Consider the following 115009-nt stretch of genomic DNA (forward strand, 5'->3'; position numbering starts at 1 on the left):
GCAGCAGCTCACGCGTGCCGAACGTCGACCCTGCGTGCTGCGCGAGGAAGAGAAGCAGGTCGAACTCGCGCGGGGCCAGCACCTGCTCAGACCCGGCCAAGGACACCGAACGGGTGGACGGATCCAGCGTCAGGGGACCGACGGTGACCGATCGCAAGCCGTCACCGGGATGGATGTCACCCCGCCGCAGCAAGGCGTGCACGCGCAGGACGAGCTCACGCGGGCTGAACGGCTTGGTGAGGTAGTCGTCGGCACCGAACTCGAGTCCGATGATCCGGTCGTCCACGCTGCCGAGGCCGGAGAGCAGGACCACTGGGGTCCGGTCGGCGTCGGACCGCATGCGGCGCAGCAGGTCAAGCCCCGAGGCGCCGGGGAGCCGCACGTCGAGCACGACGGCGTCGGGCCGGGTCTCCCGCCAGATGCGTTCGCCCTCACGCGCGTCGCCTGCGACGCTGGTCCGCACGCCGTCTGCCTCCAGGTACGCGGCCACGCTGCGCGCCACGAGCTCCTCGTCGTCGACCACCAGCACACTGGGCATGGTGGTCACGCTAGTCCGCGTCCCGATGTGCAGCGGACCCGAACCGGTCCTGGACGCCCTGTGGGGCGGATCCGTCATCGAACGGTCATCCCGGCCGAGCCCGCCACTCGGCGGAGCCCTCATAGCGTTGGGCGGGTGACTGGTGGAGACCCGACGGTGGACCTGGTGCTGCCCTGCCTCGACGAGGCGGCCGCGCTCGCGTGGCTCCTCCCGCGGGTGCCGCCGGGCGTGCGCGCGATCGTCGTCGACAACGGGTCGACCGACGGCACTGCCAAGGTCGCACGCGAGCTCGGCGCTCACGTAGTCCGGGAGGAACGTCGCGGGTTCGGGGCCGCCTGTCACGCCGGCCTGCTCGCCGCCACCGCCGACGTCGTGGCGTTCATGGACGCCGACGGCAGCCTCGACCCGCGACAGCTGGTCCGGGTGCTCGACCCGCTGCGCGAGGGGGCCGACCTCGTCCTGGGGCGGCGGCGGCCCACGTCGGCGGCCGCCTGGCCCTGGCACCTGCGCGTCGCGAACAAGGTCCTCGTCCGCCGGCTGGAACGTCGGACCGGGCTGCGCCTGGCGGATCTCGGGCCGATGCGGGCGGCCCGCCGGGCGGCTCTGCTAGCGCTCGACCTGCACGACCGACGCTCGGGCTACCCGCTGGAGATGGTCGTCCGCTCGGCCGACGACGGCTGGCGGATCAGCGAGGTCGACGTCGACTACGAGCTCCGGACGGGTCGCTCCAAGGTGACCGGCACCCCGCTGGGCGTGGTCCGCGCGGTGCGCGACATGTCTGCGGTGCTGGCGTCATGACTGCCCCGGCCGAGCCCGCCCAGGCTGTCGTGCTGCTCGCCAAGGCGCCTGTCGCCGGACGCGTCAAGACCCGGCTGCACAGCGCATTCAGCCCGCACGACGCGGCGACCCTGGCTCAGGCCGCGCTCGAGGACACCCTCGCTGCGATGTCCTCGACCTCGGCGACCCACAGGGTCGTCGCTCTGGACGGAGATCCCGGCCCGTGGCTCCCGCCGGGCTTCGACGTGGTGGCGCAGCCGTCGGGCGACCTCGGTATCAGGTTGGCCGCAGCCTTCCGTGGCGTGCTCGAACGCACAGGGCACTCCCCCGCCCTGCTGGTCGGGATGGACACCCCTCAGCTCGGGGTGCACCTCGCGGCGGCCGACTTCGCCGATGCCGACGCCGTCCTCGGCCTGACCGATGACGGAGGCTACTGGGCCATCGGGTTGCGAGAGGCGGACGACCGCGTCTTCGACGGTGTCCCGATGTCGACGGGCCGGACCGGCGGGGCCCAGCTCCGTCGGCTCCGGGACCTCGGGCTCCGAGTGCGCCTCCTCCCCCGGCTCCGCGACGTCGACGTACCCGCCGACGCGCGCGCCGTCGCCCTCGACGCTCCCTGGACGCAGTTCGCTGCCGCGTGGCGCCGCCTCACTGACGACGGGGCGACGCGCTGATGCGTCCGCACCCGATGATGCTCTACGAGGCTGCGCTCGACGGAGAGCCAGTCGTCGCACTGGGTTCGGGCGGCATCGTCACCCTCGCCGTGGCGCGCTGGACGCACGAGCCGGACGCCATCGACGACCTGATGCTGGCGCGGTGCGAGCCTCCTGTTCTGGACGTCGGCTGCGGCCCGGGCCGGCTCGTCGCCGCCCTCAACGCACGCGGCGTCCCGGCCCTGGGCATCGACATCTCCGCCCGTGCCGTCCAGCACGCGCGCCGGCGCGGGGCGACCGTCCTACGGCGTGCCGTGGAGCACCACCTCCCCGCCGAAGGACGGTGGGGCACGGTCCTGCTCGCCGACGGGAACATCGGCATCGGCGGCGACCCGGCGGCACTGCTCGACCGGTGCCGGGCGCTGGTCGGTCCCCACGGCCTGGTCCTGGTGGAGACCGACGTCGACGACGACGCCGACGACACCTCGCCGTTGACCCTGCGCCGTGCCGACGGGCGAACCAGTCGCCCCATGCCGTGGGCGCGGACGGGCGTGCACGCGCTCGTCCGGCTCGCTCCGAGGTGCGGGTTCGCCGTCCTGGAGCAGTGGCGCCTGCAGGGTCGGACTGTCGTCGCGCTGCGGGCGCTCTGAGGGGTCGTCAGTCGGTGTCCTCGCGCGGGAGGAGGTCGGGATCGGCAGGTTCGGGTCCACGCGGCCGGGCGCGTGCTGCGCCGGCGGCCGCGCCCACCAGGACGGCGAGAACCAGGACCGCCGTGGCGACGACGACGGAGGTCGTCAGCGGCACAGGGACCACGGACGGGTCACGGCGCATGCCGGAGGCCACGACGATGACGACCGCAAAGATCGCGAGGACGACCGCACCCAGAGCCCCGGCCCGCAGCGCCGGACGCCAGCCCACCGGCACTCGCGGCAGGACGAGCGCGCCGAGGACCACCGCCGCCGGTGCCAGCACCGCGTCGTGCACCGCGACCCCGCCGGCCAACCAGAGCAGCACGGACGGCCACTGGCCCTGCGGCACGGACGTCAGCCCGACGACCACGCCGACACCGACCAGCACCACCCCGGCGCCCAGCAGGGCCAGGCGCCCGGTCGACCAGGTCTCGCTCATGCCTCCACGACCTCGATGCGGTCGAGCCACTTGGTCTGCAGGACGCCCGGCCGGTTCGGCGCGATCAACCTCGCCGGATACCCGTGGTCAACGTGCAGCGGTTCACCACCGAGCCGGAGTGCGACGACGCTGTCGGGGTGCCGAGCGTAGGCACCGGGCAGCACGGACTCGTTGTACGAGCCGGCTTCCTGCAGGCTCACGAACCGGACGTCGGCATCCTCCCGGTCGCTCACCGCGGCGATGAGATCGACGACCCGGACCCCCTGCCACGTCGCGGTCGTGCTCCAGCCCTCCACGCAGGCGATCGGGAGAACGACCGTGACCTGACGCATCGCCTCCAGGTCGGCCCGCGAGAGCCGGAGGGTCCCGCCAGGGCCACGGACGGTGAGCCGCCATGCAGGGTCGGTCGCACGATCGAGCACGCCCGCGCTCCCGGCCGTGCGGTTCACCGGCACGCCCTGAACGCCGACTCCGGACTGGCGGGGCGAGAGGACCGCTGCCCCGGACAGTGGTGTCACCGTCTGCCCCACGGTCAGCGCCGTCAGGCCAAGGACCGTCAGAGCGATGCCCGCCAGGAACCCGCGCCGCGTGGGCCCGTCGTGCTCGCCCTCCGCCTCCTGACCGACTGGATGCCGCAGCGCAGCCGCGATGGTCGGCAGCTTGACCGCGACGTGGATGACGATCGACCCCACCAGCACCCAGGCGACCGCAAAGTGGACTCGCACGAAGGAGAACGACCACGGGTACCACTGGAAGATGTTGAGAAGCCCGGTGACCAGCTGGAAGATCGCAGTGGCGACGAGCACGGCCACTGACCCTCGCTCCAGCAGGTGCAGCGGTCCGCGCAGCCGTGGACGCTGGAACAGGGCGGGATAGACGGCGTACAGCTTGGCCAGGAGCAGGGGCAGTGCGGCCAGACCTGCAGCGACGTGCACGCCCTGGCTCAGCCGGTATCCCCAGACCGGCAGCGGCGTGAACGGGACCCAGGCGACGGGCTGCTGGTGCAGGTGGGACAGCAGCCCCGTGACGAATGCCGTGCCGATCGCCGCGGCCAGCAGGACTCCGACCCGGGCCACGACGCGCGGGTCGTGCACCGGTGACCGGAAGTCCGCCTGGTCCGGCGGCTTCCGCCGCAGGTCGCTGAGCCGGGTGCGGGCCACGCTCCGACCCTAGGTCGGCCGTGGCCGGCCGGACCCGGACCGGCGATGACGGCTACCTGACGGTGCTCCTCACCAGGGCGAGACCAGCACGACCTGGAGCGCGATCGTCGTGGCCGCCTGCGCGACAAGCCATCCCCGCCGGTCCGCGACCGTGGCCGCGACCGGCAGCACCCAGCACGCCAGAGGCAGCCAGATGCGTTCCACCTCCCCGCGCTCCACCCCGGACACGGCACCGAGGAGCGCGGCACCCAGCGCCACGACCACGAGGAGCTGGACCGCTCGCGGCAGGGAACGCAGGCCAACGAGCCCTCCGACGCCTGCCGGCCCGACGAGGGCGCCGAGCAGGACTAGGTCGGCGACGAGGAAGTAGAGATACGGCCGCTCCGCTGCTCGACCCAGGGTGGACGCCAGGTGGGTGACGGCGATGCCGTCCGGGAGCCAGAACCCGGCCGCGCCCCAAGAGGCCACCGAGGCCAGGACGACAATGCCGGCCACGACTGTGGGAGTCCACCGCCGGGTGACGATCCCGACGACCAGGGCGAGCGCGCCCATCGGCAGCAAGCCGTAGGACAGGAACGGGCACAGGCTCAAGACCAGTCCCGCCGCGAGCGCCCACGGCCATGACCGTCCGTCCCGGGTGGAGGCGACGGCGAGCAGGGCGACGCCCCAGGCCAGCACCCCCGCGAAGAACGCGTCGGCCGACGTCGCCAGCCACAGCGCTGACGGTGCGAGCACCGCGGCGGGCAGCGCGCGGCGCACGGCCTCCTCACCGTGCGGGCCCGCGAGCGCCCGCACCGTGATGCCCACTGCCACCAACGAGCTCGTTCCCGCCAGCAGCACGAGCGCCGCCATCCACCACTCGCCGCCCAGGCCCAGCCGGTCGAGCCCGCCGAGCAGCAACGCCATGCCTGGCGGGTGGCCGCGCACGTGCACCGGGTACATCAGAGCGCGATCGGTGAAGGTGCGCAGGAACTCCCCCGGGTCTTGGGCCACCAACGGCACGACCGCCAGATAGTCCTTCTCGTCGGTCAGCGGTGCGGCGATCGCGGCGAAGCCGTCCGTCACCGCCAGGAGCACCGCGAACGCGGTCGACGCTGCCCACCCGGCGAGGAGAACGAGGCGCCAGCCTGCCGTGCCCGCGAAGCGAGGTCCATGGAGGACGACGAGCCCGGCGACGATCACGGCGAGGACGGTGCCGACCGACACGCGACCGTGCAGATACCCGATGAACGGCGGAGCGCTCCCGTAGGTGACGACCGCACCGCGGTCTGCCAAGGCGAGTCCCGCAGCCCAGAGAGCGCCGAGCCCCACCAGCCACAGTGCGACCGCGAGCACCGCTCGTCGCGTGACGACCACCGGTGCTGTCCGCGCTGCTGCGGCGGTGCCTGACGCGCGTGGTCCCACGCGTTCACCCTGGCACGGCGTGATCGTGGGCGACATGACGGTCGGATGACGGCGACCGGCGCAGGCTCGGCGTTCCATCTGGGCCGCCGAGGACGTACTCCGCCTGAGCTGAGGCTCTCGACCGCGAAGATTCCGGGGTGCCCTGTCGACCGGTACCCCAGCGTGAAGTACGACAGAACAGCCAACGTGAGACGAGGATCGGGGAGGCCGCGAGCAGTCCGTCGTGAGGCGAGGGTGCGCCGCTGATCGGGAACGCGTGGTTGTGAACTCACGTCCAGTCGGATGCGGTCGCGACAACTGTCGGATGCACCGTGGAAGGCAATTGCGCTGGTGCAGATGGTTAGTTAGTAACTAACATGGCGCTATGGCATCGCAGTCCGCTTCGACCGCATCCTCGCGCGCGGCCGAGACCCGTCGGTCGCTCCAGGCGCACGCCCTGCGCCTGTTCGAGGAGCAGGGTTATGAACGGACGACCGTCGCGGAGATCGCAGCAGCGGCGGGCGTGTCCCACATGACGTTCTTCCGGAACTTTCCGACGAAGGAGGACGTGGTCCTGGACGACCCGTACGACCCCCTCCTGGCAGAGGCGGTCAGCTCGCAGCCGCGGGACCTTCCAGCGCTCGAGCGCGTCCGGCTCGGCCTACTCAGCACGCTGGCCGACCTGAGGTCCGAGGAGTTCGACGCGCGGTCGCGGCAGCGGCTTCGTCTGGCGACCGGCGTCCCGTCCCTGCGCGCACGGATCTGGGAGAACATGGCGAAGACGCAAGACGCAATCGTCGCGGTTCTCGTCGCGCAGGACGTCGAGCCGGTCGTCGCGGAGGCGTCGGTCGGGGCCGTGCTCGGCGCGATGACGTCGGGTCTGCTGCACTGGGGAGCCTCCGAGCCGTCGGCTGATGGCGCGCGGCTGGCCGATGCGCTCGCGACGGCCCTCCACGTCCTGGCACCGCGGCCATGACGTCGCTGCGCGCCACGGGCCTCGTGCGACGGTTCGGCCGTCTGACGGCGGTCGACGGCGTCGACCTGGAGGTTCGCGCCGGTGAGGTGCATGCCCTCGTCGGGATGAACGGCTCGGGCAAGACGACGTTGCTGCGCATGCTCGTCGGCGTCCTGCGCCCCGATGCCGGGGAGATCACTCTGAGCGCCGGGTCTGCGGCAACCGGTGCGGTGATCGGGCACCTCATCGACCTGCCCGCCGCCTACTCCGAGCTCACCGTGGAGCAGAACCTCCGCGCCGCGGCCCTCCTTCGGGCCGTGCCCCGCGCCGTCGTGCGACAAGCCGTGGCCGAGGCTGCGGACGTGGTGGGGATCTCCGGGCTGATGACTCGGCGAGCAGGCGGACTGTCGCTGGGTAACCGACAGCGCCTCGGTCTGGCGACAGCGATCGTGCATCGCCCGCGGCTGCTCGTGCTCGATGAGCCGACCAACGCCCTGGACCCTGCAGGCGTGCTGGCCGTGCGACGGCTCCTCCTCGAGCGTGCACGGACGCACAAGTGCGCGGTGCTCGTGTCCAGCCATCACCTCGACGAGCTCGCCCGCATCGCCGACCGCATCACGGTGCTCCACCGCGGCCGGGTGATCGGCTCCCTCGATCCGCACGCACCGGACCTGGAGGTGCTGCTGTTCGCGATGGCGGCCCGAGCCGACGGCATCGACGACGAGACACTGCTGGCGCCGCTGCCTGCTCCGCACGATGAGGACCGCGCATGAGCGCCGCATGGACGGTCGAGATGCTCAAGATGTCCCGGTCGCCGGTGACCCGCACCGCGTTCGCCGCGATGGCAGCGGTGGCGGCACTCTTCTCGGTCGGCGCAGCCATCCTCACCGAGCAGGGAACCGCGGACGGCTCCCTCGCCGGGGCGAAGATCGCCACGATGATCGACGGCGTCGGGTGGACGGCGGTGAGCGGTGCGTTCGGCCAGGTGGTGGCCGTGCTCTGGCTGCTGGGCACCGGCGTGGTCGCCGCATGGACCTGCGGCCGGGAGTACTCCGACCGGACGCTCGGCCAGCTGCTGGCCCTGCCGACGCCGCCGTCGCGGATCGCGGCCGCCAAGCTCGGATCGGTGATGCTCGTCTCGTCGGGCACCGCCGCTGCGGCGGCCCTGGTGGCGCTCGCCGGAGGTATGGCCGTGGGAATGGGCGTCCCGGACGCCCACGATCTGCAGGCACTCGGGGCCGGCGTGCTCGCCGGCGTCGCGAGCGCCTGGCTGGCGCTGCCCTTCGCGTGGGTGGCAACCGTAGGACGGGGATACCTGCCGGCGGTGGGCGCACTGCTGGGCGTGATCATGGTCAGCCAGGTCGTCGTCCTGTTGGGCGGCGGGGCATGGTTCCCCTGGGCGGTGCCCTCACTGCTGGTGGGCGCCGGGGGCGACCAGGCGGCCACCGAGGTGAGCGCGATCGGAGTCCTGCTAGTTCTGGGGGTCGGCGTCGTGGCCTGCATGGCCACCGTCAAGACGTGGTCACGGCTGCAGCTGGTGTGACTTCGACTGACGGGCGAAGACGCGCTGCCCCCCCGCAGGTTCTGAGCGGTGCGGCGTGCTGGGCTCAGGACTCGCGTGGCTGATAGGCGTCCGGAATCCCGTCGTGATCGTCGTCGGCGAGCTCGGCCGCCTGGAGGCGTCGATACGTGCCGTTTCGGCTCGCGAGCACGACCGCGGCAAGCAGGGCCGCAGTAAGGGATCCGACGAGGATCGCGACCTTGACGTGGTCGTCCTGCTCGCTGCCCGCGCCGAAGGCCAGGTCGCCGATGAGTAGCGACACGGTGAAGCCGATCCCACCGAGGATCGCCAGGCCGAGCACGTCGATCCACGTCAGGTCGGAATCGAGGTCAGCGCGGGTGAACCGAGCGACCAGCCAGGTCGCGGCGAGGATCCCGAGCGGTTTGCCCAGCACGAGCCCGAGGACGATCCCTATGGCGATCGGGTCCGCGGCGGCCGCCCGCGCACCGTCGAGCCCGCCCAAGGTCACCCCGGCGGCCATGAGGGCGAAGACGGGCACCGCGACGCCGGACGACAGCGGGCGGAACCGGTGCTCGAAGTGCTCAGCCAACCCGGGCCCGGCACCCGGTCCGCCGGCACGGTCGCTCCGCACCACGGGTACGACGAAGGCGAGCAGCACCCCGGCGACCGTGGCGTGGACCCCCGAGGCGTGCACCAGCGTCCAGGTGGCGGCGGCCAGCGGGAGCAGGAGCCACCATGACCTGACTCGGCGCTGCACCAGAACCGCGAAGAGGGCGAGCGGCACGAAGGCCCCCAGCAGCGGCGCGATCGCGAGCTGCTCGGTGTAGAAGATGGCGATGATGACGATCGCGAGCAGGTCATCGACCACGGCGAGCGTGAGCAGGAATGTGCGCAGCGCCGCCGGCAGGTGCCGTCCGATCACGGCAAGCACGGCGAGCGCGAACGCGATGTCCGTCGCGGTCGGGATCGCCCAGCCCTCGAGTGCGCCGTCCGTCGCGCTTGCGTTCACCACGGTGTAGAGCACCGCGGGGACAATCACGCCACCGACCGCTGCCGCGATCGGCACTGCGGCGCGACGGGGGTCACGCAGATCCCCCGCGACGAACTCCCTCTTCAGCTCGAGCCCGGCGACGAAGAAGAAGATCGCCAACAACCCGTCCGAGGCCCACGCTTCCACCGTGAGATCGAGGTGCAGTGCAGCAGGCCCGAACGTGAACGCCTGAAGTGCCTCGTAGGCATCGACCCACGGCGAGTTGGCCCAGACCAACGCCACAACGGCGGCCACCAGCAGGAGGGCTCCCCCGACGGTCTCCTTGCGCAGGATCTGGCCGATCCGCTGCGCCTCAGGCCACGTTCCCCGAGACAGTAGTCGGGCGGAGCGATCGGGAGTGGGCACGAAGTCAACCTTTGTCTGGAGTCGTCAAGGACGTTGCCGACCAGACTTCCCGGCGCACCTCGGCAAGCGTACTGGGCGATCTCCGCCGAGGACGCCGCGCGCCCGTTGGTTCACGGCGCCCAGGTGCCCGCCAGTCGCACCGCGCTGTCGGAGGTGAGCCCGACGATGGTGACGTTCTTGCCCTTCGCCGCGTACTGGGCGGTGATGGCGTCCTGGATGGCGACGCGTGGCGACCTCGCGGCGACCACACCGCCGATGACCCCGGGTGCCGGGTTGCGTCACAGCTCGGCTGCGACGAACGTCCTGACGGCTCGGGCGACCTCATCGCGGGCGGGCCCGATCCAGAACAGGTGGCTCGGCGAGTCGAGCTCGACGAGCGTCGCGGTCGGGATCGTCCGTGCGAGGTCCTCAGCATGCCTGAATGCGACCCCGGCATCGCCCCGGGACGCCGTCACCAGAGTCGGGCAAGAGACCCTGGCCTGAAACAGTCGGCGATAGGCAGATCGCCCGTCGCGCCCCTGGCGCAGGTCGTTCACGAATCCTGATCCGGAGCTCATCGAGCCGAACAGCTCGCGTGCACTGTCCCGATCCGCGGTTGACCAGGAGGACCACCAGTCTTCGGGGGGCCTCATCGACAGCGTCCCCACCATGCGTCGCAATCCGCCCTCCGAGCCGACCAGCCGCGCGATTGCCGCCCAGACAAGCCGTTGCGTGCCGGGTGCAAACGCGATCGGCCCCATCAGCGCCTCGCGACGGGTGTCGGGGTATGCATGGGTAGAGGGCGCGCAGGAGTGCAGGAACAGGCGTGGGACCAGGTCTGGTTGGGCCACGGCAACCTGTATGGCTTGCAGGCCACCGAAGGAGACTCCGACGGCTCCCGAGGTCTCGTCGACCGTCAACCGCTCGCAGCAGTCCGTCACGGCCGGCACGAACTCCTGCGCAGTGAGTCTGCCGACGTCGGTCAGCCCGTACCCGGGTCGCGAGAAGGACAGCACCCCGTAGCCGAGCGAGGCGTACACGCTCCAGCCGCAGTCGACTGCGGCCGAACAGTGCCCGCCGGGGAAGAAGAGCACCGGCGGCCTGTCACCGGGCACGTGCATGACCTCCACCGGACCGAGCCGGGTCTCGACCACTCTGGTCGCGCGCACCCGGAGACCCTACGCGGAACTCATCTCGGGATGTCAGCCTCCGTCGGAGGCGCCCGCACCCGCGGGACCTTCTGCCCTATCCCGCCGATCTTGCCCGGCGAAGGCTGCGCGAGGGTGCCCCGCGAGCTAGCCAGCGGACTCACCCACGAGTTGGCATCTCGATACCCCCCGGGGTATCGTCGACCCATGAACACGACCGAACCTCGCAGGATCGTCATCGTCGGCGGCGTCGCCGGCGGCATGAGCGCCGCCGCTCGCGCCCGGCGCCTGGATGAGCGAGCCCAGATCGTCGTGCTGGAGCAGTCGGACTACGTCTCGTTCGCCAACTGCGGGCTGCCGTACCACCTGTCCGGCGAGATCGAGCGACGGGACGATCTCCTGCTGCACACTCCGGAATCGCTGGGTGCCGCCCTCGCGCTCGACGTGCGGACCGGTCACCGCGTGACCGCGATCGACCGGGCCGCGCGGACGGTCTCGGTCGCGGCCGGCGCGGACAGCTACGACCTCGCGTACGACGCCCTGCTGCTCTCCCCCGGCGCGGTCGCCGTCCGCCCCCCGATCGACGGCCTGGACCACCCGGCCGTGCACGCGTTGCGGACCATCCCCGACCTCGACGCCGTCGAGGAGCACGTCCGCAGGCTCGTCGGCGAGCGGACCGAGCGCCCGCGGGCGGTCGTCGTGGGCGCCGGATTCATCGGCCTGGAGGCGGTCGAGGCCCTGGTCGCCCGCGGCCTCGAGGTCGACGTGGTCGAGCTGGCCGACCACGTCCTGCCGCCCCTGGACGCCGAGCTGGCACCGCTGCTGGCCGACGAGCTGAGGGCACACGACGTCGGTCTCTACCTCGGCGTCTCGGCACGGGCCCTCAACCCCGGTTCGGACACCGCGCTGAGCGTCGTCCTGTCCGACGGCACGGAGCTCAGCGCCGACCTGGTGCTGGTCAACGTGGGCGTGCGTCCCGCGAGCGGGCTGGCACGTGACGCCGGTCTCGCGCTGGGGCGCCACGGTGCCATCCGCGTCGACGAGGACCAGCGGACCTCCGACCCGCACATCTGGGCGGTCGGCGACGCGGTCGAGGTGGTGCACGCCGTCACAGGGACGGTCGGCCCCGTGCCGCTGGCCAGCCCCGCCAACCGCCAGGGACGGCGAGCCGCCGACTCGATGCTGGGTCGGCGCACGACCCCGCAGGCAGCCGTCCTGGGCACCGCGATCGTGCGCGTGTTCGGGCTCACCGCGGCAGTCACCGGCGCGAGCCAGCTGACGCTCACCCGTGCCGGCATCGCGCACGAGGTGGTCCGCATCCACCCCGGACACCACGCCGGCTACTTCCCCGGCGCCGAACAGATCCACCTCGTGGCGTCCTTCGCCCCCGACGGGCGACTGCTCGGCGCCCAGGCCGTCGGGCGCGACGGCGTCGACAAGCGCATCGACGTGCTGGCCACCGCGCTGCGCGCCGAGATGACCGCGGACGACCTTGCCGAGCTGGAGCTGGCCTACGCGCCGCCCTACGGGTCGGCGAAGGACCCCGTGAACATGCTCGGGTTCGTCGCCCAGAACGTCCTCGACGGCACCACGCCGCAGTGGCACGCGAGCGAGCTCGACGACGTCCTGGCCGACACCCTCGTCCTGGACGTCCGCTCACAGGCCGAGTTCGACCGCGGACACCTCAAGGGCGCGCTGCACATCCCGCACACCGAGCTGCGCGGCCGCCTCGACGAGGTCCGCACCGCTGCCGCGGGTCGCCGGGTCAGCGTGCACTGCGCCTCGGGCGTCCGCTCGCACATCGCCACCCGCGTCCTGCTCGCCGCTGGACTCGACGCCCGAAACCTGTCCGGCGGCTGGCTCACTCTCACGGCCGTCCGCCCCGATCTCGTCCCCTGACCCTCAGAAGGAGAAGTCCTATGTCTCTCAGCAGCAGCCTGCGCCGACTGTTCGGCCGCACCGAAGGCGACGACGACACCCTGCGGCCCACGATCGGCGCCGCCCGGGCGCTCGAGCTCGTCCGGGACGGGGCAGCCCTGCTCGACGTGCGCGAGCGGTCCGAGTGGAACAGCGGCCATGCGCCGCAGGCCGTGCACGTACCTCTCGGCGAGATCGACAACGCCCCCCGACGCCTGAAGCAGGACACGCCCGTCGTGGTGATGTGCGCCTCAGGCATGCGCTCGCGCAGCGCCGCCAAGCACCTGCGCAAGCTCGGCTTCGACGCCACGAGCCTGTCCGGCGGGATCGGCGCCTGGCAGTCCGCCGGCGGTCCCGTCCGCCGCTGACCCACCCCGACGAAGGAGAACCCCCATGTGCTCGCCCGCCCGTTGTTCCGCCTGCGGCAAGGTCACCTGGTCCGGCTGCGGCATGCACGTCGACGCCGTCATGGCCGACGTCCCCCGCGCCCAGCAGTGCACCTGCCGCTGACCACCCACGACTCCTGAAGGAGTGCCGTTGTCCACCCTCACCCTGACCGGCGCCGCTTTCGCGGACACGATCCACGAGAACGACATCGTCCTGGTCGACTTCTGGGCCGCCTGGTGCGGCCCGTGCCGGATGTTCGCCCCCATCTTCGAGAACGCGTCGGCGCAGCATCCCGACGTGGTCTTCGCGAAGGTGGACACCGAGGCAGAGCGCGAGCTCGCCGGCCAGGCCGGGATCACGTCGATCCCGACCCTCATGGCGTTCCGCGAGGGCATCCTGCTCTACTCCGAGCCCGGCGCCCTGCCCGCCGCGGCGCTCGAGGAGATCATCGGCGCGATCAAGGCCCTCGACATGGACGCCGTCCGTCGAGAGATCGCCGAGCACCGGGACGGATCGGTGACCCAGCCATGAGCTACGCCCTCAGCACGACCACCGAGCGTCCGTTCGCTGACGCGCTCACGGCTGTCCGCGAGGCACTCGCGGCGCAGGGCTTCGGTGTGCTCACCGAGATCGACCTGGCCGCCACCCTCAAGGCCAAGCTCGACGTCGACATCGCGCCCCAGATCATCCTCGGCGCCTGCAACCCGGTGCTCGCGAACGAGGCTCTGGGAACCGAACCCCAGATCGGCCTGCTCTTGCCCTGCAACGTCGTCGTCCGTGCTGGCGACAACGGTCGGACGGTCGTCGAGGCCGTCGACCCCGACGTGCTCGTCCAGCTCAGCGGCAACGACGCCCTCCAGCGGGTCGCGCGAGACGCCGGCACACGCCTCCGGGCAGCCCTCGCCGCCGTCTCCACGTCATGACGTCGACCACCATCGGCCCAGTACCTCCCGGGGTATCCTGGCTCGCCCGCGACGAAGGAGGTCCCGCCATGGAGCTGGACAAGGACGAGATGTCCAAGGTGTCCAACCGGCTCAAGCGCGCCCAGGGCCAGCTCGCCGCCGTCGTCCGCATGCTCGACGAGGGTCGCGACTGCGAGGACATCGTCATGCAGCTGTCCGCGGTCTCTCGCGCCCTGGACCGCGCAGGCTTCGCGATCATCGCTTCGGGCATGCGTCAGTGCCTGACCCCGACGGAGCCGGACGGCCAGACCGGCACGCTCGACGTGCAGAAGCTCGAAAAGCTGTTTCTGTCCCTCGCCTGACCCGCCACGACGGGGCCGCACCTCTTGGTGCGGCCCCGTCGTGCGTCAGATGAAGAAGGCGCCGTTCGACTCGTTCGCCTCACCTAGGAAGGTCGCCACACCGCCGAGCTCGACCCCGGCGATGAGGTCGTCGACCGCGATGCCCAGCAGGTCCATCGTCATGGTGCAGCCGACGAGCCGGACCCCGGCGCCCTGGGCGGAAGCGATGAGCTCGGTCAGGCTCGGGACCTGGTGGTCCTTCATCACCTTCTTCATCAGCATCGTGCCGCCGCCCAGCATGTTCAGTGTGGACAGCTTCAGGCTCTCCGCGCCCGACGGCATCATGGCGCCGAACATACGGTCCATCCGCGAGCGGGTGCGGGCGGGTGGGTTCTCGCGCCGGAGGGCGTTGAGCCCCCAGAACGTGAAGAACATGGAGACCTCGTCGCCCATCGCGACGGCACCGTTGGCCAGGATGAACGCTGCGAGGACCTTGTCCAGCTCGCCGGAGAACACGACGAAGGACTTCTTGTCCTTCAGCCTCGACGCCGGACCGCTCAGGGCCGCACCCGTGGTCGCGGTGGGCGCGCCCTTGCGGATCCGGGCCGCGTACCCAGGTCCCTCGGGGACCAGGGAGAGGATCTCGTGGCCGTTGCGGGCCGCCCACGCGGGGCCGTCGAGCCGGAAGCCGGCGTCGGAGACGTGCGCGACGATCTCGTCCCCAGGGGCCAGTGCGAGGACCGCGTCCTGCAGCTTCATGATCGGACCGGGGCACGCCAGCCCGGTGCAGTCCAGGTCCACGAGCACGCCCGTCGACGTTGCCGGCGCCGAGGAGGGCGCTGGGCTGGCCGAGGCGTAGGAGATGACCGGCGTCGGGGCGTCGAGGTCGCTGGGAGCGACGTCGTGGTACGCCCGGAAGGTGGTCAGTCCCCCGGAGAGGGTCGACACGTCGGTGAACCCCCGCTGGACCAGGGCCCGGTAGGCCAGGTAGCTGCGGAACCCGACCGCGCAGTACAGCCGGAGGGGGGTGCTGCGGTCCCAGTCCGCCTGCGCCAGGCGCAGGGTCTCCAGCGGGACGTTGTCCGCCCCGGGCAGGTGCCACAGCGCGAACTCCTCCGGGCCGCGCACGTCGATGATCCGTGCGCCGTCGGTCGCCTGGGGGTAGTCGCCCGCATGCCACAGCGTCAGGTCGCCGCGCAGCGTGTTCGAGGCGACGAACCCGATCATGTTGACCGGGTCCTTGGCCGAGCCGAACGGCGGGGCGTAGGACAGCTCGAGGGTCTCCAGGTCGTACACCGTGATCCCTGCGCGCAGGGCGGTAGCCAGCACGTCCAGGCGCTTGTCGACGCCGTCGAACCCGGCGATCTGGGCGCCCAGGATCCGTCCGGTGCCGGGGGCGAACAGGACCTTGACGTGCATCATCGCCGTGCCCGGGTAGTAGCCGGCGTGCCCGTGCGGGTGGGTCTGCACCGCGTCGAACGCGATCCCGGCCGCGACGAGCTGCTTCTCCGAGGCGCCGGTGCCGCCGGCGACCATGTCGAAGACCTTGACGATCGAGGTGCCCTGGGTCGACTCGTAGACGGTCTCCCGACCGCACACGTTCTCCGCCGCGACGCGTCCCTGGCGGTTGGCCGGGCCGGCCAGCGGGATCAGCCAGGTGCCCGGCAGCACGGTGTGCTCGACCTCGACCGCGTCCCCGGCGGCGTAGATGTCCGGGTCGGACGTGCGCATGTGCCGGTCGACCGTGATGCCGCCGCGCGGGCCGATCTCCAGGCCCGCCGCGACCGCCAGGGCGGTGCTCGGGCGCACCCCCGCGGCCATGATGACCAGGTCGGTGTCGATGACCGTGGTGTTCTTCAGCTCGACCCGCACGCGGCCGTCGGGCCGCTCGGTGAAGGCCGCAGCGGCGGTGCCGAGGTGCAGGGCGACGTCGTGCGCCCGCAGGTAGTTCTCCACGGTCGTGGTCAGCTCGCGGTCGAGCGCAGGCATGATCTGGTCGGCCATCTCGACAACCTCGACGGCCACACCGCGCTCGTGCAGGTTCTCGGCCATCTCCAGACCGATGTAGCCCGCCCCGATCACGACCGCGTGCCGCACACCCGCCGTGCCGCCCGCGCCGTCGACCGCCGCCTTGATGACGTCCATGTCGCCGATCCGCCGCAGCACGTGGATCGCCGGCAGGTCGATCCCGGGCAGCGCCGGCCGCACGGGATCGGCACCCGGGGTCAGGATCAGCTTGTCGTAGGGCTCGTCGTACTCGGCGCCGGAGTCGACGTCGCGGACGCGGACCACGTGCGCGGTGCGGTCGATGCCGACGGCCTCGACGCCGATGCGCACGTCGATGTCCAGCTGGTCGCGCAGGCTCGTCGGCGTTTGGACCAGCAGCCGACTGCGTTCAGTGATCACCTCACCAATGTGGTAGGGCAGCCCGCAGTTGGCGAACGACACGTGGTGCCCGCGCTCGAGCACCACGATCTCGGCGAACTCGTCGAGACGCCGTGCGCGCGCGGCTGCGGACATCCCGGCGGCAACTCCGCCGACGACGACGATCTTCATGGAGGACGTCCGTTCCGTGAGGTGGTGGACGTCACGCTAGGACGCGCCTCGACCGGTCAGCAGGGTCGAAAGGCCTGTACCCCAGGGGGTATCCAGGTATACCCGCCCCGGTATTGAGACACCCGGGGCGCATGTCCCGATGCAGGGCCAAACGTCGCATACCGCAGGGGGTATAACGTCGATCGTGCCGGCCGCGGATCCCCCACAGTGCACTGGTACGGCTCAGGCGGCCAGAAAGGCGCGACCGGACGTGACGCACCCGCAGGACAGCTCGCCCGACCGCGACCCCGGCATTGCGAACGGCGACCTGTGGACGGCGCGGCTCTTGGTGAGCGCGCAGTTTGTCCTGCTCGGACTGATCGTGCTGCTGCCCGGACGGACCGACTGGGCCGTCCGCCCGTGGCTGGTGGTCGCATGTGGCGCCGGGCTCCTGACAGGTCTGGTCCTGATGACCGTCGGTGCGACTGCGCTCGGTCGCGGGCTGACGGCAGTGCCGCTGCCCAACCGCCACGCACAGCTGCGCACCGGGGGTCTGTACGGCCGGATGCGGCACCCGATCTACACGGGGTTGCTGCTCGCCGCAGCCTCGGTCGCGGCAGCTTCGGGCAGCATCTGGCGACTCATCGCCTTCGGGCTGCTCGTCGTCCTGCTGACGGTCAAGGCGAGATGGGAGGAGGCGCGCCTGACACGGCGCTTTCCGGGTTACTCCGAGTACGCCGCACGGACGCCGCGCTTCGTCCCCCGCCTCCGTCGGCCGTGACAGTGGAATCGGACGCGTCACCCTCCTGGGCAGCTCGGGCCGAGCAGTGCCTTGAGGCGGCCCGACTGCGCCGCCGAGCGCTCGACGCGCAGCCCGTCAGGCAGCCGCATGACGGTCATTCTCCGGGGACCGGGGAGTTGGGGGCCTGGTGCACACCGCGTGGCGCCGACAACGTCGCGGACCAGGACTTGGCCACCCGGTGACCATCGACGTCGACTCGGTCAAGCTCACACGCGACTGACGGGGCTAGCTCGGACCGTCGCCCGAGCTACGCAACTTCTCAGCGCGTTCTGAGCGCTGGGACCGGGTGGTCGCCGTCGAGCACAAGCGGCCGTCCCAGTTCAGCCGTGTACGTGGCGAGGTGTTTCCCGAGATGCTTCCCGCAGGGCCAAAAAGAGAAGGTCAGGGGCTTCCTAGGATGACCCTAGAAGCCCCTGACCTGCGCTTTCACTGTCGGGCTGACAGGATTTGAACCTGCGACCCCTTGACCCCCAGTCAAGTGCGCTACCAAGCTGCGCCACAGCCCGTCGGCTCCCGCAGAAGCCTCGGAAACTCTACCCCACGGGCGACGTGGTCCGGTCACCCGCGATCACGTCGAGCTCCGCGGCGACCACCGCGAGGATCACCAGGTCGATCGCGAGGCCGATGGTGGCGTCCCACGGCGAGAGCCGGAACAGGAAGATCTGCGTCACCAGCAGGGCGACGAGCGCGGCGCGGCGGAACCAGCGGTAGCCGGCCTCGCGGTCGCGCCGGACCCGCACCAGGCCGACGACGGCGAACGCGGTCGACGCGAGCCCGCTGAGCAGGAGGCCGACGACCAGCCACACCGGCTCGTCGTCCGAGGCGGACCAGCCGTAGATCCCGCGCGCGAGCGTCACGAACGAGGTCGCCACGAGGACAGCGACGGTCACCCACGGCACCCAGCGCGCGCGCACGAGCCAGCGGGATGCGGCGACGATCCACTGCGACAGGGCGCCGATCGGGTCGGGGACCTCGACGGCGTCGTGCTCCACCGCGTCGAGGAGCGCGCGCACCTCGTCGGCACCGGGAACGTCGCCCGCTCGGGCCAGGTACCAGCGCGCCCGGGTCCGCTCGCGGGTGCTGAAGCCACCCGCCAGCCCGGCGACGGCCTGGTCGGCGGCGGCCGCGAGGAACTCGGCCGGGTCGCGGGGGTGGCGGCGCTGCAGCACGTCGGCGAACAGGCCCAGGGCGATGACGACCAGGTAGATGAGCGCCGCCGTCGGCTCCCAGAAGTAGTCGTAGTCGGAGGTCACGAACTTGCCGACCTCGTCGATGAACAGCCCGAAGCCGATGCCGGAGAGCAGGACCGCGAACCGTCGCACGACCGGGCCGATGAACGTCATGAGCACGACGAACGCCAAGGCCATGAGCAGACCGCCCCACAGCACGTGGGAGATGTGCACTCCCCCGCCGCCCAGCTGCGGGAAGCCGGTGAGGCTCAGCAGCAGGCGGGTCACGATGACCGTGGCCAGCGTGATCACCAGGAAGCCGGTGATGTGGCTGCTCGACGCCGGGTCGCGCGGCAGCCCGAGCCTCAGCAGAGGCCGTCGCCGCTGCACCGGCCCGTCGGGCGTCACCGCTTGCGCTTCTCCCGGACACGCACCGAGATCGAGATGGGCGTGCCCTCGAAGCCGAAGGTCTCGCGCAGGCGGCGCTCGATGTACCGGCGGTAGCCGGGGTCGAGGAAGCCGGTCGCGAAGATGACGAAGCGGGGCGGCCGGGTGGACGCCTGGGTCGCGAAGAGGATGCGGGGCTGCTTTCCGCCGCGCAGCGGGTGCGGGTGGGCCGCGACGAGCTCGCCCAGGAACGCGTTGAGGCGCCCGGTCGAGATGCGCATGTCCCACGACTCGAGAGCACGCTCGAGCGCCGGCACCATGCGGTCCGTGTGCCAGCCGGTCTTCGCGGAGATGTTCACGCGCGGCGCCCACTGCACCTGCACGAGGTCCTGCTCGATCTCGCGCTCGAGGAACGGGCGGCGGTCCTCGTCCATGAGGTCCCACTTGTTGTACGCGATGACGAGCGCGCGGCCGGCCTCGATGACCTGCGTGATCACGCGCGTGTCCTGCTCGGTGAGCTTGACGGACGCGTCGACCAGGACGACGGCCACCTCGGCCTTCTCGATCGCGGCCTGCGTCCGCAGGGAGGCGTAGAAGTCGGCGCCGGACGTCTGGTGCACGCGGCGCCGGATCCCGGCGGTGTCGACGAACACCCAGGGCTTGCCCTTGAGCGCGACGAGCTCGTCGACCGGGTCGCGGGTGGTGCCGGCGACGGAGTCGACGACGACGCGCTCGGCGCCGAGCACCTTGTTCAGCAGCGAGGACTTGCCCACGTTGGGGCGGCCGACCAGCGCGACGCGGCGGGGCCCGTCGGGGATCGGGGTGCCGTGCGCGGAGACCTCGGGGAGCGCGTCGATCGCGGCGTCGAGCAGGTCGCCGGTGCCACGGCCGTGCAGCGCGGAGACGGGGAACGGCTCGCCCAGCCCGAGCGACCAGAGGTTGGCGGCATCGGCCTCACCGGCGGGTCCGTCGACCTTGTTGGCGCAGAGCACCACCGGCTTGCCGGCCTTGCGGAGCAGCTTCACCACCTGGGTGTCGGTCTCGGTGACCCCGACGGTCGCGTCGACGACGAAGATCACGGCGTCGGCCAGCGAGATCGCGACCTCGGCCTGCTGGGCCACGCGCGCCTCGATGCCGGCCACGTCGACCTCCCAGCCGCCCGTGTCGACCAGCGTGAACCGCGTGCCGGACCAGTCGGCGGGGTAGCTCACGCGGTCGCGCGTGACGCCCGGCTTGTCCTCGACGACGGCCTCGCGGCGGCCCAGGATGCGGTTGACGAGCGTCGACTTGCCGACGTTCGGTCGGCCGACGACGGCGAGCACGGGAAAGACGACGACCGGCTCCTCGCCGATCTCCCCGACATCACCGGCGTGCAGGAGGGCAAGGTCCTCGTCCTCGAGCTCGTACTCGGTGAGCCCTGCGCGCAGCGCCCGCTCACGGTCGGCTTCGGTGGCCTCGTCGGGCAGCGCAAGGGTGGGATCGGGCTCAGTCATGCGCCCATTGTCCCAGGTGCGGCGACCGCAGGACGACTACCAGCGCGAGAGCCCGGTCACGGGCGCCAGATCGCGGCCGCGACGTCGCGCGCCTGCTCAGAGAACGGCCCTGCGCCGAGGAGCTCGCGCAGGTCGCCTTCGAACGAACCCAGGCGCTCGCCGAAGAGGTGCGGAGCGGAGCTGGAGAGCGAGAGCACGGCGGCGACGACGTCGTCGGTGGTCCGCTCGACCACCTCGCTGCGCGCGACGACAAGGCGCTCTGGCCCCTGGTAACCGGCTGCGCGCATCACGTCCTCCTCGCCGCCCCGCGTCCCGTCCGGCAGGGTTCCGCGACCGGCACGACGCACCGGGCCGAGGTAGTCGGCGACGAGCCGGTCGATCCGGTCCCACGGTGGGCGCGGGTGCGGCAGCGGGAGGTCGCCGTCGACCCCGCGGTGCGTCATCGCGGACACGTGCACCCACGCGCCGCCGTCGTCGAGCATCGCGCGCACCCGGTCGGCGACCAGGGGCTGGTCCATCCAGTGGAAGGACTGCGCGAAGACGACGACCCGGAAGGTCCCGAGATCGGCGGGAAGGTCCTCCGCGCGCAGCTCGCGCCACCGCACCCGCGCCGGGCCGGCGATGCGCGCTGCCTCGCGGAGCATGTCGGGGTCCGGGTCGACCCCGACCGAGGCGGCGAACAGGGGCGCCAGCAGCAGGGTCAGCGAGCCCGGCCCGCAGCCGACGTCGAGCAGGCGGCCCGTGCCGTCCAGGCCGAGCGCGTCCCGCAATGCGTCCGCCAGCTCCCGCGGGTACGGCATGCGGCCGACGAGGTAGTGAGCGGCGGTGCCGGCGAACAGCGACCGGTCCCACTCCCACCCGGTCATCGCGGTGTGCGCTCGCGGTTCGGGTCGTCCGTGGGCAGGTCAAGGCCGGTGCGGGCGACCGCGCTGTCGACGAGCTCCGCGAGAGCGACACGGATCGCCTCGTTGGCCTGCTCCAGCGCCACCCGGCCGGACGTCCCCACGGCTCGCTCCAGGACGAGCGGCTCGCCGAACTCGATCGCCAGCCGACGCCGCAGACCGGGCACGTGACCGACCGACTCCCCCGTCCTGCGGGTGCCGAGCACCGCCACGGGCACCACCGGCGCATGACCGTTCAGGGCGAGCCAGGTGACCCCCGCCCGCGCGCTCGCCGCGTCCCCCTTGCCGCGGTTGCCCTCCGGGAACACGCCGACCACGCCGCCGCGGCGGAGCACGACGAGCGCGCTGTTCAGGGCGGAACGACCGCCGTCGTGCTCCACCGGGATCTGACCCGCGGCCCTCAGGACCGCGCCGACCGGACCCCAGAACATCTCCGACTTGACCAGCATGTGCGAGGGCCGGGGGGACACCCCCAGCACGATCGGGCCGTCGATGATGCCGGTGTGGTTCGCGGCGAACAGGACCGGGCCCTCGGTGGGGACCAGGTGGGAGCCCACGACCTGCGTGTTCCAGACCATGCGCGCCAGGAACCGGCCGATCCAGCGCGCCCACCGCGGGCCGCTCTCGGACGGGCCGACGGTCGTGCTCACGGGCGGGTGCCGACGACCGACTCGACGACGTCGAGCACGGCCTGCACGGTCTGGTCGAAGTTGAGGTGCGAGGAGTCGACGGTGACCACCCCGTCCGCGGCCTCGTGGAACTGCACCACGGTCGAGTCGTCGGCGTCGCGCCGGAGCACCTGGTCGCGCGTCGCCTCGACGGCGGCGGCGTCGTCGGAGCCGTGCACGTCCCGGGCGCGCCGGGCGAGCCGTGCATCCTCGCTCGCGGTCAGCAGCACCCGCACGTCCGCGTCGGGGGCGACGACCGTCGTGATGTCCCGGCCCTCCGCGACGATCCCACCGCGGGTGCGCGCCTCGTCGATGGCCTCACGCTGGAGCCGGCCGAGCTCGGCACGCACCTCCAGGTTGGTGGCGACCGCGCTGACGGCCGCCGAGATCGCGGTCTCGCGGATCGCCTGGCCGACGTCGACGCCGCCGACGTGCACGGTCGGGTCAGCCGGGTCGGTACCCATGACCAACGGCAACGCGCGCACCTGCGCGGCGACCGCGTCGACGTCCGTGAGCGGCACACCCTGCTCGAGGCACCACCACGTCGCCGCGCGGTACATCGCCCCGGTGTCGAGGTACGCCAGACCCAGCGCGCTCGCCACGCCCCGCGAGACGCTCGACTTCCCGGAACCGGAGGGTCCGTCGATCGCCACGACCATCGCCCTGCTCAACTCACCAGTCTCCATCCGCGGGCCGTCAGCTCCGCCTCGAGGTGCTCCACGCTGCCGGGCAGCACCGAGATCTCCGCCATGCCGACCGGTCGGCCGGCCGCGTGCTCGAGGTGCAGGTCCTCGAGGTTGACGCCCGCCTCGCCCACCTCGGTGAGCAGCCGCGCCAGCTCGCCCGGGGCGTCCGGCACCAGCACCGTGACCACGCCGTACGTGCGCTGCGCTCCACCGTGCTTGCCGGGGATCCGCGCGACGCCCGCGTTGCCGTCGGCGATCGCCTGGGCCAACGTGGCAAGCGCACCGAGCTCGACCGTCTCCGGACCGTCCGCCGCGGCGGCCTGGCGCAGAGCGTCGATCACGGTGTCGAGGTCGGTACGCAGCTCCACCAGGACGTCGCGCACGGCCGACGCGTTCGCCGCCAGGATCGACGTCCACAGTGCCGGGTCCGACGCCGCGAGACGCGTGACGTCCCGCAGGCCCTGCCCCGCGAGTCCGAGCGCGGCGTCGTCGGTCCCCCGCAGCCGCGCGGCGACGAGGCTCGCGGCCACCTGCGGCACGTGCGAGACGGCCGCGACCGCGGCGTCGTGCGCGTCGGCGTCCATCGTCACCGGCACCGCGCCGAGGTCCACGGCGAGCGCGCGCACGGCCAGCACCGCCTCGGGCGTCGACGCACCCGAGTCGGCGATCACCCACGGCCGCCCGAGGAACAGGTCCGGCACCGCGGCTGACGGTCCGGACCGCTCGCGCCCGGCCATCGGGTGGGAGCCGACGTACCGCGTGAGGTCCGCGCCCGCCGCCTTGAGCTCCGCGAGGACGTACCCCTTCACGCTCGCCACGTCGGTCACGACCGCGTCCGGGTACGCCGCGAGCTCTGCGAGCACCACGTCCGCCGTGACGTCCGGCGGGGCGGCGACGACGATCAACGTCGGCGCGACGTCCCCCGGGCGTGCCGGTCGTCCGGCACCCACGTCGCGGGCCAGCGCCAGGGCTGTGCGCGAGGGGTCGTGCAGGACCACCTCGACGCCGTGCGTGGCGAGCGCGAGTCCCACCGACGTGCCCAGCAGGCCGGTGCCGACGATCCGCACCGGCCCTCGCGTCGCCAGCGTCACATGCCCACCCGTGTCATCAGGGAGCCCACCTCGGTCTTCGAGAGCACGCGGGTGCGACCCGGCTTGAGGTCACCCAGGCGGATCGGGCCGATCTGCGTGCGGACGAGCTGCGTCACGGGGTAGCCCACCTCGTCGAAGATCCGCCGCACGATGCGGTTGCGGCCCTCGTGCAGCTCGATCTCCACCAGGCTGGCCTGCGGGGTGGTCTGGACGATCTGGAACTTGTCCACCTTGGCCAGGCCGTCCTCGAGCTCCACGCCCTTGATCAGCCGCGCGCCGAGCGAGGGTGTGACGCGCCCCTCGAGCTGGACAAGGTAGACCTTGGTGACGCCGTGCGACGGGTGTGACAGCCGGTTGGCCAGGTCGCCGTCGTTGGTCAGCAGGATCAGGCCCTCGGTCTCCGCGTCGAGCCGGCCGACGTGGAACAGCCGCTCCTCGCGGTCGGACACGAACTGCCCGATCGACGGCCGCCCCTCGGGGTCGTGCATCGTCGAGACGACGCCCTTCGGCTTGTTCAGCGCGATGGTGATGATCGACGAGTCCAGCTGCACGCGCATGCCGTCCACGTGGATCACGGCCGTCAGCGGGTCGACGCGCACGCCGAGCTCGAGCACCTTGTTGCCGTCGACCGTCACGCGACCCGCCGAGATGAGGTCCTCGCAGGACCGACGCGAGCCGAGGCCCGCCGCCGCGAGCACCTTCTGCAGACGCACGCCGTCGGGGTCGTGGACGTCGATCGTCACCTCGGGGGTGCGGGTCGGCTTCTTCGGCCGGCTCGACGCGCCGTCGGTGCGGGGGCGTCCGGTCCCGCCGCTGCGCGGGTAGCCGGTCCCGCTCTTCGGACGAGGTGCACCGCTGCGCGAGGGCGCACCAGGCCCACCGCGAGAGGCCCCACCGGTGGCACCGCGCGAGCCGCCACCGCTCGGCGCACCGCCCCGGGAGTCACCGCCCCGGTAGCCGCCGCCGTCTCGTGCGTCGCCGCCGCGGTATCCCCCGCTGTCCCGCGAGCCGCCAGCGGCGCTGCCGCCGCGGTACCCGTCGGAGCTGCCGCCCCGGGAGTCGCTGCCGCGCGACCCCCCGGCGCTGCCACCGCGGTACCCCTCGCTGCCGCGCGAGCCTCCGGTGCTGCCACCGCGGTACCCCTCGCTTCCGCGCGAGCCTCCGGTGCTGCCACCGCGGTACCCCTCGCCGCCGCGCGAGCCGCCCGTGCTGCCACCCCGGTAGCCCTCACCGCCGCCCGTGCTCCCCCGGTAGCCCTCTCCGCCACCGGCTCCGCGGTAGCCGCCGCCGGACCCGCCGGTGCTGCCACCCCGGTAGCCGCCGGCGCTGCCGCCGCGGCTCGCCCCTGACCCGCCACCCCCGCGCGGTGCGCCCGATCCGCTGCCGCCCCGAGGCGCGCCGCTCCTGCCGCCGGACTGGCCACCGGACGAACCGGAGCCACCTGACCGTCGTTCCTGCGGGCTCATCTGTTGTCTCCGATCGCCTGGTCGACACCCTCGAAGGAGTCGATGTCCGGCAGGTAGGGCGCGAGCGGGGGCATCTCGTCCAGGTTGGACAGCCCCATCCGCTCCAAGAAGTATCCCGTGGTCTGGTAGAGCACCGCACCGCTGGACGGATCGGTGCCCACCTCGGCCACGAGCCCGCGCGTGGTCAGCGTGCGCACGACACCGTCGACGTTGACGCCACGGACCGCGGACACCTGCCCGCGGGTGACCGGCTGGCGATAGGCGATGACGGCCAGCGTCTCGAGTGCGGCCTGCGTGAGGCGGGCCGTCTGCCCCTCGAGCACGAACCGGCCGACGACGTCCGCGTAGGCGGGTGCCGAGTAGATCCGCCAGCCGTCCCCCACCCGTCGCACCTCGAACCCGCGCGGCCGACCGCCGCGCTCGCCGCGGTACTCGGCGGCGAGCTCGTCCAGGAGCGCCTCGACCCGCGCGGTCGGCAGCGCCATCACGGTCGCCAGCCGGACGGCCGCGATGGGCTCGTCGGCCACCATGAGGACCGCCTCGAGCGCCGCCAGGGCGCCACCGGGCAGGTCGTCGACGTCGAACGCGAGCTCGTCGGCCGCGGCCGTCTCCGACTCCGGCTCCGTCTGGTCGTCCTCGGGCACCGTCTGCTCGGTCATGCGTCCTCCTCGGCTGCCCCGTCGCGGGCCAGCTCTGCGTCGAGTGTGGTGTCGAGCGTGTCGAAGTCGTCGGACACCTCGATCTCGCCCTCCTCGGAGCCCGTCCACCGCACGGTCAGCTCCCCCAGCGGGGTGACCTGGTCGAACGCGACCGCACCCTCCCGGAAGAGCTCGAGCAGGGCCAGGAACCGGGCGACGACGACCACCGTCGCGCCCGCGTCGGCGGTCAGCGTGCGAAACGACATCGCCCCGCCGTGCCGGAGGCGGTCGACCAGCACGGCGGCCTGCTCCCGGACGCTGACGGCGGGGGCGTGCAGGTGGCTGATGTCGACGCCGGGCGGTGCCGGCTTGGGCTGCTCCGCCTTCGCCGCCAGCGCCGCCAGCTGCTCCGGGCCGATCTGCCAGACCAGCTCGGGCAGCAGCGCCGCCAGGTGCGGCTCGAGGGAGACGAGTCGCGGGAACCGCCGGCCCTCGGTGGCGAACCGTTCCGCCAGGTCTGCCGCGACCAGCTTGTACGCGCGGTACTGCAGCAGCCGGGCGAAGAGCAGGTCGCGGGCCTCGAGCAGCTCCAGGTCCTCCGCGTCCTCGACGTCGGCGGACGGCAGCAGCCGGGCGGCCTTGAGGTCCAGCAGGGTGGCGGCGATGACCAGGAACTCGCTGGCCTGCCCGAGGTCCCACTGCTTCTCGGCGCCGCGGATGTGGGCGATGAACTCGTCGGTGACCTGCGCGAGCGCGACCTCGGTGATGTCGAGCTTGTGCTTGGCGATCAGGCCGAGGAGCAGGTCGAACGGACCGCTGAAGTTGGTGAGGTGGACCTCGAACGCACTCGTGCCCACGGGCGCGCTCGCACCCGTCGGACCGGAGGCCGACTGCTCGGGCGGGACCGCGCGCTCGTCAGGCGGCGTCGCCACGGGCGACGAGCTCACGTGCCAGCTGACGGTAGGCCGCCGCACCGGAGTGCGTCGGGGCGTACGTGGTGATCGGCTCGGCGGCGACGGTGGCGTCGGGGAACTTCACCGTGCGGCTGATCACCGTGTGCAGCAGGTTGTCGCCGAACGCCTCGCTGACCCGGGCGACGACCTCACGGGCGTGCAGGGTGCGGGGGTCGTACATCGTCGCGACGATGCCGTCGACCTCGAGCCGCGGGTTGAGCCGGTCGCGGACCTTCTCGATGGTCTCCACGAGCAGTGCGACGCCGCGCAGGGCGAAGAACTCGCACTCCAGCGGGATGAGCACGCCGTGCGCGGCGGTGAGGGCGTTGACGGTGAGCAGGCCGAGCGACGGCTGGCAGTCGATCATCACGACGTCGTAGTCGTCGAGGATCGGGCGCAGCGTCCGGGCCAGCACGGACTCGCGGGCCACCTCGCCGACCAGCTGCACCTCGGCAGCCGACAGGTCGATGTTGGCCGGCAGCAGGTCGAGGCCCGGGGTCGCGGTGTGCTGGATGATCGCGCGGATGTCCGCGTCCCGCTCCATGAGCAGGTTGTAAACCGTGCGGTCCAGCTCGTGCGGGCTGATGCCGAGACCCACCGAGGCGGCGCCCTGCGGGTCGAAGTCGACGATGAGCACCTTGCGGCCGTACTCGGCGAGCGCGGCGGCCAGGTTGATGGTGGTCGTCGTCTTGCCGACGCCACCCTTCTGGTTGCACAGCGCGATCACGCGCGCGGGACCGTGGGAGGCGAGCGGAGGGGGCTCGGGGAACGCGGGCATCGGCCGCCCGACGGCGTCGAGCTGCGGGTCGGTCGTCTGCTGGCTCACCACGCGGGACAACCTACCGGAGCACGGCCCCCGATGACCGCGCGACAGTCCGTGGGGCGCGTGATGCTCATCGCGCCCGGGGGTGCGACGCCGCGTAGACCTCGCGCAGCGTGTCTGCGGTGACCATCGTGTAGATCTGGGTCGTCGTCACGGACGCGTGCCCGAGGAGTTCCTGGACCACCCGCACGTCGGCTCCCCCGGCCAGCAGGTGCGTGGCGAACGAGTGCCGGAGCGTGTGCGGCGAGATGTGCTCGGCACCCGCCAGTCCCGCGCGCTCCGCCGCCACGCGCAGCACCGCCCACGCGCTCTGCCGACTGAGCCGGGCGCCCCGGGTGTTGAGGAAGACCCCCGGCGACCCGCCCCTGCTCCCGACGGACAGGGCGGGCCGTGCCCGGACGAGGTACGCCTCCACCGCGTCGAGCGCGAACGTGCCCAGCGGCACCACCCGCTCCTTGCTGCCCTTGCCGAACAGCCGGACGGACGCGCGCCCGGGCGTCCGGTCGAGGTCGTCCACGTCCAGGCCGACCGCCTCGGAGATGCGTGCACCGGTCCCGTACACGAGCTCGAGGAGCGCGCGGTCCCGCAGCGGCACCGGGCCGTCGCCGAGGCCGGCCGCGTCCAGCAGGCGCTCGACGTCGCCGACGGAGATCGCCTTCGGGAGCCGCTTCGGCTGCGCGGGGGGCTTCACGGCCCGCGCGGGGTCCTGACCGGTGACGCCGTCGAGCAGCAGGAACCGGTGCCAGCCGCGCACCGCGACGACGATGCGGGCGGCCGACGAGGCGGACAGCGCGGTGCGGCCGTCCGAGCCGGTGCGGACCGCGAGCAGGAAGTCCTCGACGTCGAGCTCGGCGACGTCCGAGGGCTCGCGGCAGCCGCGGGTCTCGAGGAAGGCGGTGTACCGGGTCAGGTCGCGGCGGTAGGCGAGCAGCGTGTTGGTGGACAGGCCGCGCTCGACGGTCAGGTGGGCGAGGTAGAGCTCCAGCGCCGAGTCGATCGCGGTCGTAGTCACGCTCAGAGGGGCAGGAACACGTCCACCGCGATCGCGACGGACAGCAGGGTGAGGTAGGTGATCGAGGCGTGGAACACGCGCATCGCGTGCAGCTTGCCCGACTCCGGGTGCTCCGCGCGGCGCAGCAGGCCGATGCAGGACCAGAGGAACCAGATCCCGAGGGCCAGGGCGGCGACGCCGTACACCCAGGTCATGCCCTGCACCGGGACGAGCAGCAGGGAGCAGGCGATCATCGCGACCGTGTACGCGATCATCTCGCGCGCGACCCGGGTGTCCTTGGCCACGACCGGGAGCATCGGGACGCCCGCGGCGGCGTAGTCCTTGCGGAACTTCATCGACAGCGGCCAGTAGTGCGGCGGGGTCCAGAAGAAGATCACCCCGAACAGGAGGGCAGCCGTCCAGGAGACGCCACCGGTGACGGCGGACCAGCCGATCAGGACGGGCATGCAGCCGGCCGCGCCACCCCACACGATGTTCTGCGACGTGCGGCGCTTGAGGATCATGGTGTAGCCGACGACGTAGATGAGGATCGCCGCGGCGGTGAGCCACGCGGACGCGGGGTTGACCATCAGGGCGAGCCAGGTCAGCGAGAGCACGCCGAGCGCGAGCCCGAAGATCAGCGCCGCCCGGGGAGACACCTGCCCGGTGACGATCGGCCGCCGCTTGGTGCGGTTCATGATCTTGTCGATGTCGCGGTCGAGGTAGCAGTTCAGCACGTTGGCCGACCCGGCAGCGGCGGCTCCACCGACGAGGGTCGCGAGCACCAGGCCGAAGCTCGGGAAGCCGCCCTGCGCCAGGATCATCGTCGGCAGCGTGGTGACGAGCAGCAGCTCGATCACGCGCGGCTTGGTCAGCGCGACGTAGGGCCCGACCGTCCGGCGCACGCGGGCCAGCGGGCCGCTCGGGGCGACGGTCACCGTCGTGTCAGCGGGCCCCGGGGTCGACGCGGAGGACGCTCCGGCGTCGTCGACTGACAGGGGGCTGCTGAGGCGCACGCGCTGCGGGTCCGTTCGTGTTCCAGGCGGGATGGGTCGCGCAGCCATGCTACGGCCTACGTCTGCGACGGGGCGCGACGCACCCGGTGGATCGCCGTCGCGTCCGGTGTGAGATCGGTCGCTCGGCCCCGGGGATGGTCACGCCCGGCACCCTCACCCCGGTGCGCTATAAGGTCGGATCGCACGGTCCGACGACCGCCGCGACGGCGCGACGTCCCACCTGCCCGGCATCCCGACGCGGATGTCGATCTCGTTCGACACGACACCCGGCCCCCTGCTCGGGTGGAAAAGAGGTGCGGTGAACGCGAAGGCTCCCTTGGCCCAGACGGTCGGTTGGACCGACGTCGACCTGCGGGCGGTGGACACCGTGCGTGTCCTGGCCGCCGACGCGGTCGAGAAGGTGGGCAACGGCCATCCGGGGACGGCGATCAGCCTGGCTCCGGCGGCCTACCTGCTCTACCAGAACGTGCTGCGCCACGACCCGGCGGACCCGCACTGGCTCGGCCGTGACAGGTTCATCCTGTCCGCCGGGCACTCCAGCCTCACCCAGTACATCCAGCTCTACCTCGCCGGCTTCGGCCTGGAGCTCGAGGACCTCGAGGCGCTGCGCACCTGGGGCTCGAAGACTCCGGGGCACCCCGAGTACAAGCACACGACCGGTGTGGAGATCACCACCGGTCCCCTCGGCCAGGGCCTGGCGTCCGCGGTCGGCTTCGCCATGGCGGCGCGGCGCGAGCGCGGGCTGCTCGACCCCGAGGCGGCTCCGGGCACCAGCCCGTTCGACCACTTCGTCTACGTCATCGCCTCCGACGGTGACCTGCAGGAGGGCGTGACCTCCGAGGCGTCGTCCATCGCGGGCACGCAGGAGCTGGGCAACCTCATCGTGGTGTGGGACGACAACCACATCTCGATCGAGGGCGACACCGAGATCGCGTTCACCGAGGACGTCGTCGCGCGCTACGAGGCGTACGGCTGGCACGTGCAGTTCGTCGACTGGACCGGCGGCCCGGACGGCTACCGCGAGGACGTCGACGCCCTGCACGCCGCGATCGAGGCGGCCAAGGCCGTCACCGACCGCCCGTCGTTCATCGGCCTGCGCACGCTCATCGCGTGGCCGACGCCGACCAAGACGAACGACCACTCGTCGCACGGCTCCAAGCTCGGCGGCGAGGCGATCCGCGGGCTCAAGGAGCTGCTCGGCTTCGACCCGGAGAAGACCTTCGAGGTCGACCCCGAGGTCATCGCGCACACCCGCGGGCTCTCGGCCCGCACGGCGACGGTCAAGGCCGAGTGGCAGAGCGCGTTCGACGCGTGGCGCACGGCCAACCCCGAGAACGCGACCCTCCTGGACCGGCTCGTCGCGGGAGACCTTCCCGACGGCTGGTCCGACTCGCTCCCGGTGTTCCCGGCGGGCAAGTCCGTCGCCACGCGCGCCGCGTCCGGCGAGGTGCTCAGCGCGCTGGCCCCCGTGCTGCCCGAGCTCTGGGGCGGCTCGGCCGACCTGGCCGGCTCCAACAACACGACCATGAAGGGCGAGCCGTCCTTCATCCCCGCCAAGCGCTCGACGCACGAGTTTTCCGGGGACGAGTTCGGCCGCACGCTGCACTTCGGCATCCGCGAGCACGCCATGGGCGCGATCCTGTCGGGCATCCGCCTGCACGGTCTGACCCGGCCGTACGGCGGGACGTTCTTCACGTTCAGCGACTACATGCGCGGCTCCGTCCGACTGGCCTCGCTCATGGGCGTGCCGGCGATCTACGTGTGGACGCACGACTCCATCGGACTGGGTGAGGACGGCCCGACGCACCAGCCGATCGAGCACCTCGCCGCGGTCCGCGCCATCCCCGGCCTGACCGTCGTGCGACCGGCCGACGCCAACGAGACCGCTGCCGCGTGGGCAGCGATCCTCGCGCACACCGACGGTCCGGTCGGCCTCATCCTCACGCGGCAGAACGTCCCGACGTTCCCCCGCGGCGAGGACGGGTTCGCGACCACGGAGGGCGTCGCCCGCGGCGCGTACGTGCTGCTCGAGGCGAGCTCCGGCACGCCGGACGTGATCCTCGTCGGCACCGGGTCCGAGGTCCAGCTCGCCGTCGCGGCGCGCGAGACGCTCGAGGCCGCCGGCGTGGCCACCCGCGTGGTGTCCGCCCCGTCGCTGGAGTGGTTCGCCGAGCAGGACGAGGACTACCGCCAGTCGGTCCTGCCCTCGTCCGTCAAGGCACGAGTGTCGGTCGAGGCCGGCATCTCGCTGTCGTGGCACAAGCTCGTCGGCGACGCCGGCCGCTCGGTCTCGATCGAGCACTACGGGGCGTCGGCCGATGCCGACACGCTCTTCCGCGAGTTCGGGTTCACGCCCGAGGCGGTCGTCGCGGCTGCGCACGAGTCGATCGCGGCAGCCCGCGGCGGCGCAGGCCCCGCGAGCACCGCCGGTCTGCCCGAGAACGTGGGGCTGACGGGCGACCAGCAGGTCTAGGTCTGAACGGGCTCGCCGGCCCCGGTCGCGMCCGGGGCCGGCGGGCGGGAGAAGGGGATCGACCATGGCACCGAGCAGCACCCCTCTGGCACGGCTGGCTGAGGCCGGCGTCGCGATCTGGCTCGACGACCTCTCGCGTGAACGCCTGCGCACCGGGAACCTCGCCGAGCTGGTGGCGGACAAGGGCGTGGTCGGGGTGACCACGAACCCGTCGATCTTCGCCAGCGCACTGTCGAAGGGCGACGCCTACGACGAGCAGCTGCGCGAGCTCGCCGCGGACGGTGCCGACGTCGACACGGCGGTCTTCCGCATCACCACCGACGACGTCCGCCAGGCGGCCGACATCCTGCGTCCCGTCTACGACGCCACCGACGGCGTGGACGGTCGGGTCTCGATCGAGGTCGACCCGAGGCTCGCCAAGGACACCGACGGGACGATCGCGTCCGCGAAGTCGCTGTGGTCGACCGTCGACCGCCCGAACGTCTTCATCAAGATCCCGGCCACCCTCGAGGGGCTGCCGGCCATCACCGCGGTGCTCGCCGAGGGGATCAGCGTGAACGTCACCCTGATCTTCTCGCTCGAGCGGTACGGCGCGGTCCTCGACGCGTTCCAGAGCGGACTCGAGAAGGCGCAGGCGAACGGGCACGACCTGGCTCCGATCGCCTCGGTCGCCTCGTTCTTCGTCTCCCGCGTCGACACCGCGATCGACCCGCGGCTCGACGCGATCGGCACGCCCGAGGCCGCGGCTCTGCGGGGCAAGGCGGCGATCGCGAACGCCCGGCTCGCCTACGGCCTGTACCAGGAGGTCGTCGCGGGCGACCGCTGGGCCGCCCTGGCCGCCGCCGGCGCGCACCCGCAGCGACCGCTGTGGGCCTCGACGGGTGTCAAGGACAAGGCCTACCCCGACACGCTGTACGTCGACGAGCTGGTCGTGGCGGGCGTGGTCAACACGATGCCCGAGGCCACGCTGAACGCCGTCGCGGACCACGGCGGCGACGCGCACGACACGGTCACCGGCACGCGCCAGGAGGCGGAGGCCGTGATCGCGGGTCTGCGCGACCTCGGCATCGACATCGACGAGGTCACCGAGCAGCTGGAGGTCGAGGGCGTGGACAAGTTCACGGCGAGCTGGGGCGATCTCCTGGGCACCGTCTCGGACGGACTCACGGGCGCCGCCCAGCAGAACCAGACCGGGGTCGCCAGGTGAGCCCGAGCAAGGTGTCCGCGGGCAACAACCCGCTGCGCGACCCGCGCGACCGCCGTCTCCCCCGCATCGCCGGCCCCTGCGGGCTCGTCATCTTCGGCGTCACGGGGGACCTGGCGCGCAAGAAGCTCATGCCGGCCGTGTACGACCTGACCAACCGCGGGCTGCTCCCCCCCGGCTTCGCGCTGACGGGGTTCGCCCGCCGCGACTGGGCGACGCAGGACTTCGCGCAGATCGTGCACGACTCGGTCAAGGAGTACGCCCGCACGCCGTTCCGTGAGGCCACCTGGCGCCAGCTGTCCGAGGGCATCCGGTTCGTGCAGGGGACCTTCGACGACGACGACGCGTTCGACCGGCTGCGCGACACCGTCGAGGAGCTCGACGTGTCCCGCGGCACCGGCGGCAACCACGCGTTCTACCTCTCGGTCCCGCCCAGCTCGTTCCCGGTGGTCTGCAAGCAGCTCGCCCGCTCGGGCCTCTCCCAGCCGTCGGACGGCACCTGGCGACGGGTGGTCATCGAGAAGCCGTTCGGCCACGACCTGGCCAGCGCCCGCGAGCTCAACGACATCGTGTCCGACGTGTTCCGGCCGGACGACATCTTCCGGATCGACCACTACCTGGGCAAGGAGACGGTCCAGAACCTGCTGGCGCTGCGCTTCGCCAACCAGCTGTACGAGCCCATCTGGAACGCCAACTACGTGGACCACGTCCAGATCACCATGGCCGAGGACATCGGCATCGGCGGGCGGGCCGGGTACTACGACGGCATCGGCGCGGCCCGGGACGTCATCCAGAACCATCTCATGCAGCTCCTGGCGCTCACCGCGATGGAGGAGCCGGCGTCGTTCGAGGCCGAGGGTCTGCGGGCGGAGAAGATCAAGGTTCTCTCCGCGGTCAAGCTCCCTCGCGACATCGGCAAGCACACCGCGCGCGGGCAGTACGCGGCCGGGTGGCAGGGCGGCGAGAAGGTCGTCGGCTACCTCGAGGAGGAGGGCTTCAACCCGGAGTCCACCACCGAGACGTTCGCGGCGATCCGCGTCGACATCGACAACCGCCGCTGGGCCGGGGTGCCGTTCTACCTGCGCACCGGCAAGCGCCTGGGTCGTCGCGTCACGGAGATCGCCGTGGTCTTCAAGCGCGCTCCGCACCTCCCGTTCGAGTCCACCGCCACGGAGGAGCTGGGCAAGAACGCCCTGGTCATCCGCGTGCAGCCCGACGAGGGCGTGACGCTGCGGTTCGGCGCCAAGGTGCCCGGCACGGCCATGGAGGTGCGCGACGTCACCATGGACTTCGGGTACGGGCACGCGTTCACGGAGTCCTCCCCGGAGGCCTACGAGCGGCTCATCCTGGACGTCCTGCTGGGCGACCCGCCGCTGTTCCCGCGGCACGAAGAGGTCGAGCTGTCCTGGAAGGTGCTCGACCCGATCACCGCCTACTGGGCCAAGCAGGGCAAGCCCGACGAGTACCGGTCCGGCACCTGGGGACCGGAGTCGGCGGACAAGATGATGGCGCGCGACGGACGAGCCTGGAGGCGGCCATGATCATCGAGATGCCCAGCACCACCACCCGGGACATCAACAAGCGGCTCCTCAAGGAGCGCGACGAGGGCGGCGCGATCGCCCTCGGACGCGTGCTGACGCTCATCATCCCGGTGGGCGACCACGACCCAGACGAGGCGATCGACGCGGCCAACGACGCCAGCCGCGAGCACCCGTGCCGCGTCATCGTCATTGCCAACGACACCAAGGACCGCGCGTCCAACCTGGACGCGCAGATCCGCCTCGGGGGCGATGCCGGGGCAAGCGAGGTGCTGGTGCTGCGCCCGTCCGGCCAGCTCGAGCGCCACCTGGACACCCTGGTGATCCCGCTGCTGCTGCCCGACGCGCCGATCGTGGCGTGGTGGCCGTACGAGATCCCCGACAACGTCGCCGAGCACCCGATCGGCAAGATGGCGGCGCGGCGGATCACCGACTCCACGCAGGTGGCACGTCCGAACGCCGCACTGCGCAAGCTGGCCGCGTCCCACGTCGACGGCAACACCGACCTGGCCTGGACGCGCGCGACCCTGTGGCGCGGACTCATCGCGGCGACCCTCGACCAGCCGCCGTTCGAGCCCGTGCACAAGGCCGTCGTCGTGGGCGAGAGCACGCACCCGTCGGTCGACCTCATGGCCGCGTGGCTCGCGTACGCGCTGCGCTGCCCGGTGGAGATCGAGCGCATCAAGGACGCCCCCGCGATCACGCAGGTGCGGCTGGAGCGGTCGTCGGGCGACATCGTGCTCGACCGGCCCGACGGCAAGACAGCGGCGCTGCGCCAGCCCGACCAGCCCGAGCACCGGATCGCCCTGCCCATCCGCCAGCTGCGCGAGTGCCTGGCGGAGGAGCTGCGCCGGCTCGACGCGGACGAGGTCTACGGCGAGGTGCTGCTGAAGGGCCTCGCAAGGATCGACGCGTGAACCGCGACGTCGTCGTCCACCCGGACGCGCGCGTGCTGGCCGAGTCCGTGGCGGCCCGCCTGCTCACGCACCTGGTCGACGTGCAGTCGCACCGCTCCCCCGTCCACGTGGTCGTCACGGGCGGCACGGTGGGCATCGCGTCGCTCGCGGCCGTCGCGGCGAGCCCGGTCCGCGACGCGGTCGACTGGTCCGGCGTGCACGTCTGGTGGGGCGACGAGCGCTTCCTGCCCGCAGGTGACGCCGAACGCAACGAGACGCAGGCGCGCGACGCCCTCCTCGACGCGCTGGGCGACGCCCTGCCGGCCGAGAACGTGCACCCGATGCCGGCGCGCAGCGACGACGTCCCGACGCCCGAGGCGGCCGCCGAGGCCTACGCGGCGGAGTTCGCCGAGGCCGGCTCCCCCGCGTTCGACGTGGTGCTCCTCGGGATGGGGCCGGACGGTCACGTCGCCTCGCTGTTCCCCGGGCACGAGGCGCTCGACGTGACCGGCCGCACCACGGTCGGCGTGCACGGCTCCCCCAAGCCGCCCCCGGAGCGGGTCTCGCTGACGTTCGACGCGATCCGTGCCGCGCGGGAGGTCTGGGTGGTCGCGGCCGGCGCGGAGAAGGCCGACGCCGTCGCCTCGGCGCTGCGCGGGGTCCCGGTCTCGACGACGCCCGCCGCCGGGGCCCTGGGCACCGAGCGGACGCTCTGGCTGGTCGACGTCGCCGCGACGGAGCGCCTCGGCACGCCGTCCGCCATCTCCACCACGGCCGCAGCCTTCCCCGCGGCCCCGCAGACGCCTACCGAGCTCTGGACGCAGGTCGACCACTACTTCTCGGTCCTCGCGCCCGAGGACGTCGCCCTGGTCGAGACGCGGCACGCGGCCACGGCCGGCGGGCTTCCGGACATCGCCGTCGCTCCGAACCAGGGCAAGCTGCTGCACCTGCTCGCCCAGCTGACGGGGGCGCGCAGGATCCTCGAGGTCGGCACGCTCGGCGGCTACAGCACCCTGTGGCTCGCCCGTGCCCTGCCCGCGGACGGCCGCCTGACCACCCTGGAGATCGATCCCGAGCACGCTCGGGTCGCCACCGACTCGCTCACGCAGGCGGGGGTCGACGCCCTGGTGGACGTCCTCGTGGGGCCTGCCGCGGACACGCTGGACGGGCTGATCGCTGACGGCAGCGAGCCGTACGACCTCGTGTTCATCGACGCCGACAAGCAGTCGATCCCCCGCTACCTCGAGCAGGCCCTGGAGCTCACGCACCCGGGCTCGGTGGTCGTCGTCGACAACGTCGTCCGCGGCGGTGCGGTCCTGGACGCGGACCACACCGACGAGCGGGTGCAGGGCGTCCGCCGCATGGTCGACCTGCTCACCGACCACCCCCGCTACGACGCCACGGTCGTGCAGACGGTCGGCAGCAAGGGCTACGACGGCTTCGCGCTGCTGCGGGTGGTCGGCTAGGCCTCCGGACCCCCCGACGGCTCAGCGGTCGGGGTGCGGTGCCAGTGGCGACCGGTCCCCGACCAGCCACAGGTGCCCGAACAGGTCGACGAACCCGCCCTGCCGGTGCGTGCCCCACGGCATCTGGTGGTCACGGACCTCGTCGACGCTGCCGTCGGCGCCGGCGGCGACCGCGCGGGCGACGAAAACGTCCGGGTCGTCGACGAAGATCTCGACGCGGACCGTGCGGCCGCCGAGCACGGCCGGTGTGTCCCACCCGTTGCCCTCCGGCTGGCCGAGGAAGAACGGCGCGCCGGCGATGCTGAGGCCGACGACGCTCCCCAGGTCCCACAACGTGGTGGCGCCCACCGCCTCGGCGTACCAGCGTGCCGCCGCGCCGGCGTCCTGCACGGCGAGCATCACCGAGAGGACCGGCATCTCGGCGGGCGGGTCGTGACGAGGGCTCTCGCCACTCACGACAGGGGCAGGCTCAGCCGCCGCGCTTGGCGCGCAAGGCGGCGAGGGCCTCGTCGAGGATCGCGGCGCCGTCCTCGTCGGACCGCCGCTCCTTCACGTAGGCCAGGTGCGTCTTGTAGGGCTCGTTCTTGGACGGCGACGGAGGGTTCTCCTGGTCCTGGCCGGCGGGGAATCCGCAGCGGGGGCAGTCCCACGTCACCGGAGCCTCGAGAGCGGCCTCCTCGGCGAAGCTGGGCCGGGTCTCGTGGCCGTTGGCGCACCAGTACGACACCCAGATCCGCGGGGCGGTGTCACCACGCTCGGCCTCGCCCATCGGGCCGGCACCGACACGCGACCCCCTGATCGCACTCCCGCTCGCCATCGTCTACCGCCTCAGACCGTGCGCTCGATGAGACCGAGCAGGATGATGATCGCCGTCCACACCAGTGCGGTGCCGACCGTGATCCGGTTCAGGTTCCGCTCCGCGACACCGGAGCTTCCGGCGCTGCTCGTGATGCCGCCACCGAACATGTCGGACAGGCCACCGCCCTTGCCCTTGTGCAGCAGGACGAGCGGGATGAGCAGGAGGCTGGTCAGCACCAGCAGCACCTGGAGGGCGATACGAAGGCCGGTCACGTCGGTGTCAGTTCCTTACTGGGCGGGCACGTCGACGGCGGTAGAGCCAGCGACGCTGCGGTGGACCGCGGTACAGGGTAGGCGACGACGGGGGCGATAAGCCACCACCGTACGCGGGCAGGTCGCAGGGTGGACCCCACGACCTGCCCGCGGTGGTCTCAGAGACCCACGGCGTGCGACTTGTACCGCGCGATCGCGGCGAACTCCTCGGGGTCCAGGCTCGCGCCGCCGACGAGCGCGCCGTCGACGTCCGGCTTCGCCATGATCGAGGCGACGTTCGACGACTTCACCGAGCCGCCGTACAGGACCCGCACCGCGTCGGCCGTCTCGGCGTCGTACAGCTCGCCGATGCGCGTCCGGATGGCGGCCGCCAGCTCCTGGGCGTCCTCGGGGGTCGCCGTCTCTCCGGTGCCGATGGCCCAGACGGGCTCGTAGGCCACGACGATCGTCTTGACCTGCTCCGCCGTCAGACCGGCGAGGGCGCCGTCCAGCTGCGCGAGCGTGTGCGGGACGTGCTCGCCGGCCTTGCGGACGTCGAGCACCTCGCCGACGCACAGGATCGGGACGATGCCCGCGCTGAGCGCCGACTTCACCTTGGCGTTGATGAGCTCGTCGGACTCGTTGTGGTACTCACGACGCTCCGAGTGGCCGACCGCGACGTACGTGACGCCGAGCTTGGCCAGGAACAGCGGCGAGATCTCACCGGTGTAGGCGCCCGACGTGTGCGCCGAGACGTCCTGGGCGCCGTAGACGAGCTCGAGCTTGTCCGCGTCCACGAGGGTCTGCACGCTGCGCAGGTCGGTGAACGGGGGCAGTACGCAGACCTCGACGGCCGAGAAGTCGTGCTTGGCGTCCTTGAGCGTCCACGCGAGCTTCTGCACCGTGTGCGTGGCCTGGTGGTGGTCCAGGTTCATCTTCCAGTTGCCCGCCATCAGCGGGGTGCGAGTGGTCAACGCTCAGTCCTCCAGAACCGCGATACCGGGGAGCGTCTTGCCCTCGAGGAACTCGAGGCTCGCGCCACCACCGGTCGAGATGTGTCCGAACCCGGCCTCGTCGAAGCCGAGCGTGCGCACGGCCGCGGCAGAGTCGCCACCGCCGACGATCGTGAAGCCGCCGTGCGTGCCGGCGTCGACCAGCGCCTGCGCGACGGCACGCGTGCCGCCCGAGAACGCCTCGAACTCGAACACGCCCGCCGGGCCGTTCCAGACGATCGTCTTGGCGTCCACGATCTTGCTCGCGAACAGCGCGCTGGAGTCGGGGCCGATGTCCAGGCCGATCTTGCCGTCCGGGATCGCGTCGGCCGCGACGACCTGCGCCGGGGAGTCCGCCTTGAACTCGTCGGCGACGACGATGTCGGTGGGCAGGACGATCTCCACACCGGCCTCCTCCGCCTGCGCGAGGTAGCCCTTGACGGTCTCGATCTGGTCCTCCTCGAGGAGCGAGTTGCCCACCGAGTAGCCCTTGGCTGCGAGGAACGTGAAGAGCATGCCGCCACCGATGAGCAGGCGGTCCGCCTTGGTGATCAGGTTGGCGATGACACCGAGCTTGTCCGACACCTTGGAGCCGCCGAGCACTACCACGTAGGGGCGCGCGGGGTCGTCGGTCGCCTTGCGCAGCGACGCGACCTCCTTGAGGACGAGCTTGCCGACCGCGTGCGGGAGCACCAGCGCGACGTCGTACACCGACGCCTGCTTGCGGTGCACGACGCCGAAGCCGTCGGAGACGAACACGTCCGCCAGCGCGGCGAGCTCGCCGGCCAGCTCCGCGCGCTCGGCGTCGACCTTGGACGTCTCACGCGCGTCGAACCGGATGTTCTCCAGCAGCGCGATCTCGCCGTCCTGCAGCGCGGCCACGGTCGCCTTGGCGGAGTCGCCGACGACGTCGGTCGCCAGGGCGACGGGCTGGCCGAGCAGCTCGGAGAGCCGGTCCGCGACGGGCTTGAGGGAGTACTTGTCCTCCGGCGCGCCCTTGGGGCGGCCGAGGTGGGCCATCACCACGACGCGGGCACCGGCGGACAGGAGCGCCTGCAGCGTCGGGAGCGCCGCGCGCACGCGGCCGTCGTCGGTGATGGTCGTGCCGTCGAGCGGCACGTTGAAGTCGGAGCGGACCAGGACGCGCTTGCCGCGCAGGTCCCCGAGGTCCTCGATGGTCTTCATGGTTTCCTACCTTCGATCGAGCGGGGGCAGACATGGCTGCGTCCGCGTGCGCCGGGGCCGAGAGGCCGGGGCGCACGCGGACGCATGACCGTCACTCGTGGAACGACGAGAGCGTCAGAGACGCTCGCCGACGTACGACGTGAGGGCGACGAGGCTGTTCGAGTAGCCCCACTCGTTGTCGTACCAGGCGATGATCTTCACCAGGTCGCCGCTCACCTTGGTGAGCTTCGAGTCGAAGATGCTCTGGTGCGGGTTCGTGACGATGTCGCTCGACACGATCTCGTCCTCGACGTACTCGAGGATGCCCTTGAGGGGGCCGTCCGCGGCGGCCTTGACCGCAGCGTTGACCTCCTCGACGGTGACCTCACGCGAAGCCGTGAACGTCAGGTCCGTGGCGGAGCCGGTGATGACCGGGACGCGCAGCGCGAAGCCGTCGAGCTTGCCCTTGAGCTCCGGGAGCACGAGCGCCACGGCCTTGGCCGCACCGGTCGAGGTCGGGACGATGTTCTGCGCCGCGGCGCGCGCACGACGGAGGTCCTTGTGGGGGCCGTCCTGCAGGTTCTGGTCACCCGTGTAGGCGTGGATCGTGGTCATGAGGCCACGCTCGATGCCGATCGAGTCGTTGAGCGCCTTGGCCACGGGGGCGAGGCAGTTCGTGGTGCACGACGCGTTGGAGATGATGTGCTGCGTCGCGGCGTCGTAGTCGGTGTGGTTGACACCGACGACGAACGTGCCGTCCTCGTTCTTCGCCGGGGCGGAGATGATGACCTTCTTGGCGCCGGCCTCGAGGTGGGCCTTGGCCTTGGTGGCGTCCGTGAAGAAGCCGGTCGACTCGATCACGATGTCCGCACCGAGCTCGGCCCACGGCAGCTTCGCCGGGTCCCGCTCCTCGAGCGCACGGATCTTCTTGCCGTCGACGATGATGTTCTCGTCGTCGAAGTCGACGCTCAGCGGGAACCGGCCCAGCACGGTGTCGTACTTGAGCAGGTGTGCGAGCGTCTTGTTGTCCGTGAGGTCGTTCACGCCGACGATCTCGATGTCGGCACCGGAAGCCAGGATGGCCCGGTAGAAGTTACGCCCGATACGGCCGAAGCCGTTGATACCGACGCGGATGGTCACTTGCCCTCCTCGGCAGCGCCGACGAGGGGCCGGCGCACACATTTTGGTGATGGGGTCACGCACGCCGCTGTGCGCTCCGGACGTCGGCGGCATAGGCGGTTTCTCGTGCCCAACACATGACCGTCGTGTGACGTTCGGATGACATGAACCCTATACCAGTGACCGGGCTCACGCGGTGACGAAGGTCCCTGATGAGACGCCCGCCCCCGTGATGTCCCAGGTCAGAGGTCGAGCAGGTCGGGGCTCAGGCCGGCCTCGGTGTCCGGGATCCCGAGCTCGGCGGCGCGCTTGTCCGCGGTCGCGAGCAGGCGGCGGATCCGGCCGGCCACGGCGTCCTTGGTGAGGGTCGGCACGGCGAGCTTGCCCAGCTCCTCGAGCGAGGCCTCCTTGTGCGCCAGGCGCAGCTCGCCGGCCTCGCGCAGGTGCTCCGGGAGCTCGTCGCCGAGGATCTCGAACGCCCGCTCGACCCGCGCGCCCGCGGCCACCGCGGCGCGGGCGGAGCGACGCAGGTTGGCGTCGTCGAAGTTGGCGAGGCGGTTGGCGGTGCCGCGGACCTCGCGCCGCACGCGACGCTCCTCCCACACCAGCATCGTCTCGTGGGCGCCGAGCCGGGCGAGCATCGCGCTGATCGCGTCCCCGTCCCGGATGACGACGCGGTCGATGCCCCGCACCTCCCGGGCCTTGGCGGCGATCCCCAGACGTCGCGCTGCACCCACGAGGGCGAGCGCCGCCTCGGGACCGGGGCACGTGACCTCGAGCGCCGACGACCGGCCGGGCTCGGTGAGCGAGCCGTGCGCGAGGAACGCGCCGCGCCAGGCCGACTCGGCCTCGGCGACGCCGGCCGACACGACCTGCGGCGGCAGACCGCGCACCGGCCGTCCGCGGTTGTCCAGGAGGCCGGTCTGGCGTGCGAGCGACTCGCCGTCCTTGACCACGCGGACCACGTACCGGCTCCCCCGGCGCAGACCACCGCCGGAGACGACGATGATCTCGCTCTCGTGCCCGTACACCTCGGAGATCGCCTGCCGGAGCCGACGAGCCGCGATGCCCGTGTCCAGCTCCGCCTCGATGACGATCCGGCCGGAGATGATGTGCAGGCCCCCCGCGAACCTTAGGGTGGCCGAGACCTCAGCCTTCCGCGAGGACGTCTTGTCCACCTTCAGCCGGGCGAGCTCGTCCTTCACCTGTGCCGTCAACGCCATGGGGTGCATCCTGCCATTGCAAGTCACGTGTCCGGGACCGGTCCGGTCACCTACTCGGGTGGGTTCTCGCGTGTCCCGACGTCGCCGAGGAACCCCTCGAGCACGTCCGAGTACGCCCCAGCGAGTCGCAGCGGGTCGTGCCTGGCGGTCCCGTCGCCGCGGCTGACCTGGCGCAGCAGCAGGCGCGCGCCCAGGTCCGCGCTGCGCGCAGCGAGCACCGACACGTCCTCGACTGCCGTCGGGTCCGCGACCACCGCGTCGACCCGCAGCTCCGGGGCGTGCGTCTGCAGGACCTCCAGGTACTGCTCGGCACGCATGCCCGCGGTCTCGCCCGATTCACCCGACGCGAGGTTGAGCGTCACGATCGTCCTGGCCCGCGTCCGGTGCAGGGCCTCCTTGAGACCGGGGACGAGCAGGTGCGGCAGCACGGAGGTGTACCAGGAGCCCGGACCGAGCACGACCCAGTCGGCCGACGCGATGGCCGCCACGGCCTCCGGGCAGGCCGGCGGGTCGGCCGGTTCCAGCCGGACCTGCGCGACGGTCCCGGTGGTCGTCGCCACCGCGCTCTGGCCGACCACCCGGTGGGTGCGGCCCGCAGCGTCGATCACGTCGGCCTCGATGAGCAGCGGCACCGACGACATCGGCAGGACCCTGCCCCGGGCGCCGAGCAGCTTGCCCACCCAGTCGAGGCCCTCGACCGTGTCCCCCAGCAGCTCCCAGAGCGCGACGATCAGCAGGTTGCCCACGGCGTGCTGGTCGAGGTCACCCGTCGAGCTGAACCGGTGCTGCAGCACGTCGCGCCAGGTCCTGCCCCAGTCGGAGTCGTCGCACAGGGCGGCCAGCGCCATCCGCAGGTCCCCGGGCGGCAGGACGCCGAGCTCCTCGCGGAGCCGCCCGGAGGAGCCCCCGTCGTCGGCGACGGTGACGACCGCGGTGATCCGGTCGGTCATCAGCCGCAGCGCGGACAGGGACGCGGACAGGCCGTGACCGCCACCGAGTGCGACGACCGCCGGCGCGGCCGCCCTCATTCCTTGCCGAGGTCGCGGGCCGACACCGAGACGAGGTGCCCCCGGTCCCGCAGCCTGGCGGCGATCGCCTCGCTCACGGCGACCGACCGGTGCTTGCCTCCGGTGCAGCCGACCGCGATGGTGACGTACCGCTTCTCCTCGTTGAGGTAGCCCGCGAGCACCGGCTCCAGCGCGTCGACGTACCGGTCCACGAACGTGATCGCCCCCGGCAGGCCGAGCACGTAGTCCCGCACGGGAGCGTCCCTGCCCGTGAGGTGCCGCAGCTCGGTGATCCAGTACGGGTTGGATAGGAACCGCATGTCCACCACGTGGTCGGCGTCGAGCGGCAGGCCGTACTTGAACCCGAACGACACGACGGAGATCCGCAGCGCGTCCTCGGCGCCGCTGGCCACGACCGAGCGCACCTCACGCGCGAGGTCGTGCACGTTGAGCTCGGAGGTGTCGATGAGCGTGTCGGCCCGCTCGCGCAGGTCCGAGAGGATCGCACGCTCCTCCGCGATGCCGTCGAGGATCCGGCCCTGCCCCTGCAGCGGGTGCGGCCGGCGGACCTGCTCGAACCGCCGGACCAGGACCTCGTCGGAGGCGTCGAGGAACAGGATCCGGTACTCGACGCCGGACTCCCGCAGGCCCTGCAGCACCGGGGACAGGTCCCGGAAGAACTCGCGTCCACGCACGTCGATCACCGCGGCGAGGCGCTGCGCCCCGGCGCCGGCGGGTCCGCTGGTGAGCATCCCGACGAGGTGCGTGAGCATCTGCGCGGGCAAGTTGTCGATCACGTACCAGTCGAGGTCCTCGAGGACGGCGGCCGCACGGGTACGGCCCGCGCCCGACATCCCCGTGATGATCAGGACCTGCGGCTGGCTCAGGTGGGGCGCCTCGGTGGCCGCCTCGAGGGCGGGGATCCCGGCGGGCACCGTGATCGGCGAAGGCTCGTCGCTCATGCCTCCAGCATGCCAGCCGACTCGGGGACCTGGTCCGACGCCACTCCCGGGGAGGCCAGCGCAGCGACGACAGCCGCCGCTGTGCGCTCCCCCATCCCCTGCACCGACGCGATCTCCTCGACCGACGCCGCCCGGAGCCGCTTGACCGACCCGAAGTGCCGCAGCAGTGCCGCCTGGCGCRCCGGCCCGAGCCCGGGCACCCCGTCCAGCACGGACGTCGTCATGCCCTTGCTCCGCCGCTTGCGGTGCGCCGTGATGGCGAAGCGGTGGGCCTCGTCGCGCAGGCGCTGCAGGAGGTACAGACCCTCCGAGCTGCGCTGCAGGATCACCGGGTACGCCTCACCCGGCAGCCACACCTCCTCCAGCCGCTTGGCCAGCCCGACGAGCGCGACGTCGTCGATGCCGAGCTCCGCCATCGCGGCCGCGGCCGCGGCGACCTGAGGTGGGCCGCCGTCCACGACGACGAGGTTCGGCGGGTACGCGAAGCGGACCGGCTTGCCCGTGACCTCGTCGATGGGCCCGGACCGCAGCGGCAGACCGTCCTCGTCCTCGCCGGTACCCAGCTCGACGTCGCGGGCGTCGGCGCGATCGGCCAGGTAGCGACGGAACCGGCGCGTGATGACCTCGTGCATCGCGGCCGTGTCGTCGCGCGCGCCCTGCCCCTCCGGGCCGCGGATGGTGAACAGGCGGTACTCGCTCTTGCGGGCCAGGCCGTCCTCGAACACCACCATCGACGCCGACTGGTAGGTGCCCTGGTTGTGCGAGACGTCGTAGCACTCGATCCGCAGCGGAGCCGACGGCAGGTCCAGCGCCTCCTGGATCTCCTGCAGCGCCTGGCTCCTGGTGGTCAGGTCCCCGGCGCGGCGGGTGCGGTGCAGGACGAGCGCGTGCTCGGCGTTGCGGTGCACGGTCGCCGCCAGCTCCCGCTTGTCTCCCCGCTGCGGGACACGCACCGACACCTTGCTCCCCCGCAAGCCGGTCAGCCAGGCCTGCACCTGGTCGACGTCGGGGGGCAGCACAGGGACGAGCACCTCGCGCGGTACCGCCGACGAGCCCGCGCCACCGTCGCCGGCCGCGGCCTCGGAGCCGTAGATCTGCTGGAGCAGGTGCTCGACCAGCTCGGCGTCGGTGACGTCCTCCACCTTCTCGACCACCCAACCGCGCTGGCCGCGGATGCGCCCGTCCCGCACGTGGAACACCTGCACCGCGGCCTCGAGCTCGTCACCGGCCAGGGCGAAGATGTCCGCGTCGGTGCCGTCCGCCAGCACGACGGCGTTCTTCTCGGTGGCCCGTTGGAGCGTCGCGATGTCGTCCCGCAACCGCGCCGCGCGCTCGTAGTCCAGCTCCGCGGCCGCCTCCTTCATGCGCGCGGTCAGCCGTCGCGTGAACTTGGCGGTGTCGCCCGCCATGAAGTCGCAGAAGTCCTGCGCGAGCAGGTGGTGGTCGTCCGGCGAGATGCGTCCGACGCACGGTGCCGAGCACTTGTCGATGTACCCCAGCAGGCACGGCCGGCCCTGCTGGTGCGCGCGCTTGAACACGCCCGCCGAGCAGGTGCGGACCGGGAACACCCGCAGCAGCAGGTCGACGGTCTCCCGGATGGCCCATGCGTGCGCGTACGGACCGAAGTAGCGCGTGCCCTTGCGCTTGGCGCCCCGCATCACCTGGATGCGGGGGAACTCGTCGGCCAGCGTCACGGCCAGGTAGGGGTAGGACTTGTCGTCGCGGTACTTCACGTTGAACCGCGGGTCGAACTCCTTGATCCAGGAGTACTCCAGCGCGAGCGCCTCGACCTCCGTGCCGACGACCGTCCACTGGACCGACGCCGCCGTGGTCACCATCTGCTGCGTGCGCTGGTGCAGGCCGGACAGGTCCTGGAAGTAGCTGGACAGGCGCGACCTCAGGCTCTTGGCCTTGCCGACATAGATGACTCGGCCGTGCTCGTCACGGAAGCGGTAGACGCCCGGCGAGTCGGGGATCTCCCCCGGAGCCGGCCGGTACGTGGCGGGATCAGCCATGCGGTCGAGCGTAGTTCGCGGCACCCACGTCACCGAACGACCGGACCGCTACCGTGGGCTGATGGGCCCCCTGCACACGTACTCCGTCGACGTCACCTGGACCGGCGCCGGCCGGACCGGCACCTCGAGCTACACCGCGTACAGCCGCGACCACGAGGTGCGGATCGGGTCGAAGCCGCCGCTGCTGGGGTCGTCCGACACGGCCTTCCGAGGAGACCCGTCGAGATACAACCCGGAGGAGCTGCTGGTCAGCGCGCTGGCGCAGTGCCACATGCTCTGGTTCCTGCACCTGGCGTCCGCGGCCGGCGTGGTGGTGGTCGGGTACGAGGACCAGGCCGTCGGCACGATGCGCATCGAAGCCGCCGGTCAGGGTCAGTTCCGTGAGGTCGTCCTGCGACCGCGAGTGACGGTCGCCGCAGGCGCCCACCTGCCCACGGGCGCCGCGATCACCGACGACGTGCTCGGCGGCATCCACCACCAGGCCCACGAGCACTGCTTCATCTCCCGGTCCGTGAACTTCCCGGTCCGGCACGAGCCCGTCCCGGTGCGCACGGCTCAGTCCGTCTCGCACTAGCGTCACACCCCGTCCGGCTCGCCGCCCGACGGCTACGCCGGGATCGGCTGCTTGACGGCGCGCTTGCGCTTCACGGGCTGCGGTGCCGGCTCCAGGACCTCGGCGAGGAACCGTCCTGTGTGGCTCGCCTCGACCGAGGCGATGTGCTCCGGCGTTCCCTCGGCGATGACGAGCCCACCGCCGCTGCCGCCCTCGGGGCCCATGTCGATCACCCAGTCGGCGTTCTTGATGACGTCGAGGTTGTGCTCGATCACGATGACCGAGTTCCCCTTGTCGACCAGGGACTGGAGCACGCCGAGAAGCTTGCGGATGTCCTCGAAGTGCAGACCTGTGGTCGGCTCGTCGAGCACGTAGATCGTCCGGCCCGTCGAGCGGCGCTGGAGCTCGGCGGCGAGCTTGACGCGCTGCGCCTCGCCGCCGGAGAGCGTCGGCGCCGGCTGGCCGAGCCGCACGTACCCGAGCCCGACGTCGACGAGGGTGCGCAGGTGCCGGGAGATCGCGGGGACCGCGGCGAAGAACTCGGCGGCCTCCTCGATCGGCATGTTGAGCACGTCGGCGACTGTCTTGCCCTTGAAGTGCACCTCGAGCGTCTCGCGGTTGTACCTCGCACCGTGGCAGACCTCGCAGGGCACGTACACGTCCGGCAGGAAGTTCATCTCGATCTTCAGGGTGCCGTCACCGGAGCACGCCTCGCAGCGGCCGCCCTTGACGTTGAACGAGAACCGGCCGGGCGTGTAGCCGCGGACCTTGGCCTCGGTGGTCTCCGCGAACAGCCGGCGGACGTGGTCCCAGACCCCGGTGTACGTCGCCGGGTTGGAGCGCGGCGTCCGGCCGATGGGCCCCTGGTCCACGTGCACGACCTTGTCCAGGTGCTCCAGGCCCGTCACGCGCTTGTGCCGGCCTGCCACCTGGCGCGCGCCGTTCAGCTCGTTGGCGAGCACCGTGTAGAGGATCGCGTTCACCAGCGTCGACTTGCCCGACCCGGACACGCCGGTCACCGCGGTCAGCACGCCGAGCGGGAACGAGACATCGATCCCCTGCAGGTTGTGCTCGTGCGCGTTGACCACCGTGAGCTGGCGCTTCGCGTCGACCGGCCTGCGCAGCGGCGGCATGGGGATGGACCGGCGCCCCGACAGGTACGCACCCGTCACGGACTCGGCCGACGACAGCAGGCCCGCGAGGTCACCCGAGTGCACGACCCGTCCACCGTGCTCGCCGGCACCCGGCCCGATGTCGACGATCCAGTCGGCCGTCCGGATGGTGTCCTCGTCGTGCTCGACGACGATCAGCGTGTTGCCCAGGTCCCGCAGGCGCGTGAGCGTGTCGATCAGACGACGGTTGTCCCGCTGGTGCAGGCCGATGCTCGGCTCGTCGAGCACGTAGAGCACGCCGACCAGGCCGGAGCCGATCTGCGTGGCCAGCCGGATGCGCTGCGCCTCGCCGCCGGACAGCGTCGCGGCCGGGCGGGTCAGCGAGAGGTAGTCGAGGCCGACGTCGAGCAGGAAGCCGAGGCGCGCCTGGATCTCCTTGAGCACCTGCGCGGCGATGGCACGCTCGCGCTCGCCCAGCTGCAGCGTGTCGAGGAACTCGCGGGCCTCCCGGATGGGGAGCGTGCAGACGTCGGCGATGGACCTTCCGCCGACCTTGACCGCAAGCACCTCGGGCTTGAGCCGCGCGCCCTCGCACACCGGGCACGGGACCTCGCGCATGTAGGCCTCGTACTTCTCCTTGCTCCAGTCCGAGTCGGTCTCGTTGTGCCGGCGCTCGAGGAACGTGATGACGCCCTCGAAGCCGGTCGAGTACTGCCGCTCGCGACCCCAGCGGTTCTTGTACCGGACCTTCACCTCGTGGTTCTGGCCGTGCAGCACCGCGTCCTTGGCCCGCTGCGGCAGAGCACGCCACGGCACGGTCGTGGAGAAGCCCATGTCGGAGGCCAGCGCGCTGAGCACGCGGGAGAAGTACTCGCTCGAGATCTGCGCCCAGGGCGCGACGGCGCCGTCGTCGAGCGACAGGTCCTCGTCGGGGACCACCAGGTCGGGGTCGACCTCGAGGCGCGAGCCGATCCCGGTGCACTCCGGGCAGGCGCCGTACGGGGCGTTGAACGAGAACGTGCGCGGCTCGATCTCGTCGAGCGTGAGCACGTGGTCGTTCGGGCACGCGCGGTGCTCGGAGAACCGTCGCTCGCGCGTGAGGTCGTCGATGTCGGCGTCCACCAGCTCGACGACGAGCAGCCCGCCGGCCAGGCCGAGGGCGGTCTCGACGGAGTCGGTGAGCCGGCGCTGGACACCCTCGCGGGAGACCAGGCGGTCGATGACGACCTCGATGTCGTGCTTGAGCTTCTTCTCGAGCGCCGGGGGCTCGGTGAGCTGCACGACCTCGCCGTCGACGCGGGCACGGGCGAAGCCCTTGCTCTGCAGCTCCTTGAACAGGTCGGCGTACTCGCCCTTGCGGCCACGGACGACCGGCGCGAGCACCTGGTACCGCGTGCCCTCCGGGAGCTCGAGCAACCGGTCGACGATCTGCTGCGGGGTCTGCGCGGTCACGCGCTCGCCGCACACCGGGCAGTACTGCGTCCCCGCGCGTGCGAACAGCAGGCGCAGGTAGTCGTAGACCTCGGTGATCGTGCCGACCGTGGACCGCGGGTTCCGGTTGGTGGACTTCTGGTCGATCGACACCGCGGGCGAGAGGCCCTCGATGAAGTCGACGTCGGGCTTGTCCATCTGCCCGAGGAACTGCCGCGCGTACGCGGACAGCGACTCGACGTACCGGCGCTGCCCCTCCGCGAAGATGGTGTCGAACGCCAGCGACGACTTCCCCGAACCGGACAGACCGGTGAACACGATGAGCTTGTCACGCGGGAGATCGAGGTCGACGTTCCGAAGGTTGTGCTCGCGGGCGCCCTGCACCACCAGTCGTTCGTTCACGCGGGGAGTCTACGTGGCACCACCGACAATCGCACATCTGTTCGACGTGAGCGAAACCACAGCCGGCCGACGTGCCGCTCCCCCGGCGCCGGAGGATGCTCACCTCGTGGACAGACCCGACGCCGTCGTCGACCCCCCGCTGGTGCCCATCGGAGACTATGCGGTGCTCGGGGACGGCAGGACCGCCGCACTCGTCTCCCTGCGCGGCTCGATCGACTGGATGTGCCTGCCGACGTTCGACTCGGCAGCCGCCTTCGCCCGCCTGCTGGGCACCGCGGACAACGGCCGGTGGCTCCTCACGGTCCGGGACGCGACGTCCGTGACCCGGCGCTACCTCGACGACTCGTTCGTGCTCGAGACCACGTACGAGACCGCGCAGGGCACCGCGGTGGTGCTGGAGACCATGCCGCTGCACGACGGCCGGTCCGACCTCGTGCGGCGTCTCGTGTGCACCCGTGGGAGCGTCGAGGTCGAGCACGAGTGGGTGGTCCGGTTCGGCTACGGCGCGGTCGAGCCGTGGGTGCGCCGGCTGACCGACCAGGACGGCGAGGAGGCGATCCGGGCGATCGCCGGGCCGGACTCCCTGCTGCTGCGCGGCGACCGCCTCCCCCATCCGGACGACCACCGGCACGCCGACCGGTTCACGCTCCAGGAGGGCGAGTCCGTCGAGCTGGCGCTGACCTGGACCCGCTCGTGGGATCCCGTCCTGCCGCGGCTGACCATCGAGGACCGGATCGACTCCACGCGGATCACCTGGGGGCTGTGGGCGCGCAGCTGCGCCTACCAGGGCTCCTACCGCGAGGCCGTCGTCCGCTCGCTGCTCGTCCTGCGCCTGCTCACGGACCAGGAGACCGGCGGGATCGTCGCGGCCGCCACGACCTCCCTGCCCGAGGACTTCGGCGGCGAGCGCAACTGGGACTACCGGTACTGCTGGCTCCGGGACGCGGCCATGACGCTCGAGGCGCTGCTCGAGCACGGCTACCGCGACGAGGCCACGGAGTGGCGTGACTGGCTGCTGCGTGCCGTGGCCGGGAACCCCGCCGACCTGCAGATCATGTACCGCGTCGACGGTGGCCGCTACCTGCCCGAAGCCGAGCTCGGCCACCTGACGGGCTACGCCGGATCGCGTCCGGTCCGGGTCGGGAACGCCGCCGTCGGGCAGGTGCAGAACGACGTGCTGGGTGAGGTGATGTGCGCCCTGGAGCTGGCGCGCGCCGCCGGGCTGCAGGAGACCGCCGACTCCTGGTCCCTGCAGCGCCACCTCGTCGAGGACCTCCTGCGCCGCTGGCGAGAGCCGGATCGGGGGATCTGGGAGGTTCGTGGCGAGCCGCGGCACTTCACGCACTCGAAGGTCATGGCCTGGGCCGCTGTCGACCGCGCGGTGCGTGCGGTCGAGAAGCACGGTCTCGAGGGACCCGTCGACAGGTGGCGCGCGGAGCGGGACGCGATCCGTGCCGACGTGCTGGCGCACGGCTGGAACGCCGAGCGTGGGACGTTCGTGCAGGCCTACGGCGCCACGCACACCGACGCGGCCCTGCTGCAGATCGCGCAGGTCGAGTTCCTGCCGTCCGACGACCCCCGCGTCCTGGCCACGCTCGCAGCGATCCGGGACGAGCTCGAGGTCTCCCCGGGACTGCTGCGCCGCTACCGCACGGAACGTACCGACGACGGCGTCGCCGGCGACGAGCACGCCTTCCTCGCGTGCTCCTTCTGGCTCGCGGACGCCCTCGCGCGGACGGACGACGTCGACGGCTCGACGGCGGTGCTGGACATCCTCGTCGGCCTGGCGAACGACGTGGGGCTGCTGGCCGAGCAGTACGACCCGGTCGGACGGCGGCTGGCCGGCAACATGCCCCAGGCCCTGTCGCACCTGGCGCTCGTCCGGGCGGTGCACAGCCACGACCTGGCTCTCGAGAGGAGGACCCGATGACGTACACCGGTGACGTGCAGGTGGGCGGGCCGTCAGCTCTCCGCGTGCTCGACGAGCTCGAGATCCGCAAGGCCGCCGTCGGCCCGATGGACAACAACGCCTACCTGCTGACGTGCCGGTCCGACGGCTCCCAGGTGCTCGTCGACGCGGCGGACGAGCCCGACCGCCTGCTCGAGCTGGTCCGCGAGGGTTCGTCGCAGCTCGACACCATCGTCACCACCCACCGGCACCCCGACCACCACCGCGCGCTCGAGTCGCTGGTGACCGTCACCGGGGCGTCCTCGGCAGTGGGTGCCGACGATGCCACGGCGGTCATGGAGGCGACCGACGTGCCCGTCACCCGCCGCCTGCACGACGGCGACGTCCTGCACGTGGGCCACCTCGCCCTGGAGGTCGTCGCGCTGCGCGGCCACACCCCGGGCTCGATCGCGCTCGCCTACCGCGAACCCGGTGGGCGCACGCACCTGTTCACCGGTGACTCGCTCTTCCCGGGAGGCGTCGGGCGCACCACCAGCCCGGACGCGTTCGAGCAGCTCTACGGCGACGTCGTCGCCCGGGTGTTCGACCGCTTCGACGACGACACGTGGGTCTACCCGGGCCACGGCCGGGACACCACGATCGGAGCGGAGCGTCCGCACCTCGAGGAGTGGCGCGCCCGCGGCTGGTGACCGTCAGCCGGCGAGGACGGACTCCCGCACGACGCGACGGAGCACCTTGCCGACCTGCGACCGCGGCAGCTCGTCCAGGAACACGAGCCGGCGCGGGAGCGCGTAGCGCGCCAGGTGCCGCTCACCCCACGCACGGACGGCGTCGAGGTCGATCCCCCGGGCACCGGGCTCCAGCACCACGGCGGCGACCACGGTCTCCCCGAGGTCCCCACCGGGCACCCCGACCACCGCGACGTCCGCGACGCCGGGCATGCCGCGCAGGTGGTCCTCGACCTGGGAGGGGTAGACCTTGAAGCCGCCGCTCACGATGACCTCCTTGATGCGGTCCACCAGCACGACCCAGCCGGTCTCGTCCACCGTGACGATGTCGCCGGTCCGCAGCCAGCCGTCGTCGAGCAGCTGCTCCGCGGTCTCGTCGGGCCGACCCCAGTAGCCGGCGAACACCTGCGGGCCCTGGATCAGCAGCTCGCCGCGCTCCCCCTGTTCGACCTCGCGGGTGACGTCGGTGGGGTCCACGACCCGGATGCGCGTGCTCGGGAACGGCAGGCCGAGCGTGCCGGGGCGGCGGGCGTCGGTGAGCGGGTTGCCGAGCGCGACGGGTGACGTCTCGGTCATCCCGTACCCCTCGACGACGAGCCCGCCGGTCACGTCCTCCCACTTCTGGGCGGTCGCCGCGGGGAGCGCCATCGCGCCCGAGATCGCGTACCGGAACGACGTGAGGTCTGCCCCCGACGTCGCGGCGGCGACGGCCAGCCGGTCGAGCATCGGCGGGACGGCGGGCAGGAAGGTGCCCGGGAGGCGCTTCTGGGCGGCAAGGACCATCGCGGGGTCGAACGAGGGGAACGCGACGAGCGTCGCGCCGACCCGCATCGCGTAGCTCAGGCAGAGGGTCAGCCCGAAGGCGTGGAAGAACGGCAGCACCCCGTAGACGACGTCGGTACCGGGCTCGACTCCCGTCCAGGCGTGGCCCTGCACCGCGTTGGCCACCAGGTTGCGGTGCGTGAGCATCGCGCCCTTGGGTGTGCCGGTGGTGCCGCCGGTGTACTGCAGCAGGGCCACGTCGGACGACGACGGCGCCGGGTGCGCCGGGTCCAGGGGTGCAGCCTTGGCGACGAGCCGGTGCCACATCGGGAACGCGGGCGGCACCGAGCCGCACATGGCCGCGCGCGCTCGGCGGGCGCTCGGCAGGGGCAGGCGCAGGGCGAGCTGCTTGCCACGGGGCAGGTCGGCGGACAGGTCCACGGCGACGACGGCCTTGAGAGCCGTCCGGGCGAGCGTCTCGAGGACCCGCGGCACCGCCTTCTCCCACACGAGCGCGACGACCGCCCCGGAGTCGGCCAGCTGGTGCGCGAGCTCGCCGGCCGAGTAGGTGGGGTTGTGCTCGACGACGACCGCGCCGATGCGCAGCGCTGCGTAGAAGGCGATCACGTGCCCGGTGCAGTTCGGCATGACGAGGGCCACCCGGTCCCCCGGCCGGACGCCGAGGTCGAGCAGCACCTGGGCGCCGCGGGCGACGGCCTCGGCCAGCTCCGCGTACGTCGTGGGCGCCCCGAGGAAGTCCACGGCCGTCCGCTCGGGCCACCGCTGTGCCGCGCGATCGAGCGCCGCGGTGAGGGGCTCGTCGGGGATCGCCACGTCTCGCGGGGCACCAGTCGAGGCGGCGGTCGGTCGGCTGGGTCCCACGGTCGTCATCCCCCGATCGTAACCTACGGGTGCGTAAGTTACTTGAGAGTAGGTTGTGAGTTCGCCCTGCAGGACCACCGGGTCACCGACACGCCGTCGGGCTCCACCTCGAGTGGACCACGACGGAACGACGCCCGCTCGAGCACCCGTTCGCTCGCCACGTTCCCGACCATCGTCCTGGCGTTCACCACGTCCGCGCCGTGCTCCAGCGCCCAGCGCGACAGAGCACGGACGGCCTCCGTGGCCAGGCCCATCCCGCGGCCCGCGGGGAGGAACGCGTAGTAGAGGTGCGGGCCGTCGGTGCGCAGTCCCATCCCGATCGTGCCGAGCGGCTCCCCCGACCGCTCGACCACGAACCTCCCACCGCGGCCCTCAGCACGCTGCGTCAGGTTCCGTCTCACCCGCTCGCGTGCCTCGTCCACGCTGACGTCCGCCGGGTAGTACGTCCACTGCGGCACGTCCGAGACGCGGGAGAGGGCGTGGTCGAGCGCCCAGTCGTCCTCCCGCAGCGCGCGCAGGCGTGCTCCGGGCAGGTCGAGCACGTCGGGCAGCTCCACGTCAGGCCTCGGGCGGACCCAGCACGGACGTCGCGAGCGTCGCGTGCGCCGACTCGTCGTCGGACGGGTGGAACATCCCCGCCAGCACGTCGCGGTACAGCCGTCCCAGCTCGCTCCCCGAGAAGTACGACCCCCCTCCCGAGACACGGATCGCGTTGTCGACGACCACCCGGGCGGACTCGGTCGCGCGGACCTTGAGCCCGACCAGGTGCGCGAACCAGCGCGACCCGTGGTCCACCTGCTCGTCGACGTCGCGAGCGAGGGCGAAGACCTGCAGCTCCGCACCGTCCTGAGCCAGCACCGCGTCCGCGATCCGCCAGCGGATGTCGGGGTCCTGCGCGTAGGCCCGGCCGTCGAACTTCATCGAGGTCCGACGCCGTGCCGCCTCGACCCCCAGCTCGATCGCTCGCCGGCCGATCCCCGTGTAGACCGCGCCGAGCAGGATCTCGAAGACGGCGAAGAGGGCGAAGACGAACGGGTCGGCGCTCGGGCCTGGCGGGAGAGACCGGTAGACGCGGTCGGCGGGGGCGAGCGCTCCGTCCAGCACCGTGGTGGCCGACTGCGTGGCACGCATGCCGAGCGTGTCCCAGTCGTCGCGCGCCTCGGTGCCACCGTCGGCGCGGGAGACGACCCCGTGCACGAGCCGCGGGTCGTCAGGGTCGGAGTCGTCCAGACCGAACGTGGCCAGCTGCGTCCACACCGGCGACAGCGACGTGAAGATCTTCGTGCCGCTGTAGCGGTACGAGCCGTCGGGCTGCCGGTCTGCGCGCGTCCGCGAGCCGAACATCACCAGGTCGTTGCCGGGCTCGGAGTTGCCGAACGCGAAGATCTCCCCCGCCGCGGCATCCCTCAGGATGAACTCGACGGAGTCGTCGCCGCGAGACACCAGCAGGGCGGCGAGCCCGGTCACCACCAGGTGCATGTTGACCGCCAGCGCCGTGGCCGGTGCCGCCGCTGCCAGCCGTACCTGCTCGCGCGCGACCTCCTCGAGCGTGAGCCCTGCGCCGCCCAGCCCGGTCGGCACGAACGCCGTCAGGTACCCCGCCGCGACCAGGTCGGCGAGGTCGTCGTGCGGGAAGGTGTTCTCACGGTCGTGCAGCGGTGCACGCTCGTGGATCCGGTCCAGCAGGTCCTGCGTGAGCAGCGTGCGCAGCGTCCGAGCCATGTCAGCACTCTGCCACCGGCTCGGGCAGGATGACGCCATGCCCACCTATGCCGTCCGCTACACCTATGACGAGCGCACCGACGTGCGGGACCGCGTCCGCACCGAGCACCGCGCGTACCTGACCGCGCTGGCCGAGCACGGCACCCTGCTCGGGTCCGGTCCGTTCACCGACGGCGACCCGGGCGCCCTCCTGGTGTTCCGAGCAGCGTCACCGGAGGTCGTCGACGCGATCCTCGCGGACGACCCGTTCGTCCGCGAGGGCCTCGTCGCGCAGACCGACGTGCGGGGCTGGGACGTCGTCCTCGGCCCCTGGAGCGCCTGAGGAGTCAGTCCGTGGGCTCGGCGACCGGCTCCGCGGGCGCAGTGACCGCCCGCCGCTCGTCGTACCGCGTCTTGACGATGCTGGCGGCGGCCGTCACCCCGAGGATCAGCACGATCGCGCTCAGCGACAACCAGATCGGGATGTCCGGCGCCCACGCGACCGGCTCGCCGCCGTTGATGAACGGCACCTCGTTCTCGTGCAGCGCGTGCAGGACGAGCTTGACGCCGATGAAGCCGAGCAGGACCGCCAGCCCGATGTTGAGGTACACCAGCCGCGTCAGCAGGTCGCCCAGCAGGAAGTAGAGCTGGCGCAGTCCCATGAGGGCGAACAGGTTGGCCATCAGCACGAGGTACGGCTCGCTGGTGAGCCCGAAGATCGCCGGGATCGAGTCGAACGCGAAGAGCAGGTCCGTGGCGCCGAGCGCGACGAGCACCACGAACATGGGGGTCATGAGCCGGCGGCCGCCCTGGACCACCGTGAGCTTGACCCCGTGGTAGTCCGGGGTGGCCGGGAACACGCGCTGCACGATCCGCAGCAGGAGCGGCGGGTGGAACTCGTCGCCCTCGTCCACCTCACCCTCACGACCGACCTTCCACGCCGTGTAGACGAGGAACGCGCCAAAGAGGTAGAACACCCAGCTGAACGCGTCGATGACCGCGGCACCGGCCCAGATGAACAGCCCGCGGAACACCAGCGCCAGGATGATCCCGATGAGCAGGGCGGTCTGCTGGTACGCGCGCGGCACCGCGAACTTGCCCATGATCAGCAGGAACACGAAGAGGTTGTCGATCGACAGCGAGTACTCGGTCAGCCAGCCCGCGAAGAACTGACCCGCGTACTCGGCGCCCGACGTCACCCAGACACCGATCCCGAACAGCACCGCGAGACCGATGTAGAGAGCCAGGTACCGCACGCACTCGGCCGTGGTCGGCACGTGCGGGCGGCGCCCGACGATGGCGACGTCGACCACCAGCAGGGCACCTGCCAGACCGAGGGAGACGATCCAGACCAGGGGGTCGACGTTCACGCGGTAGTCCTCAGCTCTCGGTCGACGAGGCGATGCGCTCGTCGTTGCGGGTCTTCAGGAGGCTGGCCACGGTCGCCACGGCGAGGGTGCCGAGGATGACCGTGAGCGACAGCCAGATGGGGATCTCGGGCGCCCACTCGACGGGTTCGCCGTTGTTGATGAAGGGCAGCTCGTTCACGTGCAACGCGTGGAGCACCAGCTTGATGCCGATGAACCCGAGGATGACGGCGAGGCCCTGCGACAGGTAGACCAGGCGCTCGAGCAGCCCGCCGATGAGGAAGTACAGCTGGCGCAGCCCCAGCAGGGCGAACGCGTTGGCCGTGAAGACGATGTACGGCTCCTCGGTCAGGCCGTAGATGGCCGGGATCGAGTCGAGCGCGAACAGGATGTCCGTCGAGCCGATGGCCACCATGACCACGAGCATCGGGGTGAGGAACCGCTTGCCATCGATCTTCACGGTCAGGCGGTCGCCGTGGTACTCGTCCGTGGTGGGCAGGACCCGCTTGAGCATCCGGACCGCGATGCCGTCGCGCTCCTCGCGCGGGTCGGGGTGCTCGGCGTCGTGGTGCTCGCGGGAGAGCTTCACCGCGGTGTACACGAGGAACAGCCCGAAGATGTAGAACACCCACGAGAACTGCTCGATCGCGGCCGCACCGGCCAGGATGAAGATCGTCCGCAGGATCAGCGCGATCACGACACCGACCAGGAGCACCTTCTGCTGGTACTCACGCGGCACCGCGAACTTGGTCATGATGATGAGGAAGACGAAGAGGTTGTCGACGGAGAGGCTCTTCTCGGTGACGTACCCGGCGAAGTACTCCGTGCCCGGGCCCCAGCCCCACGCCATGCCCACCACCACGCCGAACACCAGGGCGAGCGCGATGTAGAAGATCGACCAGCGCGCGGACTCCTGGAAGCTCGGGGCGTGCGGCGTCCGCACGTGCGCGAAGAAGTCGAAGAAGATCAGTCCGACGACGAAGACCGCCGTCCCTGCCCAGACCCAGCCGGACACATCCATGCAGAAACCTCCGGTACGAGAGATGCATCGGTACCGAAGGTCTCCCCCGCCCGCGCGACACATCCGCAGCGGACCGATCCCACCGGGCCCCGCGCGAGCGGGTCCGTGATGACGACGGGATCGTGTGTGGGGTACTCCCCTTCAACGTGCGCAAGCATAAGGCACGCATGTGTCGGGCTCGTGTCCTGTCCACGGTGGCCCGGCGCGGGGGCGCCTCAGGCGGTCGCGGCCTGCATCTGCCGGAGCTCCTTCTTCATCCCCGAGATCTCGTCCCGCAGGCGTGCGGCCAGCTCGAACTGCAGCTCGGCGGCCGCCGCGTGCATCTGGTCCGACAGCTGCTGGATGAGGTCCGCCAGCTCGCCCGCGGCCGCGCCCGTCAGACGCGTCCGCTCGTCGCGCGGTCCACCCTTCGACCCGAAGCCCGGCACCGGTGCCTTGCCGCGGCTGGACTGCCGGCCCGCACCCCCGAGCAGCTCCGCCGTGTCGGCGTCCTCGCGTGCCAGCAGGTCGGTGATGTCGCCGATCTTCTTGCGCAGGGGCGTGGGGTCGATGCCGTTCTCGAGGTTGTAGGCCACCTGCTTCTCGCGGCGCCGAGACGTCTCCTCGATGGCCAGCGCCATGCCGTCCGTGATCCGGTCCGCGTACATGTGCACCTGGCCGGACACGTTGCGCGCCGCGCGCCCGATGGTCTGGATGAGCGACCGCCCGGACCGCAGGAAGCCCTCCTTGTCCGCGTCCAGGATCGCGACCAGTGACACCTCGGGCAGGTCGAGACCCTCGCGCAGCAGGTTGATGCCGACCAGGACGTCGTACTCGCCGAGCCGCAGCTCGCGCAGGAGCTCCACGCGACGCAGCGTGTCCACCTCCGAGTGCAGGTAACGCACGCGGACGCCCTTCTCCAGGAAGTAGTCCGTGAGGTCCTCGGCCATCTTCTTGGTGAGCGTGGTGACCAGCACGCGCTCGTCCCGCTCCACCCGGTCGTGGATCTCCCCCAGCAGGTCGTCGATCTGCCCGGCCGTGGGCTTCACGATGACCTCGGGGTCGACCAGCCCGGTGGGCCGGATGATCTGCTCCACCACGCCGTCGGAGATCGACATCTCGTAGTTGCCGGGCGTCGCGGAGAGGTAGACCGTCTGGCCGATCCGCTCGACGAACTCCTCCCAGCGCAGCGGCCGGTTGTCCGTGGCGCTGGGCAGCCGGAAGCCGTGGTCCACCAGTGCGCGCTTGCGGGACATGTCGCCCTCGAACATCGCGCCGATCTGCGGCACCGTGACGTGCGACTCGTCGATGACCAGCAGGAAGTCCTCGGGGAAGTAGTCGATGAGCGTGTTCGGGGCGGTGCCCGCGCTGCGCCCGTCGATGTGCCGCGAGTAGTTCTCGATGCCGGAGCACGAGCCGATCTGCCGCATCATCTCGATGTCGTACGTGGTGCGCATGCGTAGCCGCTGGGCCTCGAGCAGCTTGTTCTGGCGCTCGAGCTCCGCCAGCCGCTCCTCCAGCTCCAGCTCGATGCCGCGGATCGCCCGCTCCATGCGCTCGGGGCCGGCGACGTAGTGGGTGGCCGGGAAGATGTGCATCTGCTGCTCGGAGTGCACCACGTCCCCGGTGAGCGGGTGCAGCGTGGCGATCGCCTCGATCTCGTCGCCGAAGAACTCGATCCGGATGGCCAGCTCCTCGTACACCGGGATGATCTCGACCGTGTCCCCCCGCACGCGGAACGTGCCGCGCGTGAACGCCATGTCGTTGCGGGTGTACTGCATGGTCACGAACTTGCGCAGGAGCTGGTCGCGGTCCACCTGGTCGCCCACGGAGAGCGTCACCATGCGGTCCACGTACTCCTGCGGCGTCCCGAGGCCGTAGATGCAGCTCACGGACGCGACCACGATGACGTCCCGGCGGGTGAGCAGCGAGCTGGTGGCCGAGTGCCGCAGGCGTTCGACCTCGTCGTTGATCGACGAGTCCTTCTCGATGTAGGTGTCCGTCTGCGCGATGTACGCCTCGGGCTGGTAGTAGTCGTAGTACGAGACGAAGTACTCGACGGCGTTGTTGGGCAGCAGCTCCCGGAACTCCGTGGCCAGCTGCGCGGCGAGCGTCTTGTTCGGGGCCATGACGAGCGTCGGACGCTGGACCTGCTCGATGAGCCAGGCCGTCGTCGCGGACTTGCCGGTACCCGTGGCACCGAGCAGCACGACGTCCTTCTCCCCTGCCTTGATGCGCTCGGTCAGCTCCTTGATCGCCTTCGGCTGGTCGCCGGACGGCGTGTACTCGGAGATCACCTCGAACGGCGCGACGGTCCGCTGGAGATCGGTGACTGGACGCATGCCACAACCGTACGTGCCACCACCGACACCCGCGTCGGCGGGAGGTCAGGCGAGCGTGCCGGCGGACTCCCGCAGGTCCGTGGTCGTCGACAGCGCGGCTCGCAGGAGGGCGTGCAGCGCCGAGGCCGCGTCGCCGACCTCCATCGACGCACCACCGTCGTCGACCTGGGCCGGCGTGCGCGGCACGTGCACGAAGCCGCTGCGGACCTCGGGCCGTGACGACAGCAGGTGCTGCAGCGCGTAGAACGTCGCGTTGCAGACGTAGAGACCGGCGGTGTTCGAGACCTCGACCGGAATACCGGCGTCGCGCACCGCTGCGGCGCACGCCTTGACCGGCAGCGTGGAGAAGAACGCTGCGGGGGCCCCCGCGATCACGGGGACGTCGACCGGTGCCGACCCGTCGACGTCCGGGATCCGGGCGTCGATCAGGTTGACGGCGACGCGCTCCACCCCGACTGCCGCGCGACCACCCGCCTCGCCGACGCACACGACCAGGTCGGGCGACGTCTCCGCGATCGCCACCCGCAGCTGCTGACGAGCTCCCCGGAACGAGACGGGGAGCTCACGCACCACGAGCTCGTGCGGCGCGGTCCACCGCGAGGCGAGCTCCTGGACCGCGAGCCACGACGCGTTCACACTCTGCCCGTCGAACGGGCCGAAACCGGTCAGCAGGACGCGCGTCACGGGGTCTCGGCCGCGAGCTCGTCCGCCCGCTCCACCGCGAGCCGGTCCCAGAGCTCGTCCACCTGAGCCCGCAGGGAGTCGTCGCTCCCGGTGCCGTCCAGCACGACGTCCGCGACCGCGAGCCGCTCGTCGTCGCTCGCCTGCGCCGACACCCGCGCCTCGGCCTCGTTGCGGTCCATGCCGCGCAGCCGGACCAGGCGCTCGACGCGCAGCACCGCGGGTGCGTGCACCACCACGAGCACGTGGAACGCGTCCGCCTGGCCGGTCTCGACCAGCAGCGGGATGTCGTGCACGACGACGGCTCCGTGGTCGGTCACCGCGGCGGCGGCCTCGCGCTCGGCGGAGAGCCGACGGACGACCGGGTGCACGATCGCGTCCAGTCGCGCCCGGGCCGCCGGGTCGGTGAACACGATCGACGCGAGCGCTGCCCGGTCCAGCGAGCCGTCGGCCCCGAGCACGCCGGAGCCGAACTCCTCGACGACCGCGTCGAGCCCGGCGGACCCGGTCGCCACGGCCTCCCGCGCCAGCACGTCGGAGTCGATCACCACCGCCCCGAGCTCAGCCAGTCGCCGTGCCGCGACGGACTTGCCGGCCGCGATCCCGCCTGTCAGTCCGATGCGTTGCATCCGACCATCCTGCCCTGCCTTCGACAGATACGCCGATGGCCGGCCACCTCGGAAGGTGACCGGCCATCGAGCGGGTGGGTTCAGTTACCCGTGAGCTTCTCGCGCAGAGCGGCGAGCGCCTCGTCGGACGCGAGCGTGCCCGCGGCCTCCTCGGTGGACGACGAGTACGTCGACGGCACCGGGCCGGCGGACGAGCTCGACGAGCTGGACGAGGACGTCGCACCCTCGGCGGCGCCGCTGGCGGCCTCCGCGTCGGCCTTCGCGGCGTCGGCGACCTGCTTGCGGTGCGCCTCCCAGCGCTCGTGGGCCTGCGCGTACTGCGCCTCCCACACCTCGCGCTGTGCCTCGAAGCCCTCGAGCCACTCGTTCGTGGCCGGGTCGAAGCCCTCGGGGTACTTGTAGTTGCCGGCGTCGTCGTACTCGGCCGCCATGCCGTACAGCGCGGGGTCGAAGTCCTCGCTGGCCGGGTCGAAGCCCTCGTTCGCCTGCTTGAGCGACAGCGAGATGCGGCGACGCTCCAGGTCGATGTCGATGACCTTGACGAAGACGTCGTCGCCGACCTGGACGACCTGCTCCGGGATCTCGACGTGGCGCACGGCCAGCTCCGAGATGTGGACCAGGCCCTCGATGCCATCCTCGACGCGCACGAACGCACCGAACGGAACCAGCTTGGTGACCTTGCCGGGGACGACCTGACCGATGGCGTGCGTCCGGGCGAAGGCCTGCCACGGGTCCTCCTGCGTCGCCTTCAGCGACAGGGAGACACGCTCGCGGTCGAAGTCGACGTCGAGAACCTCAACGGTGACCTCCTGGCCGACCTCGACGACCTCGGACGGGTGGTCGATGTGCTTCCAGGACAGCTCGGAGACGTGCACGAGCCCGTCCACGCCACCCAGGTCCACGAACGCACCGAAGTTGACGATCGAGGACACGACACCGGGGCGGACCTGGCCCTTCTGCAGCGTCTGCAGGAAGGTGGAGCGCACCTCGGACTGCGTCTGCTCGAGCCAGGCACGGCGCGACAGGACCACGTTGTTGCGGTTCTTGTCGAGCTCGATGATCTTGGCCTCGATCTCCTTGCCGACGTACGGCTGGAGGTCGCGGACGCGACGCATCTCCACCAGCGACGCGGGCAGGAAGCCGCGCAGACCGATGTCGAGGATGAGGCCGCCCTTGACGACCTCGATGACGGTGCCGGTGACGACGCCGTCCTCCTCCTTGATCTTCTCGATCGTGCCCCAGGCGCGCTCGTACTGTGCGCGCTTCTTGGACAGGATCAGCCGGCCTTCCTTGTCCTCCTTCTGGAGGACGAGGGCCTCGACCACGTCGCCGACCTTGACGACCTCACCGGGGTCCACGTCGTGCTTGATGGACAGCTCACGGGAGGGGATGACGCCCTCGGTCTTGTAACCGATGTCGAGAAGGACCTCGTCGCGGTCGACCTTGACGATGGTGCCCTCGACGATGTCGCCATCGTTGAAGTACTTGATGGTGGCGTCGATCGCGGCGAGGAAGTCCTCGGCCGAGCCGATGTCGTTGATCGCGACCTGCGGGGTGGCGGGCTTCGCGGGGGTGGTGATGCTCATGTAGGGATGGGCTCCGATGCGGACAGGGAAGTTGTACGGACTGAACGTGTGTGCCGGCGGCACGGTGACATGCGTGTGGTGATCGCGATCTGGTGGGACGCCCTCGACTCCCCGGAGAGAGCCCTCGCACGAGCAGTACGAGTGAGGACACGCCGACGCAACAGGGCGCGCGGCACCGCCGTCCACCCTATCGGGGTGACGATGGGCAGGTCAAAGCCTGATCACGCCAGGGCGCGCGCGACCGCGAGCAGCTCGTGCGGCACGTACTTGACCTTGCCGGCCACCTCGCTGAGCGGCACCATCACCACGGACTCGCCCCGCAGCGCGGTCATGACGTTCGACTGGCCGTCGGTCGCCGCGTCGATCGCCGCGACCCCGAAGCGCGAACCGAGGATCCGGTCGACGTGCGTCGGGATGCCGCCGCGCTGCACGTGCCCGAGCACGACGAGGCGGGTGTCGAAGCCCGTGCGCTGCTCGATCTCGAGCTTGAGGCGCTCGCCGACGGCTCCGGCGACGATGTCGCCGAACTTGCCGACCTGCGTCTCGTAGTCCATCGCGGTGCCCGGCGCGGGGACGGCACCCTCGGCGACCACGATGATGGAGAAGCTGGCGTGCGCGCGGTGCCGGTGCTTGAGGAACTTCTCGATCTTCTCGATGTCGAACGGCTCCTCGGGAGCCAGCACGATCTCGGCGCCGCCCGCGATGCCCGACGTCGCGGCGATCCAGCCCGCGTGCCGGCCCATGACCTCGACGATCATCACGCGGTTGTGGCTCTCCGCGGTGGTGTGGATGCGGTCGATCGCCTCGGTGGCGATGGAGACGGCGGTGTCGAAGCCGATGGACTGGTCGGTGCCCCAGACGTCGTTGTCGATCGTCTTGGGGATCGCGACGATCCGGATGCCGGCCTCGGCCACCTTGCTCGCGGCGTGCAGCGTGCCGTCGCCGCCGATGCAGATGAGCGCCTCGATCTTCTCCGACTCGAGCGTGGACAGCACCGCGTCCAGCCCGCCGTTGTCCGCGTGGGGGTGATAGCGGGCGGTCCCGAGCAGGGTGCCGCCGACCGCCAGCTGGTTGCGGATGTGCTCGCGCGTCAGGGGCATGCTGAGCCCGTCGACGACGCCGCGCCACCCGTTGCGGAAACCGGTGATCGTGTGGCCGTACTCGCCCTCGCCGCGCTTGACGACGGCGCGGATCGCGGCGTTGAGGCCGGGGACGTCGCCGCCGCCCGTGAGCAGACCGACTCGCACGCTGGCACTCCTTGATCGCGGGAACAACTGGATGGGAAGCGCGTCGTCGGGCTGCCTGACGACAGCGTATCCGCGCGGTCGGCGCGGCAGACGTGACACTGGTCCCATGAGCGACGACCACCTGGCCGAGGCAGGCTACCTCGACGTGCCGTCAGCCTCGGGAGGAGCTGCGAGCCGCGGCTGGTGGGACGCCAACGCCCAGGAGTACCTCGACGAGCATGGCACCTTCCTCGGACCGGCGGACTTCTGCTGGTGCCCCGAGGGCGTGCGGGAGAAGGACGCGCACCTGCTGGGCGACCTGACCGGGCGACGCGTGCTCGAGGTGGGCGCCGGCGCGGCGCAGTGCGCCCGCTGGCTCGTCGGCGAGGGCGTCAACGTCGTCGCCACCGACGTGTCCGGCGGGATGCTCGCCGCGGGAGCCCGGTACGACGCGGCGGTCGGGCGCCCGACGCCGATGGTCCAGGCCGACGCCCGGGCGCTCCCGTTCGCGGACGCCTCGTTCGACGTCGCGTTCACGGCGTTCGGAGCGCTCCCCTTCGTGCCCGACGCCGACCGCGTCCATGCGGAGGTCGCCCGGGTGCTGCGACCCGGCGGTCGCTGGGTGTTCGCCGTGACCCACCCGGTCCGCTGGGCGTTCCCCGACGACCCGGGCGAGGCGGGGCTGACCGCCACGCGGTCGTACTTCGACCGCACGCCCTATGCCGAGATCGGCGAGTCGGGACGCGTGCTGTACGCCGAGTACCACCGGACCCTGGGCGACCACGTGGCGGAGCTGGTGTCCGCGGGGTTCGTCCTCGACCGGCTGGTGGAGCCGGAGTGGCCCGCGGGTCACGACCGGACGTGGGGCGGCTGGGGACCCGTGCGCGGAGCGAGGCTGCCGGGGACGGCCATCTTCGTGACGCACCGCGGGCGGCCACCCGGGTAGGTGGCCGCCCGCGGTCAGTGCGTCAGTGCACCGTCGCCTTCTCGGAGCCGGCGCCGGTCAGCGACCGGACCTCCATCTCCGCGTACTTCTCGGGGTGCGGCGGTTCCTTGCTGAGGTAGGTGCCGACGATCCCGAGGACGAACGCGAGCGGGATCGAGATCAGGCCCGGGTTCTCCAGGGGGATCACGGCGAAGTCGACGTTCGTGTTCTTGATCATCGACAGGCTCGCGCCCGTCACCGGGTCGACCTTGCCGGACACCACCGGCGAGAAGGTGATGAGCACGAGGCAGGAGATCAGCCCGCCGTACATGCTCCACAGCGCGCCGGACGTGTTGAACCTCTTCCAGAACAGCGAGTAGAGGATCGTCGGCAGGTTGGCGCTCGCGGCGACCGCGAAGGCCAGCGCCACGAGGAACGCCACGTTCTGGCCGTTGGCGAAGATGCCGCCGATGATCGCGAGGATGCCGATGGCCACCACGGTGATCCGGGCGACCCGCACCTCGCCGTCGGGCGAGACCTCCCCGTGCTTGATCACCGAGGCGTAGATGTCGTGCGCGAACGTCGCCGCGGCGGTGATGGTCAGACCCGCGACGACCGCGAGGATCGTGGCGAACGCCACCGCCGAGATGACGCCCAGCAGGACGACGCCGCCCAGCTCGAACGCGAGCAGCGGTGCCGCCGAGTTCACACCGCCCGGTGCGGCCTTGATGGCCTCCGGTCCGACCAGTGCTGCGGCACCGTACCCGAGCACCAGGGTGAACAGGTAGAAGATGCCGATGAGCCAGATGGCCCAGACGACCGAGCGGCGCGCCTCCTTGGCCGAGGGCACCGTGTAGAAGCGCATGAGCACGTGCGGCAGCCCGGCGGTGCCCAGGACGAGCGCCAGCGCGAGCGACAAGAAGTTCAGCTGGCTCATGGAGCTGACGCCGTACTGCTTGCCTGGCGCGATGAGCGCCTCGCCGCCCTCACCGGCCGTGTCGATGGCGCCCTGGAGCAGGTCGGACAGGTTGAACCCGAACTTCGCCAGCACCCAGATCGTCATGATCGCGGCGCCCGCGATGAGCAGGATCGCCTTGATGATCTGGACCCAGGTGGTCCCCTTCATTCCGCCGACCAGCACGTACAGGATCATCAGCGCGCCGACGACGGCGATGACGAGCCCCTGCGCGGCCAGCCCGTTCACGCCCAGGAGCAGGGCGACCAGGCCACCGGCGCCGGCCATCTGCGCCAGCAGGTAGAAGAAGACGACCGTCAGGGTGGCCAGGGCCGCGGCCATGCGGACGGGCCGCTGCTTGAGCCGGAACGACAGGACGTCGGCCATGGTGAACCGGCCGGTGTTCCGGAGCAGCTCGGCGACCAGCAGCAGCGCGACGAGCCACGCCACCAGGAAGCCGATCGAGTACAGGAAGCCGTCGTACCCGTTGATCGCGATGGCGCCGCAGATGCCCAGGAACGACGCCGCGGACAGGTAGTCGCCCGCGATCGCGGTGCCGTTCTGCGGTCCGGTGAACGAGCGCCCGGCCGCGTAGTAGTCGGCGGCCGTCTTGTTGTTGCGGGAGGCGCGGAAGACGATCACGAGCGTGAGGAGCACGAAGGCGCCGAAGATCGCGATGTTGAGCGCGGGGTTGCCGATGTCCTCCGACTCGGCGGCTCGCAGCAGGCTGCTCAGGGAGGCGCTCATGCGGCACCCCCGTCCAGGGCGGTGCCGTCCTCGATGTGCAGGCGCAGCCGCTCCGCCACCGCGTCCTGCTTGGTGTTGGCCCAGCGCGCGTAGACCATCGTGATGATGAAGGTCGAGACGAACTGGCCGAGCCCGAGCAGCAGGCCGACGGTGATGTTGCCCCAGACCTTGGTCGCCATGAAGTCGTGCGCGTAGTTGGCGAGCAGCACGTACAGGAAGTACCAGGACAGGAAGAAGGCCGTCATCGGGAAGACGAAGCGGCGGAACCGGCGCTTGAGGGCCTGGAACTCTGCGCCGTTCTGGACTCGTTGGTAGTCGGTCTCGCGTTCTCCGAAGGTGTCGGTCACCAGCGCCTCCCAGCAAGGGACGTCAGCGGCTCCATCGCCACTGTGTGCCCGACACTGTGGCGCAGATCACTCCGAATTGCATCCGATAGTTACGACGAACCCGCCGATAGCCCCCGAATACGCACGATCGAGGGACGGCTCAGTGCCCGGCGTCGTGCCAGGAGCCGCCCGCGCCGACCGTCACGTCGAGCGCCACGTCCAGCGGGCCGTCGGCGGCGGCGTCCCCTGCGGCGCCCATCTGCTCGCGCACGAGCGCCTCGACCTCGTCCCGCTCGCCGGGCGCGACCTCGAGCACCAGCTCGTCGTGCACCTGCAGGAGCATCCGCGAGCCGAGCCCGCGGCGCGTGAGCTCCCGGTCGACGCCGAGCATCGCCACCTTGATGAGGTCGGCGGCGCTGCCCTGGATCGGCGCGTTGAGAGCCATCCGCTCGGCGACCTCGCGGCGCTGGCGGTTGTCGCTCGTCAGGTCCGGGAGGTACCGGCGCCGTCCCAGGATCGTGGCGGTGTACCCGGTCTGCCGCGCGACGTCGACGACGCCCGTCAGGTAGTCGCGCACACCGCCGAACCGCGAGAAGTAGTCCTGCATGAGCGCCGCGGCCTCGGACACCTCGATCGAGAGCTGCTGGGAGAGGCCGTAGGACGACAACCCGTACGCCAGGCCGTAGCTCATGGCCTTGATCTTCGAGCGCATCGCCGGGGTGACCTCGTCGGTCGGCACGCCGAACACGCGCGAGCCGACGTAGCTGTGCAGGTCCTCGCCCGAGCGGAACGCGTCGATCAGGCCCTCGTCGCCCGACAGGTGCGCCATGATCCGCATCTCGATCTGCGAGTAGTCCGCGGTCAGCAGCGTCTCGTACCCGTCACCGACCACGAACGCCCGCCGGATCTGACGGCCCGCCTCGGTACGGATCGGGATGTTCTGCAGGTTCGGGTCCGCCGACGAGAGCCGCCCGGTCGCGGCGATCGTCTGCTGGAACGTGGTGTGGATGCGTCCGTCCGCGGCGATGGACCGCAGGAGCCCCTCGACGGTCTGCCGCAGCCGGATGGCGTCCCGGTGGGCCAGCAGGTGCTCGAGGAACGGGTGCTGCGTGCGGGCGAACAGGTCGGTGAGCGCGGCGGCGTCGGTGGTGTACCCGGTCTTGATCTTCTTGGTCTTCGGCATGCCCAGCTGGTCGAACAGGACCTCCTGGAGCTGCTTGGGCGAGCCCAGGTTCACCTCGCGGCCGATGACCGCGTACGCCTCCGCCGCGGCGTTCTGCACCTGGCTGTCGAACGACTTCTCGAGTCCCGACAGGTAGCCGGAGTCGATCGCGATCCCGGTCCGCTCCATCCGGGCCAGCACGTCGACGAGCGGCAGCTCGAGGGTGTCCAGGAGGCTGGTGGCGCCCCGGTCGGCCACCTCGCCGCCCAGCACGTCGGCCAGGTCCCGGACCGCGGCGGCACGGACGGCTGCGCGGCGGCCCTCGTCGGTGCCGTCCAGCTCGAGGTCCAGCGCCCCTTGCGCGCCGTCCGCAGCCTCGTCGGCGCCTAGCTCGCGGTGCAGGTAGCCGATCGCGAGGTCGGTCAGGTCGTACGCGCGGCGGTCGGGCTGGCACAGGTACGCCGCGAGCTCGGTGTCGAACACCACCCCGGCGAGGGGCAGGCCGCGGCCGGCCAGCGCGTGCCAGGCCTCCTTCGAGGCGTGCACGATCTTCGGTGCCGCCGGGTCGGCGAGCCACGCCGCCAGCGCGGTCTCGTCGGGTGGCTGGATCTCGGCGAGGTCGAACGCGGCCGCCTGACCGTCCGGGTCCGCCAGGGCGATCCCCCAGGCGTCGCCGCCGGCGGGTGCACCCGAGCCGCGGACGTCCACGCCGAGGGGCTTCCCGGCCCGGGCGGTCAGCCAGCCGGCGAGCTCGCCGGAGCCGAGGACCGTGAGGTCGAGCTGCGCGGCGGCGACCGTCCCCGGTCCGTCACCGGCCTCGTCGGGCAGCATGGCGAAGAGCCGGTCGCGGATGGCGCGGAACTCGAGCTCCTCGAGCACGGCGTGCAGCGCGGGGCGGTCCCACGGCCGGGCCGCGAGGTCCTCCGGGCCCAGCGGGAGCTCGATGTCGGTGAGCAGCGCGTTGAGCTGCCGGTTCAGGCGCACCTGGTCGAGGTTGTCGCGCAGCGACTCCCCCGCCTTGCCGGGCACCTGGTCCGCGGCGGCGAGGATCCCGTCGAGCCCGTCGTACTGGACGATCCACTTGGCCGCCGTCTTCGGGCCGACCCCGGGGATGCCGGGCAGGTTGTCGCTGCTCTCCCCGACGAGCGCGGCGAGGTCGGGGTAGCGCCCGGGCGGCACCCCGTACTTCGTCTCGACGGCCTCGGGCGTCATCCGGGCCAGCTCCGAGACGCCCTTGACCGGATAGAGCACCGTGACGTCCTCGTTCACCAGCTGGAGCGCGTCGCGGTCGCCGGTGCAGATCAGCACCTGCATGCCCTGGGCGCGCGCCTGCACCGACAGCGTGGCCAGGATGTCGTCGGCCTCGAACTGAGCCTTGGAGAGGTACGGGATGTGCATGGTCTCGAGGACCCGCTGGATGACCGCCACCTGTCCCTTGAACGGGGCGGGCGTGGCATCCCGGTTGCCCTTGTACGCCTCGTACACCTCGGTCCGGAACGTCGTCCGGCCCGCGTCGAACGCGACCGCCACGTGCGTCGGCGCCTCGTCCCGCAGCAGGTTGGCGATCATCGAGAAGAACCCGAACACCGCGTTGGTGGGCTCACCGGACGACGTCGCGAACTTGTCCACCGGGAGCGCGAAGAACGCCCGGTAGGCCATCGAGTGACCGTCGATCAGGAGGAGTCGGGCAGGCGTTCCGGGAGTGGCCGGCGGAACCGCTGGCAGTGCGTCGCTCACGGGTGCCAACCTATCTGCCATGTCCGACACGACGATCCCCGACCAGCCCTACGCGGGCACCCTCATCGAGCGCATGGGCATCGTGGTGACCGAGGCCTCCGCGCAGCGCACGGTGGCCACCATGCCGGTCGCCGGCAACACGCAGCCCTACGGCCTGCTGCACGGAGGCGCGTCCGCGGTGCTGGCCGAGACGCTGGGCTCCATCTCCGCGATGGCGCATGCCGGCGAGGGACGGGCCGCGGTGGGGATCGAGCTCAACGCCACCCACCACCGGTCGGCGCGCTCGGGCCTGGTCACCGGGACGGCGACGGCGCTGCACCTCGGCAGGACGCTCGCCACCTACCAGGTCGTGGTCGAGGACGACGGCGGCCGGCTGGTCTGCACAGCCCGGCTGACCTGCATGCTGATCGACGCACGTCCCTGATCCGCGCCGGACGCGCGGGCGGGCTGGACCTGCTCGTCGACGGGCTGCCGTGCGGCGCGTGCCTGACGTCGACGCGCGATGAGGTCCTCGAGCCCACGCGGACCGGAGCGCCGTGCGGCGCCCGGCGTGCCGGCGTGGCCCTGGTCGTGCGCGAGCTTGCGCTGGAGCGCCGCGGCCGTCACCACCCGGTGCGACGCGGCCGGTGCGAACCCGAGCCGGGCGAGGAAGCGCTGCATCCCGCGGGAGCCCGGCAGCGGCGACGAGTACAGCTCGGTGGCGCCCGCCTCCTCCGCGACCGTCGTCGCGCCGACCAGCAGGGCGTGCCCGAGGCCACGACGGCGCGCGGCGGGCAGCACGTACACCGCCTCGATGTCGAGGCTCACGACGTCGGTGAAGGGTCCCGGCCCGACGACGCGGGCCAGCAGCAGGCCGGCCGGGTCGTCGTCGAGGAGGGCCAGCAGCACGCGTCCGCCCGGCACCGCGAGGAGCGCTCCCAGCTGGTCGCGCAGGCGGTCGGCGTCGTCGGTGCACAGCTGGGAACCCACACCAGCCTCCTGGCGCGCGGTCAGACAGAGCGCGACGAGGCTCTCCAGGTCGCCCGGCAGGGCTTCGCGGACTTGCACTCCAAGACGCACGGCAGTGGTACCTCCAGACGGGACGAGGGGGATCCGGTCGGGGTGACGCCTCCTCTGCCCACGACGGCGCCGCCCTCGATCATGACGCAGCCACCACCGTATGCCTAGCCCCCGGGAGAGGGGCACCGCGCTCGGAGGCGGCCAAACTGGACGTCCGACCACAAAACCCGACACGCTCGTGCCCGCACAGCCCAGACACTCGCCATCGCGAAATGAACAAGACACAATCCCTGCCTATCGTCCTGCCACACGGCAGGCGTCGCGCTGGTTCGACAATGCCGTCGGACCCGTGCACGAGCCCGGCCCCCTAGAACCTGGACGGAGACCCACCGTGCCGCATGTTGCGACGACGGACAGGCCCCGCAGAACTCGACTGTTGATCGCGCTGAGCATGCTCGCGGCGGCATTCGTCGGCGTCATCGGCCTGCAGGCCGAGTCCGCCTCCGCCGCCGCGGCGGTCTCCTGCGTCGCGGACGCCGAGACCGGCTGCATCGGCGGGACGCTGCAGAACACCGCCGGCCCCGTAGAGGGCGTCACCATCACGGTGACGAACGAGGACGACGACTTCGAGGAGTCGACGACGACGGCCGCCAACGGCACGTGGGCCGTCGCGATCCCCGGACGGGCGCGCTACACGGTCGAGCTCGACGAGTCGACCCTCCCCTCGACCGCGGCTCTCGCGGACTCGGCGGAGAACCCGACCGAGCAGCTCGCCGTGGTCGGCGCCTCGTCGACCGTCGACTTCAACCTCGTGCTGGACGTCACTCCGAGCACGGGGGGCAGCTCGTCGTCCGCGACGGGCACGGTCACCCCCACCCGGCTGCTCCAGCAGTTCGCGCTGGGCATCCGGTACGGCCTGATCCTCGCCCTCGCCGCGGTCGGGCTCTCCCTGATCTACGGCACCACCGGGATGTCGAGCTTCTCGCACGGCGAGCAGGTCACCCTGGGCGCCCTGCTGACCTTCGTGTTCTCCATCCAGCTGCACTGGCCGATCGTCCTGTCGGTGCTGGTCGCGGTGATCCTGTCGGCGGCCAGCGGCTGGCTCCAGGACGTGGTCATCTGGAAACCGCTGCGGCGACGCCGAGTGGGCCTGGTCCAGCTGATGATCGTCAGCATCGGGCTGTCGCTGGYCCTGCAGTACGCGTTCCAGTTCCGCTTCGGCGGCAGCACCCTGCAGGTCCTGCCCTCGATCGCCAAGTCGTGGAGCATCGGCCCGATCCGGCTGTCGATCCCGTCCTACATCGCGATGGGGTGCGCCACCATCGTGCTCGTCGGCGTCGCGCTCTTCCTGCAGCGCACCCGCACCGGCCGCGCCACCCGGGCGATCTCGGACAACCCCGCCCTCGCGTCCGCCTCGGGCATCGACGTCGACAAGATCATCCGGCTCGTGTGGATCCTGGCGACCGGCCTGGCCGGCCTCGGCGGCGCGCTCCTGGCGCTGGCCTTCAACGGGGCCGCCTGGGACCTCGGCCTGCAGATGCTGCTGCTGATGTTCGCCGCGGTGACCCTCGGTGGTCTGGGCACCGCCTACGGCGCGCTCATCGGCTCGCTCATCATCGGTGTCGTCGTGGAGATGTCGACCCTCTGGCTGCCGTCGAGCCTCAAGTTCGCCGTCGCGCTGCTGATCCTGATCCTCGTCCTGCTCATCAGACCTCAAGGCATCCTCGGCCGCGCCGAGCGGGTCGGCTAGGAGACTCCCATGAACTGGTCGGACCTGCTGTCCCTCACTGCGGGCGAGCTGATCGCCCCCACCACCGCGGCCTACGCGCTCGCGGCCATCGGCCTGAACATCCACTTCGGCTTCACGGGCCTGCTCAACATGGGGCAGGCGGGCTTCATGCTCGTCGGCGCCTACGGGTTCGCCGCCACCGCGCAGGCGGGCCAGGGCTTCCCGCTCTCGGCGCTGGTCGGGGTGGGCTGCTCGGTCGTCTTCGCGCTCATCCTCGGCATACCCACGCTGAAGCTGCGCGGTGACTATCTGGCGATCGTGACGATCTCCGCCGCGGAGATCGTCCGGCTCATCGGCCGGTCGTCCGTGCTCTCCGACATCACCAACGGTGCCGCCGGCATCCCCGCCAGCAGGTTCAACAAGGACTTCCTCGGCCTGTCGGTGCTCCCGGACGGCAGGACCGCGCTCGGGCCGTTCTCCTACGCCAACAACGTCGGCGACGGCTGGTGGACGCGCATCGTCGCGTGGGCCGCCGTCCTGCTCGCCGTGCTGCTGGTCTGGCGCCTCATGTCCAGCCCGTGGGGCCGCGTGCTCAAGGGCATCCGCGAGGACGAGGACGCCGTGCGCTCGCTCGGCAAGAGCGTGTACGGCTACAAGATGCAGGCGCTCGTGCTGGGTGGTGCCATGGCGGGCTTCGCGGGTGTCCTGTTCGTGATGCCCGCGAGCGTCCAGCCCGACGCGATGGGCCGGTCGATGACGTTCTTCATCTGGACGATCCTCCTGCTGGGTGGCGCCGCCACCCTCTGGGGTCCGGTGATCGGGTCGATGATCTTCTTCGTCGCTCTCATGTTCATCAAGACGGTCATGCGCGACGTGCTGCCGTCCGTCCTGCGGCCCGAGCAGCTGGAGCCGCTCGCGGGCATCCTGGTGGGCATCACGCTGATGCTGCTGGTGATCTTCCGGCCGCAGGGCATCTTCGGTGACAAGAAGGAGCTGATGCTCGATGTCCGCTGAGCTGTCCTCCCCCGCACCGCTCGCGAAGACAGCGGCTCAGGCGCTCGCGGGCGTCGCCCCCGAGCCTGGCGTCGCGAAGCCGGACCCGATCATCGTCGCCGACGACGTCGTGCGCCGGTTCGGTGGCATGACCGCCGTCGACGTCCGTCACCTCGAGGTGCAGCGCGGCGCGATCACCGCGCTGATCGGCCCCAACGGCGCCGGCAAGACGACGCTGTTCAACCTGCTCACCGGCTTCGACAAGCCGAACTCCGGCAACTGGGAGTTCAACGGTCGTCGTCTGAACGGTGTCTCGGCGGGCCGGGTCGCCCGCGCCGGCATGGTGCGCACCTTCCAGCTGACCAAGGCGCTCTCGCGGCTGACCGTCCTGCAGAACATGCAGCTCGGCGCCACGAAGCAGCCCGGTGAAGGCTTCTTCACCTCGCTGGTCAAGCCGCTGTGGGCCGCCCGTGAGCGCGAGATCACCGAGCAGGCCGACGAGCTGCTGGTCCGGTTCAAGCTCGACGCCAAGAGCGACGACTTCGCAGGGTCCCTGTCCGGGGGCCAGCGCAAGCTCCTCGAGATGGCGCGGGCACTCATGGCCAAGCCCGAGCTGGTCATGCTCGACGAGCCGATGGCCGGGGTGAACCCCGCGCTCACGCAGTCCCTGCTCGGGCACATCCAGACCGTCCGCGACGAGGGCACCACGGTGCTGTTCGTGGAGCACGACATGCAAATGGTCCGCCGGATCGCCGACTGGGTGGTGGTCATGGCCGAGGGCAAGATCGTCGCCGAGGGGCCGCCGGCCGCCGTCATGGAGAACCCCGCCGTCGTCGACGCCTACCTGGGCGCCCACCACGACACCGACCTCGGCGACGAGAGCGTCATGGCCGAGGGTGTGCTCGAGCAGCTCGAGGCCGAGGAGGCCACGGAATGACCGTCACGGAATCCGCCGCAGCACCGTCCCCCGTGGACCGGGGCGAGCCCCTGCTGCGCGCCGACGAGCTCGTCGCGGGCTACATCCCCGGGGTGAACATCCTCAACGGGTGCAACCTCGACCTGTACCCGGGCGAGCTGGTCGGCATCATCGGCCCCAACGGCGCCGGCAAGTCGACCCTGCTCAAGGCGATCTTCGGCCTGGTGCACGTGCGCACCGGGTCGGTGACGCTCGGCGGGGAGGACATCACCAACCTCAAGGCGAACGATCTGGTCGCCCGCGGCGTCGGGTGCGTCCCGCAGAACAACAACGTCTTCCCGTCGTTGTCGGTCGAGGAGAACCTCCAGATGGGCGGGTTCCTCAAGCCGGGCAAGTTCTCGGAGCGGCTCGACTTCATCATCGACCTGTTCCCGAACCTCAAGGACCGCCGCAACCAGCGCGCCGGCTCGCTGTCCGGCGGTGAGCGCCAGATGGTGGCCATGGGCCGCGCGCTGATGATGGACCCGAAGGTGCTGCTCCTCGACGAGCCCTCCGCCGGTCTGTCCCCCGTGCGGCAGGACGAGACGTTCATCCGCACCCGCAAGATCAACCGCGCGGGGGTCTCGATCATCATCGTCGAGCAGAACGCCCGGCGCGCCCTGCAGATCTGCGACCGCGGCTACGTCCTCGACCAGGGCCGCAACGCCTACACCGCCACCGGGCGCGAGCTCATGCACGACCCCAAGGTGATCGAGCTGTACCTCGGCACGCTGGCGGCCGACGAGATCGCCCCCGAGGACTGACGGCACACGCACAGAGGCCCGGCCGGAGAACATCCCGGCCGGGCCTCTTCGTGCTCACCTGGCAACGACGAAGGCCCGGCGGGGGATCACTCCCCCGCCGGGCCTCGCGTCATCTGGGACTGACTGTCGTCAGCTGCCCTTGACCTCGCCGAACTCCGCCTTCTGCCACACGGGCACGTTCTCGGCGTCGTACTTGTAGATGCCGACGTACGCCGACGACGGGTCGTTGTTGTCGTTGAACGGGCCGACGCCGGAGACAGCCTGGTAGGTGATCTCCTTGCCGTCCTTGATCAGCTCGACGCAGTCCGCGAACGTCGCGCACTCCTCGCCGTCCGTCGTGCCGGACACCGCCGCCATGTTGGCCTGCACGGTGGGGCCGTCGTTCTGGCCTCCCTTGACCGCCGCGAGGGCCGCCAGGATGGTCGCGTCGTAGGACTCGGGACCGTAGTTGAAGTCCTTCAGGTCCGGGTTGACCTCGAGCAGGCGAGCCTTGAAGTCATCGGTCGGGTTGGCGCCCGGGTTGGTGCCCTGCGCGCCCTCCATCGTGCCCGGGTCGAAGAAGAACTTGGCGCTGTCGGCCGGGTCCTGCTTGAAGCTGGCCACGTTGCCGTCGACGAGGTACACCTTCGACATGTCGTAGCCGGCCTGGACGAGCTGAGGAACGATGACGCGGACCTCGTCGAACGTGATGATCACGATCGCGTCGGGGTTCGTGGCAACGACCTCGCCCACCTCGGTGGAGTAGTCCTGCAGCTCCGGCGGGAAGTCCTGACCCGCGCCCTCGGCGCCGTAGGTCACGTTGACGCCTGCGGGCTCCAGGTTCTGCTGGACGAAGCCGCGCAGACCCGTGCCGTACGGGTCGTCGAACACGAGGATGCCGACGTTCTTGTGCCCGTCCGCGATGATCTGCGTCGCGAGCGCCTGGCCCTGGACCTCGTCCGGCGGGGCGGTGCGGAAGTAGTACGGGCTGATGCCGGACAGGTCGGCCGCCGTGTTGGCGGGCGAGATCTGCACGATCTCGGCGTCCGTGATCGGGCCGACGACGCCGAGCGACAGGCCGGAGGACGCGGCGCCGATGATGACGTGCACACCCTCCTCGATGAGCGCCTTGGCGGACGGGGTGCCGATCGTCGCGAGGTCGGACGTGGGGCCCGAGTCCTTGTGCGAGACGGTCACCGGGACGCCGTTGACGCCACCGGCGTCGTTGATGTCCTTGATGGCCAGGTCGACGCCGGCGATCTCGGGCGGGCCGAGATACGCGAGGTTGCCTGTGACGGGGAGCAGGGAGCCGATCTTGAGCGGGCCCGAAGCGGTGGGCGCTGCGGAGCTCTCGCTGTCGGCCGGCTCGTCCGCACCGCTGCACGCGGTCAGGGCGAGGGCGACAGCGCCGGCCAAGGCGGCGGCGCGGACTACGTGGGTCGAACGAATCATGCCTGGTACCCCTCTGTGAGTACTGCGATCCACTGGAACCCGGTAGGGATCCTGCAGGTGTGGCGTGAAGGTACTCATTGTTTGTGTCCGCGATGTGAATCTGCGCGTCTCAGGAAAGGTTGTTGCCGAGTTGTGACCAACCAGTAACAAGCGGTGCTGGACGCGCGACCGGACTCAGGACGCGGGTGCGGCCGCGCCGGGCGCGACGTCCGACGAGGTCGACGCGGCGTCCGCGTCGGTGATGCCGAGCTCGTCGGCGAGGAAGAGGAACGCCCGCGCGTAGGGGTGCCCGACCGCGTCCTCGCGGACCCGCGGCCAGTCGATCTGCTCGCGCAGCGCACGCACGATGGCGAGCAGCCGCCCGAAGTCGCACGCGTGCTCCCCCAGCACCCGCAGCTTCGCCGAGACGATGTCGGTGGCCTGCAGCACCGGCATCCGTACCGCCAGCACCTCGAGCACGTCGCTGCGCTCCAGGAGCTCGTGCGTGATCGGCTCACCGACCATCCGGAACAGGACGTCGACCAGCTGGCCGTGGTGGAACGCCTTGAACAGCCAGTTCTCGGCCGGTTGCTCGACGTGCAGCCCGGCGGCGGCGATCACCTCCTTGGCGCGCTCGACGTCCTCGGGCGTCACGGCGAAGTCGGCGTCGTGGCTCGGTTCGGGGGCGCCCCGGGCCCAGGCCGCGTACCCGCCGACGAGGGCGAACGGGATCTCCGCGTCCGTCAGCGCGACCGCGACCAGCCGCAGGCCGTCCTGGAGGGCCGTGCGGTCGTCGGGCGGGTCGACCAGGGCGCCTTGCTGGGTCATGACACGACTGTCTACACGCCGACGCGCGGGCTCGCAGGTCGGCCGGGACAATCGGCAGGGTGCGCCTGGCCACCTTCAACATCCTGCACGGACGCTCGCTGGTCGACGGCGAGGTCCACGTGGGGCGGTTCGCCGACGCCGTGCGCGACCTGGACGCCGACGTCCTCGCCCTCCAGGAGGTGGACCGGGACCAGCCGAGGTCCCACAGCGCCGATCTGACAGTCGTCGCCGCCGACGCGATGGATGCTCCCGAGCACCGCTTCGTCGCCATTCTGCACGGCGAGCCCGGGGTGTGGACCGCCGCGACGGGCGACCACCAGCCGGCGGTGGCGAGCTACGGGATCGCGCTCCTCAGCCGGCACCCGGTGCTGTCCTGGCACGTGCTGCAGCTGCCCGTCCTGCGGCGCCGCGCCCCGGTGCGCTGGCCGGACGCGCGCTGGCCGACGCTCGTGCGCGACGAGCCCCGCGCGGCACTCGTCGCCGTCGTCGAGCACCCCACCGGCCCGCTGACCGTCGTCGACACCCACCTGACCTACATCCCGGGGTGGAACCGCCGGCAGCTGCGGCAGCTCGTCGGTCTCCTGCGGGAGTACCCCCGACCGCTGGTCCTGATGGGTGACCTCAACATGGAGCCCGACGCCGCGGTCCGGACGTCGGGCATGCGCTCACTGGCAGCCGCCGCCACCTATCCGGTCCTCGAACCCGTGCGCCAGCTCGACCACATCCTCGGCGACGGGTCGATCGTGCCCACCGACCCCGCACGTGCGGTCGACACCGGTCTGTCCGACCACCGCGCCCTCGTCGTCGACGTGGCACGCCGCTGAACGACGAAGGCCGGCGCGGATGATCTCCGGCCGGCCCTCGTCACGCTCGCGTCAGGAGGACGCGCCACCCACCTGCTCGATGACCGCGTCGGCCACCTCGCGCATGGTGAGCCGACGGTCCATCGACGTCTTCTGGATCCAGCGGAACGACTCCGGCTCGGTCAGACCCATCTTCGTCATGAGCAGACCCTTGGCCCGGTCCACGCGCTTGCGCGTCTCGAACCGCTCCGCGAGGTCCGCGACCTCCGACTCCAGGGCGCTGATCTGCGCGTACCGCGAGATCGCGATCTCCACGGCCGGCAGCAGGTCCGCAGGGCTGAACGGCTTGATGACGTAGGCCATGGCCCCGGCGTCGCGCGCCCGCTCCACGAGCTCCTTCTGGGAGAAGGCCGTGAGGAGCACCACCGGGGCCAGGTGCGCCTTGCCGATCCGCTCCGCCGCCGAGATGCCGTCGAGCACGGGCATCTTCACGTCCATGACGACGACGTCGGGCTTCAGCTCGGTGACGAGCTGCACCGCCTGCTCGCCGTCGCCGGCCTCACCGACCACGTCGAAACCGGCGTCGCGCAGCGTCTCGACGACGTCCATCCGGATGAGCGCCTCGTCCTCGGCCACGACCGCGCGCCGCGCCGGGCGTGCCGCGGCAGGAGCCGTGGGCTCAGCCGTCGGGGCCGGGGCGCTCAGGTCGAAGGCGTCGGGGGCCGCCTCGGTCGGTTCAGGGGTCGCGTCAGTGCTCACGTGCTCAGAGTAGTGGTCGCCGCCGCTCGCTTCGCAGTGGTTGCACCTGTGAGGCAGCCCACGCGGTGCCCTTCGGCCCACAGCGGACGTAGCCTCGAGGAGACCGGACTCGTCCGAGGAGGCCCGACGATGCGCAGCCACCGATCCGTCCGCGCGGCCCTCGCAGCCGCCGCCGCCGTGCTCCTGCTCGGCGTCGCCGCCCCCGCGGCCGTCGCCCACGACCGGCCGGACAGCTATCTGCTCGACCCCGCCGGCCCCGCGGCCGACGACATCTACCCGGAGGGGATCGCCGCGCGCGGCGACACGTTCTACGTCGGCAGCACGACCGACGGGACGGTCTACCGCGGCACGCTGCGCTCCCCCACCGCGACGCCGTTCCTGCTCGGGGGCGTCGACGGCCGGACGTCGGCGGTCGGCATGAAGGTCGACGGGCGCACCCTGTTCGTCGCCGGCGGGGCCACCGGACGCGTCTTCGCCTACGACGTGCGGACGCGCGAGCTCACCGGCTCCTGGCAGGTGGAGCAGACCGGCGCGCCGACCTTCCTCAACGACATCGCGATCGGTCCGCGCGGAGACGTGTACGTCACCGACTCGTTGCGGCCCGTGCTCTACCGGATCGACGCCTCCGACCGCAGCGTCTCAGGCGTGGCGGTGCTGCCGACCTTCCTCGACTTCACCGGGACGGCCCTGCAATACACGACCGGGTTCAACGTCAACGGCATCGTCGTGTCGGCCGACGGCCGGTACGCGGTGGTCGCGCAGTCGAACACCGCCACCCTGTTCCGCGTCGGCCTCCACGACCGGAGCGTCACCGCGGTCGATCTCGGCGGCGAGCCCGTCGCCGGCGACGGGCTCGTCCTGACCGGTCGCACCCTGTACGCCGTCGAGCGGCAGGGATCGGTCGGCTACGTGGTGACCATCGCGCTGGATCGTCGGCTGCTGAGCGGCACCGTCGTCTCGCGGACCACCGATCCCGGGTTCGACGACCCCACCACTGCCGCGCTCGTGGGTCGGTCGCTGCTCGTGGTGAACAGCCAGTTCGGCGAACGCGCCGCCGGGGAGCAGCCCGACCCGTTCACCGTGAGCCGGCTCCGCGCGCCGAGGTGACCGTGCGGCCGGGCTATCCTGCTGCACGGCCCCGATAGCCCAACCGGCAGAGGCGTTCGGCTCAAACCCGATCCAGTGTGGGTTCGAATCCCACTCGGGGCACCTCCTCGCGCCGTAAAACCGCAGGTCAGGGCGGGGCGCTTCGTTGGGGACGGTCGCGAGTCCCGTGGGCCGGCCACAGGCGAATCTGCAGGTCACACGCAGTACGCGAGTGGGATCCGGTCCCACACCCGGTCCGCTGGCCGATCGAGTGGTCGGAGGAGTCTTCTCCGAACGCGGGAGGCGCTCACCTCGACCGACATAGCCTGGGTCGACGACTTCTCGACGCCATCGGTAAAGACCGACGGATGAGCGACCGGAGCTGGCTAGCTCCGACCGCCCCTCCCACGCGGCCGAGGTTCCGCGTCACACCCCATCCGGACGCGCGGCCTCTGCGACCAGTGCGGTGTCGACGAACTGCTCGAACCGCACGATCAGGCCCCCGCGCACGATGAAGTGGTGGGCGACCCTCACGTCCAGCGCCTTGTGGGTGGTCCGGTGGGTGGCGGTGTACCGGGCGAGCACGACGACGTTCTCCCCATCAACGACGTAGGTGTCGTCGTGAGCCGTCCACGCGTCCCAGTCCCGCCCGAGCACCTCCATGACGTGCGAGGTGACACCGTCCGGGGTGCGATACGTGCCGGCCAGCGGGAAGCCGGCCATCTCGGTCCACTCGACATCCGGGGCCAGCGTCGCCCGCAGCGCGTCGAGGTCACCGGCGGCGGACGCGAGATACTGCCGGCGCACGACGTCGCGGGCCGAGGTCGAGGTCACCGGATCGAAGGTGTCCGTCAGCCCCATGTCATCTCCCCCTTCGCGACCTTCGGTCCGAGCTGGGCGGCGATCAGCATCCCGGAGCTCGGATAGGCGGCGACCAGCGCGGCGGTCGCCGCTGCGCCGTCGGCAGCCTCGGCCAGGATCCGCTCGAAGTCCTGCAGGTAGGTGCGCGTGTAGTCCAGGGCGCTCGCGTCGTTCGCGGTGCCGGGCAGCCGGTGGCCGGGGACGACGAGCCGCGGGTCGAGCGCCTGCATCTGGTCGAGCAGGTCGATCCACGCCGCGCGCTGCGGCTGGGTCGCGGTGTCGGCCGTCCACACGTGCTCCTGCTGGAAGACGAGCACACCGCCGAGGATGGCGCGGTCGTCGGCGCTCCAGAGGTAGTGCCGGTCCGGCAGCAGGGCCGATCCCCCGCGCAGCTGGAGCCGGTGCCCGTCGACCTCCAGGAACTCGTCGGCCAGCGGGGTGAGCGGGACCAGGCGCGTGGGCAGGTTGGCGCCGAGGGCGGCCCAGGCCTTGAGCTTTCCCTCGAACGACGCCTGGATGTGCTCGATGACGATCGGGGTGGCCAGGAGCACGGCGTCCGGGAACGCGTCGGCCACGACCTCGAGGCCGAAGTAGAAGTCGGGGTCGGCGTGGCTGACGAAGACGGTGGTCAGAGCCTTGCCGGAGTCCAGGATGGCCGCGACCAGGCGGTGGCCGTCAGCGCGGGTGAAGCCGGCATCGACCAGCAGCGCCTCGGTGGGACCGGTGACCAGGACCGCCGACTTGTTCGGCGAGCCTGCTGGGAAGTCGAGATCGAACACCTCGAAGTCGAGCGACATGGTGGCAGTTCCTTCCTCGTTGGCACTCGGTGGACCCGAGGCAAGCAGCGCGTCGCGCCGCATCCCCATCGCAACATTGGCTGACTAGTCAGCTATTCCCTTCGAGGCTGATCACGGCATGACCGGGAGTGCCGTCGCCGCGTTCTTGCTCAGCGTCCGTATCGCCTCAGCAAACACCGCAGCCTGATCGGGTGGCAGCACATCGATGAGATACACCTCGATGTTGCGCGCGTGGAGGGCGCTCGCCGCAACGAGGAGCTCCTCGCCGCGGGGGGTGAGCTCGATGAGCTGCACCCGCCCGTCTTCCGGGGACGCGTGACGCGTGACCAGACCCTGCGCGGACGCACGATCGACCAGCCGGGTGGCTCCGCCGGAGGTCAGGACCCTCGCCTGAGCGATGTCCCGGACGGCGATCCCACCCGGACCCGCCCGCCCGACCACCAACAGGAGCTCGAACAAGGAGTGGCTCAGTCCCGTGCCCTCCTCCAGCGCGCGGCCAAGGAGAAACTCCAGCCGGTTCGCAGCTCCGAGCAATCGGCCGAACACCAGGATGCGCGGATCGTTGGCGGCCTCCCGGGCCGTGGCGAACTCTCTGTCTCCGGTCACGCCCCAACCCTAGAGACGCGGCATCGACGACTTGTGATCCAACCCGTGTTGCACGTGCGCAAGGTAGGTCACGGTCTGAGCCGACTCTCTTGGGCTCACTCCCGTCGCCGCGTCGGTCGCCTTCCCGCTGCGGCGCGTCTTGCACGGAAGTACGCACACCCGCCTTCGTCCTGACAAGGAAGGGAGGAGCGATGGGCGAGACTGAAGAGCCTGAGCGACACGAGACATGCGGCCTGGAGGATGTGGCCGGACTTCTCGGTACGTCCGGCTGGTGGCTGCGAGAGCCGGTGTCCCGTGTTCGTGTCGAGCACCTGCGTCTCGCGGTCGCCGTATCCGGTTCACGCAGGAGCAGGTGGAAAGGCTCGTCGGACTCGCCACCGTCCAACGCAGCAGGGTCACCTGCCCGCAGATGCGGGCACCCGCGCAAGGTGTTGCGGCCCGCGGTGCCACCCCGAAACAGAACACTCGATACAACCGGGAGGCCACCTCAACCCGCGTGAGCCGGCTCGGGGCCACCCCCGGCGGGGGCAGCACGGACCGATCCGGGCCAACGACGTCAAACGAACCGCGACGGAACCGCAGGTCACGGAGCCGCGGGGATGGTGCATGTGTCCCTTGTGCCCGTCTGGCGGGGTTCGAATCCCACTCGGGGCACCGAGACTAGCTCTCTGACCTGCATGTTCGCTCCTCGCGAAGACCGCGATCCGACGATGCTTGTCGTCAACCAGGCCATCACGCCGGCCCGGCGACCGAAACATCCTGATCCGAACGCCGCCAGCCGCCGGTCGTTGCTTCCCAGAAGGGAGCGCTCGGTCACAGGGTGCCTGAGCGATCGACTCACAGCCATGGGGGCTGCCCTCGCCGCGGGCACTGTTGCTCCCCGTGGTCGGTACCTGTTCGATGTGCGCCATGACGTCTCACGATGTTGCGGCTGCCTTGCCGAAGATCCGCGTTCTGCGTGACCGGTGCCGAGCTCTGGCAACGTTGGAGGCGATCCTCAGTCCCGAGTGGGAAGACCGCTACTACTCATTCGACGCCCATTGGGGGCCGGGCGAAGAGATGGCCTCGATGCGGAACGGCTCGGGCGACTCGTGGTCGATCGTGTTCTCTCGCGCCGGTGCGTTTGTCCGCGGCTTTGATCACGAGTCCCCGATGAGCCCAGCAGCCAACGGCGGCGCGCTGTGGCCGGGTCTAGTTGAGGGCATGCCGGAGGTGTTCGCACCCTGCGTCAACGAGCCGGCGTTCAGTTCGGACGGTACGCCGGATGCGACGGTCTGCATCTGGCGTCGACCGTCGGACGACGAGTGGCACGTCGGTGTGCTGGACCGTCCAGAAGGAGACGACCCGGACGGGGCCGACTGGCTCTTTGCCGTCCTGCTGGACGGCACGCCGACCTCGTATCGGGAGTTCGCGGAGGACTACTACGAGGCCGACCTCGACGTCGATCCGGTCAACGAGGTCTTCGCGCTGCAGACACTCACTGATGAACTCGTCCAGCGCCTCAATCCGGATGTGACGCTCGGTGATCTGGGCGACGACCTCGCCGAGATCGGCTACCCCGGCGCGAGCTGACCCGGTTCACTGCCGACGCGTACCGCCCTGGCGAACTGGTCGATGATGCGCTCCCGCGCCGTGAGTCCCGTAGACGCACTGGCGGCACGGGGGCACGGCGTTGACGCAGGCGGAGAGTGTCCCCCATCGCCCCGTCGCAGACCGCAGGAGCGTTCTGGTGAGGGGCCCAAAGGCCCACCTTCGCCGCCGTCTGCTCCCCCAGTGTGGGATCTGAGTGCTGGGTACGCGGCCCTGCACGGTGACTGGGCATGGATGAGCGCATGACGTGGTCCTCCTGGGCGACAGGCCCGAGCCGGTCGCCTCGACCCAGCACACCAGCGCTGCGTCGGGCGCCCTTCCGCCGCGCTGACAGGAGATCCCCATGACCACGACCGCCGCCACTGACATCGACATCGACCCCGTCGCGCTCGCCCAGTACGTCGACCACACCCTGCTCAAGCCCGAGGCCACGGCCGCGGACATCGCCGCCCTGGTGGCCGAAGGTGCGCGGCTGGGCGTCTACTCGGTGTGCGTCTCGCCGTCGTTCCTGCCGCTGGACCTCACCGAGACGCCGAACCTGCGGCTCGCTGTGGTGTGCGGCTTCCCCTCCGGCAAGCACCACAGCACGGTCAAGGCTGCCGAGGCGGCACTGTCGATGCAGCAGGGGGCCGACGAGGTGGACATGGTGATCGACCTCGGTGCAGCCAAGGCCGGGAACTTCGCCGCGGTCGAGGCAGACATCGCCGCCGTCCGGGCCGCAGTGCCGGCCCCCGGGGTGCTGAAGGTCATCATCGAGTCCGCGGCGCTCGACGACGCGCAGATCGTCGGCGTCTGCCGAGCAGCTGTGGCTGCGGGCGCCGACTTCGTCAAGACGTCCACGGGCTTCCACCCGGCCGGCGGCGCCAGTGTGCACGCCGTGGCGCTGATGCGCGCGACCGTGGGTCCCACGATGGGCGTCAAGGCATCCGGCGGCATCCGCACGGCCGCAGACGCAGTCGCCCTCATCGACGCGGGCGCGACCCGCCTGGGCTTGTCCGCGACGGGCCACGTGCTCGCCGGCCTGGACGGCGGCGCCGGCTACTGACCGGCATCTGCCGCCGTCGACGTTCGAGCCGGAGGCGGTCGCCTACGGCGGACCAGAGGCGGCATCGCCCCCGTCGGGAGTCGGAGCTCGAGCCTCAGCTCGCCCACCGAACTGTGATCGGCGACCGCAGCCCCGGCACCGGCAGCGCAGTCGCCTCGAGCTCGACCTCCGCACGGCTGCTCGCGGAGAGCGGGTCCCAGGTGCGGACGGTCACGCGGTCCCCGGCTCGCCGCCACCAGCCGACGACCGCGCCCTCGACGAGGACCGCTCCCGGCCACACGCGCGTGGTCCACAGGTCCGCCCGCCGCTCGGCGTCGGGCACCAGAAGCTCACGCTCTCGACCCTGCAGCAGGAAGTACGCGTCGCCGCTCGGGAGCAGCCGTGCCAGCGCCGGCGGGCCGGCCGGCGCTCTCAGCGCGGCTTCGTCGGAGGCAAGCACCCACGCGTCGCCGACGTCTGTTCTCACCGGCACCAGCTCGTCGAGCAGCCCGTCGAACGCGGTGGCCGCGCTCGTCGGCCGGATGCCCGACCAGGCGCCGAAGCCCTCGGCGTTGCCCGGTCCGAGGATGTGCAGGAACCGTCGCGCGAGCTCGCGCCTCGCCTCCGCGGGGTCGAGCTCGGGCGCGGGGACCGTCCACACCGTCGGCTGAGAAGCACCGTCCCACCGGATCAGAACGCGACCCGTCGCTGCCGCGTACCGAAGCTGGTACGGGTGCTCGCCCAGCTCCCGCCCTGCCTGGACAGCCGACATCGCACGTCCACCGAGATGCATGTCCAGTCGCTGCGCGAGCTCCGTCGCGAACCGGCGCCTGCCCTCGTCGTCCGGCAGTCGGCCGAGCGTGAAGACGGCATGATCTTCCGCCGGGACCACGTAGACGCTGAAACGCGGTCCCCACACCTGGACGACGCCAGGGTCGTCCAGGGCGGTCGAGGTCGTCCCGCTCACACGCGCGTGGAGCTGCAGCAGGGCGGCACGCGGCACGCTGTCCGTCAGTCCCGCCCAGGCCGCCGTCCGCACCGACCCGGGCTCGGCCGGAAGTCGCGTGTCGAGTGCACCGACGGCGCGGCGGAACGCAAGCAGCTTCTCGCGGGTCACCTTCACCGGACGCGTCATCCACCCACCTTCCGTCTCAGGCCGCAGGTGTCGAGACGCAACACCGTCGGCGCGACCGAGTGCCGCAACAGGATGGACGGCGCGTCGCGGACGTGTCGGCGCCTCAGGCCAACCGGGGAAGCACCTGGTCGGCCGAGAGGACACCACGGAACGGGTCGCCTCGCGAGGTGACCCGTTGCAGCACCGTGCGCACCGTCCAGGCGTCGGGTCGGAGCCAGGGCTCGTCGAGCTCGTCCCAGGTGATCGGCGCCGAGACCGGGGCGCCCGCCGCAGCGCGCGGGCTGTACGGGGCGACCAGCGTCTTGTTGATGGCGTTCTGCGTGTAGTCGAGGCGAGCCAGCCCGTCACGCTCGCGCACCCCCCATCGCCAGCTGACCAGCTCGGGGATCACCTTGCCGACCGTCCGCGACAGTCGCTCGACCCACGCTCGGGTCTCGTCGAACGTGGGTCCGGGCGCGATCGGCACCCACACCTGGATCCCCCGTCGGCCCGTCAGCTTCGGGTACGCCCGCACTCCCAGGTGCGCGAACGCGTCGCGGTGCAGCCGGGCCATCAGGAGGACGTCGTCCCACGTGCTCTGCGTGCCGGGGTCGATGTCGACGAGCGCGTACGTCGGGAGGCGCGGCTCGGCCCCCAGCGAGGTCCACGCGTGCCACTCGAGCGCCCCGAAGTTCGCCGCCCAGACCAGGGCGGCAGCCTCGTCGACCAGGAGGTAGGTGGTCGTCTCGCCCGGGTCCGACTCCGGGTTGTCCCACCGGGCCAACCAGTCGGGTGCGTGGTCGGGGACCTGCTTGTGCCAGAAGCCCTTGTGGTCTGCGCCCTCGGGGAACCGGTGCATGTTCAGCGGGCGCCCGCGGAGGTAGGGCAGCGCCACGGGCGCGATCAGCGCGGCGTAGCGCACGAGCTCGCGCTTGGTGACGGGCTCCTCGCCCGCGCGGGCCGGGAACAGCACCTTGTCGAGGTTGGTGAGCCGCAGACGCCGACCGAACACCTCCCACGTCCCCGCCCGGCCGAGTTCGTCGAGCGCCTGGAGCTGGTCCTCGGTCGGTGCGGCGGCGTGCAGCTCGACGGACGCCTCCGCGGCCGGCAGGTCCGACCGCCACAACCTCTCGGGGTCCGCCTTGACCTCGTCGTTCGTGCGCCCGCTCAGCACCGACGTCGGGTGGTCCTCGGCGTCCCAGCCCTCGACGGCGTGCTCGTCGCGCTTGTGCAGCAGCAGCCACTGCTCCTTGCCGTGCAGGTCCGCCTCACCACGCCGGACGAGCACGAACTTCCCGCGCAGCCGCGACCCGTGCAGCTCGGCGTGCAGCTCCCCCGTGGCCACGTCCGATCTCGGGTCCTCGCCCTTGTACGGCTCCCACGTCCCGCGGTCCCAGACGATCACGTCGCCGCCGCCGTACTGGCCGGACGGGATGACGCCCTCGAAGTCGGCGTACTCGAGCGGATGGTCCTCGACGTGTACCGCCATCCGACGGGCCTTCGGGTCCAGCGTCGGACCCCGCGGCACCGCCCAGCTGACCAGGACCCCGTCCATCTCGAAGCGCAGGTCGTAGTGCAGCCGGCGCGCGCGATGCCGCTGGACGACGAACCGGCGCTGTCCGGATGCCACCGACGGCGCGCTCGATCCGCCCGGCGGCTCGGGCGTCCTGCCGAAGTCGCGCATCGTCCGGTACGTCTCCAGGCCGCCCGACGTCGCGGGCTTCTCCTCGTCCACCCTCCACCGCCTCGCGCCACGCGGTCGGGACGTGCCCCGACCCTCGCACCAGGGTTCCGCAGGTACGTCCGTCACGCCCGGCGGCGTCGGTATGGCAGCAACCGCCCCGCTCTCGCATCGGCCAGGAGCTAGTCCTCCTTGGCCTTCGTGTCGGTCTTCACCTTCTTCGGCGTCTTGGCTGCTTCCTCGGTGTTCTGGGGAACCGGTGGAACAGGGGCCGACGGCTGGGCAGCGGACGGCGCGGGCACCGGGACAGGACCGGGCGACCCGCTCGATCGCGGCGACGGCGTGGTCCGGTGCTCGCTCGCTGAAGCAGGTGCGGTCGATCTGACCGCGGGGACCTTGGGGTCGACCTCGACGCCGTCGGAGTGGGTCGTCCCGATCGCCGGGGGGTCAGCAGCGACGGTGGCGGCTGGTTCGGGCGAGCGCGGAACATCGGCGAGCGCGATCCCGCCTGCGGTCGCCGTGGACACCGAGAGCACGAGGCCGATCGCTCCGGTGCTCTTGAGGGCGCCCGCGGTGGTGAGCTTCTGCACGACGGACGGCAGGTCGGCGGAGAAGGAGGGCAGGCCGGGCAGGACCGACAGGACGCTCAGAGGTCCGGCGACCCGGCGCAGCCTGCCGAGCCCGATGGCGAAGAAGGCCCGGACGACCTGCGGGTCGAACTGCTCGCCGGCGCACCGCGCCAGCTCCGCACGGGCGGCCGACGCGGGCAGGGCGCGCTTGTAGGAGCGTGCCGACGTGATCACGTCGTACGCGTCGGCCACGGCGACGATGCGTGCGCCCACGCTGATGGCGTCGCCCGCCAACCCGCTGGGGTAGCCGGCGCCGTCCCAGCGCTCGTGGTGCTGGCCGATCACGTCCAGCCACGGGCCGAGCCACTCACGGAGCGGCTCGGCGACCTCCATGCCGGCCTCGGGATGGCCCGCCAGGATGTCCCACTCCTGCGTCGTGGGTTCGCCCGGCTTGCTCAGGAGGCTCGCCGGGACGCGCAGCTTGCCGACGTCGTGCAGGAGGGCGGCCCAGCTGAGCTTGGCGGCGTCCTGCCCCGACAGGCCGAGCTCCTTGCCGATCAGCGCCGAGTAGGCCTGGACCCGCTCGCTGTGGCCGCGGGTGAGCTGGTCGTGATCACTGATGGCCGCGACGAGCCCCAGGATGCGAGCGGCGTGCTCGTCGTCCGGGCGCACCACGCGCGGATGTCCGAAGGAGAGCAGTCTGGCCTGCAGCGCGTTCGGTGAGTAGTGACTCATGGCCACGGCGAGCCGTGACGGAGCACGGTCCGGGAAGTAGAGCGTGAGGCGCAGCAGCGTGGTCAGCGGCAGGAACTTGCGCCCCAGCCGGGACGCGAGCACCAGGAGCCCCGTCGCGCACGAGATCTCGATGAGGATCCAGACCCACGGGTTGAGACCGAAGCGGCGCGGCGGGAACCAGTGCACAGCGGCGAGCCCGAAACCGACCGCGAGGCCAATGGGAACTGCGGCGATCAGCGTCCGGATGGCCCCCGCCAGGATCGGGCGACCTTTCCAGACCCCGAGACTCGCGTCGTCGTAGTTCTGCGTGGGACCGAAGGCCATTCCCTGACTTCGACATTCCGGACTCCGACCTTGACACCCCGTTCGGGTGACGAGCCCAGCCCCTTCTCCGTAAGAGTTACTTGCAGGTCAGTAACAGTTGTCGTTACTGTCGGCGCAAATCGGACAAGTCGCCCCCTTGCCGTGCGCAGCGCAGTGACACGTGTCATCGGGCGATGCCGACCACGGCCCCGTCCGATCGACGACCGGTTCCAGGAGGCAACGATGCATCCCGTACGCCAGCGCACCGCCACCCGTCGAGCTCAGGGGCTCGCCGCCGCACTGGGCGCCGCCGCGCTCGTCGTCGCCGGCTTGGTGGCCTCGACGGCCACCACCGCCGAGGCGGCGATCGGCGACGTCATCTGGTCGCAGGAGTTCAACGGCTCCGCGGGCAGCGCCCCCGACTCCGCCGTGTGGAGCTACGACACGGGTGCGGGCGGTTGGGGCAACGCCGAGCTGCAGAACTACACGACGTCCCGCAACAACTCCGCGCTCGACGGACAGGGCAACCTCGTCATCACCGCCCGGCGCGAGGGCGACGGGTCGTACACGTCCGCGCGGCTGCAGAGCAACGACAAGGTCGAGCTCAAGTACGGCCGCGTCGAGGCCCGCATCCAGATCCCGCGGGGACAGGGCATCTGGCCGGCGTTCTGGATGCTCGGCGGCGACTTCCCCCAGACGTCGTGGCCGACCTCGGGCGAGATCGACATCATGGAGAACATCGGCAAGGAGCCGCACCGCATCTACGGCACCGTGCACGGCCCCGGCTACTCGGGCGGCAGCGGCATCACCGGCGTCTACCAGCACCCGCAGAACTGGTCGTTCGCCGACACCTTCCACACGTTCGCGGTCGACTGGAAGCCCGGCTCGATCACGTGGTCCGTCGACGGGAACGTCTACCACCAGGTCACGACAGCCCGCGTGGGCAGCAACCCGTGGGTGTTCGACAAGCCGTACTTCCTCATCCTCAACGTCGCCGTCGGTGGCCAGTGGCCCGGCTACCCCGACGGGACGACCCAGCTCCCGCAGCGGATGTTGGTCGACTACGTCCGCGTCTATGACAACGGCTCGGGCTCCGGCGGCGGGGGTGGCGGCTCCCTCCCGACGGGCACCGGCACCATCCGCGTCGCGAACACGCTGTGCCTGGACGTGCCCTGGGCCCAGACGCACGACGGCAACCCGATCCAGGTCGTCGGCTGCAACGGCAACGCCGCCCAGCAGTGGACCCGCGGTTCGGACGGCACCGTCCGCGCGCTCGGCAAGTGCCTCGACGTGAGCGGCGGTGGGACGGCCAACGGGACCGTCGTGCAGCTGTGGACGTGCAACGGCACCGGAGCCCAGAAGTGGTCGTACGACACGGCGACGCGCACGCTGAGGAACCCGCAGTCGGGCCGTTGCCTCGACGCCGTCGGCGGCACGCCCGTGCACGACGGGCAGCGCGTGAACCTGTGGGACTGCCACGGGGGTGCGAACCAGCAGTGGTTCCTCTGACGCGGTGATCGCGGTCCGGCAGCCTGGTCGACCCAGGCTGCCGGACCGGGGGATGCGCCCGGCGCTCTTTCGGCGTAGAACGGGTCGCATGTTCGAAGAAGGACAGCTCTACGCCCCCGTCACCGCCGACGAGGACGGCAAGGTCACCGTGCACCTGGCGGACGACCACCCCGGTGCGAACGACCCGGAGTACCGCCGTCGCCGCGAGGAGATCGCCGGTCCTGCACTGGGGTGGCAGCCCGGCGACCCGGTGCCGCGGGTGCAGTACACCGACTCCGAGAACGAGATCTGGCGGACCGTGTGCCGCGAGCTCGCACCGAAGCACGAGCGGCTCGCGATCCGTGGCTACCTCGAGGGCAAGGAAGCCCTCGCGCTGCCCACCGACCACGTGCCCCAGCTCGACGAGGTCAGCGCGGGACTCGATCCGCTGAGCGGCTTCCGGCTGCACCCGGCCGCCGGGCTCGTGCCGCTCGACGTGTTCTACGGGTCGCTCGCGGACGGGGTCTTCCACTCGACGCAGTACCTGCGCCATCCGTCGCAGCCGCTGTACACGCCGGAGCCGGACGTCATCCACGAGGTCGTGGGGCACTGCAACCTGCTCGCCAACCCCGCGATCGCGGACGTGAAGCGCCGCGCCGGCGAGGCCGCGCGACGGTGCGAGACGCCCGAGGGCCTGCAGTACGTGGCGGACGTCTTCTGGTTCACCATCGAGTTCGGGGTGATGTACGAGCACGGCGAGCTGCGCGCCTACGGCGCCGGCCTCCTGTCGTCCTATGGCGAGATCGAGGAGTTCCGGGGAGCGGACATCCGGCCCGTGGACTTCCACCAGATGGCCACGCTGGCGTACGACATCAGCCACTACCAGCCGATCCTGTTCGCCTGCGACGGCATGAGCGAGCTCACCGACCGGGTGGGCGGGTTCTTCGCCGAGTTCGACGACGAGACGCCGGCCCGGCTCGCGCGGGGCGCCGCCTAGGCCACGGGCTGTCGGCTCGCCGCGAGCAGGTGCTGCGCGAAGAACGCGGCGAGCTCGTCCGTGGCGTCGAGCGGCAGGACGGCCGCGACGTACTGGTCCGGCCGGACGACGACGACGCACCCGGCGCGGTCGATGCCCCGCAGTTCGAAGATGTCCTCGTCCGGGTGGGTGGCGAACACCTTCTCGTAGTCGACGAGCTCGAACGGGCCGGTGCGCGGGAGGAAGAGGTCCGGCACGGCCGCGATGTCGACGTCGACGTGCCGCTGCTGGTAGACGACCTTGAGGTCGACGACACCGTCGTCGCGCACCGGGGAGCCGCTCATCCAGTCGGCCCACGTCGTGAGCGCGGTGGCCGCCTCGTCGGCGAACGCGTAGACGCGCCACCGGCCGTCGGCTCGGTGCTGGTGCCCGAGCTGCAGCGGGTTCGCGTCGGCGACGCGGACCACGGGGACGGACTTGAACCGCTTTCCTACCGGGAAGCCCGTGGCGAGCGCCTGGTGGGTGGGCTCGGCGACGACCATCGACGGGGCGTACTGGGTCATGAACCCGAAGAGGAACTCGGTGGTGCGCACGTAGAACTCGGCGAGCCGGCCGGGGTCCCCCAGCTCCTCCGGCGTCTTCGCCATGAGCGTGGACCACTCCTTGTCGAAGTCGATTAGGTTCTGCGCGACCACCTGGCGCTCGGCGGAGTAGGTGGCTAGCAGGCTCTCCGGGCTGCGGCCCGACAGCACGTACCCCAGCTTCCACGCCAGGTTGAACCCGTCCTGCATGGACACGTTCATGCCCTGACCGGCCTTGGCGCTGTGCGTGTGGCAGGCGTCGCCGGCGATGAACACGCGGGGGGTCCGCGTGCCGGACTCCTCGACGGGGACGTCGTCGAACCGGTCCGTGAGCCGGTGCCCGACCTCGTAGACGCTGTGCCAGGCGACGTGATGCACGTCGAGCGTGTAAGGCTGCAGGATCGCCTGCGCCCGAGCGATGATCTGCTCGATGGTCGTGCTCCGCACCTCGTGGTGGGAGTCGGGGTCGATCTCGCCCAGGTCGACGTACATGCGGAACAGGTGGCCGCCCTCGCGCGGGATGAGCAGGATGCTGCCTCCCGCACCCGACTGGATCGCGCACTTCAGGCGGATGTCCGGGAAGTCGGTGACGGCGAGCACGTCCATGACGCCCCAGGCGTGGAACGCCGAGTTCCCCTGCATGGTGCAGCCGATCGCGGACCGCACCCCGCTGCGGGCGCCGTCGGCGCCCAGGACGTACTTGGCCCGCACCACCTTCTCCTGCCCCGCACGCTCCCCCGCGGTCCGCACCAGCGTGACGGTGACGTGGTCGTCGGACCGCTCGAGCCCGCGGAACTCGTAGCCGTAGTCCGGCGCCATCCGGCTCGGGGAGTTCGCCATGTACTCGGCGAAGTAGTCGAGCACGCGCGCCTGGTTGACGATGAGGTGCGGGAACTCGCTGATCCCGTGGGGGTCGTCGGGCGGCCGTTCGCCACGCACGATCCGCGCCGGGTCGGCAGGGTCCGGGTGCCAGAAGCACATCTCGGTGATGCGGTAGGCCTCCTCGGCGATCCGGCCGGCGAACCCGAACGCCTGGAACGTCTCGACGCTGCGCGCCTGGATGCCGTCCGCCTGCCCGATCGCGAGCCGGCCGTCGCGGCGGTCGACGATCCGGGTGACGACGTCGGGGAACTGCGAGAGCTGCGCGGCCGCGATCATGCCCGCCGGGCCGGCGCCGATGATGAGGACGTCCACCTCGTCGGGGAGCTCGTCGGGCCGGTCGAGGCCCACCCCCGCGGCGGGCTGGAGGCGGGGGTCGCCGGAGACGTAGCCGTGGTGGTGGAACTGCATGGGACCCGCTCCCCTGACGCCGGTGTCGAGGTTGACGGATCGTATATTATCCCTTCCACGCCGCAATGACGCGGTCGACCCGGCCCGGAAGGCCCTGATCCATGCCGACGGTTTCCGCGCACGTCGCCGTCACGCTCGCCGCCCACGTCGACCACGTCTTCGGGGTCATGGGCAACGGCAACGCGTACTTCCTCGACGCCCTGACGTGCCAGACCGACGCCCGCTTCGTCGCGGTGCGGCACGAGGCGGGCGCGGTCGTCGCCGCTGACGCCTTCCACCGGTCGTCGGGCCGGCTCGCCGCGGCGACGACCACGTACGGCGCCGGTTTCACCAACACGCTCACCGCCCTGGCCGAGGCGGTGCAGGCCCACGTGCCGCTCGTCCTCGTCGTCGGCGACGAGCCGACGTCCGGGCCGCGACCCTGGGACGTCGACCAGATCGCGATGGCCTCGGCCGTCGGCGCCCGCACCTACACCGTGGGCCGTACGGACGCCGCTGCCACGACCGTCATCGCCGTCGAGCACGCACTGACCTACCGGGTGCCGACCGTGCTCGCGATCCCCTACGACGTCGCGACGCTGGACACGGGCCCGGTGCCCGAGACGCCGACCCCGCGCCTGCCACCTCCGCTCGCCATGAGGGGGGCGTTCGCCGAGGGTGTCGTGCGGGAGATCGCGACGGCCCTCGCCGACGCGCGGCGTCCGTTGCTCCTCGCGGGGCGCGGTGCCTGGGAGGCCGGCGCGGGCGAGGCCCTGGGCGCCCTCGCCGACGCGACCGGTGCGCTGACCACGACGACCGCGCTCGGGCGGGGGGTGTTCCCCCGGTCCGAGTTCGACCTCGGCGTCGCCGGCGGGTTCGGCGCCCAGGGGGCGATGGAGCTCGTCCGTGAGGCCGATGTCGCGGTGGTGGTCGGCGCCTCCCTCAACCAGTTCACGATGCGGTTCGGCGACCTCTTCGCGCCCGGGTGCCGCGTCTTCCAGGTCGACGTCGCGCCCGCGGCGACGCACCCGCACGTCGGCGGCTACGTCCGGGGGGACGCGGGAGTCGTCACGGAGGCGATCCTCAAGGAGCTCGATGGAGCCACACCCAGCGGGTGGCGCGAGTCGGTCGACCTCACGGCCGCTCGTCGGCAGGAGCCCGGCGACGGGACGGCCGCGGACGGGCGCCTCGACCCACGCACCGCGGCCGCGCGCCTTGCCGAGCTGCTGCCCGAGGACCGTGTGGTCGTCTCGGACGGCGGGCACTTCCTCGGCTGGTCGAACATGTACTGGCCGGTGTCCGCCCCGGACCGGATGGTGATGGTGGGCACCGCGTTCCAGGCGATCGGGCTCGGCTTCCCCAGCGTGGTGGGCGCGGCGCTCGCCCGGCCGGAGACCACGGTGGTCCTGACCACGGGAGACGGCGGCGGGCTGATGGCCCTGTCCGACCTCGAGTCGGCGGTGCGGGTGGCGGGCGGCCGCGGGATCGCGGTGGTGTGGAACGACGGGGCGTACAGCGCGGAGATGCACCTCTACGGGCGCAAGGGGCTGGCACGCGAACCGATGCTCATCCCCGACGTCGACTTCGCCGGCGTGGCCACCGCGCTCGGCGCGCAGGGCGTGGCCGTCCGGACGGTCGAGGACCTCGAGGCGCTGACGCGGTGGCGCGCCCGGCCGGAGTCCGACCGCCCGTTCCTGCTCCTCGACCTGCGGGTGTCCGGCACCGTGGTCGCACCCTTCTGGGAGGAGATCTCCCGGGCGAGCGGCTGACGACGCAGGACCTCTCCTCACCACCGGCAAGGGAGCTCATGACCGACGACAGCACGGACCGCAGGTTCTCCGCCCTGCCCGGACGCCCCGGCAAGATCGTGGCGGTCCACCTCAGCTACGCCTCGCGCGCCGACCAGCGCGGCCGGCGGCCCGCCCAGCCGTCGTACTTCTTCAAGCCGTCGAGCTCCGTCGCGCCCTCCGGTGGCACCGTCGAGCGCCCGCAGGGCACCGAGCTGCTCGCCTTCGAGGGCGAGATCGCGCTCGTCATCGGGACCACCGCACGTCGGGTGCCTCTGGCCCAGGCGTGGGACCACGTCGCATGGGTCACCGCGGCGAACGACCTCGGGCTGTACGACCTGCGCGCGAACGACAAGGGCTCCAACGTCCGCTCCAAGGGCGGTGACGGGTTCACCCCCGTCGGACCGGCCCTCCTCGACGCCCGCGCGGTCGAGCCGGGTGCACTGCGGGTGCGCGCCTGGGTGAACGGCGAGCTCCGCCAGGACGACACCACCGCCGGGCTCCTCTTCCCCCTCGCCCAGCTGGTGGCCGACCTCTCGCAGCACCTCACGCTCGAGCCCGGTGACGTCATCCTCGCCGGCACCCCCGCCGGCTCCTCGGTCGTCGTCCCCGGCGACGTCATCGAGGTCGAGGTCGACGCGCTGGACGCCCCGGGCGCTCCGACCTCGGGCCGGCTCGTCACCACCGTCGTCCAGGGCGAGCACGGGTTCGACGGTGCGCTCGGGTCGCTGCCCGCCGTCGACGACGTGCAGCGCGCGGAGGCGTGGGGCTCGCGCGCCGCCGCCGGTCTCGAGCCACAGGGCCTCTCCCCCGAGCTGCGCGAAAAGCTCATGCAGGCCCCGGTCGCGGCGCTCAGCGCACAGCTGCGCAAGCGTGGCCTCGACGAGGTGACGATCGACGGGGTCCGTCCGATGCACCCCGGTGCCAAGCTCGTCGGCACCGCGCGCACCGTGCGGTTCCTGCCGGGCCGCGAGGACCTGATCGCCCGCCACGGCGGTGGCTACAACGCCCAGAAGCGCGCGTTCGACGCGGTCGGCGAGGGCGAGGTGCTCGTCATCGAGGCGCGCGGTGAGGCGGGATCCGGCACGCTCGGCGACATCCTCGCCCTGCGCGCCCACGCGCGGGGGGCGGCCGGCATCGTCACCGACGGCGGTCTCCGTGACCACGCCGCCGTCGCCGCCGTCGGCATCCCCGTCTACTCGGCGGGCGCGCACCCCGCCGTCCTCGGCCGACGGCACGTGCCGTGGGACATCGACGTCGCCGTCGCGTGCGGTGGGACGACCGTCGAACCCGGCGACGTCCTCGTCGGCGACGGCGACGGCGTGGTCGTCATCCCGCCCGCGCTCGTCGAGGAGGTCGTCGACGCCGCCCTGGCCCAGGAGGAGGAGGACGGCTGGATCGCCGAACAGGTCGCCGCCGGCCACCCGGTCGACGGGCTCTTCCCGATGGACGCGCAGTGGAGAGCGAGGTTCGACGCATGGCGCGCGAGCAGATGAGGGAGGCGGAGGCGCGGAGCAAGTCGCAGCTCGCCTACCACTGGCTCAAGGAGCGGATCGCGAGCGAGGAGCTCACCCCGGGGTACCGCCTGGTGCTCGGGTCCATCGCGGACCAGCTCGGGATGAGCGTCGTGCCGGTGCGCGAGGCCATCCGCCGGCTCGAGGCCGAGGGGCTGGTGACGTTCGAGCGGAACGTCGGTGCGCGCGTGTCGATGATCGACGACACCCAGTACCGGCACAGCATGGAGGCGCTGGCCATCCTCGAGGGGGCGGCGACTGCGCTCGCGGCCCGGCACCTGACGTCCGACGGCCTCCGGCAGGCTCGCGACCTCAACCGCCACCTCGTCGAGTCGCTCGACGACTTCGACCCGCACCTGTTCACCTCGGTGAACCACAGGTTCCACGCGGTGCTCTTCGCCGCCTGCCCGAACCCCCGCATGCGCGCGCTGGTCGACGCCGAGTGGACTCGGCTCGGCCACCTGCGCGACTCGACGTTCAGCTTCGTGCCTGGCCGCGCGCAGGAGTCCGTGCGGGAGCACGAGGTGCTCCTCGACCTCATCGAGACCGGTGCACCCCTGCCGGACATCGAGCGGGCCGCCCGGGGGCACCGGTCCGCGACGCTCGCTGCCTACCTCAGCCACGAGCACCCCGACGGCGTCACGACCTCACTCTGAGAGGCAACCCCCATGCCGACCCACCTTCCCGAACGCCTCCAGCACTACATCGGCGGCGAGCACGTCGACTCCGCGGACGGCGCGACGTTCGAGGTCCTCGACCCGGTCTCGAACGAGACGTACCTGAACGCCGCGGCCGGCAAGAAGGCGGACGTCGACCGAGCCGTCGCGGCGGCACGGCGGGCGTTCGAGGAAGGACCGTGGCCGCAGATGCTGCCGCGGGAGCGGTCGCGGGTCCTGCACCGCGTCGCCGACATCGTCGAGTCGCGCGACACCCGGCTCGCGGAGCTCGAGAGCTTCGACTCCGGCCTGCCGATCACCCAGGCACTCGGCCAGGCGCGACGCGCCGCCGAGAACTTCCGCTTCTTCGCCGACCTGGTGGTCGCCCAGTCCGACGACGCCTACAAGGTGCCCGGCCGCCAGATCAACTACGTCAACCGCAAGCCGATCGGCGTCGCGGGCCTCATCACCCCGTGGAACACGCCGTTCATGCTCGAGTCCTGGAAGCTCGGGCCCGCGCTGGCCACGGGCAACACCGTGGTGCTCAAGCCCGCGGAGTTCACCCCGCTGTCGGCATCCCTGTGGGCCGGGATCTTCGAGGAGGCCGGTGTGCCCGTCGGCGTGTTCAACCTCGTCCACGGGATCGGCGAGGAGGCCGGCGACGCGCTGGTCAAGCACCCGGACGTCCCCCTGATCTCGTTCACCGGGGAGAGCCGGACCGGGCAGCTCATCTTCGCGAACGCGGCGCCGCACCTGAAGGGCCTCTCGATGGAGCTCGGAGGCAAGTCCCCCGCGGTGGTCTTCGCCGACGCCGACCTCGAGGCCGCGATCGACGCGACGATCTTCGGGGTGTTCTCCCTCAACGGCGAGCGGTGCACCGCGGGCAGCCGGATCCTGGTCCAGCGCGAGATCTACGACGAGTTCGTCGAGCGCTACGCCGCCCAGGCGGAGCGCATCGTCGTCGGCCCCCCGCACGAGCCGGGCACCGAGGTCGGCGCACTCGTGCACCCGGAGCACTTCGCGAAGGTCATGTCGTACATCGAGGTCGGCAGGACCGAGGCCCGCCTCGTCGCCGGCGGCGGGCGACCCGCGGGCTTCCCGACCGGGAACTACGTGGCACCCACCGTCTTCGCCGACGTCCCCCCGGACGCCCGGATCTTCCAGGAGGAGATCTTCGGCCCGGTCGTGGCCATCACCCCGTTCGACACCGACGCCGAGGCGCTCGCGCTCGCCAACGGGGTCAGGTACGGGCTGGCGGCCTATGTGTGGACCAACGACCTGCGGCGGGCGCACACCTTCGCCCAGGCGGTCGAGTCGGGCATGGTCTGGCTCAACAGCAACAACGTCCGTGACCTGCGCACCCCGTTCGGAGGCGTCAAGGCCTCCGGCCTCGGGCACGAGGGCGGGTACCGCTCGATCGACTTCTACACGCACCAGCAGGCCGTGCACGTCACGCTCGGCGAGGCGCACCACCCGACCTTCGGCAAAGGACACTGACGTGAGCACGACGCCGCTGACCCCTGGCGGGCCCGAGCCCGTCGTGACCGTCGAGGACCCGATCCGGTCCGCCGACCCGATCCCGACGCCGTCGTCCCCGCCGCCGGACATCCTGCGCGCCGCCTCCATGGAGCTCGTCGTGACCGACCTGGCCGCGTCGCGGCACTTCTACGTCGACGTCCTCGGGCTCGTCGTGACGGAGGAGGACGGGGAGACGATCTCCCTGCGCACCTACGAGGAGTTCATCCACCACAACCTCGTCCTGCGCAGGGGTCCGGTGGCGGCGGCCGCAGCGCTCTCCTACCGGGTCCGCTCCCCCGGCGACCTCGACAAGGCGGTCGCGTTCTACCGCGAGCTCGGGTGCCGGGTCGAGCGTCGTGCGGACGGCTTCGCGCGGGGAATCGGCGACTCGGTCCGTGTCGAGGACCCGCTCGGGTTCCCGTACGAGTTCTTCCATGACGTGCAGCACGTCGAGCGGCTCGCGTGGCGCTACGACCTCTACACCCCGGGCACCCTCGTGCGCCTCGACCACTTCAACCAGGTCACCCCCGACGTGCCGCGAGCCGTGAGGTACATGGAGGACCTCGGGTTCCGGGTGACCGAGGACATCCAGGACGAGGCGGGCACCACCTACGCCGCGTGGATGCGTCGCAAGCCCACCGTCCACGACACGGCGATGACCGGCGGGAACGGCCCGCGCATGCACCACGTCGCCTTCGCGACCCACGAGAAGCACAACATCCTGGCGATCTGCGACAAGCTCGGCGCACTGCGGATGTCGGACCGGATCGAGCGGGGACCCGGGCGGCACGGCGTGTCCAACGCGTTCTACCTGTACCTGCGCGACCCCGACGGGCACCGGATCGAGATCTACACGCAGGACTACTACACGGGAGACCCGGACAACCCGGTGGTCACCTGGGACGTCCACGACAACCAGCGCCGCGACTGGTGGGGCAACCCGGTCGTCCCCTCCTGGTACACCGAGGCGTCCCTCGTGCTCGACCTGGACGGCAACCCGCAGCCCGTCGTCGCGCGCACGGACACCAGCGAGATGGCGGTGACGATCGGGGCCGACGGGTTCTCGTACACCCGCAAGGGGGACGCTCCCGACGAGCTCCCGAGCTGGAAGCAGGGCGAGTACAAGCTCGGGCACCAGCTGTGACCGGCCTGCTGCCCGCCGAGACCGTCGCGGCGATCGCCGACGAGCTGGCCGCCGCCGAGCGGGACCGGACCACCGTCCCGCTCCTCACCGCGCGCCACCCCGGCATGACGGTCGACGACGCGTACGCGGTGCAGGGCGAGTGGCGTCGCCGGGCGGTGGCGGCCGGTCGGCGACCCGTCGGCCGCAAGATCGGCCTGACGTCGAAGGTCATGCAGGCGGCGACGGGGATCGACGAGCCCGACTACGGGGCGATCTTCGCCGACATGGTCTACGAGAACGGCTCGGTGATCGAGCACGGCCGGTTCTCGAACGTCCGCATCGAGGTCGAGCTGGCATTCCGCCTGGCCGACCGCCTCGAGGGACCTGACGTGACGATCTTCGACGTCCTGCGGGCCACCGAGTACGTGGTGCCGGCCCTGGAGATCCTGTCGTCGCGCATCGAGCTCGCGGGCCGCACGATCGTCGACACGATCAGCGACAACGCCGCGATGGGCGCGATGGTCCTCGGCGGCACGCCGGTCCGCCCCGACGACGTGGACCTGCGCTGGGTGGCTGCGATGCTGCACCGGAACGAGAGCATCGAGGAGTCCGGCGTCGCGGGAGCGGTGCTGGGTCACCCTGCCCTGGGCGTGGCCTGGCTGGCGAACAAGCTGGCCCAGCACGGAGACCGGCTCGACGCCGGGGACCTCGTGCTCGCGGGCTCGTTCACCCGTCCGATCTGGGTGCAGCCGGGCGACACCGTGCTGGCCGACTACCGCAACCTGGGGACGATCACATGCCGCTTCGTCTGACACCGACGTTCCGCGACGCCCTCGAGACGGCGGAGCGACCGCTCGCCGGCATGTGGGTGTGCACGGGCAGCCCGCTCGTCGCGGAGATCTGCGCAGGCTCCGGGCTGGACTGGCTGCTCGTCGACATGGAGCACTCGCCGAACGGGCTGGAATCCGTGCTCGCGCAGCTCCAGGCGGTCGCCGCCTACCCGGTGACCCCGATGGTGCGGGTCTCGGTCGGCGACGTCGTCACGATCAAGCAGGTCCTGGACCTCGGGGCGCAGAACCTCCTCGTGCCGATGGTGTCCTCGGCGCAGGAGGCGCGGGCGGCCGTCGAGGCCGTGCGCTACCCACCCCGCGGGCGTCGGGGCGTCGGTTCGGCGCTCTCCCGCTCGGCACGGTGGAACCGGGTCGAGGGATACCTCGCGGACGCCGACCAGCACGTGTCGCTGTTCGTGCAGATCGAGACGGCCGAGGGTGTTGCCGCGGCCGGAGCGATCGCCGCCGTGGACGGCGTGGACGGCGTCTTCGTCGGGCCGTCCGACCTCGCCGCCTCGATGGGGCTGCTCGGTCAGCAGGGTCACCCGGACGTCGTCGCCGCCGTCCACCGCACGTTCGAGGCCTTGCGCGCCGAGGGCAAGCCGGTCGGGGTCAACGCGTTCGACCCGGCCCTGGCACGCTCGTACGTCGAGGCCGGCGCCTCCTTCGTCCTCGTGGGAGCCGACGTGACGCTCCTCGCACGCGGGTCGGAGGAGCTCGCCCACCGGTTCGCCCCCGCGACCGTCGACCCGGACCGGGATCCCGCCGCCACGTGATCCCGGCCGCGGGCCGCGTCAGCCGGTCGCCGACTCCGTCGGCTCCGGCGTCTCTGCCGGTGGTTCCGGCTCTCGGGCGGTCGCGAGTGCGGCCTGGAACGCAGCGACCGTGGCAGCGTCGACCGTCCCGGTCACCGGGACGCCGAGGGTCGTCTGCGCGGCGCCGAGCGCGGCGGTGAGCTCGTCGGTCCACTCGCCGTCCACGGGACCGTCCCAGTAGCCCACGAGCTTGAGCGTCTGCTGAAGTGCGGCCGTCGACGCCAACGACTCGTCCGCCGCCGCGCCACCCTTGGCCTCCAGTGCGGCCTGGAGAGCTGCATCCGTCGCCCGGTCCAGGGTGCCGGTCTGCGGCAGCCCGTTCGCTTCCTGCAGCGCCGCGACCGCCGCGGCCGTCTCGGGTCCGTAGATGCCGTCGACCGCTCCCGCGTAGTACCCGGTGTCGGTCAGCGACTGCTGGAGTGCCGCGGTGTAGGCGCTCGCCGCGGACGCGGCGTCGGCCTGCTGGTCGTCCGTGAGACATCCGGACTGGGCGACGAGCTGGAGCCAGGCCATCTCCAGGGCGACCGCCGCGGCGTTGAACTGCTCGGCGGCCTCCCTCAGCGGGGTCTGGTCCGTGATGCCCGCCTGCGCGGTCGCGAACTCAGTCTCCGCCTGCTGGACGCGGAGCACGGTCGCCGGCGGCTGCGACGGAGCGCTGCTCGACGGGTCGTCGGTGGGCGTCGGGGGTGGCTGGTTCGCGGCCACGGCCTGGGCGGTCGCGAGCGTGTCCTGCGCGTCGGCGAGCTCGTCCTCGGCAGCGGCGACGGCCTCGCGCGCGTCGACCGCGTCCTGGGCCGCGTCCCGGGTCTTCTCCGCCGGCTTCGTGAGGTCRCTGCCGGCATCCTTGACGTCGCCGACGGTCGGCGCCGTGTCGTGGAGCACGTCGCCGTACCGGTCGAGCGCGGTGAGGTAGGTGGCGCTCGCGGTGCAGAACGCCGCCGAGGCGTCGGCCGCGTTCGCCTGGGCGTCAGCCAGTGCCTCCTGCTTCTCGGCGACGTTCGCCTGCGCCGCGGCGACCGGCGACTCGGCCGTGCACCCGCTCGCAGCCGCCACGAGGCACGCGGCCCCGACGACTGCCGCGAGGCGCGCCAGCCGGGTCGCGCGGCCGTGCTCAGCTGACGACGTCACGGCCGTGGACGGTCAGCGCCCAGATCACGAAGACGTCGATCGCGATGATCACGACCGCCCACACGGGGTAGTACGGGAGCCACGCGAAGTTGACGACCGCACTGAGGCACGCCACGGCCACGCCGACGGTGCGTGCCCACACCGCCCCGCCGAGGACGAAGACGCCGGCCGCGGCCACGAGGATGCCCACGAGCAGGTGGACCCACCCCCACGTCGTGACGTCGAACGAGAAGATCCACTCCTGGCCGACGACGTAGAACGTGTCGTCGAAGAGCGCCACCAGCCCCTGGATGGCCTGGAAGACACCGGTCACCATCAACATCGTCGCGGCAAAGACAGTCACGCCGACGGCAAAGCCGCTGCGGTGCTCACTCATGGTCGAACCTCTCACTCGTCGTGGTCGTGGTGCGGGTGGTCGAGCCGTTCACTGTCTCCGAAGACCTTCCTGCGCTGACTCTCGAACTCCTCCGGGGTGGCGAGGCCGCGCTCGACCAGGTCGGCGAGCTCGGCCAGCTGAGCGGCCGGATCGACGAGCAGCGCCGCCCACGGGTCCTCCGGTGGGTTCGCCGGCCGGGTGCGGTTGAGCAGGTCGGGGTGCTCGGTACGCGAGCCGGGAACTCGGTGCATCTGTGCTCACCGGTCCGTGCCGCGAGAGTGCGCCTCGGGTGCCAGCGCCGCCTCGACACGCCGCCGGGCGATCCGCTCGCCTCCCACGATGCGCCCACCGGCGAGCCGGGCGGCCGACGAGAGCCGTGCCGCCCACCGACCCTCGATCAGGAGCACCACCGCGGACGAGCCAGGGCCGACCGCCAGCGACGCGGTCGCGATGTCGTGGGCGCTGAGCAGTCCTCCGACCTGTCCCTCGACGTCGCGGAGACCCGCCAGGCTCTCGACGTCCTCGAGCTCGAGCACCGTCAACCCACCACCGTGCTCGTTCCGGGTGACGCAGACGAGATCGATGATCCGGATCGCCGAGGCCTCGACGAGCTCTCCGAGGGCCGGGACCAGTCGGTCCAACGCCCCGAGGTCCGGGACCACGATCACGAGGTACTCGACCAGGTCTGCGTCGGGTGCCTCGTGCGCCGGGCGCCGGCCGGCCGCGTCGCTCATCGACTCGTCCCGGGGCGGAGGAGGGAGATCACCGTGTCATCGTCGGGTGGTGGCAGGTGGGCTGGCACCACCCTGCACGGGGTGAACGCGACCGTCAGCGCCCGTGCGCGCCCCCGCTCACCCGCGATCTGCTCTCGCTGTGGAGGTGCCGGGCGATGTCGGCCGCCTCGAGCCGGGAGCCGACACCCAGTTTGCGGTAGATGACCCTGAGGTGGAACTTCAGCGTGTTTACGCTGATGTACAGCTCGTCGGCGATCTCGGGGAGCGTCAGCCGGCTCGGCAGCATCCGCAGGACGCCGAGCTCGCGCTCGGTGAGGTGCTCTCCCGGCGGGCTGGGGTCCACGACGGTCGTCGCGTGCGGTGAGGCGGCCCTCCGCACCCGGTCGAGCCACACCTGAGGTGCCACGACGGCCTGGACCTCGAGCAGGTCGAGGACCTCGGCGCCCTCGGACGCGACCGTCTGCACGAGCCCCACGCTGGTCGCCAGCGCGATCGCGCGTGCTGCCCACTCCAGGGCGAGCGGATGGGATCCCGCGGCCCGGGCGCGCAGCAGATCCCGCACCACCTCGTGGCGCGGGCAGCGTGGCGCCACCTGGTCGAGCAGCGCCTCCGCCTCGGCCCGACCGCCCTCCGCGAGCCGCACGCGGGCGAGCCCCACCCCACCCCAGAACCGGTCGTCCACGCGCTCGGCCCAGATCTGGGCCTCAGCGATCCGGCCGGAGGCGAGGCAGAGGACGGTCCCCGYCCGGGCCAACCACGTCAGGCCACCCGGTCCCGCGAACTCGCTGCGCACGAACTCGTGGGCGCGTTCGAAGCACTCGTCGGCAGCCGCGACGTCGCCGTCGTCGAGCCGCAGCTCGGTCAGCTGGAGCATCGCGAGGCACTGCGCGTGCGTGACCGGGTCGCGCCACGGTGGGGAGGAGGACGTCAGCTCGGTCAGCGCTCGGGCTCGGTCTCCGAGCTCGCGGTGAGCGAGGGCCTCGGCGATGCCGAGCTCGGCGGACAGGATCGTCATCGAGCCCACCGCGACGACGTCCCGGACGCCGGCGGCGATGCGCAACGCGTCCAGCGGACGTCCCGCGAGCGCCTCGCCCAGCGCGTGGATGCCCTCGTACCTGAGCCGACGCTCCGGGTCCGCACCGAGCTCCAGCCGGATCTGCTCCAGCTGGCCGGAGCCGTCGTCCCACCGTTCGCTCAGCGCGACCTCGCGCGCGAGCAGGTTCCAGCCGAACCGCCCCAGCTCGTCGGTGCGGACGTCCTCCCCCAGCAGCGCCATCGACTCCGCCGTCAGCTCACGGCTCCTGCTCCAGTCGCCGGTCACCGTGGCGGCGACGGACTGCAGCATCGTCAGCCGCCCGGTCTGCGTGCGAGCCTCCACGCCGAGGTGCCCCCTGCCCTCGCCCGCCCGGACGGTCTCGAGGAACCGGTGCTTGTCCACGAGCAGGTGGCACCAGGCGAACTCGATCAGGGCCTGCAGGTCCGTCGAGGCGAGATTGAGCGGGATCTGAGCCAGGGTGCGTGCGATCGTCGCCTCGCGCCCGGAGTCGTAGAGCTCCTCGACCCGGCCCGCGAGCAGCCGCAGCGCGTCGCGTGGCCGGCCGGCGAGGATCCAGTGCTCGAGGGCCGTGGCCACCTCGCCGGCATCTTCGAACCATCGCGCGGCACGCGCGTGCTGATCGGCCACGCGCTGCGGCGACCGGCGTGCCGCCTCGGCGAGGAGCTCGTCCCGGACCACCGAGTGCACCTCGAACCAGCCGGACGGGCCGAGCCTGGTGACGAACAGGCCGCGCGCCTCGGCCTCCAGCAGGAGCTCGCCGGCATCGCTGCGCCCGGTCAGCGCGGTGGCCAGGGAGGCGTCGGCCCGCTTGGCGACGCAGGTGTCCAGGAGGACGCCGACGACGTCGGGACGCTCGGCTCCCAGCACCTCACGCCACACGTAGTCGGCGAAGAGGAGCCCCCGCGTGTCGGCCCGAGGCATCGCCGCGGGCTGCGCCCTGTCCGACCGCGACGCGAGCGCCGAGAGCTGGAGACCCGCGGCCCAGCCCCCGGCTCGATCGACCACCTCGCCGACCTCGTCCTGGTCCAGCGAGGCGTCGAGGCGGGCGAGCATGCACCCGGCCTCCTCGGGAGAGAACCGGAGCTCGGCGAACTGGACCTCCGACAGCTGCCCGCGGACGCGGAGCCGGTCGATGGGCAGCTTCGGCGTGCGCCGCGAGAGCAGCACGACGTGGAGCCACGCGGGGACGGACGTGAGGAACATCGCCATGGACCGGACGATGCCCTCGTCGTCGTCGACCAGGTGGACGTCGTCGATGATCAGCACGGCCGCGTCGGGATGCTCCGCCTGCTCCAGCCCCGAGAGGAGCGCGGCCACCGCCGCAGCCGGCGAGCCAGGACGACGAGCGCCTCGCACACCGGCCGTCGGCCCGTCGACGAGCTCGCCGAGCGCGACCGTGACGCCGGCCCAGAGCTGCCCGCCGTCCCGGTCCGTCTCGTCGACGGACACCCACGCGGTCGGGACGGCGGCCGACGAGAGCCAGTCGGCCAGCAACGACGTCTTGCCCGACCCCGCAGGAGCCACCACCACGGTGATGGGCGCAGACGTCGCCTGATCGAGGAGCTCGACCAGGCGCGGCCGTCGCAGGTAGCGGGCCGGGTTCGGGGGTGCATGGAGCCGCGACCCATAGAACGAGGTCGCTGCGTCGGCGGGGAGGCGCCCGCCCGATCCGCTGCGCGTCACGGGACCCCCCCCTTGACCAGCCTGAGCAATCGCTCGAACTCGATCATTGCGGACATGTCGGTCGATGACCAGCATCGACGTCCGCGGCGCGTCCGTGGTGCGCCCCACCCGGTCGAGGATGGGGACCACCTACCCGGGCGGCTGCCATCCTCGCGACATGGCTACGGTGCTGCGCGACGGCGTCGATCGGGAGCGACTCCTGCGCACGTTCCTCGACCTGGTCGCGATCGACAGTCCCACGGGTCAGGAAGAGCTGATCGGACACGACCTGGAAGCCCGCTTCACGGATCTGGGATGTGCCGTCCGGCGAGACCACGTCGGCAACCTCGTCGCCGTCCGCCCGGGAGACCCCGACCGCACGATCCTCGTCTCGACACACATGGACACCGCGGGGACCGATCGCGGCATCGTTCCGATCGTGGCCGACGGCGTCGTCCGGACCGACGGCTCGACGATCCTCGGTGCCGACGACAAGTCGGGGATCGCCGGCTGCCTGGAGGTCCTGACGCTCCTGCGCGAGCACCCCGACGACACCGTGCCCACCATCGAGTTCGTCGTCACGGTCGGCGAGGAGCGCGGGCTGGTCGGCTCCCGGCAGCTCGACGTGGGGCTGCTGGAGGCGAGCCACGGGTTCGTGCTGGACACCGCCGGAGCCATGGGCTCGATCACCTACTGGTCGCCCACGTCCGTCTACCTGACGATCACCTTCGTCGGCAGGAAGGCCCACGCCGGCGTCGAGCCGGAGAAGGGCATCAATGCCGTGCAGGTCGCCGCGGAGGCGGTCGCGGGGATGCCGCTGGGACGGATCGACGAGGAGAYGGTCGCGAACATCGGGACGTTCACGGGCGGGGAGGCCCGCAACATCGTGCCCGGCACGGCCGTCCTCGAGGGGATGGCGCGCAGCCACGACCAGGGCAAGCTCGACCGTCAGCTCCAGGCGATGCGCTACGCGTCCCAGCTGGCCGCCGACCGCCACGGCGCAACCGTCGACTTCGGCGTCGAGACCATCTACCAGACCTACAAGATCGACGAGGACGCCGTGCCCTACCGCGAGGCGGCCGCCGCGATCCGTTCGGTCGGCCTCGACGTGGTCCCGCGCAAGTCCGGCGGCGGGACCGACGGGAACTTCTTCAACGCCAAGGGCATCCCCTGCGTCGCGCTGCCGACCGGGATGGTCGACGAGCACGCGACCTCCGAGCACATCGCCGTCGACGACATGGTCCTCGCCTGCCGGGTGCTCCTGGCGATCGTCACCGGAGCCCCCCGATGAGGCGGCCCGCCGCCTGGCTCGGTCTCGTCGTCGTCGCGACCGCGACCGTCGCCGGGTGCGCCGACCCGGCCGACCAGGACCCCTGCGTGAGCTACGCCGCGCTCACCGCCACCGTCGACGACCTGCGTGAGCTGGCGCAGACCGAGGGTGCGTCCGCGAGCGTGGCCGCCAAGGCGGTCGCCGCGAAGGCGCAGCTGAACCAGCTCGAGGCGCTCTCCGAGGACCGCCTCGACGCCGCGGCCTCCCGGCTCCGCACGGCCGTCGACGACCTCCAGCTCGCCGCGGGCTCGGAGGCTCAGGACACCGCGGCGCCGCTGCTGTCGGCGGCGGTCGACGACGTGCGGGACGCCTTCGGAGCCCTGGCGGAGTCGCTCGACACGCAGTGCACCACCGGATGACCGCGCGGGGGACTGGGACGGAGGAATCGGCATGAGCGTGAGCTTCGTACTCGAGGCCCTGGTGGTGCTCGGCGCCATCGTGATGGGCACCCGGGCCGGCGGTGTCGGCGTCGGGCTCTGGGGCGGCCTGGGCACGTTCATCCTGGTCTTCGTCTTCGGCGAGGCGCCGGGCGAGCCACCCGCCGCCGCGATGGCGATCATCCTCGCCGTCGTCACGAGCGCCGCCCTGATGCAGGCCGCCGGAGGGATCGACTGGATGGTCAGCGTCGCGGCGCGGGTCATCGAGCGGCGCCCGAAGCAGATCACCCTCATCGCACCGCTGACCGCCTTCGCGTTCTCCGTGGGCGCCGGGACCAGCAACATCATCTATCCGCTGCTGCCGGTGATCTACGACGTCTCCTACAAGAACCACATCCGACCCTCCCGCCCGCTGACCGTCACCGTGGTGCAGTCGGGCATCGCGCTCGCGGCCTCGCCCGTCTCGGCGGCGATGGCCGCCATGCTGACGTTGACGGACGTCGAGCCGTACAACCTGGGGCTGACCCAGATCCTCGCCATCACGATCCCGGCGTGCGTGATCGGCATCATCGTCACGTCCCTCGTGGTCAACCGGATGTGGAAGGACCTGGACGACGACCCCGAGGTCCAGGCCAAGATCGCGTCCGGGGAGCTCGTCGCTCCCCCGGCCGTGGCCGTCGGGGTCCCCGCCGGGGCGGTGTCGTCCGGCAGCGCAGGCCTCGGTCCGGACGTCACCGGTCCGTCGGGGGTCGCCGAGCCTGCACCCGCCTCCGCGCAGCTCACCTACACGCGTGCCGGCCGCAACTCCGCGCTCGTCTTCTTCGCCGGGGTCGTGGCGATCGTGATCCTCGGCCTGTTCCCCGGGCTGCGCCCCTCGTTCGAGGTCCCCGACGTGGGCACGGTGTCGCTCGACATGACCAACACCATCGTCCTGGTGATGTTYGTCGTGGGCGTCATCATCCTGTTCGTCGGGCGGCCCGACGTGAAGACGGTGCCGGACCAGTCGGTGTTCAAGGCCGGCATGATCTCGGCGATCGCCCTCTTCGGCATCGCCTGGCTCACGGCCACGTTCATCGCCGCGCACGAGGAGTTCATCATCAGCACGGTCGGCGCCTGGGTCACCGACTGGCGGTTCCTGTTCGCGCTCGCCGTGTTCCTCGTCGCCGCGCTCACCACAAGCCAGTCGACGGCCACGCGGACCATGGTGCCGATCGGTCTCGCTGTCGGCCTGCCACCCGGTGTGGTGACCGGCATGTGGGCCGGTGCGCTCGGTGGCGTCTACACCCTCCCGGCCAACGGCACGCAGATCGCCGCCGCGAACTTCGACCTCACGGGCACGACGAAGCTGGGCACCAAGCTGATCGACCACAGCTTCTTCATCCCCATGCTCGTGCTCTCGGTCACCACGATCATCGTCGGCTCCGTCATCGGGGCCGTCTTCTTCTGACCCCGGCGGCGCGGCACCCGCGGGGTGTCGAGGAGAGAACGGAGCACGTCGTGCAGACCAAGGACCAGATCGCGGGCAAGGCGGCCGACCTGATGCCCGGCCTCCTCGAGGACCTGCACACGCTCGTCGCCATCCCGTCCGTCGCGTTCCCCGGCTACCCCGCCGAGCCGGTGCACCGCATGGGCGAGGAGACGCTCCGACTGTTCCAGGACGCCGGCTTCACCGACGCGCGCCTCATGGACGTGCCCACGGGGTACTCCCCCATCTACGGGCAGATCGACGGACCCGAGGGCTCGCCGGTCGTCGTGCTCTACGCCCACTACGACGTCCAGCCGGCCCCGGCCGACCAGGGCTGGACCAGCGACCCGTGGACGGCGACGCGCAAGGACGACGGACGGATCTACGGGCGGGGGGCCGCCGACGACATCGGGGGCCTGATCATCCACCTCGGCACCCTGGGCGTCTTCGACGGCGAGCCGCCGTGCACGGTCAAGCTGATCCTCGAGGGGATGGAGGAGACCGAGAGCAACCTCGAGGCCTTCGTCGAGGCGCACCCGGACCTGTTCGACTGCGACCTGTTCATCATCTGCGACATGGGCAACCTGCGGGTGGGTGACCCGGTCCTGACCACCGCGCTGCGCGGCGACGTCGCCTGCGTGGTCACCGTCAGGACGCTCGAGCACCCGCTGCACTCCGGGGTCTTCGGAGGGCCCGCGCCCGACGCCATGATGGCGCTCGCCCGTCTGCTGGCCACGTTGCACGACGACGCGGGAGACGTCGCCGTCGACGGGGTCACGTCGACCACCTGGGCGGGCGAGGACCTGAGCGCCGACGACCTGCGTGCCAGCGCCGACGTCCTCGACGGGGTCAGCCTCACGGGGACGGGTCCCATCAGCGCACGGCTCTGGGCGCGCCCCTCCGTGAACGCGATCGGCCTCGACATGACGAGCATCGCCGGCTCGTCGAACGTGCTCATCCCCCAGGCGAGCGCCAAGATCTCCATGCGCATCGTGCCCGGGTCGGACCCGCAGCAGGAGCTCGACGCCCTGGTGACGCACCTCGAGACGCACGTCCCCTGGGGCGCCCAGGTCGACGTCCAGCGCACGAAGGCCGCCCCCGCGTTCACGTGCGCGACCGACGGCCCCGCGTACGCAGCGGCACGCGAGGCCATGACCGAGGCCTTCGGCACGTCCGTCGGTGAGGCGGGCTGCGGCGGTTCCATCCCGCTGCTGCGCTCGCTCCAGGCGGTGGCCCCGCGCGCGGAGTTCATCCTCTGGGGCCCCGAGGACGTCGCGCTGTCCCGCATCCACGCGTCCGACGAGAGCGTCGACCCCGCCGAGATCGAGACGATGATCGTCGCGCAGGCGCTGCTCCTGCAGAACCTGGGTCGGCGCCTGTGACCCCGGCATCCTCGGCAGGGCGCTCGTCGGCGCGCGGGGTCCTGGTCGCTGCGTGCGTGTCCGTGATCCACCGTCCGCGCGACCTCACCGGCCGCGACCACCCCCACAAGGAGGCCCAGTGAACCTGACCGCGTCGTTCGGGAGCGGCGACATCCTGCTCTGGATGCTCGAGCTCTTCCTGTTCATCATCTGGTTCTGGCTGCTGATCGCGATCTTCGGCGACCTGTTCCGTGACCCGGACACCGGCGGCGGCGTCAAGGCGCTGTGGGTCGTCCTGCTCGTCATCCTCCCGTTCCTCGGGATCCTGCTGTACCTCATCGTGCGGGGGAAGGGCATGGGCGCCCGGCAGGCCGCCCAGGTGCAGGCCGCGCAGTCCGCGTTCGACGACCGCATCCGCACCGCGACCGCATCGTCGTCGCCCACCGACCAGATCGCCCAGGCCAAGGCCCTCCTCGACTCCGGCGCGATCGACCAGACCGAGTTCGCCAAGCTCAAGGCCACCGCCCTCGGATCGTGAGGGTGGACCGCACGTCCCACTCGAAGGAGCACCGCCATGTCCGATGACCAGAACACTCTCAGCGCCGCCGCACTCGTCTCGGACGGCGCCTACACCTTGTTCGTCGCCGACTTCACCGACACCGACACCGCATGGGAGGCGTACGAGGCGATCAAGGGCGCCGAGGACGGCAAGACCCTGAACGTCGAGGGCGTCCTCGTCGTCAAGCGGGACGCCGACGGCACGCTGGAGATCCTGAAGTCGACCGATCACAGCACCCGCAAGGGCCTGACGTGGGGAGTCGTCGGGGGCGTCGCGCTCGGCCTCATCTTCCCTCCGACCATTCTCGGCAGCGCGGCCGCGCTCGGCCTCGTCGGCGCCGCGGCCGGCAAGGGTGTCGCGCTGCACAACCGCAAGGAGCTGGCCGAGGACCTGCAGGACTCGATCGTGGCCGGGCACTCCGGGATCGTGGCCCTGGTCTCCGACCCCAGCGCGGTGGCGCTCCGCAAGGCGCTGGACAAGGCGGACGCCATCCTCGAGAAAGCCATCGAGAAGGCCGAGGCCGACGCGATCAAGGCAGCGGCCGACGAGGTCCAGGCCGAGGCGAAGTAGCGCCGCGGACGGGATCGGCCCCKGGGGCCCGTAGCCTCCGGGGATGAGCACCCTTGACGAGGTCGGTTCGCGCGACGGCTGGCGATGCTGGCTGTGCGACGAACCGGTCGACCCCGACGCGTCCGTCAACGCCGACCGTGGCCCGAGCATCGACGGCGGCGCGACGCCCAAGGGGAAGAAGGCGGTGCCGGGTTCCGAGCGGCTCGCGCACCGGGCCTGCAACACCCGCAAGGGAGCCGTGAAGCCCGTCGTGGCCTGGTCGCCGGCGCTGTTCGTGGTGGAGCCGGCACCGATCGTGTCGACCGTCGAGCGGCTGACCCGCAAGGGCGGCCGTGAGGTCGTGGGCCGCTGCCCGACCAAGGCGGACGGCGAGCAGGCAGCCGTATGGCTCGTGGACCGGCTCTCGCGGTTCGCACCTGGCCTTCCGGTGACCGCCACTGTCGAGCCGGGAGGAGGACAGTTCCTCCTCGTCCTGCACGCAGGTGCTCGCTGAACGGTGAGAGACCCGGTCAGCGGACAGGGATCGAGCCGCCTGGTCCGCGGCTGATGCAGCGGAAGCCGAGGTGCGACGTGGCGGTGTCGACCGCCTGCGGCATGCGGGCCGCAGGGCGGTACCGCCGGCAGTAGTTGGGCGCGCACAGGTGGGATCCGCCCTTCATCACCCGGCGCGGGATCGCCACGGACGGAGTGCTCGGGTCGATACTCGCCGCGCGGGCGCCCCCGCGCGGGTTCTCGACCGTGCAGCAGGCGTGCGACGTCTCCGCGTGCGGCTGGAACCAGTCGGCCGTCCACTCCCAGACGTTGCCGGTCATGTCCGACAGTCCGTAGCCGTTGGGCGGGTAGGAGCCGACCGGCGCGGTCCACAGGTGCCCGTCGTCGCGGGTGTTCTGTATCGGGAACTCCCCCTGCCAGGTGTTCGCCATCCACCTCCCCCCGGGCGTGAGCTCGTCGCCCCACGCGTAGGTGGCACCGTCCAGCCCGCCGCGCGCGGCGTACTCCCACTCGGCCTCGGTCGGCAGGTCCTTGCCGGCCCACTGCGCGTACGCGACGACGTCCTCCCACGCCACCTGGACGACGGGGTGGTCGGGCCGTTTCTTCACCGAGGTGCCCGGGCCCTGCGGGTGGCGCCAGTCGGCGCCGGGGATGTAG

108 protein-coding genes and 2 tRNA genes (2 of these 110 only partly in view) are annotated in these 115009 nt (G+C 71.5%); 48 read left to right on the forward strand and 62 right to left on the reverse strand.

All coding sequences use genetic code 11. The features are described 5' to 3' along the window. Positions 1–538, reverse strand: the 5' portion of a protein-coding gene (locus AC1DXT_RS15045) for a response regulator transcription factor (RefSeq protein WP_477062107.1). The gene continues 182 nt to the left of window position 1, outside the view; only the first 538 of its 720 coding nucleotides appear in the window; it begins with the start codon at positions 536–538; its stop codon lies beyond the left edge, outside the window. A 135-nt stretch (positions 539–673) separates the two neighbouring features. Here AC1DXT_RS15045 and AC1DXT_RS15050 point away from each other — a divergent pair, with 135 nt between their 5' ends. The 3 genes from AC1DXT_RS15050 to AC1DXT_RS15060 are packed head-to-tail and all read left to right on the forward strand — an operon-like array spanning position 674 to position 2618. Further along, the gene (locus AC1DXT_RS15050; RefSeq protein ID WP_477062108.1) at positions 674–1336 is read left to right on the forward strand and encodes a glycosyltransferase family 2 protein; all 663 of its coding nucleotides are present in this window, start codon (positions 674–676) and stop codon (positions 1334–1336) included. Next, on the forward strand, positions 1333–1989 hold the full coding sequence (locus AC1DXT_RS15055; protein ID WP_477062109.1) for a TIGR04282 family arsenosugar biosynthesis glycosyltransferase: 657 nt from the start codon (positions 1333–1335) through the stop codon (positions 1987–1989). The genes AC1DXT_RS15050 and AC1DXT_RS15055 overlap by 4 nt, the downstream gene beginning before the upstream one ends. Then, positions 1989–2618 carry a class I SAM-dependent methyltransferase gene (locus tag AC1DXT_RS15060; RefSeq protein WP_477062110.1) on the forward strand — a complete coding sequence of 210 codons (630 nt, stop codon included), beginning with the start codon at positions 1989–1991 and terminating at the stop codon, positions 2616–2618. The genes AC1DXT_RS15055 and AC1DXT_RS15060 overlap by 1 nt, the downstream gene beginning before the upstream one ends. Positions 2619–2625: 7 nt before the next feature. Here AC1DXT_RS15060 and AC1DXT_RS15065 read toward each other — a convergent pair whose 3' ends face one another. From AC1DXT_RS15065 to AC1DXT_RS15075, 3 genes are all read right to left on the reverse strand, one after another. Next, complete coding sequence (locus tag AC1DXT_RS15065) at positions 2626–3096, reverse strand: hypothetical protein (RefSeq protein WP_477062111.1); 471 nt, start codon at positions 3094–3096, stop codon at positions 2626–2628. Next, entirely contained in the window at positions 3093–4256 is a 1164-nt protein-coding gene (locus AC1DXT_RS15070) for a molybdopterin-dependent oxidoreductase (RefSeq protein WP_477062112.1), read from the reverse strand. Before AC1DXT_RS15070 ends, AC1DXT_RS15065 begins: the two co-directional genes overlap by 4 nt. Before the next feature lie 69 nt (positions 4257–4325). After that, on the reverse strand, positions 4326–5660 hold the full coding sequence (locus tag AC1DXT_RS15075; RefSeq protein WP_477062113.1) for a hypothetical protein: 1335 nt from the start codon (positions 5658–5660) through the stop codon (positions 4326–4328). Positions 5661–6024: 364 nt separating this feature from the next. Here AC1DXT_RS15075 and AC1DXT_RS15080 point away from each other — a divergent pair, with 364 nt between their 5' ends. Genes AC1DXT_RS15080 through AC1DXT_RS15090 form a run of 3 tightly spaced genes read left to right on the forward strand, consistent with a single transcriptional unit; the run spans position 6025 to position 8137 of the window. Further along, a complete protein-coding gene (locus tag AC1DXT_RS15080; protein ID WP_477062114.1) occupies positions 6025–6615 on the forward strand; it encodes a TetR/AcrR family transcriptional regulator in 591 nt (196 codons plus the stop codon). Next, on the forward strand, positions 6612–7367 hold the full coding sequence (locus AC1DXT_RS15085) for an ABC transporter ATP-binding protein (RefSeq protein ID WP_477062115.1): 756 nt from the start codon (positions 6612–6614) through the stop codon (positions 7365–7367). Before AC1DXT_RS15080 ends, AC1DXT_RS15085 begins: the two co-directional genes overlap by 4 nt. After that, on the forward strand, positions 7364–8137 hold the full coding sequence (locus AC1DXT_RS15090; protein ID WP_477062116.1) for an ABC transporter permease: 774 nt from the start codon (positions 7364–7366) through the stop codon (positions 8135–8137). The genes AC1DXT_RS15085 and AC1DXT_RS15090 overlap by 4 nt, the downstream gene beginning before the upstream one ends. Before the next feature lie 64 nt (positions 8138–8201). On the opposite strand, the gene nhaA is transcribed toward AC1DXT_RS15090, so the two are convergent. The 3 genes from nhaA to AC1DXT_RS15105 all read right to left on the reverse strand — a co-directional run bounded on the left by nhaA (position 8202) and on the right by AC1DXT_RS15105 (position 10660). Then, on the reverse strand, positions 8202–9512 hold the full coding sequence (gene nhaA, locus AC1DXT_RS15095) for a Na+/H+ antiporter NhaA (RefSeq protein ID WP_477062117.1): 1311 nt from the start codon (positions 9510–9512) through the stop codon (positions 8202–8204). A gap of 110 nt (positions 9513–9622) precedes the next feature. Then, complete coding sequence (locus AC1DXT_RS15100; protein WP_477062118.1) at positions 9623–9760, reverse strand: hypothetical protein; 138 nt, start codon at positions 9758–9760, stop codon at positions 9623–9625. 30 nt (positions 9761–9790) lie between these two features. Further along, positions 9791–10660: an alpha/beta fold hydrolase gene (locus tag AC1DXT_RS15105; protein WP_477062119.1), complete on the reverse strand. Its 870-nt coding sequence runs from the start codon at positions 10658–10660 to the stop codon at positions 9791–9793. Between the two features lie 186 nt (positions 10661–10846). Between AC1DXT_RS15105 and AC1DXT_RS15110 the strand changes: the two genes are divergently transcribed. From AC1DXT_RS15110 to AC1DXT_RS15130, 5 genes are all read left to right on the forward strand, one after another. Beyond that, positions 10847–12538, forward strand: coding sequence for an FAD-dependent oxidoreductase (locus AC1DXT_RS15110; protein WP_477062120.1), 1692 nt, complete (start codon positions 10847–10849; stop codon positions 12536–12538). Between the two features lie 20 nt (positions 12539–12558). Then, positions 12559–12924 carry a rhodanese-like domain-containing protein gene (locus AC1DXT_RS15115; protein WP_477062121.1) on the forward strand — a complete coding sequence of 122 codons (366 nt, stop codon included), beginning with the start codon at positions 12559–12561 and terminating at the stop codon, positions 12922–12924. Between the two features lie 169 nt (positions 12925–13093). Then, positions 13094–13474, forward strand: a complete 381-nt coding sequence (gene trxA / locus AC1DXT_RS15120) for a thioredoxin (RefSeq protein ID WP_477062122.1) — start codon at positions 13094–13096, stop codon at positions 13472–13474. Beyond that, entirely contained in the window at positions 13471–13866 is a 396-nt protein-coding gene (locus tag AC1DXT_RS15125) for a DUF302 domain-containing protein (protein WP_477062123.1), read from the forward strand. Before trxA ends, AC1DXT_RS15125 begins: the two co-directional genes overlap by 4 nt. A 68-nt stretch (positions 13867–13934) precedes the next feature. After that, positions 13935–14207 carry a metal-sensitive transcriptional regulator gene (locus AC1DXT_RS15130; RefSeq protein WP_477062124.1) on the forward strand — a complete coding sequence of 91 codons (273 nt, stop codon included), beginning with the start codon at positions 13935–13937 and terminating at the stop codon, positions 14205–14207. 45 nt (positions 14208–14252) lie between these two features. On the opposite strand, the gene AC1DXT_RS15135 is transcribed toward AC1DXT_RS15130, so the two are convergent. Next, positions 14253–16742, reverse strand: a complete 2490-nt coding sequence (locus AC1DXT_RS15135; protein WP_477062125.1) for an FAD-dependent oxidoreductase — start codon at positions 16740–16742, stop codon at positions 14253–14255. 250 nt (positions 16743–16992) lie between these two features. Between AC1DXT_RS15135 and AC1DXT_RS15140 the strand changes: the two genes are divergently transcribed. Then, complete coding sequence (locus tag AC1DXT_RS15140; protein WP_477062126.1) at positions 16993–17502, forward strand: methyltransferase family protein; 510 nt, start codon at positions 16993–16995, stop codon at positions 17500–17502. A gap of 453 nt (positions 17503–17955) precedes the next feature. Here the strand turns inward: AC1DXT_RS15140 and AC1DXT_RS15145 are convergent. The 13 genes from AC1DXT_RS15145 to AC1DXT_RS15205 all read right to left on the reverse strand — a co-directional run bounded on the left by AC1DXT_RS15145 (position 17956) and on the right by AC1DXT_RS15205 (position 29728). Beyond that, positions 17956–18029: transfer RNA gene (locus AC1DXT_RS15145), tRNA-Pro, on the reverse strand. A gap of 27 nt (positions 18030–18056) precedes the next feature. Beyond that, the gene (locus AC1DXT_RS15150; protein ID WP_477062127.1) at positions 18057–19100 is read right to left on the reverse strand and encodes a hypothetical protein; all 1044 of its coding nucleotides are present in this window, start codon (positions 19098–19100) and stop codon (positions 18057–18059) included. Next, entirely contained in the window at positions 19097–20572 is a 1476-nt protein-coding gene (gene der / locus AC1DXT_RS15155; RefSeq protein ID WP_477062128.1) for a ribosome biogenesis GTPase Der, read from the reverse strand. The genes AC1DXT_RS15150 and der overlap by 4 nt, the downstream gene beginning before the upstream one ends. A gap of 56 nt (positions 20573–20628) precedes the next feature. Further along, the gene (locus AC1DXT_RS15160) at positions 20629–21438 is read right to left on the reverse strand and encodes a class I SAM-dependent methyltransferase (protein ID WP_477062129.1); all 810 of its coding nucleotides are present in this window, start codon (positions 21436–21438) and stop codon (positions 20629–20631) included. Beyond that, the gene (locus tag AC1DXT_RS15165; RefSeq protein ID WP_477062130.1) at positions 21435–22124 is read right to left on the reverse strand and encodes a lysophospholipid acyltransferase family protein; all 690 of its coding nucleotides are present in this window, start codon (positions 22122–22124) and stop codon (positions 21435–21437) included. Before AC1DXT_RS15165 ends, AC1DXT_RS15160 begins: the two co-directional genes overlap by 4 nt. Beyond that, on the reverse strand, positions 22121–22828 hold the full coding sequence (gene cmk / locus AC1DXT_RS15170; RefSeq protein ID WP_477062131.1) for a (d)CMP kinase: 708 nt from the start codon (positions 22826–22828) through the stop codon (positions 22121–22123). Before cmk ends, AC1DXT_RS15165 begins: the two co-directional genes overlap by 4 nt. Beyond that, positions 22810–23919: a prephenate dehydrogenase gene (locus tag AC1DXT_RS15175; protein WP_477062132.1), complete on the reverse strand. Its 1110-nt coding sequence runs from the start codon at positions 23917–23919 to the stop codon at positions 22810–22812. Before AC1DXT_RS15175 ends, cmk begins: the two co-directional genes overlap by 19 nt. Further along, positions 23916–25385: a pseudouridine synthase gene (locus tag AC1DXT_RS15180; protein ID WP_477062133.1), complete on the reverse strand. Its 1470-nt coding sequence runs from the start codon at positions 25383–25385 to the stop codon at positions 23916–23918. The genes AC1DXT_RS15175 and AC1DXT_RS15180 overlap by 4 nt, the downstream gene beginning before the upstream one ends. Further along, a complete protein-coding gene (gene scpB, locus AC1DXT_RS15185) occupies positions 25382–26044 on the reverse strand; it encodes an SMC-Scp complex subunit ScpB (RefSeq protein WP_477062134.1) in 663 nt (220 codons plus the stop codon). The genes AC1DXT_RS15180 and scpB overlap by 4 nt, the downstream gene beginning before the upstream one ends. Further along, entirely contained in the window at positions 26041–26970 is a 930-nt protein-coding gene (locus AC1DXT_RS15190) for a segregation and condensation protein A (protein WP_477062135.1), read from the reverse strand. The genes scpB and AC1DXT_RS15190 overlap by 4 nt, the downstream gene beginning before the upstream one ends. Then, on the reverse strand, positions 26939–27754 hold the full coding sequence (locus AC1DXT_RS15195) for a ParA family protein (protein WP_477062293.1): 816 nt from the start codon (positions 27752–27754) through the stop codon (positions 26939–26941). The genes AC1DXT_RS15190 and AC1DXT_RS15195 overlap by 32 nt, the downstream gene beginning before the upstream one ends. A gap of 115 nt (positions 27755–27869) precedes the next feature. Then, positions 27870–28811, reverse strand: coding sequence for a site-specific tyrosine recombinase XerD (locus AC1DXT_RS15200; protein WP_477062136.1), 942 nt, complete (start codon positions 28809–28811; stop codon positions 27870–27872). Positions 28812–28813: 2 nt separating this feature from the next. Beyond that, positions 28814–29728: a heme o synthase gene (locus tag AC1DXT_RS15205; RefSeq protein ID WP_477062137.1), complete on the reverse strand. Its 915-nt coding sequence runs from the start codon at positions 29726–29728 to the stop codon at positions 28814–28816. Positions 29729–30104: 376 nt separating this feature from the next. Between AC1DXT_RS15205 and tkt the strand changes: the two genes are divergently transcribed. The 5 genes from tkt to pgl all read left to right on the forward strand — a co-directional run bounded on the left by tkt (position 30105) and on the right by pgl (position 37383). Beyond that, positions 30105–32279 carry a transketolase gene (gene tkt / locus AC1DXT_RS15210; RefSeq protein ID WP_477062294.1) on the forward strand — a complete coding sequence of 725 codons (2175 nt, stop codon included), beginning with the start codon at positions 30105–30107 and terminating at the stop codon, positions 32277–32279. Positions 32280–32343: 64 nt separating this feature from the next. Further along, complete coding sequence (gene tal / locus AC1DXT_RS15215) at positions 32344–33486, forward strand: transaldolase (protein ID WP_477062138.1); 1143 nt, start codon at positions 32344–32346, stop codon at positions 33484–33486. Next, entirely contained in the window at positions 33483–35024 is a 1542-nt protein-coding gene (zwf, locus tag AC1DXT_RS15220) for a glucose-6-phosphate dehydrogenase (RefSeq protein ID WP_477062139.1), read from the forward strand. The genes tal and zwf overlap by 4 nt, the downstream gene beginning before the upstream one ends. Further along, positions 35021–35938 (forward strand): glucose-6-phosphate dehydrogenase assembly protein OpcA, encoded by a 918-nt coding sequence (locus AC1DXT_RS15225; protein ID WP_477062140.1) that lies wholly within the window; start codon positions 35021–35023, stop codon positions 35936–35938. Before zwf ends, AC1DXT_RS15225 begins: the two co-directional genes overlap by 4 nt. Further along, on the forward strand, positions 35935–37383 hold the full coding sequence (gene pgl / locus AC1DXT_RS15230) for a 6-phosphogluconolactonase (protein ID WP_477062141.1): 1449 nt from the start codon (positions 35935–35937) through the stop codon (positions 37381–37383). Before AC1DXT_RS15225 ends, pgl begins: the two co-directional genes overlap by 4 nt. Positions 37384–37404: 21 nt before the next feature. On the opposite strand, the gene AC1DXT_RS15235 is transcribed toward pgl, so the two are convergent. The 10 genes from AC1DXT_RS15235 to uvrC all read right to left on the reverse strand — a co-directional run bounded on the left by AC1DXT_RS15235 (position 37405) and on the right by uvrC (position 46915). Beyond that, positions 37405–37839, reverse strand: coding sequence for a VOC family protein (locus AC1DXT_RS15235; RefSeq protein WP_477062142.1), 435 nt, complete (start codon positions 37837–37839; stop codon positions 37405–37407). 13 nt (positions 37840–37852) lie between these two features. After that, a complete protein-coding gene (locus tag AC1DXT_RS15240) occupies positions 37853–38200 on the reverse strand; it encodes an RNA polymerase-binding protein RbpA (RefSeq protein ID WP_055914815.1) in 348 nt (115 codons plus the stop codon). An 11-nt stretch (positions 38201–38211) separates the two neighbouring features. Further along, positions 38212–38454, reverse strand: a complete 243-nt coding sequence (secG, locus tag AC1DXT_RS15245; protein WP_056094564.1) for a preprotein translocase subunit SecG — start codon at positions 38452–38454, stop codon at positions 38212–38214. A gap of 158 nt (positions 38455–38612) precedes the next feature. Further along, positions 38613–39407: a triose-phosphate isomerase gene (gene tpiA, locus AC1DXT_RS15250; protein WP_421741553.1), complete on the reverse strand. Its 795-nt coding sequence runs from the start codon at positions 39405–39407 to the stop codon at positions 38613–38615. A gap of 3 nt (positions 39408–39410) precedes the next feature. Next, positions 39411–40610, reverse strand: a complete 1200-nt coding sequence (locus tag AC1DXT_RS15255) for a phosphoglycerate kinase (RefSeq protein ID WP_477062143.1) — start codon at positions 40608–40610, stop codon at positions 39411–39413. A gap of 114 nt (positions 40611–40724) precedes the next feature. Next, positions 40725–41729 carry a type I glyceraldehyde-3-phosphate dehydrogenase gene (gene gap / locus AC1DXT_RS15260; protein WP_056094555.1) on the reverse strand — a complete coding sequence of 335 codons (1005 nt, stop codon included), beginning with the start codon at positions 41727–41729 and terminating at the stop codon, positions 40725–40727. 221 nt (positions 41730–41950) lie between these two features. Beyond that, on the reverse strand, positions 41951–42931 hold the full coding sequence (gene whiA / locus AC1DXT_RS15265) for a DNA-binding protein WhiA (RefSeq protein ID WP_056094552.1): 981 nt from the start codon (positions 42929–42931) through the stop codon (positions 41951–41953). 50 nt (positions 42932–42981) lie between these two features. Further along, positions 42982–43959 carry a gluconeogenesis factor YvcK family protein gene (locus AC1DXT_RS15270; protein WP_477062144.1) on the reverse strand — a complete coding sequence of 326 codons (978 nt, stop codon included), beginning with the start codon at positions 43957–43959 and terminating at the stop codon, positions 42982–42984. Beyond that, complete coding sequence (gene rapZ / locus AC1DXT_RS15275) at positions 43956–44900, reverse strand: RNase adapter RapZ (RefSeq protein ID WP_477062145.1); 945 nt, start codon at positions 44898–44900, stop codon at positions 43956–43958. The genes AC1DXT_RS15270 and rapZ overlap by 4 nt, the downstream gene beginning before the upstream one ends. Then, positions 44897–46915, reverse strand: a complete 2019-nt coding sequence (gene uvrC / locus AC1DXT_RS15280) for an excinuclease ABC subunit UvrC (RefSeq protein ID WP_477062146.1) — start codon at positions 46913–46915, stop codon at positions 44897–44899. Before uvrC ends, rapZ begins: the two co-directional genes overlap by 4 nt. A gap of 61 nt (positions 46916–46976) precedes the next feature. Here uvrC and AC1DXT_RS15285 point away from each other — a divergent pair, with 61 nt between their 5' ends. Beyond that, positions 46977–47489 carry an OsmC family protein gene (locus AC1DXT_RS15285; protein ID WP_477062147.1) on the forward strand — a complete coding sequence of 171 codons (513 nt, stop codon included), beginning with the start codon at positions 46977–46979 and terminating at the stop codon, positions 47487–47489. Between the two features lie 32 nt (positions 47490–47521). On the opposite strand, the gene uvrA is transcribed toward AC1DXT_RS15285, so the two are convergent. Beyond that, the gene (gene uvrA, locus AC1DXT_RS15290) at positions 47522–50413 is read right to left on the reverse strand and encodes an excinuclease ABC subunit UvrA (protein WP_477062148.1); all 2892 of its coding nucleotides are present in this window, start codon (positions 50411–50413) and stop codon (positions 47522–47524) included. A gap of 106 nt (positions 50414–50519) precedes the next feature. Here uvrA and AC1DXT_RS15295 point away from each other — a divergent pair, with 106 nt between their 5' ends. Together AC1DXT_RS15295 and AC1DXT_RS15300 are read left to right on the forward strand one after the other, a co-directional pair. Continuing rightward, positions 50520–52343 (forward strand): glycoside hydrolase family 15 protein, encoded by a 1824-nt coding sequence (locus AC1DXT_RS15295; RefSeq protein WP_477062149.1) that lies wholly within the window; start codon positions 50520–50522, stop codon positions 52341–52343. Beyond that, on the forward strand, positions 52340–53011 hold the full coding sequence (locus AC1DXT_RS15300) for an MBL fold metallo-hydrolase (protein WP_477062150.1): 672 nt from the start codon (positions 52340–52342) through the stop codon (positions 53009–53011). The genes AC1DXT_RS15295 and AC1DXT_RS15300 overlap by 4 nt, the downstream gene beginning before the upstream one ends. 3 nt (positions 53012–53014) lie before the next feature. On the opposite strand, the gene AC1DXT_RS15305 is transcribed toward AC1DXT_RS15300, so the two are convergent. The 3 genes from AC1DXT_RS15305 to AC1DXT_RS15315 are packed head-to-tail and all read right to left on the reverse strand — an operon-like array spanning position 53015 to position 56416. Then, on the reverse strand, positions 53015–54703 hold the full coding sequence (locus AC1DXT_RS15305; RefSeq protein WP_477062151.1) for an AMP-binding protein: 1689 nt from the start codon (positions 54701–54703) through the stop codon (positions 53015–53017). A 29-nt stretch (positions 54704–54732) separates the two neighbouring features. After that, positions 54733–55251 carry a GNAT family N-acetyltransferase gene (locus tag AC1DXT_RS15310; RefSeq protein WP_477062152.1) on the reverse strand — a complete coding sequence of 173 codons (519 nt, stop codon included), beginning with the start codon at positions 55249–55251 and terminating at the stop codon, positions 54733–54735. A gap of 1 nt (position 55252) precedes the next feature. Beyond that, complete coding sequence (locus tag AC1DXT_RS15315; RefSeq protein WP_477062153.1) at positions 55253–56416, reverse strand: acyl-CoA dehydrogenase family protein; 1164 nt, start codon at positions 56414–56416, stop codon at positions 55253–55255. A gap of 37 nt (positions 56417–56453) precedes the next feature. On the opposite strand from AC1DXT_RS15315, the gene AC1DXT_RS15320 reads away from it, so the two are divergent. Then, positions 56454–56738 carry a YciI family protein gene (locus AC1DXT_RS15320; protein WP_477062154.1) on the forward strand — a complete coding sequence of 95 codons (285 nt, stop codon included), beginning with the start codon at positions 56454–56456 and terminating at the stop codon, positions 56736–56738. Between the two features lie 4 nt (positions 56739–56742). On the opposite strand, the gene AC1DXT_RS15325 is transcribed toward AC1DXT_RS15320, so the two are convergent. The 7 genes from AC1DXT_RS15325 to AC1DXT_RS15355 all read right to left on the reverse strand — a co-directional run bounded on the left by AC1DXT_RS15325 (position 56743) and on the right by AC1DXT_RS15355 (position 65247). Next, complete coding sequence (locus AC1DXT_RS15325; RefSeq protein WP_477062155.1) at positions 56743–57765, reverse strand: TerC family protein; 1023 nt, start codon at positions 57763–57765, stop codon at positions 56743–56745. Positions 57766–57775: 10 nt separating this feature from the next. Beyond that, on the reverse strand, positions 57776–58783 hold the full coding sequence (locus AC1DXT_RS15330) for a TerC family protein (protein WP_477062156.1): 1008 nt from the start codon (positions 58781–58783) through the stop codon (positions 57776–57778). A 215-nt stretch (positions 58784–58998) separates the two neighbouring features. After that, the gene (gene uvrB / locus AC1DXT_RS15335; protein WP_477062157.1) at positions 58999–61104 is read right to left on the reverse strand and encodes an excinuclease ABC subunit UvrB; all 2106 of its coding nucleotides are present in this window, start codon (positions 61102–61104) and stop codon (positions 58999–59001) included. Between the two features lie 45 nt (positions 61105–61149). Then, entirely contained in the window at positions 61150–61788 is a 639-nt protein-coding gene (gene pcp, locus AC1DXT_RS15340) for a pyroglutamyl-peptidase I (RefSeq protein WP_477062158.1), read from the reverse strand. Beyond that, entirely contained in the window at positions 61785–62414 is a 630-nt protein-coding gene (coaE, locus tag AC1DXT_RS15345) for a dephospho-CoA kinase (RefSeq protein ID WP_477062159.1), read from the reverse strand. Before coaE ends, pcp begins: the two co-directional genes overlap by 4 nt. An 80-nt stretch (positions 62415–62494) precedes the next feature. Then, the gene (gene rpsA / locus AC1DXT_RS15350) at positions 62495–64000 is read right to left on the reverse strand and encodes a 30S ribosomal protein S1 (RefSeq protein ID WP_056094506.1); all 1506 of its coding nucleotides are present in this window, start codon (positions 63998–64000) and stop codon (positions 62495–62497) included. A 221-nt stretch (positions 64001–64221) separates the two neighbouring features. After that, positions 64222–65247 (reverse strand): 6-phosphofructokinase, encoded by a 1026-nt coding sequence (locus AC1DXT_RS15355; protein WP_477062160.1) that lies wholly within the window; start codon positions 65245–65247, stop codon positions 64222–64224. A 106-nt stretch (positions 65248–65353) separates the two neighbouring features. Between AC1DXT_RS15355 and AC1DXT_RS15360 the strand changes: the two genes are divergently transcribed. Continuing rightward, a complete protein-coding gene (locus AC1DXT_RS15360) occupies positions 65354–66172 on the forward strand; it encodes a class I SAM-dependent methyltransferase (protein ID WP_477062161.1) in 819 nt (272 codons plus the stop codon). Between the two features lie 22 nt (positions 66173–66194). On the opposite strand, the gene AC1DXT_RS15365 is transcribed toward AC1DXT_RS15360, so the two are convergent. From AC1DXT_RS15365 to polA, 3 genes are all read right to left on the reverse strand, one after another. Then, positions 66195–67853: a solute symporter family protein gene (locus tag AC1DXT_RS15365; protein ID WP_477062162.1), complete on the reverse strand. Its 1659-nt coding sequence runs from the start codon at positions 67851–67853 to the stop codon at positions 66195–66197. Beyond that, positions 67850–68200, reverse strand: coding sequence for a DUF485 domain-containing protein (locus AC1DXT_RS15370; RefSeq protein WP_477062163.1), 351 nt, complete (start codon positions 68198–68200; stop codon positions 67850–67852). The genes AC1DXT_RS15365 and AC1DXT_RS15370 overlap by 4 nt, the downstream gene beginning before the upstream one ends. Positions 68201–68339: 139 nt before the next feature. Beyond that, entirely contained in the window at positions 68340–71099 is a 2760-nt protein-coding gene (gene polA, locus AC1DXT_RS15375) for a DNA polymerase I (RefSeq protein ID WP_477062164.1), read from the reverse strand. Between polA and AC1DXT_RS15380 the strand changes: the two genes are divergently transcribed. After that, positions 71098–71502 carry a PaaI family thioesterase gene (locus AC1DXT_RS15380; protein ID WP_477062165.1) on the forward strand — a complete coding sequence of 135 codons (405 nt, stop codon included), beginning with the start codon at positions 71098–71100 and terminating at the stop codon, positions 71500–71502. The two genes, polA and AC1DXT_RS15380, sit on opposite strands and share 2 nt — an antisense overlap. Here the strand turns inward: AC1DXT_RS15380 and AC1DXT_RS15385 are convergent. Next, entirely contained in the window at positions 71418–72047 is a 630-nt protein-coding gene (locus tag AC1DXT_RS15385) for an N-acetyltransferase family protein (protein ID WP_477062166.1), read from the reverse strand. The genes AC1DXT_RS15380 and AC1DXT_RS15385 overlap by 85 nt on opposite strands. A 466-nt stretch (positions 72048–72513) precedes the next feature. Between AC1DXT_RS15385 and AC1DXT_RS15390 the strand changes: the two genes are divergently transcribed. From AC1DXT_RS15390 to AC1DXT_RS15405, 4 genes are read left to right on the forward strand one after another with little or no spacing between them, the layout of a single operon-like run. Further along, the gene (locus AC1DXT_RS15390; RefSeq protein WP_477062167.1) at positions 72514–73827 is read left to right on the forward strand and encodes a branched-chain amino acid ABC transporter permease; all 1314 of its coding nucleotides are present in this window, start codon (positions 72514–72516) and stop codon (positions 73825–73827) included. Positions 73828–73836: 9 nt separating this feature from the next. Beyond that, positions 73837–74820, forward strand: coding sequence for a branched-chain amino acid ABC transporter permease (locus tag AC1DXT_RS15395; RefSeq protein WP_421741579.1), 984 nt, complete (start codon positions 73837–73839; stop codon positions 74818–74820). Continuing rightward, the gene (locus tag AC1DXT_RS15400) at positions 74810–75736 is read left to right on the forward strand and encodes an ABC transporter ATP-binding protein (protein WP_477062168.1); all 927 of its coding nucleotides are present in this window, start codon (positions 74810–74812) and stop codon (positions 75734–75736) included. Before AC1DXT_RS15395 ends, AC1DXT_RS15400 begins: the two co-directional genes overlap by 11 nt. After that, entirely contained in the window at positions 75733–76518 is a 786-nt protein-coding gene (locus AC1DXT_RS15405; protein ID WP_477062169.1) for an ABC transporter ATP-binding protein, read from the forward strand. Before AC1DXT_RS15400 ends, AC1DXT_RS15405 begins: the two co-directional genes overlap by 4 nt. A 129-nt stretch (positions 76519–76647) precedes the next feature. On the opposite strand, the gene AC1DXT_RS15410 is transcribed toward AC1DXT_RS15405, so the two are convergent. Further along, positions 76648–77949 (reverse strand): ABC transporter substrate-binding protein, encoded by a 1302-nt coding sequence (locus AC1DXT_RS15410; RefSeq protein WP_477062170.1) that lies wholly within the window; start codon positions 77947–77949, stop codon positions 76648–76650. 174 nt (positions 77950–78123) lie between these two features. After that, positions 78124–78756: a nucleotidyltransferase family protein gene (locus AC1DXT_RS15415; protein ID WP_477062171.1), complete on the reverse strand. Its 633-nt coding sequence runs from the start codon at positions 78754–78756 to the stop codon at positions 78124–78126. A gap of 59 nt (positions 78757–78815) precedes the next feature. On the opposite strand from AC1DXT_RS15415, the gene AC1DXT_RS15420 reads away from it, so the two are divergent. Then, positions 78816–79580, forward strand: a complete 765-nt coding sequence (locus AC1DXT_RS15420; protein WP_477062172.1) for an endonuclease/exonuclease/phosphatase family protein — start codon at positions 78816–78818, stop codon at positions 79578–79580. 51 nt (positions 79581–79631) lie between these two features. Here the strand turns inward: AC1DXT_RS15420 and AC1DXT_RS15425 are convergent, their stop codons facing one another. Continuing rightward, positions 79632–80264, reverse strand: coding sequence for an ANTAR domain-containing response regulator (locus AC1DXT_RS15425; protein WP_477062295.1), 633 nt, complete (start codon positions 80262–80264; stop codon positions 79632–79634). A 183-nt stretch (positions 80265–80447) separates the two neighbouring features. Here AC1DXT_RS15425 and AC1DXT_RS15430 point away from each other — a divergent pair, with 183 nt between their 5' ends. Further along, positions 80448–81425 carry an SMP-30/gluconolactonase/LRE family protein gene (locus tag AC1DXT_RS15430; RefSeq protein WP_477062173.1) on the forward strand — a complete coding sequence of 326 codons (978 nt, stop codon included), beginning with the start codon at positions 80448–80450 and terminating at the stop codon, positions 81423–81425. A 28-nt stretch (positions 81426–81453) separates the two neighbouring features. After that, positions 81454–81527 (forward strand) — tRNA-Leu (locus AC1DXT_RS15435). 303 nt (positions 81528–81830) lie between these two features. Here AC1DXT_RS15435 and AC1DXT_RS15440 read toward each other — a convergent pair. From AC1DXT_RS15440 to AC1DXT_RS15450, 3 genes are all read right to left on the reverse strand, one after another. Beyond that, positions 81831–82238, reverse strand: coding sequence for a nuclear transport factor 2 family protein (locus tag AC1DXT_RS15440; RefSeq protein WP_477062174.1), 408 nt, complete (start codon positions 82236–82238; stop codon positions 81831–81833). A 17-nt stretch (positions 82239–82255) separates the two neighbouring features. After that, positions 82256–83062, reverse strand: coding sequence for an MBL fold metallo-hydrolase (locus tag AC1DXT_RS15445; RefSeq protein ID WP_477062175.1), 807 nt, complete (start codon positions 83060–83062; stop codon positions 82256–82258). A gap of 111 nt (positions 83063–83173) precedes the next feature. After that, positions 83174–83668 (reverse strand): MarR family winged helix-turn-helix transcriptional regulator, encoded by a 495-nt coding sequence (locus tag AC1DXT_RS15450; RefSeq protein ID WP_477062176.1) that lies wholly within the window; start codon positions 83666–83668, stop codon positions 83174–83176. Between the two features lie 909 nt (positions 83669–84577). On the opposite strand from AC1DXT_RS15450, the gene AC1DXT_RS15455 reads away from it, so the two are divergent. Together AC1DXT_RS15455 and deoC are read left to right on the forward strand one after the other, a co-directional pair. Next, positions 84578–85240 (forward strand): hypothetical protein, encoded by a 663-nt coding sequence (locus tag AC1DXT_RS15455; RefSeq protein WP_477062177.1) that lies wholly within the window; start codon positions 84578–84580, stop codon positions 85238–85240. A 361-nt stretch (positions 85241–85601) separates the two neighbouring features. Beyond that, complete coding sequence (deoC, locus tag AC1DXT_RS15460; protein ID WP_477062178.1) at positions 85602–86303, forward strand: deoxyribose-phosphate aldolase; 702 nt, start codon at positions 85602–85604, stop codon at positions 86301–86303. 94 nt (positions 86304–86397) lie between these two features. Here deoC and AC1DXT_RS15465 read toward each other — a convergent pair whose 3' ends face one another. The 3 genes from AC1DXT_RS15465 to AC1DXT_RS15475 form a co-directional block, all read right to left on the reverse strand. Continuing rightward, a complete protein-coding gene (locus AC1DXT_RS15465; protein ID WP_477062179.1) occupies positions 86398–87417 on the reverse strand; it encodes a DNA glycosylase AlkZ-like family protein in 1020 nt (339 codons plus the stop codon). Positions 87418–87520: 103 nt separating this feature from the next. Further along, the gene (locus AC1DXT_RS15470; protein ID WP_477062180.1) at positions 87521–89131 is read right to left on the reverse strand and encodes a DNA polymerase domain-containing protein; all 1611 of its coding nucleotides are present in this window, start codon (positions 89129–89131) and stop codon (positions 87521–87523) included. A 128-nt stretch (positions 89132–89259) separates the two neighbouring features. Beyond that, positions 89260–90705 (reverse strand): HD-GYP domain-containing protein, encoded by a 1446-nt coding sequence (locus AC1DXT_RS15475; RefSeq protein WP_477062181.1) that lies wholly within the window; start codon positions 90703–90705, stop codon positions 89260–89262. A gap of 222 nt (positions 90706–90927) precedes the next feature. On the opposite strand from AC1DXT_RS15475, the gene AC1DXT_RS15480 reads away from it, so the two are divergent. Both AC1DXT_RS15480 and AC1DXT_RS15485 read left to right on the forward strand, forming a co-directional pair. Then, complete coding sequence (locus AC1DXT_RS15480) at positions 90928–92193, forward strand: ricin-type beta-trefoil lectin domain protein (protein WP_477062182.1); 1266 nt, start codon at positions 90928–90930, stop codon at positions 92191–92193. Between the two features lie 88 nt (positions 92194–92281). After that, positions 92282–93169 carry a phenylalanine 4-monooxygenase gene (locus AC1DXT_RS15485; RefSeq protein ID WP_477062183.1) on the forward strand — a complete coding sequence of 296 codons (888 nt, stop codon included), beginning with the start codon at positions 92282–92284 and terminating at the stop codon, positions 93167–93169. Here AC1DXT_RS15485 and AC1DXT_RS15490 read toward each other — a convergent pair. Further along, positions 93166–95019, reverse strand: coding sequence for an FAD-binding monooxygenase (locus AC1DXT_RS15490; protein ID WP_477062184.1), 1854 nt, complete (start codon positions 95017–95019; stop codon positions 93166–93168). The two genes, AC1DXT_RS15485 and AC1DXT_RS15490, sit on opposite strands and share 4 nt — an antisense overlap. Positions 95020–95120: 101 nt before the next feature. On the opposite strand from AC1DXT_RS15490, the gene AC1DXT_RS15495 reads away from it, so the two are divergent. From AC1DXT_RS15495 to AC1DXT_RS15525, 7 genes are read left to right on the forward strand one after another with little or no spacing between them, the layout of a single operon-like run. Continuing rightward, positions 95121–96767 (forward strand): thiamine pyrophosphate-binding protein, encoded by a 1647-nt coding sequence (locus AC1DXT_RS15495; RefSeq protein ID WP_477062185.1) that lies wholly within the window; start codon positions 95121–95123, stop codon positions 96765–96767. Between the two features lie 38 nt (positions 96768–96805). Further along, positions 96806–98281, forward strand: coding sequence for a fumarylacetoacetate hydrolase family protein (locus tag AC1DXT_RS15500; RefSeq protein WP_477062186.1), 1476 nt, complete (start codon positions 96806–96808; stop codon positions 98279–98281). After that, positions 98263–98955 (forward strand): GntR family transcriptional regulator, encoded by a 693-nt coding sequence (locus AC1DXT_RS15505; RefSeq protein ID WP_477062187.1) that lies wholly within the window; start codon positions 98263–98265, stop codon positions 98953–98955. Before AC1DXT_RS15500 ends, AC1DXT_RS15505 begins: the two co-directional genes overlap by 19 nt. A 12-nt stretch (positions 98956–98967) precedes the next feature. Further along, positions 98968–100452 carry a 5-carboxymethyl-2-hydroxymuconate semialdehyde dehydrogenase gene (gene hpaE / locus AC1DXT_RS15510; protein WP_477062188.1) on the forward strand — a complete coding sequence of 495 codons (1485 nt, stop codon included), beginning with the start codon at positions 98968–98970 and terminating at the stop codon, positions 100450–100452. Position 100453: 1 nt separating this feature from the next. Beyond that, the gene (gene hpaD / locus AC1DXT_RS15515; RefSeq protein ID WP_477062189.1) at positions 100454–101617 is read left to right on the forward strand and encodes a 3,4-dihydroxyphenylacetate 2,3-dioxygenase; all 1164 of its coding nucleotides are present in this window, start codon (positions 100454–100456) and stop codon (positions 101615–101617) included. A 5-nt stretch (positions 101618–101622) separates the two neighbouring features. Continuing rightward, positions 101623–102408 carry a 2-oxo-hept-4-ene-1,7-dioate hydratase gene (gene hpaH, locus AC1DXT_RS15520; protein WP_477062296.1) on the forward strand — a complete coding sequence of 262 codons (786 nt, stop codon included), beginning with the start codon at positions 101623–101625 and terminating at the stop codon, positions 102406–102408. Continuing rightward, on the forward strand, positions 102393–103202 hold the full coding sequence (locus AC1DXT_RS15525) for an HpcH/HpaI aldolase family protein (RefSeq protein WP_477062190.1): 810 nt from the start codon (positions 102393–102395) through the stop codon (positions 103200–103202). Before hpaH ends, AC1DXT_RS15525 begins: the two co-directional genes overlap by 16 nt. Positions 103203–103220: 18 nt before the next feature. On the opposite strand, the gene AC1DXT_RS15530 is transcribed toward AC1DXT_RS15525, so the two are convergent. The 5 genes from AC1DXT_RS15530 to AC1DXT_RS15550 all read right to left on the reverse strand — a co-directional run bounded on the left by AC1DXT_RS15530 (position 103221) and on the right by AC1DXT_RS15550 (position 108219). Beyond that, positions 103221–104369 carry a peptidoglycan-binding domain-containing protein gene (locus AC1DXT_RS15530; RefSeq protein WP_477062191.1) on the reverse strand — a complete coding sequence of 383 codons (1149 nt, stop codon included), beginning with the start codon at positions 104367–104369 and terminating at the stop codon, positions 103221–103223. Beyond that, positions 104353–104745, reverse strand: a complete 393-nt coding sequence (locus tag AC1DXT_RS15535; protein WP_477062192.1) for a DUF7144 family membrane protein — start codon at positions 104743–104745, stop codon at positions 104353–104355. The genes AC1DXT_RS15530 and AC1DXT_RS15535 overlap by 17 nt, the downstream gene beginning before the upstream one ends. Before the next feature lie 11 nt (positions 104746–104756). Then, positions 104757–104996, reverse strand: a complete 240-nt coding sequence (locus tag AC1DXT_RS15540) for a hypothetical protein (protein WP_477062193.1) — start codon at positions 104994–104996, stop codon at positions 104757–104759. A gap of 6 nt (positions 104997–105002) precedes the next feature. Then, positions 105003–105479, reverse strand: a complete 477-nt coding sequence (locus AC1DXT_RS15545; RefSeq protein ID WP_477062194.1) for a DUF6325 family protein — start codon at positions 105477–105479, stop codon at positions 105003–105005. A gap of 94 nt (positions 105480–105573) precedes the next feature. Then, positions 105574–108219, reverse strand: a complete 2646-nt coding sequence (locus AC1DXT_RS15550) for a winged helix-turn-helix domain-containing protein (RefSeq protein WP_477062195.1) — start codon at positions 108217–108219, stop codon at positions 105574–105576. 157 nt (positions 108220–108376) lie between these two features. Here AC1DXT_RS15550 and AC1DXT_RS15555 point away from each other — a divergent pair, with 157 nt between their 5' ends. The 7 genes from AC1DXT_RS15555 to AC1DXT_RS15585 all read left to right on the forward strand — a co-directional run bounded on the left by AC1DXT_RS15555 (position 108377) and on the right by AC1DXT_RS15585 (position 114353). Then, positions 108377–109489, forward strand: coding sequence for a M20/M25/M40 family metallo-hydrolase (locus AC1DXT_RS15555; RefSeq protein ID WP_477062196.1), 1113 nt, complete (start codon positions 108377–108379; stop codon positions 109487–109489). Then, positions 109486–109887: a hypothetical protein gene (locus AC1DXT_RS15560; RefSeq protein WP_477062197.1), complete on the forward strand. Its 402-nt coding sequence runs from the start codon at positions 109486–109488 to the stop codon at positions 109885–109887. The genes AC1DXT_RS15555 and AC1DXT_RS15560 overlap by 4 nt, the downstream gene beginning before the upstream one ends. Positions 109888–109918: 31 nt before the next feature. Continuing rightward, positions 109919–111352 carry an anaerobic C4-dicarboxylate transporter gene (locus AC1DXT_RS15565; protein ID WP_477062198.1) on the forward strand — a complete coding sequence of 478 codons (1434 nt, stop codon included), beginning with the start codon at positions 109919–109921 and terminating at the stop codon, positions 111350–111352. 50 nt (positions 111353–111402) lie between these two features. Continuing rightward, entirely contained in the window at positions 111403–112752 is a 1350-nt protein-coding gene (locus AC1DXT_RS15570) for a M20/M25/M40 family metallo-hydrolase (RefSeq protein ID WP_477062199.1), read from the forward strand. 118 nt (positions 112753–112870) lie between these two features. Further along, positions 112871–113269, forward strand: coding sequence for an SHOCT domain-containing protein (locus AC1DXT_RS15575; protein WP_477062200.1), 399 nt, complete (start codon positions 112871–112873; stop codon positions 113267–113269). Positions 113270–113305: 36 nt separating this feature from the next. After that, positions 113306–113860, forward strand: a complete 555-nt coding sequence (locus tag AC1DXT_RS15580) for a DUF1269 domain-containing protein (RefSeq protein WP_477062201.1) — start codon at positions 113306–113308, stop codon at positions 113858–113860. A gap of 43 nt (positions 113861–113903) precedes the next feature. Next, positions 113904–114353, forward strand: a complete 450-nt coding sequence (locus AC1DXT_RS15585; RefSeq protein WP_477062202.1) for a hypothetical protein — start codon at positions 113904–113906, stop codon at positions 114351–114353. A gap of 16 nt (positions 114354–114369) precedes the next feature. Here the strand turns inward: AC1DXT_RS15585 and AC1DXT_RS15590 are convergent, their stop codons facing one another. Next, on the reverse strand, positions 114370–115009 hold the 3' portion of the coding sequence (locus AC1DXT_RS15590) for a formylglycine-generating enzyme family protein (protein ID WP_477062203.1). Its footprint extends 290 nt past the window's final position; only the last 640 of its 930 coding nucleotides appear in the window; its start codon lies beyond the right edge, outside the window; its stop codon occupies positions 114370–114372.

The organism is Cellulomonas sp. P1_G12_2 (assembly GCF_056405535.1).

Coding starts and splice junctions, on each gene's coding strand:
- deoC (WP_477062178.1), top strand. CDS start 85,602: ATGACCACGACCGCCGCCACTGACATCGACATCGACCCCGTCGCGCTC.
- AC1DXT_RS15380 (WP_477062165.1), top strand. CDS start 71,098: ATGTCCGACACGACGATCCCCGACCAGCCCTACGCGGGCACCCTCATC.
- hpaE (WP_477062188.1), top strand. CDS start 98,968: ATGCCGACCCACCTTCCCGAACGCCTCCAGCACTACATCGGCGGCGAG.
- AC1DXT_RS15055 (WP_477062109.1), top strand. CDS start 1,333: ATGACTGCCCCGGCCGAGCCCGCCCAGGCTGTCGTGCTGCTCGCCAAG.
- AC1DXT_RS15485 (WP_477062183.1), top strand. CDS start 92,282: ATGTTCGAAGAAGGACAGCTCTACGCCCCCGTCACCGCCGACGAGGAC.
- AC1DXT_RS15545 (WP_477062194.1), bottom strand. CDS start 105,479: ATGAGCGACGCGGCCGGCCGGCGCCCGGCGCACGAGGCACCCGACGCA.
- AC1DXT_RS15125 (WP_477062123.1), top strand. CDS start 13,471: ATGAGCTACGCCCTCAGCACGACCACCGAGCGTCCGTTCGCTGACGCG.
- AC1DXT_RS15445 (WP_477062175.1), bottom strand. CDS start 83,062: ATGTCGCTCGACTTCGAGGTGTTCGATCTCGACTTCCCAGCAGGCTCG.
- AC1DXT_RS15580 (WP_477062201.1), top strand. CDS start 113,306: ATGTCCGATGACCAGAACACTCTCAGCGCCGCCGCACTCGTCTCGGAC.
- AC1DXT_RS15240 (WP_055914815.1), bottom strand. CDS start 38,200: ATGGCGAGCGGGAGTGCGATCAGGGGGTCGCGTGTCGGTGCCGGCCCG.
- AC1DXT_RS15465 (WP_477062179.1), bottom strand. CDS start 87,417: ATGACGCGTCCGGTGAAGGTGACCCGCGAGAAGCTGCTTGCGTTCCGC.
- der (WP_477062128.1), bottom strand. CDS start 20,572: ATGACTGAGCCCGATCCCACCCTTGCGCTGCCCGACGAGGCCACCGAA.
- tal (WP_477062138.1), top strand. CDS start 32,344: ATGGCACCGAGCAGCACCCCTCTGGCACGGCTGGCTGAGGCCGGCGTC.
- AC1DXT_RS15585 (WP_477062202.1), top strand. CDS start 113,904: ATGAGCACCCTTGACGAGGTCGGTTCGCGCGACGGCTGGCGATGCTGG.
- coaE (WP_477062159.1), bottom strand. CDS start 62,414: ATGCAACGCATCGGACTGACAGGCGGGATCGCGGCCGGCAAGTCCGTC.
- AC1DXT_RS15320 (WP_477062154.1), top strand. CDS start 56,454: ATGCCCACCTATGCCGTCCGCTACACCTATGACGAGCGCACCGACGTG.
- AC1DXT_RS15455 (WP_477062177.1), top strand. CDS start 84,578: ATGACGTCTCACGATGTTGCGGCTGCCTTGCCGAAGATCCGCGTTCTG.
- AC1DXT_RS15495 (WP_477062185.1), top strand. CDS start 95,121: ATGCCGACGGTTTCCGCGCACGTCGCCGTCACGCTCGCCGCCCACGTC.
- AC1DXT_RS15285 (WP_477062147.1), top strand. CDS start 46,977: ATGGGCCCCCTGCACACGTACTCCGTCGACGTCACCTGGACCGGCGCC.
- AC1DXT_RS15110 (WP_477062120.1), top strand. CDS start 10,847: ATGAACACGACCGAACCTCGCAGGATCGTCATCGTCGGCGGCGTCGCC.
- uvrB (WP_477062157.1), bottom strand. CDS start 61,104: ATGCGTCCAGTCACCGATCTCCAGCGGACCGTCGCGCCGTTCGAGGTG.
- AC1DXT_RS15525 (WP_477062190.1), top strand. CDS start 102,393: ATGCCGCTTCGTCTGACACCGACGTTCCGCGACGCCCTCGAGACGGCG.
- AC1DXT_RS15415 (WP_477062171.1), bottom strand. CDS start 78,756: ATGACCCAGCAAGGCGCCCTGGTCGACCCGCCCGACGACCGCACGGCC.
- rpsA (WP_056094506.1), bottom strand. CDS start 64,000: ATGAGCATCACCACCCCCGCGAAGCCCGCCACCCCGCAGGTCGCGATC.
- AC1DXT_RS15360 (WP_477062161.1), top strand. CDS start 65,354: ATGAGCGACGACCACCTGGCCGAGGCAGGCTACCTCGACGTGCCGTCA.
- AC1DXT_RS15135 (WP_477062125.1), bottom strand. CDS start 16,742: ATGAAGATCGTCGTCGTCGGCGGAGTTGCCGCCGGGATGTCCGCAGCC.
- AC1DXT_RS15430 (WP_477062173.1), top strand. CDS start 80,448: ATGCGCAGCCACCGATCCGTCCGCGCGGCCCTCGCAGCCGCCGCCGCC.
- AC1DXT_RS15080 (WP_477062114.1), top strand. CDS start 6,025: ATGGCATCGCAGTCCGCTTCGACCGCATCCTCGCGCGCGGCCGAGACC.
- AC1DXT_RS15540 (WP_477062193.1), bottom strand. CDS start 104,996: ATGCACCGAGTTCCCGGCTCGCGTACCGAGCACCCCGACCTGCTCAAC.
- AC1DXT_RS15090 (WP_477062116.1), top strand. CDS start 7,364: ATGAGCGCCGCATGGACGGTCGAGATGCTCAAGATGTCCCGGTCGCCG.
- AC1DXT_RS15160 (WP_477062129.1), bottom strand. CDS start 21,438: ATGACCGGGTGGGAGTGGGACCGGTCGCTGTTCGCCGGCACCGCCGCT.
- whiA (WP_056094552.1), bottom strand. CDS start 42,931: ATGGCGTTGACGGCACAGGTGAAGGACGAGCTCGCCCGGCTGAAGGTG.
- AC1DXT_RS15305 (WP_477062151.1), bottom strand. CDS start 54,703: ATGACGACCGTGGGACCCAGCCGACCGACCGCCGCCTCGACTGGTGCC.
- AC1DXT_RS15060 (WP_477062110.1), top strand. CDS start 1,989: ATGCGTCCGCACCCGATGATGCTCTACGAGGCTGCGCTCGACGGAGAG.
- AC1DXT_RS15300 (WP_477062150.1), top strand. CDS start 52,340: ATGACGTACACCGGTGACGTGCAGGTGGGCGGGCCGTCAGCTCTCCGC.
- AC1DXT_RS15255 (WP_477062143.1), bottom strand. CDS start 40,610: ATGAAGACCATCGAGGACCTCGGGGACCTGCGCGGCAAGCGCGTCCTG.
- AC1DXT_RS15475 (WP_477062181.1), bottom strand. CDS start 90,705: ATGGCCTTCGGTCCCACGCAGAACTACGACGACGCGAGTCTCGGGGTC.
- AC1DXT_RS15500 (WP_477062186.1), top strand. CDS start 96,806: ATGACCGACGACAGCACGGACCGCAGGTTCTCCGCCCTGCCCGGACGC.
- AC1DXT_RS15330 (WP_477062156.1), bottom strand. CDS start 58,783: ATGGATGTGTCCGGCTGGGTCTGGGCAGGGACGGCGGTCTTCGTCGTC.
- AC1DXT_RS15115 (WP_477062121.1), top strand. CDS start 12,559: ATGTCTCTCAGCAGCAGCCTGCGCCGACTGTTCGGCCGCACCGAAGGC.
- AC1DXT_RS15560 (WP_477062197.1), top strand. CDS start 109,486: ATGAGGCGGCCCGCCGCCTGGCTCGGTCTCGTCGTCGTCGCGACCGCG.
- AC1DXT_RS15180 (WP_477062133.1), bottom strand. CDS start 25,385: ATGAGCCCGCAGGAACGACGGTCAGGTGGCTCCGGTTCGTCCGGTGGC.
- AC1DXT_RS15225 (WP_477062140.1), top strand. CDS start 35,021: ATGATCATCGAGATGCCCAGCACCACCACCCGGGACATCAACAAGCGG.
- AC1DXT_RS15315 (WP_477062153.1), bottom strand. CDS start 56,416: ATGGCTCGGACGCTGCGCACGCTGCTCACGCAGGACCTGCTGGACCGG.
- scpB (WP_477062134.1), bottom strand. CDS start 26,044: ATGACCGAGCAGACGGTGCCCGAGGACGACCAGACGGAGCCGGAGTCG.
- AC1DXT_RS15065 (WP_477062111.1), bottom strand. CDS start 3,096: ATGAGCGAGACCTGGTCGACCGGGCGCCTGGCCCTGCTGGGCGCCGGG.
- AC1DXT_RS15480 (WP_477062182.1), top strand. CDS start 90,928: ATGCATCCCGTACGCCAGCGCACCGCCACCCGTCGAGCTCAGGGGCTC.
- AC1DXT_RS15365 (WP_477062162.1), bottom strand. CDS start 67,853: ATGAGCGCCTCCCTGAGCAGCCTGCTGCGAGCCGCCGAGTCGGAGGAC.
- AC1DXT_RS15400 (WP_477062168.1), top strand. CDS start 74,810: ATGTCCGCTGAGCTGTCCTCCCCCGCACCGCTCGCGAAGACAGCGGCT.
- AC1DXT_RS15505 (WP_477062187.1), top strand. CDS start 98,263: ATGGCGCGCGAGCAGATGAGGGAGGCGGAGGCGCGGAGCAAGTCGCAG.
- AC1DXT_RS15085 (WP_477062115.1), top strand. CDS start 6,612: ATGACGTCGCTGCGCGCCACGGGCCTCGTGCGACGGTTCGGCCGTCTG.
- AC1DXT_RS15195 (WP_477062293.1), bottom strand. CDS start 27,754: ATGCCCGCGTTCCCCGAGCCCCCTCCGCTCGCCTCCCACGGTCCCGCG.
- AC1DXT_RS15535 (WP_477062192.1), bottom strand. CDS start 104,745: ATGAGTGAGCACCGCAGCGGCTTTGCCGTCGGCGTGACTGTCTTTGCC.
- polA (WP_477062164.1), bottom strand. CDS start 71,099: ATGGCAGATAGGTTGGCACCCGTGAGCGACGCACTGCCAGCGGTTCCG.
- AC1DXT_RS15410 (WP_477062170.1), bottom strand. CDS start 77,949: ATGATTCGTTCGACCCACGTAGTCCGCGCCGCCGCCTTGGCCGGCGCT.
- AC1DXT_RS15130 (WP_477062124.1), top strand. CDS start 13,935: ATGGAGCTGGACAAGGACGAGATGTCCAAGGTGTCCAACCGGCTCAAG.
- AC1DXT_RS15490 (WP_477062184.1), bottom strand. CDS start 95,019: ATGCAGTTCCACCACCACGGCTACGTCTCCGGCGACCCCCGCCTCCAG.
- AC1DXT_RS15270 (WP_477062144.1), bottom strand. CDS start 43,959: ATGAGGGCGGCCGCGCCGGCGGTCGTCGCACTCGGTGGCGGTCACGGC.
- rapZ (WP_477062145.1), bottom strand. CDS start 44,900: ATGAGCGACGAGCCTTCGCCGATCACGGTGCCCGCCGGGATCCCCGCC.
- cmk (WP_477062131.1), bottom strand. CDS start 22,828: ATGGAGACTGGTGAGTTGAGCAGGGCGATGGTCGTGGCGATCGACGGA.
- AC1DXT_RS15395 (WP_421741579.1), top strand. CDS start 73,837: ATGAACTGGTCGGACCTGCTGTCCCTCACTGCGGGCGAGCTGATCGCC.
- AC1DXT_RS15405 (WP_477062169.1), top strand. CDS start 75,733: ATGACCGTCACGGAATCCGCCGCAGCACCGTCCCCCGTGGACCGGGGC.